The sequence below is a fragment of the Ruegeria sp. O5 genome (assembly GCF_056535105.1).
In genome coordinates, this window is sequence record NZ_JBQERN010000003.1 from 1 (window position 1) to 111,970 (window position 111,970).

General features: G+C 57.9%; 111 protein-coding genes, 2 tRNA genes and 1 other RNA gene (1 of these 114 cut by a window edge). 56 read left to right on the top strand and 58 right to left on the bottom strand.

Annotated elements, in window-relative coordinates:
• Positions 1-93 precede the first annotated feature (93 nt).
• Positions 94-885, top strand: coding sequence for a DUF1194 domain-containing protein (locus tag ACR0M3_RS06120; protein WP_480909987.1), 792 nt, complete (start codon positions 94-96; stop codon positions 883-885).
• A 209-nt stretch (positions 886-1,094) separates the two neighbouring features.
• On the opposite strand, the gene ACR0M3_RS06125 is transcribed toward ACR0M3_RS06120, so the two are convergent.
• The 3 genes from ACR0M3_RS06125 to ACR0M3_RS06135 all read right to left on the bottom strand — a co-directional run bounded on the left by ACR0M3_RS06125 (position 1,095) and on the right by ACR0M3_RS06135 (position 2,822).
• Positions 1,095-1,169: transfer RNA gene (locus ACR0M3_RS06125), tRNA-Gln, on the bottom strand.
• Between the two features lie 90 nt (positions 1,170-1,259).
• A complete protein-coding gene (locus tag ACR0M3_RS06130; RefSeq protein ID WP_480773125.1) occupies positions 1,260-2,249 on the bottom strand; it encodes an NADPH:quinone reductase in 990 nt (329 codons plus the stop codon).
• A 111-nt stretch (positions 2,250-2,360) separates the two neighbouring features.
• A complete protein-coding gene (locus ACR0M3_RS06135; RefSeq protein ID WP_480910106.1) occupies positions 2,361-2,822 on the bottom strand; it encodes an SH3 domain-containing protein in 462 nt (153 codons plus the stop codon).
• Positions 2,823-3,020: 198 nt separating this feature from the next.
• Here ACR0M3_RS06135 and ACR0M3_RS06140 point away from each other — a divergent pair, with 198 nt between their 5' ends.
• The 6 genes from ACR0M3_RS06140 (at position 3,021) to ACR0M3_RS06165 (ending at position 10,837) form a co-directional block, all read left to right on the top strand.
• Positions 3,021-4,007 carry a 2-hydroxyacid dehydrogenase gene (locus tag ACR0M3_RS06140; RefSeq protein WP_480482079.1) on the top strand — a complete coding sequence of 329 codons (987 nt, stop codon included), beginning with the start codon at positions 3,021-3,023 and terminating at the stop codon, positions 4,005-4,007.
• Positions 4,008-4,027: 20 nt separating this feature from the next.
• The gene (locus ACR0M3_RS06145) at positions 4,028-4,417 is read left to right on the top strand and encodes a GFA family protein (protein ID WP_480482077.1); all 390 of its coding nucleotides are present in this window, start codon (positions 4,028-4,030) and stop codon (positions 4,415-4,417) included.
• A gap of 111 nt (positions 4,418-4,528) precedes the next feature.
• Entirely contained in the window at positions 4,529-6,319 is a 1,791-nt protein-coding gene (gene ggt / locus ACR0M3_RS06150; RefSeq protein ID WP_480909988.1) for a gamma-glutamyltransferase, read from the top strand.
• 93 nt (positions 6,320-6,412) lie between these two features.
• Positions 6,413-7,822, top strand: coding sequence for an FAD-binding oxidoreductase (locus ACR0M3_RS06155; protein WP_480545796.1), 1,410 nt, complete (start codon positions 6,413-6,415; stop codon positions 7,820-7,822).
• An 86-nt stretch (positions 7,823-7,908) separates the two neighbouring features.
• A complete protein-coding gene (locus ACR0M3_RS06160; protein ID WP_480482071.1) occupies positions 7,909-8,187 on the top strand; it encodes a hypothetical protein in 279 nt (92 codons plus the stop codon).
• Between the two features lie 142 nt (positions 8,188-8,329).
• Positions 8,330-10,837, top strand: coding sequence for a GcvT family protein (locus ACR0M3_RS06165; RefSeq protein WP_480909989.1), 2,508 nt, complete (start codon positions 8,330-8,332; stop codon positions 10,835-10,837).
• Between the two features lie 41 nt (positions 10,838-10,878).
• Here the strand turns inward: ACR0M3_RS06165 and ACR0M3_RS06170 are convergent, their stop codons facing one another.
• From ACR0M3_RS06170 to ACR0M3_RS06180, 3 genes are all read right to left on the bottom strand, one after another.
• On the bottom strand, positions 10,879-11,214 hold the full coding sequence (locus ACR0M3_RS06170) for a carboxymuconolactone decarboxylase family protein (protein WP_209504659.1): 336 nt from the start codon (positions 11,212-11,214) through the stop codon (positions 10,879-10,881).
• Positions 11,215-11,283: 69 nt separating this feature from the next.
• Positions 11,284-11,937 carry a DUF938 domain-containing protein gene (locus tag ACR0M3_RS06175; RefSeq protein WP_480909990.1) on the bottom strand — a complete coding sequence of 218 codons (654 nt, stop codon included), beginning with the start codon at positions 11,935-11,937 and terminating at the stop codon, positions 11,284-11,286.
• Positions 11,934-13,007, bottom strand: coding sequence for an NAD(P)/FAD-dependent oxidoreductase (locus tag ACR0M3_RS06180; protein WP_267364707.1), 1,074 nt, complete (start codon positions 13,005-13,007; stop codon positions 11,934-11,936). Before ACR0M3_RS06180 ends, ACR0M3_RS06175 begins: the two co-directional genes overlap by 4 nt.
• 186 nt (positions 13,008-13,193) lie before the next feature.
• Between ACR0M3_RS06180 and ACR0M3_RS06185 the strand changes: the two genes are divergently transcribed.
• Together ACR0M3_RS06185 and ACR0M3_RS06190 are read left to right on the top strand one after the other, a co-directional pair.
• Complete coding sequence (locus ACR0M3_RS06185; RefSeq protein WP_480773258.1) at positions 13,194-13,598, top strand: hypothetical protein; 405 nt, start codon at positions 13,194-13,196, stop codon at positions 13,596-13,598.
• Positions 13,595-14,827 (top strand): HlyD family secretion protein, encoded by a 1,233-nt coding sequence (locus ACR0M3_RS06190; protein ID WP_480506169.1) that lies wholly within the window; start codon positions 13,595-13,597, stop codon positions 14,825-14,827. The genes ACR0M3_RS06185 and ACR0M3_RS06190 overlap by 4 nt, the downstream gene beginning before the upstream one ends.
• Positions 14,828-14,889: 62 nt before the next feature.
• Here ACR0M3_RS06190 and ACR0M3_RS06195 read toward each other — a convergent pair whose 3' ends face one another.
• From ACR0M3_RS06195 to ACR0M3_RS06225, 7 genes are all read right to left on the bottom strand, one after another.
• Entirely contained in the window at positions 14,890-16,035 is a 1,146-nt protein-coding gene (locus ACR0M3_RS06195; RefSeq protein ID WP_480909991.1) for an iron-containing alcohol dehydrogenase, read from the bottom strand.
• Positions 16,036-16,102: 67 nt separating this feature from the next.
• Entirely contained in the window at positions 16,103-17,485 is a 1,383-nt protein-coding gene (locus tag ACR0M3_RS06200) for an aldehyde dehydrogenase family protein (RefSeq protein ID WP_480506173.1), read from the bottom strand.
• Positions 17,486-17,579: 94 nt separating this feature from the next.
• On the bottom strand, positions 17,580-18,941 hold the full coding sequence (locus tag ACR0M3_RS06205; protein WP_267364712.1) for a glutamine synthetase family protein: 1,362 nt from the start codon (positions 18,939-18,941) through the stop codon (positions 17,580-17,582).
• A gap of 57 nt (positions 18,942-18,998) precedes the next feature.
• Complete coding sequence (locus ACR0M3_RS06210; protein ID WP_209504652.1) at positions 18,999-20,036, bottom strand: TRAP transporter substrate-binding protein; 1,038 nt, start codon at positions 20,034-20,036, stop codon at positions 18,999-19,001.
• 57 nt (positions 20,037-20,093) lie between these two features.
• A complete protein-coding gene (locus tag ACR0M3_RS06215) occupies positions 20,094-21,419 on the bottom strand; it encodes a TRAP transporter large permease (RefSeq protein WP_267367377.1) in 1,326 nt (441 codons plus the stop codon).
• A complete protein-coding gene (locus ACR0M3_RS06220) occupies positions 21,419-21,940 on the bottom strand; it encodes a TRAP transporter small permease subunit (protein WP_480909992.1) in 522 nt (173 codons plus the stop codon). Before ACR0M3_RS06220 ends, ACR0M3_RS06215 begins: the two co-directional genes overlap by 1 nt.
• Positions 21,941-21,956: 16 nt before the next feature.
• A complete protein-coding gene (locus ACR0M3_RS06225; RefSeq protein ID WP_480909993.1) occupies positions 21,957-22,718 on the bottom strand; it encodes an N-formylglutamate amidohydrolase in 762 nt (253 codons plus the stop codon).
• A gap of 127 nt (positions 22,719-22,845) precedes the next feature.
• On the opposite strand from ACR0M3_RS06225, the gene ACR0M3_RS06230 reads away from it, so the two are divergent.
• The 5 genes from ACR0M3_RS06230 (at position 22,846) to ACR0M3_RS06250 (ending at position 28,828) form a co-directional block, all read left to right on the top strand.
• A complete protein-coding gene (locus tag ACR0M3_RS06230) occupies positions 22,846-23,718 on the top strand; it encodes a MurR/RpiR family transcriptional regulator (protein WP_209597929.1) in 873 nt (290 codons plus the stop codon).
• A gap of 103 nt (positions 23,719-23,821) precedes the next feature.
• A tRNA-Gly gene (locus ACR0M3_RS06235) sits at positions 23,822-23,895 on the top strand.
• 127 nt (positions 23,896-24,022) lie between these two features.
• A complete protein-coding gene (locus ACR0M3_RS06240) occupies positions 24,023-25,843 on the top strand; it encodes an ABC transporter transmembrane domain-containing protein (protein WP_480486422.1) in 1,821 nt (606 codons plus the stop codon).
• A gap of 159 nt (positions 25,844-26,002) precedes the next feature.
• Positions 26,003-27,892: an acyl-CoA synthetase gene (locus tag ACR0M3_RS06245; protein ID WP_480773136.1), complete on the top strand. Its 1,890-nt coding sequence runs from the start codon at positions 26,003-26,005 to the stop codon at positions 27,890-27,892.
• 12 nt (positions 27,893-27,904) lie between these two features.
• Entirely contained in the window at positions 27,905-28,828 is a 924-nt protein-coding gene (locus ACR0M3_RS06250; RefSeq protein WP_480909994.1) for an alpha/beta hydrolase, read from the top strand.
• 10 nt (positions 28,829-28,838) lie between these two features.
• Here ACR0M3_RS06250 and ACR0M3_RS06255 read toward each other — a convergent pair whose 3' ends face one another.
• The 14 genes from ACR0M3_RS06255 to ACR0M3_RS06320 all read right to left on the bottom strand — a co-directional run bounded on the left by ACR0M3_RS06255 (position 28,839) and on the right by ACR0M3_RS06320 (position 43,803).
• On the bottom strand, positions 28,839-29,675 hold the full coding sequence (locus tag ACR0M3_RS06255) for an alkaline phosphatase family protein (protein WP_267364868.1): 837 nt from the start codon (positions 29,673-29,675) through the stop codon (positions 28,839-28,841).
• Positions 29,676-29,831: 156 nt separating this feature from the next.
• Positions 29,832-31,469 carry an ABC transporter ATP-binding protein gene (locus tag ACR0M3_RS06260; RefSeq protein ID WP_480909995.1) on the bottom strand — a complete coding sequence of 546 codons (1,638 nt, stop codon included), beginning with the start codon at positions 31,467-31,469 and terminating at the stop codon, positions 29,832-29,834.
• Positions 31,466-32,281, bottom strand: coding sequence for an ABC transporter permease (locus ACR0M3_RS06265; protein ID WP_480910107.1), 816 nt, complete (start codon positions 32,279-32,281; stop codon positions 31,466-31,468). The genes ACR0M3_RS06260 and ACR0M3_RS06265 overlap by 4 nt, the downstream gene beginning before the upstream one ends.
• Positions 32,281-33,237: an ABC transporter permease gene (locus ACR0M3_RS06270; RefSeq protein WP_209504642.1), complete on the bottom strand. Its 957-nt coding sequence runs from the start codon at positions 33,235-33,237 to the stop codon at positions 32,281-32,283. Before ACR0M3_RS06270 ends, ACR0M3_RS06265 begins: the two co-directional genes overlap by 1 nt.
• Positions 33,238-33,252: 15 nt before the next feature.
• On the bottom strand, positions 33,253-34,836 hold the full coding sequence (locus ACR0M3_RS06275) for an ABC transporter substrate-binding protein (RefSeq protein ID WP_267364865.1): 1,584 nt from the start codon (positions 34,834-34,836) through the stop codon (positions 33,253-33,255).
• Between the two features lie 234 nt (positions 34,837-35,070).
• Positions 35,071-36,174 carry a glycerate kinase type-2 family protein gene (locus tag ACR0M3_RS06280; protein WP_480909996.1) on the bottom strand — a complete coding sequence of 368 codons (1,104 nt, stop codon included), beginning with the start codon at positions 36,172-36,174 and terminating at the stop codon, positions 35,071-35,073.
• The gene (dtd, locus tag ACR0M3_RS06285; RefSeq protein WP_480475727.1) at positions 36,174-36,611 is read right to left on the bottom strand and encodes a D-aminoacyl-tRNA deacylase; all 438 of its coding nucleotides are present in this window, start codon (positions 36,609-36,611) and stop codon (positions 36,174-36,176) included. Before dtd ends, ACR0M3_RS06280 begins: the two co-directional genes overlap by 1 nt.
• Before the next feature lie 42 nt (positions 36,612-36,653).
• Positions 36,654-37,322 (bottom strand): nitroreductase, encoded by a 669-nt coding sequence (locus ACR0M3_RS06290; RefSeq protein ID WP_480482033.1) that lies wholly within the window; start codon positions 37,320-37,322, stop codon positions 36,654-36,656.
• A gap of 65 nt (positions 37,323-37,387) precedes the next feature.
• Entirely contained in the window at positions 37,388-38,491 is a 1,104-nt protein-coding gene (locus ACR0M3_RS06295) for a TFIIB-type zinc finger domain-containing protein (protein WP_480545782.1), read from the bottom strand.
• A gap of 47 nt (positions 38,492-38,538) precedes the next feature.
• A complete protein-coding gene (locus tag ACR0M3_RS06300; protein WP_480545781.1) occupies positions 38,539-39,684 on the bottom strand; it encodes an SPFH domain-containing protein in 1,146 nt (381 codons plus the stop codon).
• Positions 39,685-39,706: 22 nt separating this feature from the next.
• Positions 39,707-40,627 carry a DUF2927 domain-containing protein gene (locus ACR0M3_RS06305; RefSeq protein WP_480486489.1) on the bottom strand — a complete coding sequence of 307 codons (921 nt, stop codon included), beginning with the start codon at positions 40,625-40,627 and terminating at the stop codon, positions 39,707-39,709.
• A gap of 49 nt (positions 40,628-40,676) precedes the next feature.
• Positions 40,677-41,867 (bottom strand): toxic anion resistance protein, encoded by a 1,191-nt coding sequence (locus tag ACR0M3_RS06310; RefSeq protein WP_480582816.1) that lies wholly within the window; start codon positions 41,865-41,867, stop codon positions 40,677-40,679.
• A gap of 30 nt (positions 41,868-41,897) precedes the next feature.
• The gene (locus ACR0M3_RS06315) at positions 41,898-42,812 is read right to left on the bottom strand and encodes a 5-bromo-4-chloroindolyl phosphate hydrolysis family protein (protein ID WP_480909997.1); all 915 of its coding nucleotides are present in this window, start codon (positions 42,810-42,812) and stop codon (positions 41,898-41,900) included.
• Between the two features lie 175 nt (positions 42,813-42,987).
• Entirely contained in the window at positions 42,988-43,803 is an 816-nt protein-coding gene (locus ACR0M3_RS06320; protein WP_480909998.1) for a pseudouridine synthase, read from the bottom strand.
• A gap of 61 nt (positions 43,804-43,864) precedes the next feature.
• Here ACR0M3_RS06320 and ACR0M3_RS06325 point away from each other — a divergent pair, with 61 nt between their 5' ends.
• On the top strand, positions 43,865-44,323 hold the full coding sequence (locus ACR0M3_RS06325) for a nucleoside deaminase (protein WP_480910108.1): 459 nt from the start codon (positions 43,865-43,867) through the stop codon (positions 44,321-44,323).
• Between the two features lie 25 nt (positions 44,324-44,348).
• Here ACR0M3_RS06325 and ACR0M3_RS06330 read toward each other — a convergent pair whose 3' ends face one another.
• Both ACR0M3_RS06330 and ACR0M3_RS06335 read right to left on the bottom strand, forming a co-directional pair.
• The gene (locus tag ACR0M3_RS06330; protein WP_480899507.1) at positions 44,349-45,320 is read right to left on the bottom strand and encodes an adenylate/guanylate cyclase domain-containing protein; all 972 of its coding nucleotides are present in this window, start codon (positions 45,318-45,320) and stop codon (positions 44,349-44,351) included.
• A 7-nt stretch (positions 45,321-45,327) separates the two neighbouring features.
• On the bottom strand, positions 45,328-46,020 hold the full coding sequence (locus tag ACR0M3_RS06335) for a metal-dependent hydrolase (RefSeq protein ID WP_480909999.1): 693 nt from the start codon (positions 46,018-46,020) through the stop codon (positions 45,328-45,330).
• 59 nt (positions 46,021-46,079) lie between these two features.
• On the opposite strand from ACR0M3_RS06335, the gene ACR0M3_RS06340 reads away from it, so the two are divergent.
• Positions 46,080-46,751, top strand: a complete 672-nt coding sequence (locus tag ACR0M3_RS06340; protein ID WP_480910000.1) for a ceramidase domain-containing protein — start codon at positions 46,080-46,082, stop codon at positions 46,749-46,751.
• Positions 46,752-46,826: 75 nt separating this feature from the next.
• Here ACR0M3_RS06340 and ACR0M3_RS06345 read toward each other — a convergent pair whose 3' ends face one another.
• The gene (locus ACR0M3_RS06345) at positions 46,827-47,390 is read right to left on the bottom strand and encodes a DUF4202 domain-containing protein (protein WP_480910001.1); all 564 of its coding nucleotides are present in this window, start codon (positions 47,388-47,390) and stop codon (positions 46,827-46,829) included.
• Positions 47,391-47,547: 157 nt separating this feature from the next.
• On the bottom strand, positions 47,548-47,706 hold the full coding sequence (locus ACR0M3_RS06350; RefSeq protein WP_209504628.1) for a hypothetical protein: 159 nt from the start codon (positions 47,704-47,706) through the stop codon (positions 47,548-47,550).
• A gap of 228 nt (positions 47,707-47,934) precedes the next feature.
• Between ACR0M3_RS06350 and gatC the strand changes: the two genes are divergently transcribed.
• From gatC to rnpB, 5 genes are all read left to right on the top strand, one after another.
• Positions 47,935-48,222 (top strand): Asp-tRNA(Asn)/Glu-tRNA(Gln) amidotransferase subunit GatC, encoded by a 288-nt coding sequence (gatC, locus tag ACR0M3_RS06355; protein WP_480482014.1) that lies wholly within the window; start codon positions 47,935-47,937, stop codon positions 48,220-48,222.
• Between the two features lie 3 nt (positions 48,223-48,225).
• Positions 48,226-49,713: an Asp-tRNA(Asn)/Glu-tRNA(Gln) amidotransferase subunit GatA gene (gene gatA, locus ACR0M3_RS06360; RefSeq protein ID WP_480910002.1), complete on the top strand. Its 1,488-nt coding sequence runs from the start codon at positions 48,226-48,228 to the stop codon at positions 49,711-49,713.
• Positions 49,714-49,752: 39 nt separating this feature from the next.
• Positions 49,753-50,457, top strand: coding sequence for a hypothetical protein (locus ACR0M3_RS06365; protein ID WP_480910003.1), 705 nt, complete (start codon positions 49,753-49,755; stop codon positions 50,455-50,457).
• Positions 50,414-51,127 (top strand): N-acetylmuramoyl-L-alanine amidase, encoded by a 714-nt coding sequence (locus ACR0M3_RS06370; RefSeq protein WP_480910004.1) that lies wholly within the window; start codon positions 50,414-50,416, stop codon positions 51,125-51,127. The genes ACR0M3_RS06365 and ACR0M3_RS06370 overlap by 44 nt, the downstream gene beginning before the upstream one ends.
• Before the next feature lie 124 nt (positions 51,128-51,251).
• Positions 51,252-51,649: RNase P RNA component class A (gene rnpB / locus ACR0M3_RS06375), an RNA gene on the top strand.
• Between the two features lie 6 nt (positions 51,650-51,655).
• Here the strand turns inward: rnpB and ACR0M3_RS06380 are convergent.
• The 3 genes from ACR0M3_RS06380 to ACR0M3_RS06390 form a co-directional block, all read right to left on the bottom strand.
• The gene (locus tag ACR0M3_RS06380) at positions 51,656-51,988 is read right to left on the bottom strand and encodes a GYD domain-containing protein (protein ID WP_209504623.1); all 333 of its coding nucleotides are present in this window, start codon (positions 51,986-51,988) and stop codon (positions 51,656-51,658) included.
• A 66-nt stretch (positions 51,989-52,054) separates the two neighbouring features.
• Entirely contained in the window at positions 52,055-52,897 is an 843-nt protein-coding gene (locus ACR0M3_RS06385) for a DUF2182 domain-containing protein (RefSeq protein ID WP_480773146.1), read from the bottom strand.
• Between the two features lie 14 nt (positions 52,898-52,911).
• Positions 52,912-53,547, bottom strand: a complete 636-nt coding sequence (locus tag ACR0M3_RS06390; RefSeq protein WP_480482006.1) for a DUF1326 domain-containing protein — start codon at positions 53,545-53,547, stop codon at positions 52,912-52,914.
• A 278-nt stretch (positions 53,548-53,825) separates the two neighbouring features.
• Between ACR0M3_RS06390 and ACR0M3_RS06395 the strand changes: the two genes are divergently transcribed.
• The 3 genes from ACR0M3_RS06395 (at position 53,826) to ACR0M3_RS06405 (ending at position 55,560) form a co-directional block, all read left to right on the top strand.
• Positions 53,826-54,542, top strand: coding sequence for a DUF533 domain-containing protein (locus ACR0M3_RS06395; RefSeq protein ID WP_480486393.1), 717 nt, complete (start codon positions 53,826-53,828; stop codon positions 54,540-54,542).
• 127 nt (positions 54,543-54,669) lie between these two features.
• Positions 54,670-54,837: a 50S ribosomal protein L33 gene (gene rpmG, locus ACR0M3_RS06400; protein ID WP_037309480.1), complete on the top strand. Its 168-nt coding sequence runs from the start codon at positions 54,670-54,672 to the stop codon at positions 54,835-54,837.
• 216 nt (positions 54,838-55,053) lie between these two features.
• Positions 55,054-55,560 (top strand): hypothetical protein, encoded by a 507-nt coding sequence (locus ACR0M3_RS06405; protein WP_480486391.1) that lies wholly within the window; start codon positions 55,054-55,056, stop codon positions 55,558-55,560.
• A gap of 183 nt (positions 55,561-55,743) precedes the next feature.
• Here the strand turns inward: ACR0M3_RS06405 and ACR0M3_RS06410 are convergent, their stop codons facing one another.
• Together ACR0M3_RS06410 and ACR0M3_RS06415 are read right to left on the bottom strand one after the other, a co-directional pair.
• Complete coding sequence (locus ACR0M3_RS06410; protein WP_209504618.1) at positions 55,744-56,520, bottom strand: Bax inhibitor-1/YccA family protein; 777 nt, start codon at positions 56,518-56,520, stop codon at positions 55,744-55,746.
• A 183-nt stretch (positions 56,521-56,703) separates the two neighbouring features.
• A complete protein-coding gene (locus ACR0M3_RS06415; protein ID WP_480899136.1) occupies positions 56,704-56,913 on the bottom strand; it encodes a DUF1127 domain-containing protein in 210 nt (69 codons plus the stop codon).
• Between the two features lie 127 nt (positions 56,914-57,040).
• On the opposite strand from ACR0M3_RS06415, the gene ACR0M3_RS06420 reads away from it, so the two are divergent.
• The gene (locus ACR0M3_RS06420) at positions 57,041-57,922 is read left to right on the top strand and encodes a LysR family transcriptional regulator (protein WP_480910005.1); all 882 of its coding nucleotides are present in this window, start codon (positions 57,041-57,043) and stop codon (positions 57,920-57,922) included.
• 6 nt (positions 57,923-57,928) lie between these two features.
• Here the strand turns inward: ACR0M3_RS06420 and ACR0M3_RS06425 are convergent, their stop codons facing one another.
• Positions 57,929-58,885: an NADPH:quinone oxidoreductase family protein gene (locus tag ACR0M3_RS06425; RefSeq protein WP_480910006.1), complete on the bottom strand. Its 957-nt coding sequence runs from the start codon at positions 58,883-58,885 to the stop codon at positions 57,929-57,931.
• Positions 58,886-59,225: 340 nt separating this feature from the next.
• Here ACR0M3_RS06425 and ACR0M3_RS06430 point away from each other — a divergent pair, with 340 nt between their 5' ends.
• From ACR0M3_RS06430 to ACR0M3_RS06440, 3 genes are all read left to right on the top strand, one after another.
• Positions 59,226-59,597, top strand: coding sequence for a helix-turn-helix domain-containing protein (locus ACR0M3_RS06430; protein ID WP_267365354.1), 372 nt, complete (start codon positions 59,226-59,228; stop codon positions 59,595-59,597).
• A 45-nt stretch (positions 59,598-59,642) separates the two neighbouring features.
• Entirely contained in the window at positions 59,643-60,434 is a 792-nt protein-coding gene (gene hisN, locus ACR0M3_RS06435; protein WP_267365356.1) for a histidinol-phosphatase, read from the top strand.
• 114 nt (positions 60,435-60,548) lie between these two features.
• Positions 60,549-61,883, top strand: coding sequence for an 8-oxoguanine deaminase (locus ACR0M3_RS06440; RefSeq protein ID WP_480910007.1), 1,335 nt, complete (start codon positions 60,549-60,551; stop codon positions 61,881-61,883).
• On the opposite strand, the gene guaD is transcribed toward ACR0M3_RS06440, so the two are convergent.
• The gene (guaD, locus tag ACR0M3_RS06445) at positions 61,880-63,166 is read right to left on the bottom strand and encodes a guanine deaminase (RefSeq protein WP_480910008.1); all 1,287 of its coding nucleotides are present in this window, start codon (positions 63,164-63,166) and stop codon (positions 61,880-61,882) included. The genes ACR0M3_RS06440 and guaD overlap by 4 nt on opposite strands.
• Before the next feature lie 139 nt (positions 63,167-63,305).
• On the opposite strand from guaD, the gene mgtE reads away from it, so the two are divergent.
• Both mgtE and ACR0M3_RS06455 read left to right on the top strand, forming a co-directional pair.
• Positions 63,306-64,700, top strand: a complete 1,395-nt coding sequence (gene mgtE, locus ACR0M3_RS06450) for a magnesium transporter (protein WP_480910009.1) — start codon at positions 63,306-63,308, stop codon at positions 64,698-64,700.
• Positions 64,697-65,254, top strand: coding sequence for a 5-formyltetrahydrofolate cyclo-ligase (locus ACR0M3_RS06455; protein ID WP_480481990.1), 558 nt, complete (start codon positions 64,697-64,699; stop codon positions 65,252-65,254). Before mgtE ends, ACR0M3_RS06455 begins: the two co-directional genes overlap by 4 nt.
• 3 nt (positions 65,255-65,257) lie before the next feature.
• On the opposite strand, the gene ACR0M3_RS06460 is transcribed toward ACR0M3_RS06455, so the two are convergent.
• Positions 65,258-65,485: a putative hemolysin gene (locus tag ACR0M3_RS06460; protein WP_480910010.1), complete on the bottom strand. Its 228-nt coding sequence runs from the start codon at positions 65,483-65,485 to the stop codon at positions 65,258-65,260.
• Between the two features lie 130 nt (positions 65,486-65,615).
• Between ACR0M3_RS06460 and ACR0M3_RS06465 the strand changes: the two genes are divergently transcribed.
• From ACR0M3_RS06465 to ACR0M3_RS06475, 3 genes are all read left to right on the top strand, one after another.
• A complete protein-coding gene (locus ACR0M3_RS06465; RefSeq protein ID WP_209504607.1) occupies positions 65,616-66,431 on the top strand; it encodes a TIGR00282 family metallophosphoesterase in 816 nt (271 codons plus the stop codon).
• An 87-nt stretch (positions 66,432-66,518) separates the two neighbouring features.
• Entirely contained in the window at positions 66,519-68,297 is a 1,779-nt protein-coding gene (locus ACR0M3_RS06470; protein ID WP_480910011.1) for an SLC13 family permease, read from the top strand.
• A gap of 96 nt (positions 68,298-68,393) precedes the next feature.
• Positions 68,394-69,131, top strand: a complete 738-nt coding sequence (locus ACR0M3_RS06475; RefSeq protein ID WP_480910012.1) for a YbaY family lipoprotein — start codon at positions 68,394-68,396, stop codon at positions 69,129-69,131.
• Between the two features lie 13 nt (positions 69,132-69,144).
• On the opposite strand, the gene ACR0M3_RS06480 is transcribed toward ACR0M3_RS06475, so the two are convergent.
• The 4 genes from ACR0M3_RS06480 to ACR0M3_RS06495 form a co-directional block, all read right to left on the bottom strand.
• Complete coding sequence (locus tag ACR0M3_RS06480; protein WP_480869749.1) at positions 69,145-70,806, bottom strand: FAD-binding dehydrogenase; 1,662 nt, start codon at positions 70,804-70,806, stop codon at positions 69,145-69,147.
• 10 nt (positions 70,807-70,816) lie between these two features.
• The gene (locus ACR0M3_RS06485; RefSeq protein WP_480481982.1) at positions 70,817-71,674 is read right to left on the bottom strand and encodes a bile acid:sodium symporter family protein; all 858 of its coding nucleotides are present in this window, start codon (positions 71,672-71,674) and stop codon (positions 70,817-70,819) included.
• 73 nt (positions 71,675-71,747) lie between these two features.
• Positions 71,748-72,482 carry a glutamine amidotransferase gene (locus tag ACR0M3_RS06490; protein ID WP_480910013.1) on the bottom strand — a complete coding sequence of 245 codons (735 nt, stop codon included), beginning with the start codon at positions 72,480-72,482 and terminating at the stop codon, positions 71,748-71,750.
• Between the two features lie 16 nt (positions 72,483-72,498).
• Entirely contained in the window at positions 72,499-74,271 is a 1,773-nt protein-coding gene (locus ACR0M3_RS06495) for an SLC13 family permease (RefSeq protein ID WP_480899128.1), read from the bottom strand.
• A 110-nt stretch (positions 74,272-74,381) separates the two neighbouring features.
• On the opposite strand from ACR0M3_RS06495, the gene ACR0M3_RS06500 reads away from it, so the two are divergent.
• Together ACR0M3_RS06500 and ACR0M3_RS06505 are read left to right on the top strand one after the other, a co-directional pair.
• Complete coding sequence (locus ACR0M3_RS06500; protein WP_480481976.1) at positions 74,382-75,122, top strand: YebC/PmpR family DNA-binding transcriptional regulator; 741 nt, start codon at positions 74,382-74,384, stop codon at positions 75,120-75,122.
• Between the two features lie 145 nt (positions 75,123-75,267).
• Complete coding sequence (locus tag ACR0M3_RS06505; protein ID WP_480910014.1) at positions 75,268-76,548, top strand: MFS transporter; 1,281 nt, start codon at positions 75,268-75,270, stop codon at positions 76,546-76,548.
• Positions 76,549-76,573: 25 nt separating this feature from the next.
• On the opposite strand, the gene ACR0M3_RS06510 is transcribed toward ACR0M3_RS06505, so the two are convergent.
• Together ACR0M3_RS06510 and ACR0M3_RS06515 are read right to left on the bottom strand one after the other, a co-directional pair.
• On the bottom strand, positions 76,574-77,263 hold the full coding sequence (locus ACR0M3_RS06510) for a nitroreductase family protein (protein WP_480506212.1): 690 nt from the start codon (positions 77,261-77,263) through the stop codon (positions 76,574-76,576).
• A gap of 27 nt (positions 77,264-77,290) precedes the next feature.
• Positions 77,291-78,184: a LysR family transcriptional regulator ArgP gene (locus tag ACR0M3_RS06515; RefSeq protein WP_480506213.1), complete on the bottom strand. Its 894-nt coding sequence runs from the start codon at positions 78,182-78,184 to the stop codon at positions 77,291-77,293.
• Positions 78,185-78,271: 87 nt separating this feature from the next.
• On the opposite strand from ACR0M3_RS06515, the gene ACR0M3_RS06520 reads away from it, so the two are divergent.
• From ACR0M3_RS06520 to ACR0M3_RS06545, 6 genes are all read left to right on the top strand, one after another.
• A complete protein-coding gene (locus ACR0M3_RS06520) occupies positions 78,272-78,871 on the top strand; it encodes a LysE/ArgO family amino acid transporter (RefSeq protein ID WP_480557635.1) in 600 nt (199 codons plus the stop codon).
• Between the two features lie 40 nt (positions 78,872-78,911).
• Positions 78,912-79,820: a DMT family transporter gene (locus ACR0M3_RS06525; RefSeq protein ID WP_267365210.1), complete on the top strand. Its 909-nt coding sequence runs from the start codon at positions 78,912-78,914 to the stop codon at positions 79,818-79,820.
• 83 nt (positions 79,821-79,903) lie between these two features.
• Positions 79,904-80,476, top strand: coding sequence for a choline-binding transcriptional repressor BetI (gene betI, locus ACR0M3_RS06530; protein ID WP_267365208.1), 573 nt, complete (start codon positions 79,904-79,906; stop codon positions 80,474-80,476).
• Positions 80,473-81,981, top strand: a complete 1,509-nt coding sequence (gene betC, locus ACR0M3_RS06535) for a choline-sulfatase (RefSeq protein ID WP_480910015.1) — start codon at positions 80,473-80,475, stop codon at positions 81,979-81,981. Before betI ends, betC begins: the two co-directional genes overlap by 4 nt.
• 66 nt (positions 81,982-82,047) lie before the next feature.
• Positions 82,048-83,706: a choline dehydrogenase gene (betA, locus tag ACR0M3_RS06540; protein WP_480773162.1), complete on the top strand. Its 1,659-nt coding sequence runs from the start codon at positions 82,048-82,050 to the stop codon at positions 83,704-83,706.
• A gap of 253 nt (positions 83,707-83,959) precedes the next feature.
• Positions 83,960-84,199, top strand: coding sequence for an HP1242/YdcH family protein (locus tag ACR0M3_RS06545; RefSeq protein ID WP_209504591.1), 240 nt, complete (start codon positions 83,960-83,962; stop codon positions 84,197-84,199).
• Between the two features lie 74 nt (positions 84,200-84,273).
• Here ACR0M3_RS06545 and ACR0M3_RS06550 read toward each other — a convergent pair whose 3' ends face one another.
• Positions 84,274-85,674, bottom strand: a complete 1,401-nt coding sequence (locus ACR0M3_RS06550; RefSeq protein WP_209504590.1) for a helix-turn-helix domain-containing protein — start codon at positions 85,672-85,674, stop codon at positions 84,274-84,276.
• A 63-nt stretch (positions 85,675-85,737) separates the two neighbouring features.
• The gene (locus ACR0M3_RS06555; protein ID WP_480910016.1) at positions 85,738-86,943 is read right to left on the bottom strand and encodes a multidrug effflux MFS transporter; all 1,206 of its coding nucleotides are present in this window, start codon (positions 86,941-86,943) and stop codon (positions 85,738-85,740) included.
• A gap of 183 nt (positions 86,944-87,126) precedes the next feature.
• Here ACR0M3_RS06555 and ACR0M3_RS06560 point away from each other — a divergent pair, with 183 nt between their 5' ends.
• From ACR0M3_RS06560 to ACR0M3_RS06570, 3 genes are all read left to right on the top strand, one after another.
• Positions 87,127-88,659: an acyl-CoA carboxylase subunit beta gene (locus tag ACR0M3_RS06560; RefSeq protein ID WP_209597857.1), complete on the top strand. Its 1,533-nt coding sequence runs from the start codon at positions 87,127-87,129 to the stop codon at positions 88,657-88,659.
• Between the two features lie 266 nt (positions 88,660-88,925).
• Positions 88,926-89,258, top strand: a complete 333-nt coding sequence (locus tag ACR0M3_RS06565) for a DUF6497 family protein (RefSeq protein WP_480506382.1) — start codon at positions 88,926-88,928, stop codon at positions 89,256-89,258.
• 133 nt (positions 89,259-89,391) lie between these two features.
• On the top strand, positions 89,392-89,745 hold the full coding sequence (locus ACR0M3_RS06570; RefSeq protein WP_209504586.1) for a hypothetical protein: 354 nt from the start codon (positions 89,392-89,394) through the stop codon (positions 89,743-89,745).
• 86 nt (positions 89,746-89,831) lie between these two features.
• On the opposite strand, the gene ACR0M3_RS06575 is transcribed toward ACR0M3_RS06570, so the two are convergent.
• Complete coding sequence (locus ACR0M3_RS06575; protein WP_480481956.1) at positions 89,832-90,983, bottom strand: DcaP family trimeric outer membrane transporter; 1,152 nt, start codon at positions 90,981-90,983, stop codon at positions 89,832-89,834.
• A gap of 650 nt (positions 90,984-91,633) precedes the next feature.
• Here ACR0M3_RS06575 and ACR0M3_RS06580 point away from each other — a divergent pair.
• Together ACR0M3_RS06580 and ACR0M3_RS06585 are read left to right on the top strand one after the other, a co-directional pair.
• Positions 91,634-91,837, top strand: coding sequence for a hypothetical protein (locus ACR0M3_RS06580; RefSeq protein ID WP_209504584.1), 204 nt, complete (start codon positions 91,634-91,636; stop codon positions 91,835-91,837).
• Between the two features lie 116 nt (positions 91,838-91,953).
• Complete coding sequence (locus ACR0M3_RS06585) at positions 91,954-93,999, top strand: ATP-binding protein (RefSeq protein WP_480910017.1); 2,046 nt, start codon at positions 91,954-91,956, stop codon at positions 93,997-93,999.
• 76 nt (positions 94,000-94,075) lie between these two features.
• Here the strand turns inward: ACR0M3_RS06585 and ACR0M3_RS06590 are convergent, their stop codons facing one another.
• The gene (locus tag ACR0M3_RS06590) at positions 94,076-94,522 is read right to left on the bottom strand and encodes a DUF4174 domain-containing protein (protein WP_267365674.1); all 447 of its coding nucleotides are present in this window, start codon (positions 94,520-94,522) and stop codon (positions 94,076-94,078) included.
• A 168-nt stretch (positions 94,523-94,690) separates the two neighbouring features.
• Here ACR0M3_RS06590 and scpA point away from each other — a divergent pair, with 168 nt between their 5' ends.
• The 6 genes from scpA (at position 94,691) to ACR0M3_RS06620 (ending at position 100,152) form a co-directional block, all read left to right on the top strand.
• Positions 94,691-96,817, top strand: coding sequence for a methylmalonyl-CoA mutase (gene scpA / locus ACR0M3_RS06595; protein ID WP_480481951.1), 2,127 nt, complete (start codon positions 94,691-94,693; stop codon positions 96,815-96,817).
• A 103-nt stretch (positions 96,818-96,920) separates the two neighbouring features.
• A complete protein-coding gene (locus ACR0M3_RS06600; protein WP_480481949.1) occupies positions 96,921-97,523 on the top strand; it encodes a VOC family protein in 603 nt (200 codons plus the stop codon).
• Entirely contained in the window at positions 97,520-98,008 is a 489-nt protein-coding gene (locus tag ACR0M3_RS06605; protein ID WP_480481948.1) for an N-acetyltransferase family protein, read from the top strand. The genes ACR0M3_RS06600 and ACR0M3_RS06605 overlap by 4 nt, the downstream gene beginning before the upstream one ends.
• A gap of 45 nt (positions 98,009-98,053) precedes the next feature.
• The gene (locus tag ACR0M3_RS06610) at positions 98,054-98,734 is read left to right on the top strand and encodes a molecular chaperone DjiA (RefSeq protein ID WP_267365678.1); all 681 of its coding nucleotides are present in this window, start codon (positions 98,054-98,056) and stop codon (positions 98,732-98,734) included.
• Between the two features lie 4 nt (positions 98,735-98,738).
• Positions 98,739-99,740 carry an endonuclease/exonuclease/phosphatase family protein gene (locus ACR0M3_RS06615; protein WP_480545819.1) on the top strand — a complete coding sequence of 334 codons (1,002 nt, stop codon included), beginning with the start codon at positions 98,739-98,741 and terminating at the stop codon, positions 99,738-99,740.
• A 37-nt stretch (positions 99,741-99,777) separates the two neighbouring features.
• Positions 99,778-100,152, top strand: a complete 375-nt coding sequence (locus tag ACR0M3_RS06620) for a hypothetical protein (RefSeq protein ID WP_480481945.1) — start codon at positions 99,778-99,780, stop codon at positions 100,150-100,152.
• A gap of 12 nt (positions 100,153-100,164) precedes the next feature.
• Here ACR0M3_RS06620 and ACR0M3_RS06625 read toward each other — a convergent pair whose 3' ends face one another.
• The 5 genes from ACR0M3_RS06625 to ACR0M3_RS06645 form a co-directional block, all read right to left on the bottom strand.
• Positions 100,165-101,709, bottom strand: a complete 1,545-nt coding sequence (locus ACR0M3_RS06625) for a Ppx/GppA family phosphatase (RefSeq protein WP_480537395.1) — start codon at positions 101,707-101,709, stop codon at positions 100,165-100,167.
• Between the two features lie 49 nt (positions 101,710-101,758).
• Positions 101,759-102,448: an HdaA/DnaA family protein gene (locus tag ACR0M3_RS06630; RefSeq protein ID WP_480910018.1), complete on the bottom strand. Its 690-nt coding sequence runs from the start codon at positions 102,446-102,448 to the stop codon at positions 101,759-101,761.
• Positions 102,449-103,522: an AI-2E family transporter gene (locus tag ACR0M3_RS06635; RefSeq protein ID WP_267365997.1), complete on the bottom strand. Its 1,074-nt coding sequence runs from the start codon at positions 103,520-103,522 to the stop codon at positions 102,449-102,451.
• An 89-nt stretch (positions 103,523-103,611) separates the two neighbouring features.
• Positions 103,612-104,586, bottom strand: coding sequence for an isopenicillin N synthase family dioxygenase (locus ACR0M3_RS06640; protein ID WP_480910019.1), 975 nt, complete (start codon positions 104,584-104,586; stop codon positions 103,612-103,614).
• Positions 104,586-105,950 (bottom strand): FAD-dependent oxidoreductase, encoded by a 1,365-nt coding sequence (locus ACR0M3_RS06645; RefSeq protein ID WP_480910020.1) that lies wholly within the window; start codon positions 105,948-105,950, stop codon positions 104,586-104,588. Before ACR0M3_RS06645 ends, ACR0M3_RS06640 begins: the two co-directional genes overlap by 1 nt.
• 169 nt (positions 105,951-106,119) lie before the next feature.
• Here ACR0M3_RS06645 and proS point away from each other — a divergent pair, with 169 nt between their 5' ends.
• A complete protein-coding gene (gene proS / locus ACR0M3_RS06650; protein WP_480481934.1) occupies positions 106,120-107,460 on the top strand; it encodes a proline--tRNA ligase in 1,341 nt (446 codons plus the stop codon).
• A gap of 126 nt (positions 107,461-107,586) precedes the next feature.
• Here the strand turns inward: proS and ACR0M3_RS06655 are convergent, their stop codons facing one another.
• A complete protein-coding gene (locus ACR0M3_RS06655) occupies positions 107,587-107,946 on the bottom strand; it encodes a hypothetical protein (RefSeq protein ID WP_267366022.1) in 360 nt (119 codons plus the stop codon).
• A 355-nt stretch (positions 107,947-108,301) separates the two neighbouring features.
• On the opposite strand from ACR0M3_RS06655, the gene ACR0M3_RS06660 reads away from it, so the two are divergent.
• Together ACR0M3_RS06660 and ACR0M3_RS06665 are read left to right on the top strand one after the other, a co-directional pair.
• Positions 108,302-109,597 (top strand): lipoprotein-releasing ABC transporter permease subunit, encoded by a 1,296-nt coding sequence (locus ACR0M3_RS06660; protein WP_480910021.1) that lies wholly within the window; start codon positions 108,302-108,304, stop codon positions 109,595-109,597.
• On the top strand, positions 109,590-110,276 hold the full coding sequence (locus ACR0M3_RS06665) for an ABC transporter ATP-binding protein (RefSeq protein WP_480481929.1): 687 nt from the start codon (positions 109,590-109,592) through the stop codon (positions 110,274-110,276). Before ACR0M3_RS06660 ends, ACR0M3_RS06665 begins: the two co-directional genes overlap by 8 nt.
• On the opposite strand, the gene ACR0M3_RS06670 is transcribed toward ACR0M3_RS06665, so the two are convergent.
• The gene (locus ACR0M3_RS06670) at positions 110,260-110,697 is read right to left on the bottom strand and encodes a DMT family transporter (protein WP_480481927.1); all 438 of its coding nucleotides are present in this window, start codon (positions 110,695-110,697) and stop codon (positions 110,260-110,262) included. The genes ACR0M3_RS06665 and ACR0M3_RS06670 overlap by 17 nt on opposite strands.
• Before the next feature lie 97 nt (positions 110,698-110,794).
• On the opposite strand from ACR0M3_RS06670, the gene ACR0M3_RS06675 reads away from it, so the two are divergent.
• Positions 110,795-111,208 carry a c-type cytochrome gene (locus ACR0M3_RS06675; RefSeq protein WP_480582952.1) on the top strand — a complete coding sequence of 138 codons (414 nt, stop codon included), beginning with the start codon at positions 110,795-110,797 and terminating at the stop codon, positions 111,206-111,208.
• Here ACR0M3_RS06675 and ACR0M3_RS06680 read toward each other — a convergent pair.
• Complete coding sequence (locus ACR0M3_RS06680; protein ID WP_480773173.1) at positions 111,205-111,891, bottom strand: hypothetical protein; 687 nt, start codon at positions 111,889-111,891, stop codon at positions 111,205-111,207. The genes ACR0M3_RS06675 and ACR0M3_RS06680 overlap by 4 nt on opposite strands.
• 42 nt (positions 111,892-111,933) lie before the next feature.
• Positions 111,934-111,970 carry the final stretch of a DNA-3-methyladenine glycosylase I gene (locus ACR0M3_RS06685; RefSeq protein WP_480773174.1) on the bottom strand. Its footprint extends 626 nt past the window's final position, so the window shows 37 of its 663 coding nt (coding positions 627-663); its start codon lies beyond the right edge, outside the window; it ends in the stop codon at positions 111,934-111,936.

The following is a 111,970-nucleotide window of genomic DNA, read 5'->3' on the forward strand; positions in this document are numbered from 1 at the left end:
GAAATTCGTCCGTCCGTTTCAGTCCCATAGTTCGTCTCCTTTGCTGCAATAAATGCTATCAAAGGAGCGGCAGCAAACCGCGACACGTCCAACTTGCTCCTGACAATTGTCGCGATTGCCTCTCTCTCGGCAACTCCTGTCGCGTCTGAGAAAATTGAAGTCGACCTGGAACTGGCCCTTCTTGTAGATGTTTCAAGGTCGATGACTGAGCGAGAACTCGAGATTCAGCGGCAGGGTTACGCCGCAGCCTTGATGTCGGATGAAGTTTTCGCCGCTGTTCAGTCGGGCCCTTTGCAACGGGTGGCTTTGACATACGTCGAGTGGGCGGGAACACAAGACGTTATTGTTGACTGGATGCTGTTAGAAACACGCGCTGATCTGGATGAGTTTGCGGGTGTTTTGACCACGCGTTTCGATCCCGCCTTGCGCCGCACTTCAATCTCTGAGGCCCTGATCTTCGGGGCATCGATGATCGAACGGAACGAATTCGAAGGTCTACGTAAAGTTATCGACGTTTCTGGCGACGGGCCTAACAATCAGGGTCGCCCGGTTTTGCAAGCCCGTGAGGCAGTATTGTCGAAGTCGATCACCATAAATGGGTTACCGCTGATGACCCGTGAGGGTATGGGGAGTCAGTGGCACCTCGACGATCTTGACGCCTACTACCGGAACTGTGTGACGGGCGGACTTGGTTCATTCGTAATCCCGGTGCTTGACTGGAAAGGCTTTGCGGAGGCCGTACGACGAAAATTGGTTCTGGAAATTGGATCAGCGCCAGCAATAGGAGAGGTTATGAAGGCGCAATACATCTCACCCTCAGACTATGACTGCCTGATTGGCGAGAAGATCTGGGAACGGAATCAACAAATCTGGAGCGAACCCTAGAAACGACCTTTGCATCAATCACCCGAGGCTCAATACTAAAAGCCAGCAGCAATTTCCTAAGGAAAACTAGTATTCTCCGCTTTCAATAGAAATGCACAGATGATGGTGAATCTTCCAAACGGTGTGAGTAGACAAACTTATTGACATCGATTTGCACGAACCGAGTGAAATTTGCACGCTTATGGGTAATTCGCAATTAGGGAAAATCATGGCTGGGGTGGTAGGATTCGAACCTACGATACACGGTACCAAAAACCGCTGCCTTACCACTTGGCTACACCCCAACGGTGAGCGGCTATCTACGATTGTTGATGGCAGGGTTCAAGAGCGTTTTGCAAAAAAAACGAGCGCCGTAAAATTTTTTTGAGGGCCTTTCATTTGGTGTCGATCAACACCGCTCCGGTACGGTTGCCTTCCTGTACCATCGCATGGGCGGCAGCGCATTCTTCCAGTGTAAAGACCTTATGTACGGGGCAGATCAATGCGCCATCAGCCAGTGCCTTGTGGAGTGTCTTTATTGCGGCGGCGCGCAAGTCTACGGGCAGCAGGTAGATCAGGACCGCCTCGAGTGTCACTGCCTTGAACATCATGGGTCCAAAGGGAAAGACGGGTGTCATATTCCGGGCAGATCCATATGCGTTGATACGGCCGTTTTCGGCGATGACGGCAATGTTGGTGTCAAGGTTCTGTCCAAATTCGACATCGACGATTCGACCAATTGCACGTCCATCATTTGCGTCGAGAATCTGATCCGAAAGGTGTTCACCGGAGTAGTCGAGAACGACATCTGCACCAGCTGCCTTGACCCGGTCAAAGCTGCGGGTGCTGGCCGTTGCGATCACTTTGGCTCCGGCCCATTTGGCAAGCTGGACAGCCAGATACCCGACAGTACCCGCCCCACCATGGATCAAAATGGTTTGCCCGCGCGGCGTGCCGCCCGAGAACACTGCGTGGCTTGCGGTAAGGCCCGGAATTCCAAGAATCGCTCCGGTTTCAAGTGACACCGTCTCGGGCAGTTCTACAGCCTGAGATTCAGGCAGGGTGATGTGGCTGGCAGCTGTACCGAACGCGCGTTGCCATTGCCCGTTCCAAATCCACACGCGCTGACCAATCCGCGTCGCGGGTACGCCATCGCCAACCGCTGTGATGACTCCAGCCCCGTCGCTGTGCGGAACGATCAGCGGAAACGGAGGTTCTGTGACACCCGGTCGGGTTCCCGCGCGGGCCTTGACGTCCGAGGGATTTACGCCGGAATAAGACAACTCGACCGTGACTTCACCCGGTCCAGGCGGAACTGGGGGAATATCCTGTATGCGCAAGACATCGACAGCGTCTCCGAAGGCTGAATAGGTGACTGCGCGCATAGGGTCCTCCGTTTAGGTCGAGTTAAGCGGCGATTGGGCCGGTAACTCAAACAGCTTGTCGCGCTTTTTCGGGGCGATGCGCAACCGCGGATACCGGAAATTGTCTTTCGCCTATTCCCGAATTTCGGAAGGATCGACGCCCCAAAGGTTCGATTTCAGTGTCCAGCCACGGTATCCGCCGGCGGTGATCCTGCACCAGTCCAGCGAACAGGCTCCAAGTCGCGCCACTACTCCGGTCTCGAAATGGGCATTCACGGGCGAGGTCGGGTCGGGGCGGGCATAAACAGGCAGCATCTCGGATTCGATCAGCACCGTTCGGACGCCAGACAACAAGGCATAGTGAACCCAGCCACCCGCGCCGTCGCGGTCTTGGACCTTGCGCCAGTTGCCATATTCGGCAGTGACCTGCAGCGGCATGCCACGCCTTTTGAATACCCAATCGATTCGGTGGGTTAGGGATGGTCCGCGCCGCACGTTCCCTTCGGCTGCCTTCATCGACACATATCGGGGCAGGGGCAGGTTGGTGACCGATCCGCGTTTGACTTCGGCATGTGCGGCGCAGGCACCGAACATGACCAGAAATGCGGAAACTACCGCCAGAAATCGGCGTTTTACCGGTCGAATACCACTCACTGACTGCCCGCTCTTATGCCTGTTGATCCGGTTTTGAAAAAAGGTCGACTCAATGCCATTGGGGTTCTTGTGCCCCGCCTTATCCTGCGCCACGATGCCATGGCGCGCGTCCGTTTGCAAAGCAGTGGGAGAGCCGAGGTGCCAAGAGAACGTTTAAGTGTTGTCGTTACGCGACGGTTGCCTGAGGCAGTAGAAACCCGGTTAAGCGAATTGTTCGACGTGCGCCTGCGCGACGACGACACCCCAATGACGCGTGAAGAATTAGTAGCAGCGGTGCAGGATGCCGATGTACTGGTGCCTACGGTGACCGATACCATTGATGGCGGGCTATTGGGTCAGGCAGGTGAAAAGCTGCGGCTGATCGCCAATTACGGGGCCGGTGTCGACAATATCGATGTGGCGACGGCGCGGCAGCGCGGCATATTGGTGTCCAACACGCCCGGTGTGCTGACCGACGACACGGCAGATATGACCATGGCCCTGATTCTCGCTGTCACACGGCGCATTCCCGAAGGGTTGAGCGTCATGCAGCAAGGCGACTGGACCGGGTGGGCCCCCACCGCGTTTCTGGGTGGTCGCATTGGCGGGCGGCGTTTGGGTATTCTGGGCATGGGCCGGATCGGACAGGCTGTGGCCCGCCGCGCCAAGGCGTTTGGTATGCAGATCCATTATCACAACCGCCGCAGATTGCGCCCAGAGATTGAGCAAGAACTGGAGGCGACCTATTGGGAAAGCCTGGATCAGATGGTGGCGCGTATGGATGTGATATCTATCAACTGCCCATCGACACCGTCTACCTTCCACCTGATGAACGCGCGCCGCCTAAAGCTGATGAAACCCTCGGCAGTGATCGTGAATACTTCGCGGGGTGAGGTTATTGACGAGAACGCTTTGACCCGGATGATCCGTGCGGGGGAAATTGCGGGCGCGGGGCTGGATGTCTACGAACAGGGAACCGGTGTGAACCCGCGCTTGCGGCAGTTGCCGAACGTGGTTCTACTGCCGCATATGGGGTCGGCCACGCTGGAGGGCCGGGTTGAGATGGGTGAAAAAGTCATCATCAACATCAAAACCTTCGAAGATGGCCACCGCCCACCGGATCAGGTTGTGCCTGCGATGCTCTGACGCGTCGGAAAGGATCATGGATGGACGTGTTTGAAGGGGGATGCCGTTGTGGAAAACTGCGCGTCACGGCTTCGGGTTGTCCTCTTCGCGTCGGGATTTGCCATTGTCTGGACTGCCGCAAACACCACGGCGCGTTGTTTTATGCGGCGGCTATTTTTCCGGCGGATGCGGTTAAGATCACCGGAAATGTGAAAGGTTATTCCGACCGGTACTTTTGCCCTGATTGCGGATCTCCGGTATTTGCCCGAAGCGGTGCCGAAGTCGAAGTGCATCTGGGCTGTCTTGACGCGCCTGACCAATTCATACCGACATATGAATGCTGGACCAAACGACGCGAGGCGTGGCTACCCGAATTTGCCGAGACAACCCGCTATGATCAGGATCGTCGCGCCGAAGAAACCGAACCATAGGGGAAATGGCGAAACTTCGCTGTGATAACACGCTGCCATGCCTGATCGTTGCAGAGGGGGCAAAATCCTTACAGGATTGAAAATAAAGATTGTATTGGAGGGTTAGAACAGATGAGACACGTTTCAGCACTGCTGCTTACTACCGCACTTGCTATTTCGACACCGGGGTTCGCGCAGGAAACAGCCGACGCCGTCGCCCCTGAGGGCGCGACAGAGGGGCAGGTTCAGGCGATGACCGACGAGGTTATTGCGGCCCTCGAAGCCAAGCTTGAAGGAGTTCCGGTCACATCCGAAAACTGGATGATAGCTGCGGCCAATCCGCTGGCGGTCGAGGCCGGGGCCAAAGTGCTGCGCGCGGGCGGGTCTGCCGCGGATGCGATGGTTGCCGTGCAGGTCGTGCTGGGGCTGGTCGAGCCGCAATCTTCTGGTCTGGGCGGGGGTGCGTTTCTGGTTTGGTACGACGCGGCCAGCGGGCAGATGACAACGCTGGACGGGCGCGAAACGGCCCCCCTTGCCGCTACCCCGACGCTGTTTCAGGATGAAAACGGCGAGCCGCTGAAATTCTTCGATGCGGTGGTGGGCGGATTGTCGGTGGGTACACCGGGTACGCCTGCACTGCTGGAAGAGGCGCATCGAAGATGGGGGCGCGCGTCTTGGCCCGGACTGTTTGCCGACGGAATCCGATTGGCGGATGAAGGGTTTCTGGTTTCCCCGCGTCTGGCCAGCCTTGTAGAAAACGATGCTGACCGCCTGTCGCGCTTTCCCGAAACAGCCGCATATTTCCTGCCTGACGGTCAGCCGTTGCAGCAGGGGCAGCGGTTGATGAACCCGGATTATGCCGAAACATTGCGCGTGCTGGCCAGCGATGGCGCTGCCGGTTTTTACGGAGGTGAGATCGCTGCGGATATCGTGCGAACTGTTCGCAATGCCCCAGGAAATCCCGGCGTTCTTGCAGGGGTGGATTTGGCGCTCTACCAGGTGATCGAACGTGAACCGGTCTGTGCCGAATACCGCGCCTACGAGGTTTGCGGCATGGGCCCGCCGTCGTCGGGTGCGCTGACCGTCGGGCAGATTCTGGGGATGTTGAACAGCTATGATCTTGCAGCAATGGGCGCTGAGAGCGCCGAGGCATGGCGCCTGATCGGCGATGCTTCGCGCCTCGCCTTTGCGGATCGTGGGCGGTACATGGCCGATAGCGATTTCATACCCATGCCCACCAAGGGGCTGGTTGATCCGGGTTATTTGACCCAGCGGGCAGCCTTGCTGGAAAGCGAGGTGGCCTTGTCCGAGGTCGCACCGGGCCAACCGGAATTTGACCATGCTTTGATTTGGGCGGACGACGTGTCGCTGGAGCTGCCGTCAACCTCGCATATCTCGATCGTGGACAGCTATGGCAATGTGCTGTCGATGACGACGACGATCGAGAATGGTTTTGGGTCGCGCCTGATGACAAACGGGTTCCTGCTGAACAACGAGCTTACTGATTTCTCGTTCAAGACACACAGCGACGGTGTGCCGATTGCCAACCGGCTGGAGCCTGGCAAGCGTCCGCGCTCATCCATGAGCCCGACTATCGTGTTGCAGGGTGGCGAGCCGGTTCTGGCTATCGGGTCTCCGGGCGGCAGCCGGATTATCGGCTATGTCGCCAAGTCCATCATCGCCTGGGCCGATTGGGGAATGGACGTGCAGCAGGCGGTTTCCCTGCCTCATCTGGTCAACCGGTTCGGAACATATGATGTCGAGGCTGCGACTTCTGCGGAAGGATTTACAGACGCGCTTGCTCAGTTGGGTTTTGAAGTCAACGCACGCGACCTGACTTCGGGGCTGCACGCCATCGAAATCGGTGACGGGCTGAGCGGTGGTGCCGACCCGCGCCGCGAAGGGATTGCGCTGGGCGAATAGACCCTCGGTATTAGTGGGGATTGCCTGCTTTCAACGGGCCTTTTAGTCATAGGCTGAAAGGCCCGAAATGTTTTGGGGCAGGGGAGGATGACAATGGTGCAGGCAACCGCATTGCCAAGGAATGAAGCTGGTATTGAAACCGTCATAAGCATTCTCAAGCAGCGCTTTGGCGACAGGTTGCAAACGGGTGCCGCTGTCCGTGAACAACATGGGCACACCACGACCTGGATCGAAAACCAAAGCCCCGATGCCGTGGTTTTCCCGCATTCGACGCAGGATGTTTCGGACATCGTCAAAACCTGCGCGGCGCACCGGGTGCCAGTGATCCCGTTCGGAACAGGAACATCACTGGAAGGGCATGTAAATGCGCCGGCGGGGGGCGTCTCGGTCGATCTGACACAAATGGATAGTGTGCTTGCAGTTCATGCCCAGGATCTGGATTGTGTCGTGCAGCCCGGTGTCACGCGCGAAGCGTTGAATACCCATCTGCGCGATCTGGGCCTGTTCTTTCCGATTGATCCCGGGGCGAATGCGTCGCTGGGTGGGATGGCTGCCACTCGCGCGTCGGGCACCAATGCGGTGCGCTATGGGACGATGAAGGACAACGTTCTCAGCCTTGAAGCCGTGATGCCAGACGGTCAGATCATCCGTACCGGGCACCGGGCCAAGAAATCTTCGGCCGGCTATGATCTGGCCCGTCTTCTGATCGGGGCGGAAGGCACGCTGGGAATCATCACCGAGCTGACATTGCGGTTGCAGGGTATCCCCGAAGCGATCAGTTCGGCCCGGTGTTCCTTTCCGACCGTCGATGCCGCGTGCCGTGCGGTGATGATGACGATTCAGTATGGCATCCCGGTTGCCCGGATCGAGTTGCTGGACGAGTTGTCGGTTCAGGCCGCCAACGCCTATTCCGGGCTGAGTCTGCCGGATACACCGTTGTTGTTGCTGGAGTTTCACGGCTCGGAAAGCGGTGCCACAGAGCAGGCTGAAACCTTTGGTCAGATCGCCGAAGAGTTTGGCGGCACGGATTTTGCAGCGACTTCGACCACCGAAGAACGGAACAAACTTTGGCAGGCACGGCACGATATGTATTGGGCGTGTCTGCAACTGCGCCCCGGTGCGCGGGGCATCTCGACCGATGTCTGTGTACCGATCTCGCGTCTGGCCGAATGTGTGACCGAGACCCAGAAGAAAGCTGCCGGCCTCGGCTTGCTGGCCCCAATCGTGGGTCATGTTGGGGACGGCAATTTCCATACGCTGCTGCTGATCGACATGGAAAACGTTGAAGAAGTTGCCAAGGCCGAGGCGTTTGTCGGCTGGCTGAACGACATGGCAATATCCATGGAAGGCACATGTACCGGTGAACATGGCATCGGGCAGGGAAAGCGACCGTATCTGAACAGGGAACTGGGTGCTGCCACGCGGTACATGGCTGCGATCAAGGCCGCACTGGACCCAGACAACATCATGAATCCCGGCAAGATCTTGTCGGACGACACGTAGCCATATTCACCCCCTGGTCCGTATTTGCGCCCTCAAAACGTCCACATGTCATGGTTTCAAAGGGTTGATGACAGAGGATGGTCGACATGAGCGTAAAATATCTGGCGGGGTTTGTAGCCATCTGCGGGTTGGCCGTTGTAGGGCTGGACTATGTTCAGCAAGCCAAAGCATCGGAAAGTGGTTTGGGCGTGAAAGAATATCTTGCCTCGGTCTCCTCGCGTGTCGGTCTTTCTGACGGCTGGTTCACGGCAGAGGCGCAGCCTTCGCCATCACAGGAACCGGCGGTGAAGAATCCCTCGGAAGAAAGTGGCAAATTAGTTTGCGTCTCGGTCGGAACAAGCAAACGTTGCCGTTCCGGTGGTTGAGGGCAGCGGTCCAACGAATGAATTGCGACCCGCTTTCGATATTCGGGTCGTTTTTTTCATATCACTGGTCGGATGAATGTCGCGCTTTCCCCCTTAAGTGCGCCATATGGTGTCAACTGATTTCAAGGGGAGACGCCCGGTTATGAAAACCCAAGTCAAAGCATTGGTCGTAGGCGGCGGCGCCGTCGGGACCTCGATTGCCTATCATCTGGCCAAAGCGGGCTGGGACGATGTGATGTTGATCGAACGGGACGAACTGACGTCCGGGTCCACCTGGCACGCCGCGGGCCTGTTGCCGCTGTTCAACATGTCCTATGCGACGACCCATATCCACAAGTATTCGGTGGATTTCTACAAGACGCTTGAGGAAGAAACCGGCCTGAATGCAGGCTTCGCGGTTGTGGGCAACCTGCGCATGGCACAGACGCAAGAGCGTATGGACGAATACATGCTCTATGCCTCGACCGCCGAAACCTGTGATGTGAAATACGAATGGCTGACCCCGGACCAGATCAAGGAACGCTGGCCGCTGATCGAGACATCGGATCTGAAGGGAGCGATCTATCACACCGAGGACGGTTATATTAACCCTGCCGACGTGACCCAAGCGATGGCCAAGGGGGCCCGTCAGCGTGGCGTCGAAATCGTGCGCAAGATGCAGGCTGACGCCTTCCATTGGAACGGCACGCACTGGGAAGTGACCTGCACCAAGATGGTCGAAAAGGGCGGCAACCTGGTGCCTTCCGACGAGCAGGTCGTAATCACCGCCGAACATGTTGTGACCGCGTCGGGCAACCACGCGCAGCGCACCGCCAAGATGCTGGGCATCAAAATGCCCGCAATCCCGGTCGAACACACCTTTATCGTCATGGACAAAGACCCCGAATTGGTCAAATGGCGCGAAGCAGGCAACCCAGAGCACCCCGTTGTCCGCGATGCCGACAACGAATCCTATGCACGTGAAGAACGCGGTGGCTGGATTCTTGGTATCTACGAACACGGCGCCCCTGCGCAGTTCGAATTCGGCGTTCCGGACAGCTTCCGCGCCGACCTGTTCCCGCTGGATCTGGACCGGATCGCCGAACAGTATATGGCAATGGCCGAGCGCGTGCCGTCCTGTGCCGAATCCGGCCTGAAGGACGATTTCAACGGCCCGATCTGCTATACACCGGATGGCAACCCGCTGGTTGGTCCGGCTCCGGGTTTGCGCAACATGTGGCTGGCCGAGGGTTTCAGCTTTGGCATCACCGCTGCGGGTGGCACCGGCTATTATCTGGCACAGATGATGGTCGATGGCGAAGCCGAGATCGACATGGCATCGCTGGACCCTAAGCGTTACAGCAGCAACTGGATGACCACCGAGTTCGCGGCACGCAAGAATGAAGAATGCTACGAGCATGTCTACATCCTGCACCACCCGGATGAAGAGCGTGAAGCCTGCCGTCCGCTGCGCACCGTTCCGGCCTATGATCGCCAGAAGGCTCGCGGTGCTCAATTCGGCTGGGTGAATGGCTGGGAACGCCCGAACTATTACGGCCCGCTGGACGCGCCCGAGAGTTTCGACAAGGAAGCACGCTCGTTCCGCCGTGGCGGCTGGTGGCAATATGCTGTCGAAGAAGCCAAGGCGATCCGCGAAGGCGTTGGCCTGATCGACGCATCGGCCTTCACCAAGCATGTCGTCAAAGGCCCCGGTGCCACGCAGTTCCTGGATTGGTTCACCTGCAACAAGCTGCCCAAGGTCGGTCGTATCAACCTGACCTACGCGCTGACCTCGAATGGCACCACCCGCACCGAATACACCATCGTCCGCAATGGCGAGAACAACTACTACATCGTCTCTGCCGGTGCATGGACCGAGTACGACGCCGACTACCTGCGTAAAGCGGCTGAGGACAAGATGGCGGAGTTCGGTTACATCGAAATCCAGGACGTGACCACGCAATGGGGCGTCTTCGCCATCGCCGGACCCAAGTCGCGTGACGTTTTGAAAGAAGTCATCAAGGACGCCGACCCGGAAACCGCACTGTCCAACAAGCGCTTCCCGTGGTTGTCGGCCCGTCAGATCGAACTGGGCATGTGCCCGGTCAACGCGATCCGCGTGGCCTATACCGGTGAGCTGGGCTGGGAGCTGCACCATCCGATCGAGATGCAGAACTACCTGTTCGACCTGCTGGAAAAAGCCGGTGAAAAGCACGGCATGAAACTGGTCGGTGCCCGTGCCCAGAACTGGCTGCGTCAGGAGAAGTCCTATCGCGCCTTCGGCACCGAGTTGGGCCGCGATGCGACCCCGCTGGAAGCCGACCTGCCGCGCTTTGTCGACCTGTCCAAGGACTTCCACGGCAAGGCCAAGCTGGAAGAGACCGGTGTGCGCGTCAAGTGCTGCACCTTGCTGATCGACGGTCCGGCCGATGCTGACCCGTGGGGCCGCGAGGCGCTGTATACGCCGGAAGGCGAGCGTGTAGGTCGACTGACCTCGGGCGGCTATTCTGTCGCGTTCGAGAAGTCGATCGGGATGGGCTATGTGAAGCCTGATCTGGCGGTCGAAGGCACCAAGCTGAAGGTCAAGATGCAGGACAAGTTGTGGGATGCTGTCGTGACATGCGACAGCCCCTATGATCCGAAAAACGAAACCATCCGCAAGGACGGCTGATCAATCTAAGGCCCCGGAATTTCCGGGGCCTTTTCTGTTGGTTACGCGGATAGTTCGTCGAAACATTCCAACGCCTTGGCAGCATACATCATGGCTGGTCCACCACCCATCTGAATGGCCATACCCAAAACGTCGGACACCTCTTCGCGCGTTGCGCCCGCTTTGACCAACGCATCGGTGTGCAGGGTAATGCAGGGTTCGCAGCGGAGCGACACCGACATGCCTAACGCAATAAATTCCTTGGTTTTATAGTCGAGCGTTCCACCTTCCTTCACAGCCTTCCCAAGCGCGCCGAATGCGCGCGAAGTGTCGGGAATGGCCCCGTTGAGGTTGCGCAAACTGGTTCGTGTTGCCGAAAGCTTTTCTTGCCAAGCCATTTTGAGTGCCTTTTTCATATAAGATAACGGGAATATGTGCGGGCAGTGGTAAGTTGACCTTGATCTCGATCAGTTGGCCGGGCGCTCGGAAACAAATGCAAGGTTGTTTGCGGGCATGTCGATGGTTTTCAACACGCGCAACCCAACTTCCTGGAACAGGCCAAGGACATCTTCGTCGTTCTTGTATCCAATGTCGGGGTCTTGTCCGATCAGAGCCTCGTGAAACCTTTTGTCCCCGTCGCTTGTCAATTGGCCCGAGCGTTTGAACGGGCCGTACAAAACGAACCGCCCATTTTCAGTCAGGGACTGAGCGATTTCGGCGAAAATGGTTCTGGTGTCCTGCCAACTGATCAAATGTATCAGGTTGATCAAGACGATCAGGTCCTGCGAAGGAAAGCGCGTATGCCAGCCCGAATTCGTTGCGTCCAGATGTTCGGCGCCTGCCACATTGGGTAAGGCGCTGGCATAGGCGTCGATGCTATTGCGGCGCTCAGGGTCAGGTTCGGTGGGATGCCACGTCAGATCGGGCAGCAAATCAGCAAATCCACAGACATGCTGACCGGTTCCGCTTGCAATCTCCAGCGCGTGCCCGCGGCGCGGTGCCCAGTCTTGTAGCAACACACAAAGCGCATCCAAGTTTCGGGTCGCTGCCGGGGCCACCAGTTTTCCATCCTCACCCGCGTTGGCGACACTCGCGGAGGGCGGTAGATTGCGTTTGATCATCTGTTCAACCTGTTTGGGGTCAGCGACTTAACACTGTCTGGATCCAGCACCGGCGTGTTTCCAACCACCAGATCACACAACAACTGCGAAGCTGCCGGTGCTGTTTGGAAACCATACCCGCCTTGACCCGCAGACCAGATGAACGATGGATCAATCGGGTCAGGCCCAAGCACCAAGGTTCCATCTGGTGCGAAACTGCGCAATCCTGCCCAGTTTGTTTCGACGCGTGTTACTGGTTCGGTCATCAATTCTTCATAGCGCGCCAGACCTTCGGCCAGCACCATATCGTCGGCATAGGCGTCCTGAGGTGGTACCGGGTCGGCTTCGGCAGGCGAAACAAGCAGCTTGCCCGCGTCCGGTTTGGCGTACCATGTTTCACCCGTGCCCAGCATCATGGGCCATCCGGATACATCATGGCCCCCGGGGGCGGGCAGCCGCGCCATGGATCGGCGGCGAGGAGAGATGCCGATAGGTGGTATCCCGGCAAGCTTGGCGATCTCGTCCACCCATGCACCCGTCGCATTCACCAAATTGCGGGCTTCGAAGATTTGCCCGGCCTCGACCAGCCAATGCCGCTCTTTTCGAATACCGGTTACTTTGCTTTTCGTTGCAACGGTTCCTCCGTTCTGGCGAATGGCCCGCGCGAAGTCTTGCAACAGGCGATCGGTATCGATGTCAAACGCAGCTTCACTGATAGCCGCGAAACCCACCTTGGCCAGGTTCAGGATCGGAACGTTCGAAACCGCCTGATCGATGGGAATTCTTTCCATGTTCAGATCCTTGCGGTCGGCTTCGAAAACCTCGCTTTGGTCAAACGAACCGATCAACATCAGTCCGCGCCGTGTCAGGTACCCACCGTTCTGTGTGTGCAGGAACGCGGCCCCAGCCGTGTTCAGCGCCACCACGGATGGCGGACCATAGCTTTGCTCAAACAGGGCTGCCGAGCGACCCGACGCGTGATACCCCAAGGCGTCTTCGGCCTCCAAAACCATCACGGTTCCATGTTCCGACAAGCGCGCGCCCGCACTCAACCCGGCAATTCCGCCCCCGATGACGAGGAAATCGATCATTATTTGTGTTCCTTCCGCAGCAGGTTCGCCACAAGTTTTCTGGGTTTCATTTAGCTCTCTGGGTCAAGCACTTGGCATTTCGAAGAATCTCCAAAATATATGCAGCCTTGAATTTGGGCTTCAACCCGTTCAAAGAAGTATCAAAACGAACAGGAGGGCAAGGTGACCGCAGCAGATCTTCATCCAATGGCCACTGGGCACATTCCCCGATACGTCGTCGCAGCTGACGGAAGCGATTACCTTTTTTCGGCTATGGTCGTCTTCTTTGTCATTCTCGTGGTGCTGATCGGTGTTGGGTACCTGACGCTTCATTCGGTTCCGGAAAAAATGGCGCACGAGAACAACCATCCGCAATTTCAGTTGGTGGGCATTCTGGCACTGCTGGCCCTGTTTACACATAACGGGATATTCTGGATTGCCGCTGTACTGGTCGCAGGATTCCAGTTTCCGGATTTCGCCTCCCCACTTAGAAACATCGCCGATGCCATTCGTTCTCTTGGAGGTGCAATTGCTCCGGAACCGGTGCCCGAGGCACCTGCTCCAACCCCTGGCGTTTCAGAAGTCACCGACGTGCAGGAGCAAAACACATGATTGAGACTCTGCTTTGCGCCCTGATCACGGTGCTGCCCGATTATCTGTTCCGCCGGTTTGTTCAGGGCAAACGTATCGGTCACGAGATCACCCTTTTCACCATGTGGTACGAATTGCGCTGGGGCCTTACGACCTGTGCCATTCTGGCGCTGACGGTAATCACCACGCTGTTCTATTTTCACCCAGCCAGTAAAACCGCAGCGTCCTATTTTCGAACCGTGACGATCCTGCCGCAACTTGGCGGGCGCGTTTCGGAAATATTCGTCAAGAATAACGAGTTGGTAACCGCTGGTCAGCCGATTTTCAGGATCGAAGATTTCAGCCAGGCAGCGCAGGTTCAGGCGGCAAATGCACAGATTGCACAGGTTCAGGCCTCGCTGCGCGTGGCTGAAACTGATCTGGCCGAGGCTGATGCCGGTATTGCCGGTGCCAAGGCGGCTTTGGCGCAGTCCTTGGACGATCTTGAAAGAAATACGACCCTGCGCGACCAAGGTTCAAGCGCTGTCCGACTGACCGAGATTGAGCGGTTGGAAAACCTTGTTGCCGAGCGTGAGGCGCAGGTTGTTGCGGCCGAATCCAGACGTGCGGCAGTTGAACAGCAGATCGAGGAGCTGATCCCCGCGCAACTGGCCAGTGCCATTGCACAGCTGGACGCCGCGCAGACCGAGTTGGACAAAACACTGATTGTCGCCGGTGTTACCGGACGGGTCGAGCAGTTTAGCCTGCAAGTCGGTGATTACGTGAGCCCCTTGTTGCGCCCTGCTGGCATCCTCGTTCCATCGCATACCGGACATGACCGTTTTCAGGCGGCTTTCAACCAACTGTCTGCTCAGGTGATCAAGCCAGGTATGATCGGTGAGTTGGGCTGCATGACCAAGCCTTTCACCGTTATCCCCACTGTGGTGGTCGAGGTGCAGGATGTCATACCGTCCGGCCAGATCCGTCCATCAGATGAATTGCGGGATGTACAGAACAATACTAATCCCGGATCAATTCTGGTCTTTATGGAGCCGCTGTATAAAGGTATGGCCGATGACATTCCTCCAGGCAGCAACTGTCTGGCCAATGTCTACACCGACAACCATGACCGTCTGGAACACGAGGATTTGGGCTTTTGGCAAGCTGCTTTCCTGCATGTGGTTGACACAATTGGCGTGGTCCATGCGGCAGGTTTGCGTTTGCGCCTGATCCTGATGCCGGTCAACACTCTGGTACTGACCGGGCATTGATCCGGCACCAGTAGAACAGTTCTTAAAGCGCCCGGCAGGTTCCTTGCCGGGCGCTTGTTTTTTTACAGTGCTGCTTTGAACAGCTGTGTCAGGTTTTCTTTGGTCAACTCAATCGGGTTCCCGCCGCATGAAGGGTCGATGATTGCGCCTTCGACGAGGGTTGGGACTGAGGTTTCGGTCACGCCGAGGTCTGCCAGCTTTCGCGGGATACCAAGGCTGTCGTTGAATTCCTGCACAAAGGCGCGGAAGCCATCGAACCCTCCGTTGATGCCCAGATAGGCGGCAGCGTTCTGGAACCGGTCGGCGATGGCGGGGGCGTTAAAGTCCAGCACGGCAGGCATACAGACCGCGTTTGTGGTGCCGTGATGAGTGTTAAAGTGCGCGCCAACCGGGTGGCTCATGGCGTGGATCGCACCCAGTCCCTTCTGGAACGCGGTCGCGCCCATGGCCGCCGCGCTCATCATCTGGGCGCGGGCCTCAATGTCGTTGCCATCTGCGTAGGCGCGCGGCAGATAGTCTTTCACCAAACGCATACCTTCCAGTGCGATGCCCTGGCTCATCGGGTGATAAAGCGGGCTCGAATAGGCTTCGACGCAATGCGCGAAGGCGTCCAGACCGGTGCCTGCGGTGATGAATTTGGGCATCCCAACCGTCAGTTCCGGATCGCAGATCACCACCGTCGGCAGGACCTTGGGGTGGAAGATGATCTTCTTGGCGTGGGTCTCGGAATTGGTGATGACACTGGCACGACCAACCTCGGACCCGGTCCCCGCAGTCGTTGGAACCGCAATGATCGGCGCGATTGCATCCGCGTCGGCGCGGGTCCACCAGTCGCCGATATCCTCAAAGTCCCATACCGGGCGCGTCTGGCCGCACATGAAGGCGACCATCTTGCCCAGATCCAGCCCCGAGCCGCCGCCAAAGGCAATCACACCATCGTGCCCACCGGCCTTGTATGCCGCAACGCCTGCGTCGAGGTTTTTCTCATTTGGGTTTGGGTCCACATCACTGAATAGACCGCGGCCCAGACCAGCCGCCTCCATGATATCCAGCGTCGCCGATGTGATCGGCAGATCGGCCAACCCTTTGTCCGTGACCAGCAGAGGTTTCTTCATCCCGGCTGCGGCACAGGCTGCGGGCAGTTCCTTGATGCGCCCGGCACCAAATTTGATTGCGGTCGGATAGGACCAGTTTCCAACAAGTGACATGTCAGGTTTCCTTTGTGATTTGAGACCTGCTCGGGTGAGGGGGTCAGCCCCGAGCAGGCCGTCGTCCTTAGCCCGTGACCTTCTTCAGGTGGTAGGATTTTGGACGGGTGAGATTGTGATAGCCGATGACCGAAAGACCACCGCCGCGTCCGGTATTCTTGCAACCGGTCCAGCACAGCCCAGGATCCAGATAGTCGGCCCGGTTCATAAAGACGGTGCCGGTCTCGATCTGGTCGCCCACACGCGCCGCTCGGTCCACATCGCGGGTCCAAAGGCTGGCAGTCAGGCCAAATTCGCTGTCATTCATCAGCGCGATGGCCTCGGCATCCGAGGACACTTTCATGATGCCCACCACCGGGCCAAAGCTTTCGTCCCGCATCACCCGCATATCATGGGTGACATTGGTCAGGATCTGTGGCGTGAGATATGCGCCGCCGTCATCCTCGGGGAAGGCTTCAATATGCGCGACCGCACCGGCCTCAACCGCTTCGGCAATCTGCGCGCGCACCTCGTCAGCGAAACGCACATTGGCCATCGGACCAATAGTTGTTTCGGCGTCCAGCGGATTGCCCAGTTTGTAGCCTTTCACGATCTCAACGGCCTTGGCGACAAAGTCATCATACAGGCTTTCGTGAACGTAAATCCGCTCGATCCCACAGCAACACTGGCCCGAATTGAACATCGCGCCGTCGATCAACGTATCGACCGCCGCGTCCAGATCGGCGTCGTCCATGACATAACCCGGATCCTTGCCGCCCAGTTCGGTGCCCACGCCCGTAAAGGTCCCCGCCGCCGCACGCTCCATGGCCTGACCGCCACCGACCGAACCGGTGAAGTTCACAAAATCGAACGCGTTACCCGCGATTAGGTCATTGGTCACGTCGTGGCTGAGGAACACGTTCTGGAACACGTCTTCGGGCACCCCCGCCGAATGGAACGCCTGCGCCATCCGCTCACCAACCAACAAAGTCTGGGTTGCGTGCTTCAGAACAACCGTGTTGCCCGCGATCAGCGCGGGCGCCACCGTGTTGATCGCCGTCATGTAAGGATAGTTCCAAGGGGCAACTACAAAGACCACCCCATGCGGAATACGTTTGATATAGCGTTTGAAGGTTTCATCCTCGCCCACGGCAATATCGGCCAGTGACGTCTCGGCGATCTTTGCCATATGGCTGGCACGTTCGTTGAAGCCACCAAACTCGCCGCCATAGCGCACCGGGCGGCCCATCATATGCGCGAGTTCCGGAACGATCTCATCATTCATCGCGCCGACAGCCGCGACGCCCGCCATCACCAGATCAATCCGCTCCTGCAACGGACGCGCTGCCCATCCGGCCTGCGCCGCCCGCGCACGGTCAGCAATTTCAAACGCAGCATCCCGAGACAGTACTTCTCGTTCGGCAAATACCGATCCATCGATCGGCGAGACACATTGCAACATCTGCCCCATAGTCACTCCATCTCTAAAGAGAGCAGGATCCCTGCTTCATCTGGCCATAAATATCCCGGGGTGCGCGAGGGGCCGGCCCCTCGCTTCCTCCATCTCAAGCCCGCTCAAACCCGCGGGCAATTTCCCAATCGGTTACCACGCGTTCGAATTCCTCGATTTCGACCTCAGCCGCGCGGGTATAGTGATCGACAACGTCATCGCCCATGGCCGCGCGCAGCATCTGTGATCCGTGCAAAGCGTTGCGTGCATCCTTCAAAGTACCCGGGATCTTTCCCGTCTCTCCCTGATAGACATCGCCTTTGGTCGGCGGCTGCAACTCCAGCCCTTCTTCGATCCCCGCGATCCCGGCCGCCAGCATCCCTGCAATCGCCAGATAAGGGTTCATGTCCGATCCCGGAATACGGCACTCGACCCGTATCGCCTTGGTGCCATCCCCGCACAGGCGGTACCCTGCCGTACGGTTGTCTACCGACCAGATGATCCGCGTCGGCGCAAAGGTGCCCTTCATGAACCGCTTGTAGCTGTTGATGTACGGCGCCATGAAATACGTGTAATCAGCGGCGTATTTCAGCAGGCCGGCCATATAGCTTTTCATCAGCGCCGACATGCCCAGTTCATCCCCGGCATCATAGAAGGCAGGTTTGCCATCCGCCCAAAGCGACTGATGCACGTGCGACGAGCTGCCAACCCTTTCATGATGCCATTTCGGCAGGAAGGTCGCCGCATGACCCTGCTGCCAGGCGATCTCTTTCACCGCGTTCTTGGCGATCGAGTGATACTCTGCCGTGTCCATCGCAGGCGCGTATTTGATATTCAGTTCTTCCTGTCCGGCCTCGGCTTCACCTTTGGTGTTCTCGACCGGAATACCCGCATCCCACAGGTGGTTCCGGATCGGACGCATCACATGCTCTTCCTTGGTGGTCTGCAGAATGTGATAATCTTCGTTATACCCCGAGATCGGCTCCAAATCGCGGAACCCTTCCTTGCGGATCGCATCAAAGCTTTTCGCGAACAGGAAGAATTCCAGCTCGGTGGCGCACATCGCCTCATACCCCATCGCCTTCAGGCGGTTCACCTGCTTTTTCAGGATCGAGCGCGGCGCATGTGGCACTTCCTCATGGGTGTGGTGATCCAGCATATCGCACATCACCATCGCGGTGCCCTCCAGCCAGGGCACCGGGCGCAATGTGCTCAGGTCTGGCTTCATCACATAGTCGCCATAACCCCGCTCCCAACTGGTCGAGGCATACCCATCCGGCGTCGCCATCTCGAGATCCGTGGCCAGCAGGTAATTACAGCAATGGGTCTCTTCCCACGCGCCAGCCACAAAATGACCTGCATGAAAACGCTTGCCCATCAACCGACCCTGCATGTCAACCATGCAAACCAATACAGTGTCGATCGCGCCGTCTGCGACAAGCGATTTCAGGGTTTCGAAAGTCAGAGTTGCGGTCATGAAACAAACCTCATGCGTTGAGTAGGGGCGCCGCATGACAGCGCCCCTGTTTTGATATCAATCGAAAGTGTAAGGAGCGCCGGCCTGGTTGATGACCGAGTTGTACTCACGGAAGATGCCAACGATCTTCTGGTGAATTTCGCCTTCCTGTGCGACCTCGTCCCAGAATTCGATAGCGGCATTTTCCACTTCTTTCCATTCTGCCGCCGGAACCTGTCGCAACTGCAGTTTGTCACCATTCGCGCGCAAGGCCGCTTCGCCGCCCCAATACCACTGGTTACGATAGGTGTGGCCTGCTTCGACACCCGCCATCACAACCGATTTCAGGTGGTCAGGCAACTCGGCCCAGCGTTCCTGGTTTGCAAACCAGGACCCGATCCACGCGCCTGAGATGTTGTTGGTCAGGAAATAGTCGGTCACATTGGCCCAGCCAACAGTGTAATCTTCAGTGATGCCGGACCAGGCCATTCCGTCCAACTCACCGGTTTGTACCGCCACTTCCGCGTCTTCGTAAGGGATATTGACTGGTACAACACCAAACTTGGCCAGAAAACGCCCTGCCGTCGGGAAGGTATAGAGCTTCAGCCCATCCAGGTCGCCAAGGCTCTTGATTTCCTTTTTGGTGTTGAAGTTGCAGGGGTCCTGACCCGCTGCCGACAGCCACGTCACGCCAACCTTCTCATATTCCGAGCGCCAGATATCAGCCAGACCGTACTGGTTGAACAGCACCGGAACGTCCAGAATATGCTTGGTGGCGAAGGGGAAATAACCACCGAACTGACGCAGCGGAGTAGGCGAAGCCATGGAATCGTCGTCCGAATGCACACCGTCAATCGTGCCGCGTTGCAGGGCCTGGAACAGTTCACCTGTCGGAACGATCTGGTCCGCATAGAACAGTTCGATCTCAAGTTCGCCATTGGCATTGGCGTTGATGTAATCGATGGCTGGCTTGGTCACATGTTCGCCCAATGCGCCACCGGCATAGGTCTGGAACCGCCACTTGATGGCGGATTGCGCTTTGACGATCGCAGGAGAGGCCAATGTAGCGGCCCCCGCCAGACCGGCGGAACTTAGAAATCTGCGTCTTGTAGTCATTGTCTTTCTCCTCTGTTTAGTCTTGCTGAACTTCGCCCCTTGCCGGGGTCTTGTGACTTAATTTCCATAGACATAATTCGGCAGCCAAAGCGCGATTTCAGGAAAGATGATGATTATGGCCAAGGCGCAGACCATCACCAGAACAAAAGGAACGATCGAACTGTAGATATCGCGCAGCGAAATCTCCGGGGGGGCCATCGCGCGCATCAGGAACAGGTTATAGCCGAATGGCGGCGTCATGTATGCGATCTGCGTGGTGATCGTATAAAGCACGCCGTACCAGATAAGATCAAATCCAAGCGCACCCACCAGCGGAACGTAAAGCGGCGCGACGATAACCAGCATGGCAGTATCGTCCAGAAACGTACCCATCAGGATAAAGCTGAGCTGCATGAGAACCAGGATCATCCACGGGGAAAGACCCAGTTTTTCGGTAAACAGGCTTTCGATTGCCTTGACCGCACCCAACCCGTCGAAGACAGCGCCAAAAGCCAGAGCCGCCAGAATGATCCACATGAACATACACGAGATGCCCAGGGTGTGCCGAATTGAATTCTCGAAAACCGTGCGTGTCAGCCGTCCTTTCAGAAAGGCAGCCAGCATGGCCGTGGTGGCGCCGATGGCGGAGGATTCCACCAACGAAGTCCAGCCGTTAACAAAAGGGACCATCATCACCATGAAAATGCCCAAGGGTAACAATCCGGCTTGCAACAGCAGCAGCTTTTCTCGCAACGGAATGTCGCGGTCTTCCGCGGGCAGGACCGGGCCGAGCGACGGGTTGATGCGGCAACGGATGACAATGTAGATGATGAACATGGCCGCCATCATCAGCCCGGGTATCACTCCGGCAAGCCATAGCTGGCCAACGGGTTGCCGCGCGATCATGGCATAAAGAACCAGAACAACGGATGGTGGCACCAGAATCCCAAGGGATGATCCGGCCTGAATGACGCCGGTCACCATGCGCTTGTCATAGTTCCGGCGCAGCAATTCCGGCAAGGCGATCGTAGCGCCGATTGCCATTCCTGCAACGGACAGCCCGTTCATTGCCGAGATCAGAACCATCAGCCCGATGGTTCCGACAGCCAGACCACCGGACAAGCCGCCCATCCAGACATGGAACATCTTGTAAAGGTCATCTGCGATCCGACTTTCGGAAAGGATGTATCCCATGAAGATGAACATGGGCAGTGTCAGCAGCGGGTACCACTTCATGACTTTGATCGCAGCGGCAAAACCCAAGTCGTAGCCGCCCCTATCCCCCCATAGGAACAAGGCTGAAACCACAGCGACACAGCCGATTGCACCAAAGACGCGCTGGCCGGTCAGCATCATAAGCATCATTGATGCGAACATCAGCAAGGCAATCATCTCGTATGACATCAGATTACCTCACGCGGGATATCGTCGCCGCACAGGCGCAGAATATCTTTGAACAATTCTGATATGGCTTGCAGCAGCATCAAGAAAATACCGATAACCATGATCAGCTTGACCGGCCAAAGGTAGGGTCGCCAGATGGTCGCGCTGCGCTCACCACCATATTGGAAGGAATAAATCAGGCTGTCCCATCCCCCCCACAGCAAGATGACCAGATAGATGATCAGGAATACGACTGTGAAGGCATCCGTCCAGGCCTTGCGGCGATGAGACCATTCGCCATAAAGCAGGTCCATTCGCACGTTTGACCCCATCTGGATCGAATAAGGGCCACCAAGCATGTAGTAGGCCACCATGGCGAACTGAGCCATCTCGAGCGTCCAGAGGGACGGCACGAAAAAAGTTTTCGAGACCGAAGACCAGAACAGAATACCCATCATGACGAATATGCCGTACATGACGACGCGCCCGATCCAGCGGTTCGTTCGGTCAATGACCGCCACGTAGCCCCGCAAGAACTTCATCTCGTTACCTCAACTCTCATTGTTTCGCCTCTGTGTGCGAATACGCATTAATGACCGTTTGCAGGATCGGCGCCAGTATCCCGGCAATACGGTCTACTTCCGTTGGAGTGTCGATGAGATCGTTTCGAACCTCGACCATGACATTCGGAAGCCCCCGACTGATCGCATGTTCCTGCAACGTATGCGTGACGCCATCCGTAGCAGAGTAAGGTTCGTTCAACGCGGCTTTCAGACCCGAGTCCTTGGCACAGCGCAGCATAAGTTGGGCTGCCCGGTCGTCTTCGTCATGAAGAATGCCCAACTCGACTGATCGGGTCTTTCCGTTGTAGACGGGCGTGAAACTGTGCATCGTGACAACGACAGGCGGCCGGTCCCGTGCGTCCAGAGTAGACGACAACAGTTGTTTGAACGGCTCATAAACCTCGCGGATCCGTTGGGCACGTTGAGCGTCCGTCAGGTTTTCGTTGCCGGGAATGGAAAATACTTCGCTTACCTGCGGCATTGCATCTGCACGTTCAGGTGAGCGGTTGCAGTCGTAAACAAGTCGGCTGATGCAGGAATGAACCAGCGGCGCGTCCAAGGCCTTCGTCAGTTCGACCGAAAGCGCCAATGCGCCGATATCCCAAGCTGCATGAGACAATGCGGCGTCCTCAGTCAGGCCCAACCCGTTCAGTGACGCTGGGATGAATCGGCTAGCATGTTCGCATACCAAAACGCATTGTGCCCGGCCGTTGGCGTTCTGCACGCGGGCTGCCGGAGCTTCGGTTGGTAGTAGCATTGATGTCTCGGAATCGTGGTGCATAGGTAGCATTTGTTACAGCAACCTCAGACCTGTCAAGAAAATTACTGTAGACAAAATTACAAACGAACATATCCTGTAGAAAATTTGAGAAACGAAGGTGCCGATGGCCACCGTTGCAAAACTTGTCAAACAACGGATACAGGAAGAGCTTGACGATCTGACACGGTCAGAACGGCAGCTGGCCTCGGTACTTTTGCAGGATTACCCGATGACCGGCTTGCAATCGATCACCAAGCTGGCCGCTGCGGCGCAGGTCTCGACCCCGACGGTCATACGTATGGCACGCAAGCTGGGTTTTGACGGTTTTCCCGCCCTGCAGGACGCCCTGCGAGAGGAGGTGGCGGCACAGATCAAAAAGCCGATCTCGAAACGGGATGCCTGGGTTGTGGATGACGAGGCGGAACATCCCACAACGCGGTTTGCACAGGCCGTTTGGACAAATATGCGTCACACGCTGGAACGTCTGGACAAAGAGATGTTCGACACCGTTGCCCAGCTTCTGGCAAACACGGATCGCCATCTTTACGTCGTGGGCGGGCGTATCACGCGATCAAATGCGGATTATCTGTTCAATCACATGCAGATTATTCGACCCAATGTGACGATGCTGGGCAATTCGGCAAACGTTTGGCCGCAGTACCTGCTTGATATGGATGAAACCTCGGTTCTGGTGATTTTTGATATCCGCCGATACGAGGCCTATCTCGAGAAACTGGCGCAGGTCGCATCCAGCCGCGGCGTGACGGTTATCCTGTTCACCGACCAGTGGGGATCACCGATTGGCAAGACCGCCAATTACACGTTTCATGCACTGGTCGAGGCACCCTCCAGCTGGGATTCAACAATAGCGCTACAGCTGATATCGGAGACCCTGATCGCTGAAGTGCAAGAGGCACGGTGGGAAGAAAGCAAGGAACGCATCGAGGAACTCGAGCGGTTTTTCTCCTCGACGCGGATATTCCGCAGTCACGATTGAAGGCCGTACATCCACCGGGAAATATCACGGTTTTGGTCGCGCGAATTTTCACACTTCCCGCTTGACGCGCCCCGGCGCATGACTTAACCAGCGCAAACCATTTGCGGGTATAGCTTAATGGTAAAGCCCCTGCCTTCCAAGCAGGCTATGTCGGTTCGATTCCGTCTACCCGCTCCAATCCCCACTGATTTCTGCGTCAAATGGCCCTTATGGTTGGCTGTTTCTGGCAGGAATGCTTGACCGGAACGGCGGCTGGGGCCAAGAAAGCGTTCACTTTGTAGCGTTCAATACACAAGGGCCGGACATGGCAAGACAGACCGCCAATAAACCAGCACAATCAGCGGCTCCTGGCGCTAGCGAAGAGCGGGCCCGCTCAAGGAAGATCGGGGTGCTGCGGTCGCTCTGGCCTTTCATGAAACCCTACAGGCTATTGATGATCGGGGCGACACTGGCGCTGATCCTGACAGCCAGCATGACGCTGACCCTGCCATTGGCCGTGCGACGCGTTGTCGACAATTTCCGCATTCAGGACGGTGAATTGCTGGACTGGTACTTTTTGGCAGCGTTGGGCATTGCCGCTGTTCTGGCTGCGGGAACCGGTATCAGATATGCGTTGGTCACACGGTTAGGGGAACGTGTGGTTGCTGACATCCGCAAGGCTGTATTTGATCGTGTGATCGGCATGAGCCCCGAATTCTACGAACGCATCATGACCGGTGAAGTGTTGAGCAGGATCACCACCGACACGACACTCATCCAATCGGTTCTTGGCTCATCCGTTTCCATCGCGCTGCGCAATATGCTGATGTTTATCGGCGGGCTGGTTCTGATGCTGTTGACCTCGGCCAAGCTGACCGGCCTTGTCTTGCTGCTTATCCCCGTGGTGGTGGTGCCGATATTGATTCTGGGGCGGCGTTTGCGCGTGATCAGCCGCGAAAACCAGGATTGGATTGCGGCGTCATCCGGAAACGCGGGCGAGGCATTGGGGGCGGTACAGACGGTGCAGGCCTTTACCCACGAACAAGCCAGCCGCCAGCAATTCGATGAGATGACCGAGATGTCCTATACTGTTTCACTGCGTCGGATTCAGACCCGTGCAGTGCTGACGGTGATTGTGATCTTTCTGGTATTTTCAGGCATCGTTGGCGTTCTGTGGATGGGTGCAAATGACGTACGCAACGGTGTGATGACCGAGGGCGTTCTGATTCAATTCGTGATCTACTCGATTATAATGGCGGGTTCAGTCGCGGCCTTGTCCGAGATTTGGAGCGAGCTTCAGCGCGCCGCCGGAGCCACCGAGCGACTTGTTGAGTTGCTGAATGCCGAAGATACGGTTTCGGACCCGGCCAAACCCGCTCCTTTGCCAAAGGACGTCCGGGGCGAAATCCGGTTCGAAGATGTCAGTTTTCGCTATCCAGCGCGCCCCGATACAATCGCGCTGGATCACTTGTCGCTTCAGGTAAACCCGGGCGAGACCGTTGCCTTTGTCGGACCGTCAGGGGCGGGCAAGACGACGATCATTCAATTGATTCAACGGTTCTATGACCCAAATTCGGGCCGGGTGATGTTGGATGGCCATGATCTGCGGGAACTGGATCGCACAGATTTCCGAAAGTACATGTCATTGGTGCCGCAGGATCCAGTGATCTTTGCCGCCTCAGCCCGCGAAAACATTCGTTTCGGTCGTCTGGACGCAACGGATGCCGAAGTAGAAGCCGCAGCCCGTGCCGCCATCGCACATGATTTCATTGCCGTATTGCCCGATGGGTATGACAGTTTTGTCGGCGAACGCGGTGTCATGCTGTCGGGTGGGCAAAAACAGCGTATCGCAATCGCCCGCGCCATTTTACGCGACGCACCCGTGCTGCTGCTGGACGAGGCGACCTCGGCTCTTGATGCGGAGAGTGAACGTGCGGTGCAGGGCGCCGTGGATCAGATGCGTGCCGGCCGCACGACCCTGATTGTTGCGCACAGATTGGCGACCGTAAAGAAAGCCGACCGTATTGTCGTGCTAGAAGAAGGCCGTATCGTGGCGCAGGGCAGCCATGATGATCTGGTGTCCCAAGATGGGCTATATGCGCGCCTTGCACGACTGCAGTTCACAGATGGCGTTGCGGCAGAATAGGAGTGACGCGCGGGCATTTGTCAATTCGCCGTAGCGTCATTCTACATTTTACCCCCTTTGAAGGCTAAGGCCTCGCTTGCGCGAGGGTTGTTTTGCTTCCATCTTGGTTGCGAACAACAAGCTCGTGCAAAAACACGGGAGAAAAACGGGAGGAACCACATGGCCTTTGTGGGATTGGAAGACAAGACGCGCATGGAACAGGAAATGTCGTGGGAGGATCGGGATCTGCCTGTCACCTTCCATCAGCTCCTGTCGCGCACGGCGGGGAAGTTCCCAAACCACAATGCCATCAGTTTTCAGCTTTTTTCTGGCCCCAATGACAAAGCCGAAACCCTGACCTGGTCTGAACTTCTGGGCAAGGTCAATCAGGCAGCAAACCTGTTCCGCTCGCTGGGTGTCGGTGAAAAAGACGTGGTGGCCTATGTGCTGCCAAACTGTAACGAAACACTGATTACCATGATGGGCGGTGCAGTTGCGGGGATTGTGAACCCGATCAATCCGCTGCTGGAGCCCGAGCAGATTGCGGCGATCCTGCGTGAGACAGGCGCCAAAGTGGTTGTTACATTGAAGTCTTTCCCGAAAACGGATGTTGCCCAGAAGGTGGAAGAGGCGGTGCGCCACGCGCCCAAGGTCAACACCATTCTGGAAATTGACCTGAATCGGTACCTGACGCCGCCCAAATCGTGGCTGGTTCCCTTCCTGCGCCCCAAGATGGGCGAAAAGGAAAAACTGGCACATGCGGACTACAAGAGTTTCAACAAGGAACTCGCCAAGCAACCAACGACGCTGACATTCGAGGACAGCAAGGACGATCGCGTTGCTTGTTTCTTCCACACTGGTGGGACCACCGGGATGCCCAAGGTGGCGCAGCATAAATACTCGGGCCTGATCTACAACGGCTGGCTGGGCAAAACACTGTTGTTTGACGAGAATGACGTCATCATGTGCCCGCTGCCGATGTTCCACGTCTTTGCAGTGCATGTGATCGTTATGGCCGCCGTGTCGTCGGGTGCGCATGTGATATTCCCGACACCTGCAGGTTATCGCGGTGACGGTGTATTCGACAATTTCTGGAAGCTGATCGAGCGCTGGAAGGTGAGCTTTATCATCACTGTTCCAACCGCGATATCAGCCAAGATGCAACGCCCGGTGGACGCAGATATCTCAAGTGTGAAAACCGCCTTTTCGGGTTCGGCGCCGCTGCCGGTGGAGTTGTTCCGCCGCTTCGAAGAGGCGACGGGCGTCACCATCGTCGAAGGCTACGGCCTGACCGAGGCCACCTGTCTGGTCTCGTGCAACCCCGTGGATGGCGAGAAAAAGATCGGTTCGATCGGTATTCCGTTCCCCTATACGGATGTCAAAATCCTGCTGGATGGGCCGGATGGGCCGACAGAGTGCGGCACTGATCAGATTGGTGAGATCTGCATCTCGAACCCCGGTGTGTACGCAGGCAACACGTATACTGAGGCCGACAAGAACATTGGTCTTTATCACTTTGACAAATACCTGCGTACGGGCGATCTGGGACGGTTTGACGAAGACGGCTACCTTTGGATCACTGGTCGCGCCAAGGACCTGATCATTCGCGGTGGTCACAATATCGATCCTGCCGAAATCGAAGAGGCGCTGCTGGGTCACAATGCGGTTGCCTTCGCGGGGGCGATCGGCCAGCCGGACGCGCATTCGGGCGAAGTGCCCTGCGCCTATGTCGAATTGGTCGATGGGGCGTCGGTCACTGAAAATGAGCTGCTGGAATATTGCAAGGTTCACGTGCATGAGCGTGCCGCGCAACCCAAGCACATTACCATTCTTGATGAGTTGCCGAAAACAGCCGTCGGCAAGGTGTTCAAGCCGGACCTGCGCAAACAGGCCATCACCCGCATATACAATGGCGCTCTTGAAGCTGCGGGCCTCGCTTCGCGGGTTGTTCTGGTGATCGACGATAAGAAGCGTGGCCTTGTCGCGCAGCTTGACGCGAACGGATCTTCGGAAGACGATGTCGCGAAAGTCCTGGGCGCATATACCCGACCCTGGGAGTGGTCCGAATAAGTTGGAGGAACAATGGACTATGAACGCCTGATCGACGAAGAAACCTGGGCGTTCATACGCCGCACGGCTGAAAGCTATCCCGATGATGCGGTCGATTTGTCCATCGAGGACCAGCGTCGCGTCTATGACGCGATGTGCAAGAAATTTCGCCAACCGCGCCCTGCCGGTGTCGAAACTCAGGACCTGTTCGCCGATGGGGTGCCGGTCCGCCATTATACATCCGGGCAACCGACCCGAACGATCGTCTATTTCCACGGCGGCGGGTTTGTTGTTGGCGGGCTGGACAGCCATGATGATGTCTGTGCCGAGTTCTGTGCCCAAACGGGATACCGCGTCGTTTCAGTTGACTACAGGCTGTGCCCTGAACATGTGCATCCGGCGCAGTTCCGAGATTGCTGGACGGCTGTGAAATGGGCGGTGGCTGAGTATGGCGACCCGCTTGTCCTGGCCGGGGATAGTGCGGGAGGAAATCTGGCAGCAGCTATCGCCCACCATGCGCGCGGGCGGCTGGACAATATACTGGGGCAGGTGCTGATCTACCCCGGTTTTGGCGGAGACCAATCGCGCGGTTCATATCTTGAGCACGCCCATGCTCCTTTACTGACACTGGACGATATTAAATTCTACGAAACCGTCCGATACGCAGGTACCCCGCCTCAGGGCGATCCGACTTACGCGCCCTTACAGGACAATGATTTCTCGGAACTGCCGCCTACTGTTGTGATTACCGCTGATTGTGATCCGCTCCGTGATGACGGGAAGGTCTATTGCGAGCGGATCAGTGCAGCTGGTGGTCTGGCCCATTGGATCAACGAACCTGGCCTTGTCCATGGGTACCTGCGCGCGCGAACCTCGGTAAAGCGCGCAGCAGACAGTTTCGAACGGATTTCGATCGCAATCGAAGCGCTTGGGCAAGAAATCTGGCCCTACGACTGACGCCAGCCAGTTACTTCAGGAAAGGCTTAGCCTTCATCGTCTCTGCGAGGGGCGCACCCAAACGGTTCAGAATGGTCGGGGCCAATTGGACCTGATCTATCACGGTTTCAGCGTCAGGCCCGTCGGCATCACCGAAGTAATACAGCGCGGTTTCCTGTTGCAGTGGGCTGCGCCCACCGTGGTGTCCGCGCTCGTCCTGACCGTGATCGGCGGTGACGATCACCTCATACCCTAGTTGGCGCCAGCGTGGGATGAACGGGGCCAGCATCTCGTCTGCAACAAAACAGGCATGATCCATTTCCTCGCAGTCGTGATAGAAACGGTGACCCATGCTGTCCAGTGTGCAGGTGTGCAGGATTCCATAGTCCAACCCAAAGCGCAGACACAGATTGGTCAGGGTCGCAAATAGATCGACGTCGGACGGGGTCATCTGATTGTCTTTGCCGTAACCGGTCATGCTGTGAAAGCGACCGTGATTGATGGTCTGGCTCTCTGGCTCGTCATATTCGACGTCCCGCACATAGTCGAACGGGTGACGGTTGAAGAACTGCGACCAAAAACTGTGCGTTACTGCCCCAGTCACGCCGCCGGCCTCACGTACCTGGCTAAAGATATCCTTGTGGCTCAGGCGAAAAACGTTGCCGTTTCCGGTGCAGCCGTGTTCTTGCGGGGTTACGCCCGTATGGATCGATGCATAGCAACTGGCCGAAGTTGAAGGCAGCACCGCGCGGTGCTTCCACACCCGAGCTTCGCCGCTGTCGACCCAGCCTTCGAGGTTGCCGAACAGGCGGCGGAAATTCCGGTATGGTACTCCGTCAAGGATGATCAATAGTAGTTTACGGTCCATGGTTCGGCCTTTTGATCTGAGTATTTCATGGGGACGATACGCGAGTTGAAACCACGCGCCTGTCAAATCGCGTCCCAAATAATAAATTCCCGACGTCAGCCAAGATGCAAAACGCCGGGAATCCATTTCTTCAAAGTGATGTTACAGGCGCAGAGATCAGTTCCCCGCGCTTTCCATTTTGCGATGGGCAACGACCTCTTCCAGCCAACCCAGATGCATCTCGGGCACCGAGCTCAGCAGCAGGTCTGTATAGTCGTCGAATGGCGGGCTGAGCACCTGGCTCTTTGGGCCATAGCGCGCCACGCGTCCCTGATACATCACCGCAATGCTGTCGCTGATCGCCCGAACCGTCGCCAGATCGTGGGTGATAAACAGGTAGGCCACATCCTCGATCTTCTGCAAATCCAGCAGCAGCTTGAGGATACCGTCCGCCACAAGCGGGTCGAGTGCCGATGTCACCTCGTCGCAGATGATCATCTTGGGCTTGGCCGCCAAAGACCGCGCGATACACACGCGTTGCTTCTGGCCACCGGACAACTCGGCTGGGTAACGGTCGATGAACTTCTCGCCCAACTCGATCTCGTCCAGCAACTCGACAACCCGTTTGCGTTTTTCGGCACCGCGCATGTTGAAGTAGAACTCCAGCGGGCGCCCGATGATCGTGCCGACGGTCTGGCGCGGGTTCATTGCCACGTCAGCCATCTGATAGATCATCTGCAACTCGCGCAGGTCCTCGCGGGATCGTCCGGCAAGATCAGGCGAAAGTTTGCGTCCGGCAAACGTAATCTCGCCATCGCGCGGCGGCAACAGGCCGGTGATCACCCGGGCGAGTGTCGACTTACCAGAACCGGATTCGCCCACAACTGCCAGCGTCTGCCCCGGATGAAGCTCGACATTGACGTTGTGCAGCACGTCGAAATTCAACCCCTTGTAACGTGCGGTGATACCGTCAACGCTCAACAGTGGTTCCGCTGTGGGCTGTTTTTCTTCGTGCTCGATCGAACGGACCGAGACCAGAGCTTGCGTGTACTCTTCCTGCGGGTTGTTGATGATCTGATCGGTTGACCCGTATTCAACCGTATCTCCCATCCGCAGAACCATGATTTCGTCGCTGACCTGCGCCACGACCGCAAGGTCGTGCGTGATGTAAAGAGCAGCAACACCGGTATCGCGAATGGCTTCTTTGATCGCCATCAGCACGTCGATCTGCGTGGTCACGTCCAGCGCCGTGGTAGGTTCATCGAACACCACCAGATCGGGTTCGGGGCACAGCGCCAGCGCAGTCATGCATCGCTGCAACTGTCCGCCTGAAACCTGGTGCGGGTAGCGGTCACCGATATTATCCGGGTCGGGTAGGCCTAGTTTGGCGAACAGTTCCCGCGCGCGGCCTTCGGCCTCTCTTCGCGAAAACTTCTTGTGCTCGACCGCAGCTTCGACAACCTGATCCATGATCTTCTTGGCCGGGTTGAACGACGCGGCAGCGGATTGCGACACATACGCAACCTCACCCCCGCGCAGGTTGCGGATATCGCCATGTGACGATTTCAGGATATCGCGCCCATTTACCCAAACCTCGCCGCCGGTGATTTCAACACCACCCCGGCCATAGGCCATGGAAGCGAGGCCGATGGTGGACTTACCGGCACCGGATTCTCCGATCAGCCCCAGCACCTTGCCGCGTTCGAGGTCAAAACTGACCCCGTGCACGATTTCGATGTCATGGGGTTTTTCACCCGGTGGGTAAACGGTTGCACCGATCTTGAGGTCACGGACCTTGAGAAGGGTATCACTCATCCCCGGCCTCCTTTCAGCGATGTGGTTCTGTTCAGGACCCAGTCAGCAACAAGGTTGACCGAGATCGCGAGCGTCGCGATGGCCACAGCCGGGTACAAAGCTGCGCCGATGCCATACACGATGCCGTCCTTGTTTTCCTTCACGATGCCGCCCCAGTCGGCCAGCGGTGGCTGAACGCCCAGCCCCAGAAACGAAAGGGTCGAGATGAAGAGGACCATAAAGATGAACCGCAGCCCGAACTCGGCCACCAGCGGTGACAGGGCGTTCGGCAGGATTTCACGGAAGATGATCCAGGCACGGCCTTCGCCGCGCAATTTGGCGGCCTCGACATAATCCATCACGTTGATGTCGACAGCAACCGATCGCGACAGACGATACGGGCGTGTCGCGTCCAGAAGGCCCATCACCAGGATCAGGATCGGGACCGTCACCGGGACGATGGCCAGAATGACCAGCGCCAGGATCAGCGTCGGGATCGACATGACCAGATCAACCGCCCGGCTGAGAACCTGATCGGCCCAACCGCCCAGAACCGCCGCCAGCAAACCCAGCGACGTGCCGGTTACAAAGCTGAGGATCGTAGCCGCAGCCGCAATGAAGATGGTGGTGCGCCCGCCGTAGATCATGCGTGTGAGCAGATCCCGACCGATATTGTCTGTGCCCAACAGATGTTCTGCGCTTGATTGCTCCCACACATCGCCAACCACTTCGGCCATACCGTAGGGCGCAATAAGCGGTGCAGCCAAGGCGACAAAGAAATAGAGACCTGTGAACAACAGACCGATCATTGCCGAAATTGGTATATTTTTCATCATTTCGGATGCCTCAGTCTTGGGTTGGCCAGGATCGATACGATATCGGCCACCATGTTCAGCCCGATATAGACGGCGGCAAAGACCACACCACACGCCAGCACGACCGGCACGTCACGTTTGGTTACCGAGTCCACCAGGTATTGCCCCATGCCGGGATAAACGAACACCACTTCGACCACGACAACGCCCACGACCAGATAGGCCAGGTTCAGCATCACCACGTTTACAATGGGCGAGATCGCGTTCGGAAAGGCGTGTCGCGCAATGACCTGAAAGTTTGACAACCCCTTCAGTTCCGCCGTTTCGATATAGGCTGACTGCATCAGGTTGAGGATCGCCGCGCGGGTCATGCGCATCATCTGCGCCAAGACCACCAGCGTCAGCACGAAAGCGGGCAACGCGATCGCATTGAGTTTTTGCCCGAATGACATCGAGTCGTTGATCATCGCAAGCGAGGAAAACCAGCCCAGCTTTACCGAGACATAGTAGATCACCACGTAGCCGATCAGAAACTCTGGTATCGACACTGTCGTAAGCGTGATGGCAGAGATCAGCTTGTCCGGCCAGCGGTTGCGGTAGCGAACTGCCAGCAAGCCCAGGAAGATGGCAAGCGGAACCGAAACCACGGCTGCGGCGCATGCCAGAAACAACGTGTTGCCCAACCGTTTGCCAATGCTTTCCGCAATGTCCAGCTTGTTGGTCAGGGACTGACCCAAATCACCTTGAACGATACCGCCCAGCCATTCGAAATAGCGGGTCAGGGCAGGCCGGTTCAGGCCCATTTCTTCGCGCAGGTTTGCAAGGGCCTCGGGGGTTGCGGACTGCCCCAGGACGGCTTGCGCTGCGTCTCCGGGAAGGGCTTCGGTCAGGCCAAAAATCAGGGCCGAAGCGCCAAACAGCAATAGGAGTCCCAGCGCTAAGCGCTGGGAAACCAGTTTGATGATAGGATGCATGATCCGTGGCCTGCTTTACGCGAACCACAACTTGCGCGACACCTGGCCGTTCATCATCTCGCCGTTGGGATCTTCTTCCCAGCCTGCCAAAACATTGCTGGATGCATCGACGAAGTTGTTGAACATCGGGCAGATCAGGCCACCTTCATCGCGGACCATTTGGCCCATCTGACTGTAAATACCTTTTCGTTTCTCCGTGTCCAACTCGGCACGGGCCGCGAAAAGCATGTCATCAAAGGCTTGAACTTTGAAGCGTGTGTCGTTCCAGTCTGCGGTTGACAGGTATGCGGTTGCATACATCTGGTCCTGCACCGGACGGCCACCCCAATACGAGGCGCAGAAGGGTTGCACGTTCCAGACCTCGGACCAGTATCCGTCATTGGGCTCGCGCTTGATTTCCAGTGGGATGCCAGCCTGAGCGGCCGTCTGTTGGAACAGTGCCGCAGCGTCTACTGCGCCAGGGAAGGCCCCGTCTGCAACTCGAAGGATGATCGGCGATCCGTCGTGGCCCGAGTTTTTGTAGTGCTCGGCCGCTTTTTCAACGCTGAACTCGCGCTGGGCGATGGAGGCGTCGAACAACGGGTAGGCCGCGTTTACCGGCATGTCATTCCCGACCGATCCATAGCCGCGCAGAACCTTGTCCACCAGTTCTTGCCGGTTGATGGCATATTTCAAAGCCAAACGCAGTTCGTTGCTGTCGAATGGCGCGGTGTCGCAATGCATGATGAACACATAATGGCCACGACCCGGAGTTGAGTTCACGGTGATATTGGGTGCACGACCCAGCAGGTCGGCAACTTTGGGCTCGATCCGGTTCGCAAGATGGACCTGACCACCTTGCAGCGCGGCTGTCCGGGCGGTTGCGTCGTTGATCACCACGTTTTCGACACTGTCGAAATGCGCGTCATCGTTCCAATAGTTCGCAAACTTGGTGAACACGTGGCGGATCCCAGGTTCATCGACCTCAAGCTGATAGGGGCCAGTACTGATACCCGCTGCGGGATTGTCGATGCCACCATCAGGCTGAATGACCAGGTGGTAATCCGACATCAGATAGGGCAGGTCTGCGTTCGCCTCGACCAGCGTCACTTGGAAAGTGTCGCCATCTGCCTTCATGGACTCGATGCCCTTCATGACGCCCAGAGCACCAGACTTGGAGTCCTCGTTCGAGTGACGCTGCATGGTTTTCAGCACGTCTTCGCTGGTCAAGGTCTTGCCGTTGTGGAATTCGACACCCTGACGCAACTTGAAAGTCCAAACCTTGGCATCTGCGCTGCCTTCAACACTTTCCGCCAGACGAGGCTCGATCGAGCCATCAGGCGCGACCTCAACCAGCGTGTCGCCAAAGTGACGGCCGTTCATATATGGGACCGAGCTGGCATAGGTTGCCGGGTCCAGTGAGTTTGTGGATTCACCGCCAAACAGACCCAGCTTCAGGTCACCACCCTTTTTCGGGCCAGCAGCCCGAGCGGCGTCTGCGAACATTGTGCTGGCCATCGCAGCCGAAACACCCAGCGCCGCGGCTTTCCCCATGAATTCGCGGCGGGTCATTTTTCCGGCTGTGACCTGACCGGCCATATGCGTGATTTGTTCGTTCATCGAGTATTCTCCCTATCGAGTGGTTTTAACCCTTTTCGGGTTTTTGTTGACGCATGAGTCAACGTTGGCTTATTTCAGCGAGCCGGGCAAGGGTATTTCTCCTCAATGCCGAAGGCCGAAGCGCAAGTAACCTTGTTCGGTGCGAGGCCCTTTCCACAAGAATACTATGATACAATCGTGTTTCAGACCAGTTTCCGAGCCTTTACGGTCCGGGGCGGCATGAAATACGCCAAATCATCCACGTATTGCGACAACCAAGTCCATGACATTGGTGCCGGTTGGCCCGGTTGTCAGCAAGGCTTGGGCTTTTTCAAGAAACGATCCGCTGTCAGCATTTTTCAGGGCGGCTATACCGCTTTCGTTCCATGTTGCACCGGTAATGATTCCCCCTGCCGCATTGGTCGGTCCGTCTGTGCCGTCCGTGCCGCCGACAACAACTGTCAGGTTTGATTGCCCGGAGATTTCCCGCGCCAGTGCAAGTGCCAGTGCCTGGTTTCGTCCACCGCGCCCAGGGTGATCCGGCAAGACCACAGTCGGTTCCCCACCGAAGACCATCACGCCCTTCTCCATGCCGCGTAGCAGTTGGCCAAGATGTGCGGCAACCTTCAGATAGTCATCATGCAGCGCCTCTTCATTGGCCCAAACCTTTAGCCCAGCCGCTTCGGCGGCTTGTACAACCACATTGCGGGCATGGGCGTTCGAGGCCACGATCCGCGTGGTGGCCTCAAATGTGTGGCTGGAAGGCAAAGCGCCGATACCCGATCCAATGACATTGAGGTCGTCGCCCGGTACGTCCGAGATGGCCAGAACAGTCGCGCGCGCGCCCGCAAAGTGCGACAGCAACCCCCCGCCTTTTATGCGGGACAGCTTGCGCCGCTCGGCGTTCATCGCACCGATATCCATCCCCTCTGAAAGCAACTTGCGGTTCAATGCTTCGAGATCGCTCAGTGATTTTCCGGGCAAAAGGTCTTCGGCCAACGAGGATGCGCCACCTGACACCAGAAGCAGCACATGTGATCCGGGGTCCATCTGTTCCAGCGCCTTACGCAGAGCACGCCCGCCCGCAAGGCTGCGGTTGTCCGGAACCGGGTGCGAGGCTTCGATCACCTCGACAGTGTCCGGCAAGTCACGGCCGTGATCGTCCTTGGTCACAACAAGCGTGGGAATCGTGCCGAACCGCGCCAACGCCGCCCGTGCCATGGCGGCGGCGGGCTTGCCTACGGCCAGAATACGGTCCGGTTTCGGGATGTCGTGCAGGGCGGCCTCGGTGGCGGTGTATCCGTCAACGGCCTCAACCCCGGCGCGCCAAAGTTGAACGGCTTGCTTTTCAGTATCCATCAAGTCTCCACCCAGATTGTGACCGGTCCGTCGTTGACAAGTTCAACGGCCATATCGGCCCCGAATTGTCCAGTTTCCACCGCTACACCTTGCGCAGCAAGGTAGTTTGCGAAGGTATTATACAGATGCTCGCCAAGTTCGGGCGGTGCTGCAGTTGAAAACCCCGGCCTGTTACCGCTTGTTGTATCTGCCGCCAATGTAAACTGGCTGATCACCAAGGCTGACCCTTTTACATCCAGAAGCGAGCGGTTCATCTTGCCCGCATCGTCCTTGAAAATCCTGAGTCTGGCGGTTTTCCGGGCCAGTTTTTCAGCCTGGGCTTCATCGTCCCCCTGCATGGCGCAGACAAGAATCAAAAGCCCCGGACCGGATGCGCCAATGACATTGCCATCGACCGATACTTTGGCTTGCGAAACTCTTTGCAGCAATGCGCGCACGCGGTTCCCCCCCCTTGGCGATTATCTTGCCTGAGCGATGGTTTAGCCGCGCCAGTCGACAAAGTCACCCAGCGCGGCACGATCTGTGCGAAAGTTATTTGCGGGATGCTTTCTGTCTGAATACCCAAAGGAAATCGCGCACAGGATCAGACGGTCTTTCGGGATCTGAAAATATCTGTGCAGGAACGGGCCATACGCGGCTAATGCGGCCTGAGGAATGGTTGCCACTCCCAACGCCTGCGCTGCCAACGAAAAAGCCGTAACAAACCCTCCGCAATCCATTGCGCCATATGGCCCAAGTTCCGCCGGGCTTGAGACGATGGCGCAATGCGGTGCATCGAACAGAGCGAAATTGCGCATCATTTGTTGGGCCGATCCTGCCCGGTCCCCGCGTTCCACACCGACTGCTTCATAGAGCGCCCAACCGCACGCGCGGCGGCGGTCTTGATAGACGCCTGAATATGACGCGGGAAACGGAAGATCGGGGGCCGGTGCGCCTGTTTCAGCTTCGTTTTGCATCGCCGCGCGGAACCTGTCGGTCTCTGCGCCGCTTGTGATCACCAATTGCCACGGCTGCGCGTTACACCAGCTTGGGACCCGGGCCGCGCTGGCCACGATTTGTTCGATCTGCTCCTTTGGTACAGGGTCGGGCAGGAAGGCCCGGCAGGATTGGCGTTTCTCCAGAAGGTTATTCAGTTCTGCGAATGACACTAGCGCCTCGTTGTTATGTTCCGACCCTCAGGATGATCATGCCGCGCGAGATGTACAAGCAGTTGCTATTGCTGCCCGTTGGCTGCCAGATACCCGACAACCCCGGCAACAAGCAGGCCCAGAACAACGGCAATCGTGATCTTGATGGCTGACCAGGGACGTTCCCCCTGAACCCGCCCGGTTCGACCGTTCACCACAAATCGATAGGTCTGCCCGCGATATTTGTAAGCCGCCATCCAGATCGGCAGCAGAATATGTTTGAAGGTGACATCGCGCACCTCGGTGTCCACCGCGTGGATACGCTGCTTGTCACCCCCAATATCGAAGCGAACATCCCGTTCGATCACGCGCGCCATATGCGCGCGGGCCTCGGTATAGCCCTCATTTAGTTCAACTGTATATGCCTCGGCGCGAAATCCGGCGAGGTATTCTGGCTGGTAAGGTTCAAGTGCCGGCAGATCCCAAGGCTGCAACGCGTCAGTGTAAGCCTTGGGCAACGACTGCGAAGCCAGCACCAGGACATCGTCAAAAAAACGCGCAACACGACCCGATTTGGGCGACCAGCGCACCTTTGGTACTTGTTGCTGAACCCGTTTACCGTCCCGCATCACAGTGTGGGTTTCATAATAGATCACGCCGCGCTCACCACGGTAGGCGGATTTGGTGTCGGCATCAAAGGTCCAGTACGGCACATAAATGCCCTGCATCTTGCGGCCCTTGCGGGCATAGTCCTTCAGCCCGTTGGGCGCGAACCATAACCGCCCCAGCCAATCGCTCATCGCCTTATGCGCCTCGCGCTCGTCGAAAGCAAAAGGCAGAACGCCCTTCGGCTTGATATGCCGGTTCACGCCGGTGTCGGTTACCACCGGCGTGGCACAGAACGGGCATTCCGCAGCGTGCGTGTTGGGGTCGAATTCAACCTGGGCTGCGCAGTTCGGACAGGACAGAACGCGGGTCTGTTCCAGCTCGCTGTCAGGCAGACGGTCCGCAATGGCCGCGTCAAAATCCAGTTCGCGCAGGCTGGCACCTTGCCAGGGGCCCGATCCGATTGGTTCCGAATGACCACAATGATCACATGTCAGCGTACCATTGCTAGGGCTGAACCGATAATCCGCACCGCATTGCTGGCAGGGAAAGCGGTGCTCTGCAAAGTCAGGGGCGTGTGTCATACGTTACCCAATAGTGTCAGGTCAGATGGAGGAGTATCGCGTTTCGGTCAGGCCCCCGGCGGCGGTGGCGGCAGAATGGTGAACAGTTGCGCCAGTTCCTGCACGTCACCGGCCTTTTTCCAGCCGTCCTGGCCCGCGGTCCAGACATAAGTGTCGCGCGTCAGATCGCCCTCGCTGGCCATTCGGCCCATCCTGGCTTTGGAGTATGGGCCGCTGGTCTGCCCATCCACGGCGATATGCCAAACATGCTCGACCGGCGGCGGCGGCGGGGCCGTATGAGCTGCCGGACGTGGGGCAGCGGGGGCGGGCGATCCCCACGGGCCGCTCGGCTGGCCCGCTGCCATGTTTGACATCTGCTGTGCCATCGCCATGCCCATTCCCATGCCAAGACCTGCGCCCATGCCACCGCCTTGGCTGGGGTTGCTGGCCGCAGCCGTCATTGCCTCTGCTGCGGAATACTGTGTGAATTTGCCCAGATCTCCGGCCAATCCCATCGAGGTCCGCTTGTCCAATGCGGCCTCGACCGCCGGAGGAAGCGAAATATTCTCGATGTAGAATTCCGGCATCTCCAGCCCATAGCCTTCCAACACCGGGGAAACTTCAGTCGCGATCAATTTGCCCAGATCAGCCGTGTTCGCCGCCATGTCCAATACAGGAATACCTGACCCCGAAATAACGCGGCTGAACTCCTGCACGATGATGTTGCGGACCTGAAAGCTGATCTCGCTCATGGTGAATTCGCCGTCGGTTCCGACGATTTCCACAAGGAACCTGGCCGGGTCTTTGACCCGAACGGTATAGGTACCATAGGCGCGTATGCGGGTCGGCCCGAACTCGGGGTCGCGCAGCATGATCGGGTTCTTGGTCCCCCATTTCAGGTCGTTGAACCGGGTCGTATTGACGAAGTAGATCTCGGACTTGAACGGCGACTGAAAGCCATGATCCCAGTGCTGTAATGTGGTCAGGATCGGCATGTTGTTGGTCTCTAGCATATAGAGACCTGGCGTGAACACATCCGCCAACTGCCCTTCATGCACAAATACGGCCGCCTGACCTTCGCGCACAGTCAGCTTGGCACCGTATTTGATTTCATGGCCTTCACGCTCGAACCGCCAGACCATGGTGTCGCGAGTGTCGTCAACCCAATGGATGACGTCAATGAATTCTCCGGTCAGAAAATCGAATATTCCCATTTGGGTTCTCCTGTCCTTGGGGTCAGAGCGGCTGCCCCATCAATTCCTGGGCAATGACATGCACGATGGGGCGGGCCTGATCGACTGTCACGCCGGGCTCAAGCCGCTTATCATAAAGCATTGTCAGCAGTTTTTCGTCATGGCTCGTCAGCAGGGCAAACTCGTCATCATCATTGAAGATCGATGGGCGCGCTGCCGGGCTATCGTTAGACAATCCCAGCCCCTGTGCGATTTCTTCGTGGATACAACTGCGACGGACCAGATCAGTCAACTCGGCCCGGATCAACGCAACGGCGCGTACATATTTATACGGAGACGCCGTTGTCGCCGAGGCAAAAACAAAACAATCGAAATTCGATCTCGGATTTGCGACCAGATCAAGCGAAGCCTGACTGATATTCGGGATCAGCTGTTTCAGTCGTGACACCACATAGGTGCTGTCGTCCTTGCCCGCGAAGAAGACGTGGAAATTTGCGTTTCGGGAGACCACGGAAATCGGATGATCCGTCAGCCTCGCCAGGCGCGAGGCAAAGGACTGAACCCGTTCCGCATCCTGTTCCCGTACAGCAGGCAGCACGGAAGGCCCAAACTCAGTCTGGATGCGCACCGGCCCCGACCAACGGCTGAGCTGCCCGTCTGTCTGGCGCGACCCGATGGAAACGTTTTGGGTCGGATATTCGCTGTAGAACGCAATCGCTTCGAAATTTCGCGCCAGATCCTGGGCGTCATAGGGCGTATCGGGCCCGCCCCCGTCTGTCCGCAATAACCCCCGCACCAAGAGGTCGCGTTCGACACGCTGGTAAAACCGCGCCAGATCCTGACTTGCGGCAGAGGGCGGTACATAGGCATTCGCCGCAACAGAAACAGGCGCCGGGCGCGCTTGCGGCGCAATCGAGGATGTCAGTGTTTCATCGCAATTGGCCAAAGCCAAAAACGCCGCCATCCCCAGCGCCTTTTTCAGATATGTAATATCCCGCACGCCCAGTTCAGCCTCAGCCGGGGACAGCGGTTCCGGCGTTGTCGCCGGTCCCGTCTCGTCGCGCCTTGGCGGATGCCAGAGTGTCGCGCAGTTCCGCCTCCATCTTCTGCAACTCGGCCTCAGCGGCAGCACGTTTGGCTTTTCCTTCATCCGCAATGGCCAGGCTTTCGTTGATGGTGCCGATCAGGTCTGCGTTGGCCTTTTTGACAGCTTCGATATCGAACACGCCGCGTTCCATTTCCTCGCGGATCATCTTGTTCGACTGGCGCAGATTGGCAGCATTCGAAGTCAAAAGCTCGTTGGTCAAATCGTTGGCGTCGCGCACCGCGGCGGCAGCTTCGGCGCTGCGCTGAATGGTGACGGCCTGTGCCAGTTGCGTTTCCCACAGCGGCACGGTGTTCACCAGCGTCGAGTTGATCTTTGTGACCAGCGACTTGTCGTTCTCCTGCACCAGCCGGATCGACGGCAGCGACTGCATCGTGACCTGACGCGTCAGTTTCAGATCGTGCACGCGGCGCTCCAGATCGTCACGCGCGGCGCGCATGTCACGCAGTTCCTGCGCTTTCATCACCTGTTCTTCTTCTGGCGCGGCCTGAACGGCGGCTTCCCTTTCGGGGATGTCATGGCTGTCCAACTCGGTCAGCTTTTCTTCACCCGCCGCGATATACAGCGCCAGTTCATCGTAAAAACCCAGAGTTTTCTCGTACAGCAGGTCCAGCGATTTGATGTCCTTGAGCAGTGTATGTTCATGTCCCAGAAGATCGTCGGTTATGCGGTCGATCTGCTCCTGAACTTCTTCAAACTGAGCGGTAAATTTCGCAAATGGTGCGGCTCTGCCCAGCAGCCTTTCCCACCAGCTGCGCTCGCGGCGCACGTCCAGCTCACTGACCGAAAATCCGCGGATCGTGGTCACGATATTGCGCAGGCTGTCTCCTGCCGGGCCAACATCCTTGTTGCGCACATCCGCAAGCATGGCCTGACTGATTTCCTGCAATTCGGCCTGAGCGGAAGACCCGAAAGCAACAATCGAGTTGGTGTTGCCCATGTCAATCTCGTCCATGCGCTTGCGGATCTCGGCACTCACGGGTTCATCGGCTTCTTCAAGCGAGATAACCTCGGCCTTTGGTTCGGGCAGGGCAACTGCGGTGACTTCCTGCACCAGTGTTTCGGCCTGAGCCGCCTTGTTCTTGATCTCATCGGACATGGGGATGTTCCTCGCTCAAATAATGGCCGGTCAGTCCAACCGGACGCCTTCGCGCTGCAATCTTTCGCGCAGCACGTCGATTTCGACCGTCAGATCACTGCGGTCATCCAATAGCATTTTCCGCGTACGCGCGGCGAAATTCTGTTCCAGATCATCCAGTAGCGCGACGTAGTCTGTCATCGCCTGCGCATCGCGGGTCCGGGCATAGACATCGGCGAACTTGACAGTCGCATCACGCGCGCCCTGTAGATAAACCGTCATGTATTTTCGCGCGCCAGCCAGATCGCGGGGGTCTTCCTCGACCGTTCGAAAAAGGTCACGTGCGGTGTCCTGAAACCGTTCCAAACGGGCTTCGATCCGGCGATCACCCGCGCGTTTGATGGCGTCCGTCATCTCGGAAAGACGGTTTTCCGCATCCTCAACGACCCGGGCAACGCGATCTTGCTGAAAGGTGTCAATTCCTTCCATGCCCTTGTCCTTCATCGGATCAAACCCGAAGGAGGCCGAGTGCAGCACGGTTGCTGCAGCGCCGAACAAGACAGGGGCAAGCAGGCTGACTTGCGACGCCGTTTCCGCATTCAGAAACTCGGTCCGGTAGGACGCAAGAGCGGCGCCCAGACCTGTCAGAAGGCTGGCAAAGATTTTACGGGGAAACGCAGGCCGGCGGGCAGCCTTACGGGCGTTAAACGCGGCTTCGGCCCGCAGACCTTCCCGCAGTAAAAACGCAGCTGCCGTCAGCAGGCCAGCTGCGATCAGACCAATGGTCATGCCTATCGCGCCGTCGTTCAGCGACAGAAACACCAATGGGATGGCCGGTATGAACAGGACATTGGCACGCGCGCCCGCAGGTTCGACCCGCGCGCCATCGAATTGCCCACGGGGCTGAAGAGTGTCGCCGGACGTATCATCCTGAGGGCTGTATTTGCCGCCAAATCGCTTTGCCATGCGTTACAAGCCCCCAAGCACGCCTGTGCACACGCCAAACAAAAGCACCAGCAATACGGCGTAGGCGAATTTTTGCACTCCGCTTCCGGACATCACGCTCCCCAAATAGCAGCAATCACAGAAAATTTAGGGGATACGCAGGCTTGGCGCTAGGGGGAAGGTTGCCGAACCTGCATCACTTGCGGGGATTCTTGCCGATGGGCGGGCGTTTTCTTTGTGGTCGCGTCGGACGTTTGGGGGCCGCTTCGGTTTTGGCATCCGAATCCAGCCCAAGTTGATCGCGCATAACGCGGCGGCGGATTTCTTCGACTTCTCCCGGCTTCAGATTGCCCAATTGGAACGGGCCGTAAGAAACCCGCAACAAACGGTTCACATTAAAACCGATATCTTCCATGGCCCGACGGATTTCTCGGTTCTTTCCTTCGCGCAGACCGATGGTCAGCCAGGCATTGGCCCCCTGCTGGCGATCCAGCGTGACGGTCATCGGCTGGAACCGCTCTCCCTCAATCACCAGACCTTTGCGCAGCGGTTCGAAATCTTCGTCTTTCGGGCGTCCGTTTACCCGCACACGGTATTTGCGCAACCAGCCGGTCGCGGGCAGTTCAAGCTTGCGCTTGATAGCACCGTCATTAGTCAGCAGCAGCAGACCTTCGGAATTCAGGTCAAGCCGGCCAACGCTTATCACCCGAGGCATGTCTTCGGGCAGCTTGTCGAAAATCGTATCGCGCCCTTTTTCGTCGCGGGTTGTCGTAACCAGCCCAGCGGGCTTGTGATACAGCCACAAGCGCGAGGGTTCCGGTTCCGAGACCGGTTTGCCGTCGACCACGATCTTGTCTTTCGCCGTCACGTTCAGGGCGGGGCTGTCGATGGTCTTGCCATTCACGGCCACGCGGCCAGCTTCGATCATGCGCTCGGCCTCGCGCCGCGACGCGACGCCAGCGCGGGCCAGGACTTTGGCGATCCGGTCGCCGGGAGGAGGGGTCTTGTTCATGTCTGGGCCATACCCTATCCCGCGCGCTTGCGAAAGGCAGGTTTCTGATGCAGTCAGGGGCATGGTGTTCAAATCGCATATGGAACAGGCGCTGCGTGAGGCGCGCGCAGCAGCGGATCGCGGCGAAGTGCCCGTTGGCGCGGTCATTGTCGGGCCGGATGGCTCTGTTGTGGCGCAGGCAGGAAACCGGACGCGTGAGTTGAACGATCCTACTGCGCATGCAGAAATCCTGGCTTTGCGCGCGGCCTGTGCCAATGCCGGATCTGAAAGACTGCCCGGATATGATATCTATGTGACACTGGAACCCTGCGCCATGTGTGCAGCGGCACTGGCGGCCGCGCGCATCCGGCGCGTTTACTATGGGACGTCCGATCCCAAATCCGGCGGTGTGGCCCATGGCGCGCGGGTTTTTTCCCACTCGCAAGCGCATCACAAGCCCGAGGTCTATGACGGCATAGCCGCCAAAGAATGTGAAACCCTGCTGCTGGATTTTTTCGCGGAAAAACGAATAGAAAAATGACCGGGATCTGACAGGACGGCCACTGTCAATTCCAGTCCAGGCGATACACTGTCTGCTGCCCGCCGAACCCTTTCAGTGCGACCGATTTTGGCGAGCTAAATCTCAGACCGCCCTCCGGGCTGACCAGCAATCTGGTCACGTCGGTGACATGAATTTCATTCGGGCCACTTACGTCTGTCACGCGCGCGGCCTTATTGACGACGGACCCGAAGAAATCCTCATCTTTCTGTATGACGTCGCCGGTATGAATTCCAATCCGCAGACCCAGAGGTGTTTCGGAATTTGCCAATGCGTTCTTTCTTTGCAGCTCGATTGCTGCCTGAATCGCATCCTGGACCGTCGGGAAGATCGACATCGTGCCATCCCCAAGGGATTTGACCAGCCGTCCCTGATGGGCTTGGATAAGGTGTTCAGCCAGATCAAAATGACCGGAAATAAGCTGGGCCCATTTTTTGTCACCCAAGTGCCGGGTGATATCTGACGACCCGACAATGTCAGTGAACATGACCGAAGCGGTTCCCTCGGTCTGATCCTGTGTGAACTCCTGTTTTGCGGCTTCGATCAGTGCATTCAACACCGAATGCTCGATGCCGATCTTTTCCATGTTCGAGGTCGGGTTAGACACATGCAGCTGCACCATTTTCCAGACGCCGTCTTCCAGATGCAGAACAAATGTAAAGCGGTGCCAGGCTGAATTGCCGTTCGAATGAAAGGTCAGCGTCGCTTCGCAAAATGCCCAGCCTACATCCCCACATTCAAACGCTTCCAGCGAATGTTCCTGCCAGTCATAGTCCGGGATTTCGTTGGTGTGATCGGCGAAGCCACGCCGAAACACCTGCCCGGACCATGCCTCTTCATCCGCCGAGCCCTGATACCGCAGGTGTTCCGAGGATGACAGCATATTGACCAGCACAGCCCGATCCTTGTCATGAACGGCCTGATTCCATCGCCGTACAACTGCGATCAGTTCCGGTGAAGGGACAATGTCGCTGGTCATATCATCCCTACAGCTTTATCGCCTGCATAACCTGCGATTCGATGACGTCTACACCCGGCAAAGCACCTGCCAGCGCCTGAGCGGATTGCTCAAGAATCGGGAAGGTCTTGTAGTGGCAGGGAATTACCGTCTTGAAGTTGAAGTATCTTTTGGCGGCGTAGGCGGCAGCTTTCATATCCATGGTGAAATGCCCGCCCGCTGACAGGATGCCAATATCGGGTTTGTAGTAATCCCCCAACCAGTCCATGTCGGCCATGATGTCGGTATCACCTGAAACATAAAGCATGCGCCCCTCGGCACTGATCATAAAGCCGACCTCGCTGCCGCCTGTGCGCAGGCCGTCCGGTGTCGAAAAGGTCGAGCTGTGAGAGGCCGGGACCATTGTTACCTTGACCCCGTTCAGGTTGACCGTGCCGCCCTTGTTGAAACCAATGGTCTCGATGCTTTCGGCTTCGGCCCAGTACCCCATCAGGTCATATTGTCCCACAACCGGAATCTTCAGGTGTTTGGCCAAAGGCAGAACGTCGACGACATGGTCAAAATGCGTATGGGTCAGAAGGATGTGGGTGGCGCCATCAACGGCGGCGTCATGCTGTTCCTCGGGCAAGACCGGGTTGCCGGTCAGCCAGGGGTCGATTAGCAGCACCTGTCCCTGGGTTTCGATACGGAAACTTCCATGGCCCAACCAGATAATGTTCATAATTATTTCCTCCCAATCATTCTGTTGGCGGCAGCCTAACATCGGATAAGTAAATTTCCATGGATTGGTTTCGTGAAATAGACGGGTACTGCGAGCGGCTGTCTCCAGCCTACTGGGCCGAGCCCGTTAACGCGGTCACAAACGCTGCTTTTCTGATTTGCGCATGGGTCATGTGGCGGCGGGTGCGCAATCAGAACATGCCGCTGGCCAAGGTTTTGGTGGCGCTTCTGGCGATCATCGGGTTTGGCAGTTACCTGTTCCACACGCATGCGCAGGTATGGGCGGCTTTGGCGGATGTCGCGCCCATACTGTTGTTCATATTGGTCTATGTTTTTGCGGTGAATAAAGACATCTGGAGGATGCCTTTGGGGGTGGCGCTCGGGGGAATGCTTCTTTTTCTTCCCTATGCGACGGCTGCTGTCCCACTGTTCCAACAGGTTCCGGGGCTTGGAGGGTCGGCGGTTTATGCGCCGGTCCCTTTTCTGATCCTGATCTATGCTGTTCTTTTGCGTGGCCGTGATCCGATTCTGGCCAAAGGACTGACAATCGGGGCGTTGATCCTGATCTTGTCGATTACCTTCCGTGCCCTCGATATGCGTTTCTGCGGCCAATGGCCGGTGGGGACACATTTCATGTGGCATCTCCTGAATGCCATTATGCTGGGCTGGATGATCGAAGTGTATCGAGCGGCCCTCATCAGGGGCCGCGTCACCCAAACTCGTGGATCATGAGCAAATGGCGCGGAGGCCTGTCGTGACCATCCTTCAGACTTATTATTCGGTCGATGAAACGGCGTTGGCCTTTTCTCAGTCTTGAAAGGCTGCGGCCAGATGATCCGGCAGGTCGAATTCGCTTAAAACCCGTGCGCGGCCCTCGGGCGACATCTTGCGGGCAGTCTTTTCAACAATGCTCTGGATTTTCTCGGCTGAGTGTTTCGCCGCAAAGGGCTGGAAATACCATTTCAGAAACACAAAGCAGATCACATCTTCCAGCGCCTGCACCTCTGCATCGCGTTTGATGCCTTGCTTGCGCAACATGCGACCCGCGGCTTCGGCCTGCTCAGCGTCATAGCCTTCTTGGGTCATCAAACTCATCACCACGTCCGCGTGATGCACACCTTGCGCCTTGCGCCAGGCCAGATAACCCGCCCGACCTTCCGGGAATTCATTGCGGGCAAGCTTCCACCGCTCCACATGTTGACCACGCGCCGCAATCTGCAAAGCGTCGGACGCGCCTGGAAACAGGCGGTCAAGCTCTGCGCTCATGCGCTCGCCGTAAAGCTGCGCTTCGGGGCGGCCATCATCGCGGTTGGGGTCATTTGCATTCGCCGCATCGATGGCATCCAGGACCGCTTTTTTTTGCGTGTTCATCAGCTGCTCCACTTGCTTGTCAGAACCGCAAGTGCCTTATGCAGTTCCCTTTTGGTATTTGCAGCAATGCTAACGACTCGCTTTGGGCTGTGCACCCTCGAATATGCGTTTTGGCCGGGTCGGAGAGGGGAAATCCGACCCAGCCGGAACCTGCGCATCACTTTGCAGGTTTAACCTTGTCCTGAGTGACCGGTTCCGTCACGGGCGAGGGGAAGGTCAAAGTGCGTGTCAGGTTGCTTGTGTCGATACCCAGGGCCATGGCCGGTGCGGCCAAAAAGGTGGCGGACAAGACTGCGGCAATCATCAGGGGTTTCATGTTTTTCTCCGGTTTGCGTTGTGTCGCACAACTAGAAATGAACAGTACAGTTCAGTTTTCAAGGTCAATATTGAACTAATTAGTTTACTTTTTTGCATACCACTCATTCAGTTTTGAATGGCGGGTGTCATGCGGCGGAACTTAAACTCGGTACGGCCCATGGCGCAGCGGTCTTGCGACTGCCGCAACAGACAGGTAAACGCCCCATAACGTAGATGAGGGAAGCCGATGTCGATTGACCAAAGCACCGCCGCCAAAGTGGCCAAACTGGCCCGGATCAAGGTCGAGGATGACGCGCTGCCGGCGCTGGCATCCGAGTTCAACACCATCCTCGGGTTCATCGAACAGCTGAACGAAGTGGATGTCGAAGGTGTCGAGCCGATGGTCTCGGTCACGCCGATGCGGCTGAAACGCCGTAAGGACGAGGTAACCGACGGCAACCAGCAGGAAAAGGTTCTGGCCAACGCCCCTGACGCCCGCGAAGGGTTCTTCGCAGTTCCCAAAGTGGTGGAGTAAGACATGAGCGAGCTGAACAAACTGGGTCTGGCCGAGGCGCGCGATGCGCTGCGTTCCGGTGACGTTACTTCTGTCGAGCTGACCGACGCCTGCCTGAAAGCCATTGACGAGGCAGATGCGCTGAACGCCTTTGTCCACAAGACACCCGAACTTGCAATGGAGCGCGCCAAGGCCGCGGATGAGCGGATCCAGCGTGGCGACGCACCGTCGATGTGTGGCCTGCCGATCGGCATCAAGGATCTGTTTTGCACCAAGGGTGTGCCGTCGCAGGCGGCGTCGAAAATCCTGGAAGGGTTCAAGCCGGAATACGAATCCACCGTTTCACAGCAACTGGCCGACGCAGGCGCGGTGATGCTGGGTAAACTGAACATGGACGAATTCGCCATGGGATCGTCCAATGAAACATCGACCTATGGCAATGCGGTCAGCCCGTGGCGCCGTGGCAACGATGATGCGCAACTGACACCTGGCGGCTCGTCTGGCGGGTCTGCATCTGCCGTGGCTGCTGATTTGTGCCTGGCTGCGACAGGTACCGACACCGGAGGCTCGATCCGCCAGCCTGCGGCCTTCGTTGGCATCACGGGCATCAAACCAACCTATGGTCGTTGCTCTCGGTGGGGTATCGTCGCCTTTGCGTCCTCGCTGGATCAGGCGGGACCAATGACCAAGAACGTGCGTGATGCAGCGATCATGCTGGAAACCATGTGCGGACATGACCCCAAGGATTCGACCAGTGCCGAACTGGCGGTCCCGAATTTCGAGGCCATGCTGACCGGTGACATCAAGGGCAAGAAGATCGGTATCCCGAAAGAGTACCGTATGGACGGTATGCCCGCCGAGATCGAAAAACTCTGGGCCGATGGCGCAGCGATGCTGAAAGCCGCAGGGGCCGAGATTGTCGATATCTCGCTTCCGCACACCAAATACGCGCTGCCCACCTATTACGTGATTGCTCCGGCCGAGGCATCTTCGAACCTCGCCCGCTATGACGGTGTTCGCTATGGTCGCCGTGCACAACTCGCGCAAGGCGATGGCATCACCGAGATGTACGAAAAGACCCGCGCCGAAGGTTTTGGCCCCGAGGTGCAGCGCCGCGTGATGGTCGGCACATATGTGCTGTCCGCAGGTTTCTATGACGCCTATTACAATCGCGCACGCCGGGTCCGGACCCTGATCAAGAAAGACTTCGAAGACGTGTTTGCTGCGGGCATCGATGCCATTCTGACACCGGCAACCCCTTCGGCGGCTTTCGGTCTGGGGGAAATGACCGAGGCGGACCCTGTTCAAATGTATTTGAACGACGTCTTTACGGTTACCGTGAACCTCGCTGGCTTGCCCGGTATCTCGGTCCCCGCAGGGCTGGATGCACAAGGTCTTCCCTTGGGGTTGCAGCTGATCGGGCGCCCGTGGGAAGAAGGTGACTTGCTCAATACCGCTTATGCGCTGGAAAACGCAGCCGGTTTTGTGGCCAAGCCCGGCAAATGGTGGTAAGCCTTCGGGCAAGTGAATTACTGAAGACGGAGCCAATCAATGCGTGTTTTGCTTTTGGTCCCGGCCCTGACACTGGCTGCGGCCTGCACCAATGTCGCGCCGTTGACCAGCACGGGTTTCAACACGCCTGAATATCAGGCACAGCGCGAGGCTCAATTGGCGGGTCAGGGCGGGGCGGTCAATCCGCTGCTGGCTCCGGTCGATGTTTCCCAGCAACCACTGGGCACACCGGGATCATCGACCTTTGCAACAGGTGAGAATGCGGACATCGCCAACCAGACCGCCGCAGCGTTGGCCAGCACGTCCGGGCAATCCTCGGTCTCCGCGTCGTCGGCTGCCGGCTCCAACAGCAGCGCAATCTCTGACGAGCAGGACTTCGCAGCCGTGTCCGAGAGGCGCAGCATCCAATCCGATGCCGCCCGGATTGCGCAAAACCGCCAGACCTACGAAGTCGTCGCTCCAACCGCCGTGCCTGAGCGCACGGCGAGCGGCCAACCGAATATCGTACAATATGCGCTGAGCACCTCCAATCCGGTGGGCACACAACTTTACAGCCGTTCCGGTTTCAACCTGCAAGCCAAGGCACAGAGGAACTGCGCGCAATTCCCGTCACCGGATCAGGCTCAGATCGAATTCCTGTCCAACGGCGGTCCGCAACGTGACCGCAAGGGGCTGGACCCGGACGGCGACGGCTATGCCTGTGGCTGGGACCCCAGCCCGTTCCGCAGTGCCGTTAACAACTGACACCTTAACGCCGATCTGGCATCCGTCTCCGAATTTCGGCAAGCGCCGGGGCGGGCTGTTGCCATCCTTGATCGTGATCCACTATACGGCCATGGACAGCGCGCAGGCGGCTCTGGATCGTCTGTGCGACCCGGCTTCCGAAGTTTCGGCTCATTACCTGATCGGGGGTGATGGCACCCTGTGGCAAATGGTGCGTGAAGAAGATCGCGCCTGGCATGCCGGGGCAGGGGAATGGGACGGCAAGGACGACATCAACTCGCGCTCGGTTGGGATCGAACTGGAAAACACCGGCAAACATCCGTTCTCGCAGCCGCAAATGGCGGTGCTGGAACAGTTGTTGCCCCTGATCATGACCCGCTGGTCCATTACTCCGTCCGGGGTTATCGGGCATTCCGACATGGCGCCCGGGCGAAAATCCGACCCTGGGCCGCGCTTTGACTGGAACAGGCTCGAAAAGCAGGCGCTGGCCAAACCGCGCGGCACAGGAGTTGATCCGATGTCACCCGATGCAGAAGCATTTCGCGCCTCTGCTCGGATGGCAGGTTTCACCGCCCCCGTGGACGATGCAAAACTGCTGGCCGCTGTCCGGTTGCGATTTCGCCCCTGGGCGAAAGGTCCGCTGGACATGGCGGATATGAATGCGGTCACCCCGTCGGACACAACAACCTGATCCGCTCTTCATCTGGCCAAAAATATCCCGGGGTTGAATTGGCCGCAGGCCAAGAAGGGGCTGGCCCCTTCTCGGGCCTGTCAGCTCTTGACGCCGCAGACCGCAAAGCTTACCCAGCCCGGGCGCGGAGGGCCGGATGGCCGCTGGGGCGTATGCCCGAGAGGAAAGTCCGGACTCCACAAGACAACGGTGCCGGGTAACGCCCGGGCGGGGCAACCCGACGGAAAGCGCCACAGAAATCAGACCGCCCAGAGCCTCGGCCGCGGGTAAGGGTGAAACGGTGGGGTAAGAGCCCACCGCGCCGCTGGCAACAGTGGCGGCACGGCAAGCCCCACCGGGAGCAATGCCAAATAGGGTCCCCGCGCGGGCCGGTCGGCGCAAGCCGATACCGCCGCTAAGCGCGTCTTGGCCGAGAGGGACCGGGTTGGCAGCTTGAGCCGTGCAGCAATGCACGGCCTAGAGGAATGGTCATCGAAGGGGGCAACCCCGGAACAAGATCCGGCTTACAGGCCCTCCGCGCGTATCTACTTATCCTCCGGGCGGCGTGTAGGTCCCCGCCAATCTTGCGGCTTTCTCAGTGACCGAAACGAACTCGTCCGCAGTCCAGGCCCGAACCGTTTCTATGTTCGTGACCGCACCCGATGCCGCGACCGCCATGCCGACCGCCACAGCATCTGTTCCGTCCGGCGCTTCGCTGATCACGACCACGTCGTTGCTGCCGGTTGTCATGTAGAAGGATAGCAGTCGACCGCCGACTTTCTCCAGCAATGCTTTCACTGGGCCGGTACGGTTCTCGGGCTTTTGCAGCATGCCTTTGACACCAGCTTGCGAATAAGTTGCGTAGGTAATGAAAACAGGCATTGGTACCTCCTTTTTAACGAGAAATCACAGGGCCTTTCAGTCAGCCGCCCCGGGGGCCGTCTTGCGTCAGATACCGGAGATCAACGGTGCCGCGATGTGCCAAAGACCTGCTCCGATAAGCGCCACACCTGACACCGGCGCCAGCCACCGGGCTGTCGGCAGAAGCTTTTCCAGCGCGACATAGGCGGCAATGCCAACGATCCAGTAGAGGTTCATGATCCCTCCGACGAACAGCAGCAGCATCAACGCCCAGCAGCATCCCAGGCAATACGTGCCGTGCAGGGCTCCGGTTCTGAGCGCGCCGAAGGGTCCGGGCCGGTTGTGACCGGCCAGAAACCTTGCGGGGCTTTGGCAGTAACGAAGGCACGCATTCTTCAAACTTGAAAACTGATAGAACCCGGCAGCCAGCAGAACACTTCCCGCGAAGGGGCCAGAGCGGATTGTCATCATCGGCCCGCTCGACAGCCCGATATGTTCCAGTCCCCACTGCAATGCCGTTGCAGTCAGGCTGAACGCACCCCAGGTCACCAGATAGCCCAACAGGAAACACAGGCTGAACGTTGCGGCGCGGTCTTTCTCAGGGCCCATGCGCTTTGTCGCTGCAAACAAAAGCACGGCTGGCGCGGCACTTGGGGTCATCATGGCAATCATCATGATCCACCACATCAGGAAGATGAGCAGAGTGTAACCGAAGCTCCAGGCGGTTGCGGAACCCATCTGCATGGGCTCCCCAACCGGCCCTGCCATGCGGGTCATTTCGACCGCAGACATTTTCATCCCGACGCCGGCAACTGTGTACCAGGTGGCAGCAAGAATGATCAGAAGGACGCTGCCCAACACGATTGCATTGTCCTGCTTCAACAGCCGCTCAATCGCCCCGGCAGGGGCTGTCGCACTCTGTCTGGTCATGAAAGAGTCTCCGGCTACGCGCCCAGAACACCGTGACCCGAGAGGTTCAGATGTGCGAGATGGGCGTGCGTGGCATCAAAGGTAAGGCTGATTTCGCCGCCCGTTGTTTTGGCCGACCCCGAGGCAGCCTCTGCGTGGCGGTACTCAAAGCCGTTCGGCAACTGGATCGATGCCCTGTGCGCGGCGCCCGATACGATATGTGGAATCGGGCTGACCTCGACGTCGAAGACCCCCGGAACATTGGCGTAGCCGCTACGATCATCGCGGTTCCAGTTCAATTCGATTGGGACAAAAAGCGTATCATATTTCGTCGGGGCCATCGCACTGTAAACGTACCACATGGTCGCCATTTCATCGGTGTCTTCGCCGGTCATGATGGCCTGCAATGCTGCGCGCTGTTCGGCTGTAGCACTTTCGTCAATGATCAGTTGCATCTGACCATTGCCTTCGTGGATCGGTCCCGGCCAGTGATAAACACCTGCTGCCCGCAAACCGGCCAGATCAGTATCGCCATAATGCCCGCTTTCGATGTCGAAAACGACAACAGCCTCGCAATTTCCGTGTGATGGAAGAACGCTGAATTGGCAGGGACAGCCGAAATTGCAATTACAATTGGCCAGTTCTTCGCCCTGAATAACCCATTCTGTCATGATAGCCCCCCAAGAAAAGCTGCGTAAAACAACACTGCTCCGCGCGGGCATTACCTGTTCACACTGCCTTGGTCGTCGAGCCTGAAGTTGGCCTCTTGGACGTATCAGTTGCGGCAAACCTATCACGATATCGTGATATGTACAAACTTACTCACTGTCTTTTGGTCCTCATCGGCTTGGAAATTCAGTCCGGAATCCCGTGGGGGTTGAACGTGGTATTCGCCTTTGCAATCCTTTGATAGAACTGGGGCGTATTTTGAAAAACCGGGAGGATTGTCATGAGCTTTATGAAGACACTTGCGTCCGTTGCAGTTGGTTTCGCGGCTGCGAAGGGGATGGAGAAATACCAGAAAATGGGCGGAATGGCTGGCTTGCAGGACATGATGCAAGGCGCAGGCGGCGGCCTTGGTATGGATCAGCTTGGCAAAATGGCCGAACAGTTCGGCCTTCCCGGAGGTGCGACAGGCCTTCAGGACATGATGGGTAAGATGGGGCTGGGTGGCAGTGCCGCAGGTGCCGCAGGTGCCGCCGGTCTTGGCGGGCTTTTGAATGCGATGCAGGGGGCGGCCAGAACTGGCAGCCAGCAGACCACCGACATGATGGAGACGGTGTTTGGCGGAACACCAGCCGGGGCTGCCATGGAAGCTCAGGCCAAGCTCATGTTGCGGGCGATGATCCAGGCGGCAAAGGCAGACGGCGAGCTGGACGAGCACGAGAAAGAAACGATCCTCGGAGAGTTGGGCGATGACATCAGTGACGAGGAACGCGCATTCGTGCAGGAACAACTGAACGCACCTGTCGACGTCATGGGTCTGGCAGCTGATTCTGGGGCACCGCTCAGAACGCAGATTTATGCGACATCTCTGGCGGCAATACGGTTGGACAATGATCGTGAGGCCGCATATTTGCGGCAATTGTCCACTGCGCTGGGTCTTTCGGACAGTGAAAGGGACCAGATTCACAGCTATATGGGTGCGCCAACGTTACCGGGTTGAACCTGTGCCCGATTCCTGGGCTGGGATCGTCCGATTGGCCTTGACATGCACGGCGTAGCGCGTAAAAGCGCACGCTCATAGGAATTCAACCGAAAGGCCCCTGCCTTTCCGGACGCAGGAGATAACCATGGCGAAGCCGACGACAATCAAGATCCGTCTGAACTCGACCGCGGGCACGGGCCACTTCTACGTGACCAAAAAGAACGCGCGCACCATGACCGAGAAAATGACCATTCGTAAATACGATCCGGTCGTTCGCAAGCATGTCGAGTACAAGGAAGGCAAGATCAAGTAATCTTGCCGTTCCATTTGGACTTTCCAAAAGGGCTCTGCTTGGCAGAGCCTTTTTTTGTGTTGAGTTCCGGTGGTTTGTTGCCACGAATGTCAGCATGCCCACCTGGGGCCGTTGCAGGAGCGCATCAGCCACCGATGCAATCGCATGGCCTGTGGCTTGCTTTTTGTGCCGACCTGCAAGTACGCTTGAGCAAACCGCCACAAAATGTTGACCGCCATGAAAAAAATCTTGTTATCCACAATTGCCGTTCTGACTTTGGCGGCCTGTGAAGACCCGTTTAACCGCAAAGGTGTTGGGTTTACCGGAATCGATGGCGAACCCCGCACGATTTCCGACGTTCCCGGAGCCGTCGCATTTCTGCCGCCTGAAACGAATGTCCCGGCCGAGCTGGCAGAACTTCAGACCGTTACTCTCTTGGCTGATGAAGTGGACCCCTCCAAGGTGGCAGCCGTTGCTATCGACAATGGCGGGCGGACGCCGGACAATGCGGTGCAGCTACAGGGCAGCGATACGAATCTGTTCCTGAGCACCGTCAGCGTCAACGGAACCTTGTATGGTGTCCTTCGCACACCGACGAACAGCGTAAAGGTCGACAACTCGGTCGGCGTTGGTTTCGCGCAAGAGGCTGAGCGTTTCACCGGGTGTCTGCCTGCCGGTGATGTGTTCCGCAAAGGCACGTCCGAGCGTAGTTCGGGCTTTGCTGTACCGTTGAATTGCAGCTAAGTCTTACACCTTCTGATGTATCAAGCCCTCGCTGATCTAGCGGGGGCTTTTTCTTTGCGGGGTACGCGGACGTCGTCGCCTTGTCCGCCAGGATTCATGTACCGGGCAAGCGCGATCATCAGTTGGTTCTAAACGAAAAAAGGCCGGTCTGATGACCGGCCTTTCCCTTACGTTGGTTTGCAGTTACTCGCGGTTACCCAGGAATTGCAGCAGGAACATGAACAGGTTGATGAAGTCCAGGTACAGGTTCAACGCGCCCATGATAGCGGCCTTGCCCAGCCATTCCTGATCGCCACTATGGGCCATTTGCAAGTATGTGTTCTTGATATTCTGGGTGTCATAGGCGGTCAGGCCCGCGAAGATCAGAACGCCGATGGCCGAGATTGCAAAGGCAACGGCCGAAGACGCCAGAAAGATGTTCACAACCATCGCGACGATCAGGCCGATCAGGCCCATCATCAGGAAAGTGCCCATGGCGGACAAGTCTTTCTTGGTTGTGTAACCATACAGAGAAAGGCCCGCGAACGCGATTGCGGTGATCAGGAAGACCTGAATGACCGACTCACCGGTGAAAACAAGGAAGATCCAGCTGATCGAAACGCCCATCACCGCTGCAAAAACGTAGAACACCAGCTGTGCGGCGGCCGCCGACATACGGTTGATCCCGGCGCTGAAGCCGAAGACAAACAGCAGGGGTGCAAACATGATGACCCAGCGCAGGGGCGATGCGTAAATGCTGTAGCCCAGCGATGTCAGATAGGTATCGGCATTCAACTGTGCTGCCGCAGCTGACGGATCGCTTGTGGTTGCCAGGCCCGCGATGGCCCAGGCTGCTGCGAATGTGATCAGCATGCCTACGGACATAGTGCCATAGACTTTGTTCATATGGGCGCGCAGGCCCTCATCAATCTCGGCAGCGCGCGCGCCGGCCGCCGTCCGGATCGTGTCGAATTGTGCCATCAAAGGGTCTCCCTTTACATAATTATGCAGCCCCCCGGCTGTGCGGGAAGCGTTCTAGGCAAATATCGGCAACTCAGGGCTGTGTTTCAAGTATTTACCGCGGAAAACCAACTAATTTACGCAACAAAAGTGGCGATCCGTAACAAGTGACCGCCACTCATGAACTAAAGATTTGTATTTGCATCATTTCTGCCAGAATTCCGGCGCGTCCCAGACGAAGCGTCTGGCTTCGGCATCGGCCTCTGATCTGGAGATTCCGATGTCCTGAAGGGCGCGATTATCAAGTCGCGCCAGCTGGTGGCGTTGACGCTTCAGGGAAACAGCATGCCTGATGATAGTGCTGAGTGATTGCTTTTTCTGCTTGCAGGGGCGATGAATGGCAATTTGGGTCATATTTATTGTCCTTTCGTCTCTTTTCGATGGTTTCGCTTGTCTTCATCAATTTCCTTGATTGATATGGGAGAGTATGACATATTTTAAAAACGAATATTTTTGATGAAACCCATAAGGAATTGTGAAGATGCGGAATCTGGACATCACAACCCTGCGCTCATTTGTTGCTGTGGCAGATCAGGGGGGAGTGACACGCGCTGCCGGGTTCCTGCATCTGACGCAATCTGCGGTCTCGATGCAGTTGAAACGGCTGGAGGAGTTGCTTGGCCTGCAGTTGCTGGACCGCAGTGGCAGAACGATTGCCCTGACCGCGTCCGGTGAACAATTGCTGGCTTATGCGCGCCGTATGATCGCATTGAATGATGAGGTCATCTCGAAACTGACCGATCAGGCCTATGAAGGTGAGGTGGTGTTGGGGGTTCCTCACGACATAGTTTACCCGGCCATCCCACGGGTCCTGCAACGGTTCAACGCGGATTTCCCGCGAGTCCGAGTTCAGTTGGTGTCGTCTTATTCATTGCAGCTGAAAGAGATGTACAAACGCGGCGAATGTGACGTGATCCTGACCACGGAGCCGTCGTCGGTGGACGGTGCGGAAACCATTGCAGAGCTGCCCTTGCGCTGGATAGGTGCGCCGGGCGGGTCGGCCTGGCGTAAGCGTCCGCTGCCTTTGGCACTTGGACGTCGCTGCTTGTTTCGACCACAGGTGATATCGGCGCTGGATGCGGCCGGTATCCCCTGGGAGCTGTCGGTGGAAACTGAAAACGACCGCACAATCGAGGCCACGGTCAGCGCTGATCTGGCAGTGTATGCGGCACTGGAAGGTACCGAAGCCGCACATCTTGAACAGATCGAAGGCGGCGGTGCGCTACCGGACCTGCCTGCGCATATGATCAACCTGTATGGTGGAGAGCCGGGTCGAGACGCGGTTGTCGAAGCGCTGGCGCAGTTAGTGCGTCAGAACTTTCGCCTGCTTGGGGGGACACAGCTGCGCGCCGTGGTGGGCTGATTGCGGTCAGGGGGTGATCACAATTTTGCCTGTCGATTTTCGCTCTTTCAGCAACCGCATGGCCTGCGCGACCTCATCAAGAGGCAAGACGTGGCTGATGTGTGGATTGATGCGGCCCTCGGTGTGCCAGCGGAAAAGGGTGTCAAAACTTTCGCGTACGGCTTCTGGCCGGAATTTCAGATACCCGCCAATGTAAAAGCCGATCACGGTCAGGTTCTTGACCAGCAGATGATTGGCGGGGATTTGCGGAACTTCCCCGCCGGCAAACCCGATGGGCAGCAGGCGGCCTTCGGGATTGGTGGCGCGGAAGGCCGCCTTGAACACATCGCCGCCGATTGCGTCATAAACGACATCCGCGCCGCCAAGCGATCTAACCCGCTCCCTCAGGTCCTCTGCGGCATCAATCAGGTGATCGGCCCCTGCGGCGCGGGCAACGGCCAGCTTTTCGGGGCCGCGGGCCTGAGCGATGACGGTGGCACCCATGAGCTTGCCGATTTCAACCGCGGTCAGCCCGACGCCCCCGGCTGCGCCGGTGACCAGAAGCGTCTCACCGGGTTGCAGCCGGGCACGGTGGTCAAGGGCCATGTGACTGGTGCCATAGGCTATCTGGATCGCTGCCGCGTCTTCGAAACGGGTCGTGTCCGGCAGCGGGATCGCGCGATCGGCGTCGAAAACGCCATATTCTGCCAGACCGCCCTGACCGGAATAGACGGCGATCCGATCGCCCGGTTTCAGGGTGGACACACCTGGACCGATGGTATCCACGACACCGGCGATTTCCATACCCAAAGTAAACGGCGCAGGCGGTGTATCCTGATACGTGCCTTTCTGCATCAGCAGATCAGCGAAATTCAACCCGCAGGCTTTGATCGCAACCCGTACCTGACCCTCACCCGGCTCGGGTTTCGGTACATCGCACAGCTGGGCAACTGCCCCGTCAGATCTAATACAATAGGCCTTCATTTGGTTCCTCACGTGCTTGGGGCATAGGCACGTGAGCTGTGCGAGATGTCAATTCCTTATGCGCGGCGTCATGAAACGCCTGAAAATCTGTCGCATGTCCAGCCGGGCCACGCGAACAGCGGGCAGGGCATTTGACGCATACAACCACAGCCCTTGTGAGGGGGGATCGACTCAACCAGCTTGAAAAAAAATTCAAAACCGGCAATATTGGCAAGCAGTGCTGGTAACGGGGGACGGCACAGTCCGGATCTGGGGGCGGTTAAGGAAGCCCCTATTGGTATTGCGATCTCGGACGTCGCACGATCCCGTACAAATGTGTGTGTAGTAGAGGAGAATACCAATGACTCATCACGTCGATGTCCATGTGGGCAAGCGCGTTCGGCATCGCCGCTGGCTGATTGGGATGACCCAGCAACAATTGGCGCAGCAAGTTGGTATCAAGTTTCAGCAAATCCAGAAATATGAGACCGGAGCCAACCGAATCAGCGCGTCCCGCCTGTGGGACATTGCCGAGGCATTGGACGTACCGGTCAGCTTCTTCTTTGAAGGTCTGGAAGAGGCCCAGAAAAGCAGCGCGGAAAAGAAATCTGTTCCAGCCGATCTGATGGGCGATAAAGAAGCCCTGGATCTAGTTCGCTCTTACTACGCAATTCCGGAAAACCAGCGCCGCCGCCTGTTTGAACTTGCACGTGTCCTCAGCGACGTCGCCTGATCAGACCGGCTTGACTTTGTCAGGTAATGCCCGCACCAGAGTGCCATGCATCCGGCGAGTTTAAGCGACATTGAAATTGCAGAAGAAATGGCCGAAGCGGCACGCGCGGCCATTCTTCCTTTTTTCCGTCAGACCAATCTGGAAACTGCGAACAAGCTGACCGAAGGGTTTGACCCCGTCACCGTAGCGGATCGGGCCGCTGAAAAAGCCATGCGAGAGGTGCTGTCCCGATTGCGCCCTGAAGATGGCGTATTGGGTGAAGAATACGGTGCGCACAAGGGCAGCAGTGGCCGAACCTGGGTTCTGGACCCCATCGACGGCACGCGCGGGTTTATCAGTGGCACACCAACCTGGGGCGTTCTGATCGCGCTCAGCACAGCAGACGGGCCGATCATGGGGGTGATTGATCAGCCCTACATTGGCGAACGCTTTGTCGGATCGACAGCTGGTGCGCAGCTTACAGGGCCGCTGGGGACCAGTAAGCTGCAAACACGGGGGACGAAATCTCTAGCGCAGGCGACGCTGTTCACCACTTTTCCTGAAGTCGGCACCCCGGATGACCGGGCCGGGTTTCAGGCCGTATCAGAACAGGTGCAACTGACCCGGTATGGAATGGACTGCTACGCTTATGCCTTGTTAGCCGCTGGGCAGGCGGATCTGGTGATCGAAGCAGGGCTGAACTCGTATGACATTCAGGCCCCTATTGCGGTTATTCAGGCGGCAGGTGGAATTGTGACCGACTGGCAAGGCGGCCCGGCGCATGAGGGCGGTCGTGCATTGGCCGCAGCCAACGCAGAGATACATGCAGAGGCGCTTCAGATCCTGCGTCGGTTCTGAAACCTGTTGTCGCAGATCCCGATGGCGGGTACATAATACACAGTCGGTTCTTGAGCCCGTTTTCCGCCGACCTTCGCACTCCTTGCAAGAGACGGGCAGATGCAGGAGCGCGACATGACAGAAATCCTACTCAAAAACGCTGATCTGATCCTGACGATGGACGAGTCCCGGCAGGAACTCCCCGGGGCTGACATTTTGATCCGCGACGGCCAGATCGCGGGGATCGGGCACGGATTGCAGGCACAAGGCGAGGTTCACGATGTTTCGGGCTGTCTGGTGACACCCGGGCTGGTGAACACCCATCACCATCTTTACCAAACATTGACCCGCGCGGTGCCGGGCGGGCAGGATGCATTGCTGTTCGGGTGGCTTCAGACACTCTATCCGATTTGGGCGAAGTTCGGACCAGACGAGATGTTCACCTCGGCCCAGATCGGTTTGGCAGAGCTGGCACTGTCAGGCTGTACGCTCAGTTCTGATCACCTGTACCTCTATCCCAATGGTTCGCGGCTGGAGGATACGATTGCTGCCGCATCCGAGTTGGGGATGCGGTTTCACCCAACACGCGGCGCGATGAGCATCGGTGAAAGTGATGGCGGCCTGCCACCGGACAGTCTGGTTGAAGAAGAAGCAGCCATACTGGACGACATGATCCGTGTCGTGGATGCGTTTCACGATCCGTCAGAAGGATCGATGTGCCGCGTAGGTCTGGCCCCGTGTTCACCGTTTTCCGTCAGCCGGGACCTGATGCGAGATGCAGCCCTTCTGGCACGGGACAAAGGCGTGATGTTGCATACACATCTGGCTGAAAACGATGAAGATATCGCCTATTCACAGGCTCAGTTCGGTTGTCGGCCCGGTCAATACGCCGAAGATCTGGGTTGGACTGGCCCGGATGTGTGGCACGCCCATTGTGTCAAGTTGGACGGGGCCGAGATTGATCTGTTTTCGCGTACGAAAACTGGTGTCGCTCATTGCCCATGTTCGAACTGCCGTCTGGGATCAGGCATCGCGCCGGTGCGGGCGATGCGCGATGCGGGGGTAAAGGTAGGTCTCGGCGCTGATGGGTCGGCCAGTAATGACAACGGCAATCTGATGCTTGAGGCTAGGCAGGCGCTGCTGTTGCAGCGGGTGGTCAATGGGGCAGATGCGATGTCGGCCCGTGAAGCGTTGGAGATTGCGACACGTGGCGGGGCCGATGTGCTGGGGCGTCCCGATTGCGGGCGGCTTATGCCGGGAAAACGTGCGGATGTCGCTGTTTGGGATATGCGCTGTATCGAAAGCGCAGGCAGTTGGGACCCGGCAGCTCTGCTTCTGGCAGGTCCGATGCAGGTAAAGCACCTGTTTGTCGAAGGCCACCAGATCGTGCGGGATGGGCATATCACGACGATTGACCTGCCCCGCGTGATTGAGCGTCAAAACATTCTTGCCAAGGGGTTGCAGGCCTAAGCGGCCTGCCGCCCACCAATCCAGACCTCGGCCACAGCCCGATCATCACCCATCATGATGGTCGGGAAGATTGCCTCCCAAACATCGTTTGCACAAGCTTCGCGCTGGGCGATGGCCGGGGTCGAGGCGAGATCAATCACGACCAGATCCGCCTCCATTCCCGGAGCAATGTTGCCGATGCAATCATCCATCCGCAGGCTGCGCGCCGACCCGACTGTACCCAGCCACAGCAATTGCGCCGGATGCAGGGGGCGCCCACGCAACTGACCGATTTCATATGCGGCAGCCATGGTGCGAAGCATTGAAAAACTTGATCCGCCACCGGTATCCGTTGCCAAACCGATCCGGTGGCCATCGTGGATCAAGCCGTTCATGTCGAACAGACCCGACCCGATAAAGGTGTTCGAGGTGGGGCAGTGGATCAATGACGCATCAACCTCGCGCAGACGATCGCGTTCCCGGTCTTCCAGATGGATGACATGCCCATAAAGTCCGTTCTGCCCCAGCAGCCCGAACTTTTCGTAAGTGTCCAGATAGTCCCGCGCATCGGGGAACAGGGAGCGGACCCACTCGATTTCGTCTGTCTGCTCGCTCAGGTGTGTTTGCATCAGGCAATGGGGATGTTCCGCCCAAAGCGCGCCCATGGCCTCAAGCTGTTCAGGGGTGGACGTAGGTGAAAACCGGGGTGTGATGGCATAGGACAGGCGGTCGACACGGTGCCATTTCTCAAGCAGCGCGGCAGATTGGTCATAGGCCGTCTGGGCCGTGTCACGCAGACCATCAGGCGCATTGCGATCCATGCAGGTCTTGCCCGCGACCACGCGCTGTCCCCGTTGTTGCGCGGCAGTGAAAAAGGCATCCACGCTTTCGGGGTGGATGGTGCAAAAACTGCACATCGTCGTGGTGCCATGGGCGGCAGTCAGATCCAGATAACGGTTGGCGATTTCAGAGGCGTATTCAGGATCACCAAACTTCATCTCTTCGGGGAAGGTGTAGGTGTTCAGCCAGTCGATCAACCGCTTCCCCCAACTGGCGATCATGGCCGTCTGAGGGTAGTGCACATGCGGGTCAACGAAACCCGCGATGATCAGGTGATTTCCATGGTCCTTGATGACGGCATCAGGGTGACGCCGCATCAGCGTATCAGACGCTCCGACATCAGCAACGCGCCCTTTGTCAATCACGACCGCTTCATCCAGCCGGGTCGCTTCGGTTGGCTCTCCGTCAAAGGGTGAGCCTGTGAAACTCAGAACGTGCCCTTTCAAAAGCGTCTTTTGCGCCATTTGCCCTGTTCTCCACCTGTTTGGGACCGCGCTGTAGCATAGGCAGACGAAAGAAGTGGGTAAATCGGCGCATTGTCATTGTTTTCTGGTAGCTGCTTCTTCTATTTAGGGGCCAATCGCCGAAAGAAGGGGGCAGCGCATGACGACAGGCAATAACCAAGCCGAACACGATCTGCCCCAGGACGAAGACGCGTATGCGCTGGATCGCCGGACCGTGGCGGCGATCCTTTATGCGGTTGATGTGGATGATCGCGACAAACTGATTGAGCTGATGGAGCCGCTGCACGCGGCCGATATCGCTGACCTTTTGGAGCAGATCAATCCTTATGACCGGGCCCGGCTGATCCGGCTTTATGATAAGGAATTTGACGGCGACATCCTGTCTGAACTGGACGAAGCGGTCCGCGAGGAAATCATCGCCGTCCTGACCCCCGAGGTTCTGGCGGAAGCCGTGCGCGAGATGGAAAGCGACGACGTCGTTGACCTTCTGGAAGATCTTGAGGAACCGCAGCAGGAAGCCATTCTGGACGCGCTCGAAGATTCCGAGCGGCTAGCGGCGCAACAGGCGCTGGCTTACCCCGAGAGTTCGGCTGGTCGTTTGATGCAGCGCGAGGTCGTCATGGCACCCGAGCATTGGACCGTCGGTCAGGCCATCGACTTCATGCGTGCCAATGACGATCTGCCCGAGCAGTTCTATCATGTTGTTCTGGTCGATCCGCGCCTGAAACCAACAGCGCAGGTGACATTGGGCAAGCTGATGGCGTCCCGTCGTGAGGTGCCGTTGCGCGATCTGGCGGAAGAGGAGTTTCACATCATCCCCGTTGATCAGGACGAGGAGGACGTGGCTTACGCCTTCAACCAGTATCACCTGATCTCGGCCCCCGTGGTGGATGCCGATGGGCGCCTGGTTGGTGTGATCACCATCGATGACGCGATGGTCGTTCTGGATGAAGAGCACGAAGAAGACATCCTGCGCCTTGCCGGTGTGAGCGACGAAAGCTCTCTGTCCGACAGTGTCGCGGCGACCAGTCGGCGACGGTTGCCCTGGCTGGCGGTAAACCTGTGCACGGCAATCTGTGCTTCGTTGGTAATCTCACAATTTGCGGCGGCTATTGACCAGCTTGTCGCGCTGGCCATCCTGATGCCGATTGTTGCATCCATGGGGGGCAATGCGGGAACGCAGTCGCTGACCGTTGCAGTGCGCGCACTGGCGACGCGCGATCTGACCAATTCAAACGTGATGCGCGTTATCAGGCGGGAACTGCTGGTGGGCGTGTTGAACGGGCTCTGTTTTGCCATTGTACTGGGGACCGTGGGGATGCTGTGGTTCGGTTCACCTTGGCTGGGTGTCGTGATTGGGTCAGCCTTGGTCGTGAACATGATCATCGCGGGCTTTGCAGGTACGGTAGTACCGGTAGTGCTGGATCGTCTGGGAATTGACCCGGCTCTGGCGTCAGGAACCTTTGTGACAACCACAACCGATGTCATGGGATTCTTCATCTTTCTTGGGCTAGCCAGTGTGGTGCTATTGTGACCGATCTGACTGAAATCAAAGCAGCTGCACGCAAAGCGGCGTTTGCGCGCCGCAAGGTCGCGTTCGACACGCGTGTTCCCGGTGCAGCCGGACGTTTGTCCGAGGTTCTGGCGGGTTATCGCGGTGTGCCCTTGTCAGGCTACATGCCGATCCGGACCGAGATCGACCCGGTATCCGCCATGGCTGAAGCTTCGGCTTATGGGCCTGTTGGTGTTCCAGTGATCCAAGCCGCTGGAAAACCGCTGAAATTTTCGCGCTGGACGCCGGAAGGACCGCTGAAAGACGGCCCATTCGGTGCCAGAGTGCCCGAGGTCGATGATTATTTCGACCCCGAGATCCTGATCGTACCGCTGGTGGCTTTTGATGCCAACGGCGGGCGTCTGGGATATGGCGGTGGATTTTATGATCGCACGCTGGAAGGATTGCGAGGCAAGCGCGCGACACTGGCTATCGGTTTCGCTTTTGACGCGCAAGAGGCGCAGGATCTGCCGCTGGAGCCAACCGATCAGCCGTTGGACATAGTTATCACGGAAAGCCGGGTGCTGACGTTTTAAGCCTCATTGCTGAAAGTGGCCGCGTAGATAGTCCCAGGCATCCACTTCCGTGCCGTCCTTCAGGATGCAGACACCAAAGACGCTTCCGTCTTCGTTCTTCCGAAGTTGGTAAACTCCATCATTCTCGACGCAAAAGGTTGCTGCGGGATTGGGCATGGATGTCTTTGTGCCTTGCGCCATAACGCCCGAAGCGACCACAAGGCCGACTGTCAGTATTGCCGATAACTTCACAACATGTCCTTTTGACTTATGCGCATGGCTATGATTTTGCCGCGCCTGCATGCAATTTCAAGTTCGGGCTCAACTTAAATTTCACGGTTCCGCCTTGTTATTGCCCAGCACAGCCCCTACGACCCGGATCATGAGGATTTTGTTTCTTGGTGATGTCATGGGGCGCGCGGGGCGCGCGGCCGTTCAGCAGCATTTGCCGCGCCTGCGCGACGAATGGCGGCTGGATTTCGTTGTGGTCAATGGCGAAAACGCGTCGAACGGCATGGGGTTAAGCGGCGATCACGCCAAGCTGCTGCTGGATGCCGGTGCAGATTGCCTGACACTGGGCGATCATGCGTTCGACCAGAAGGACATGCTGCAATATATCGAGAAAGAACAGCGCATCGTGCGCCCGGTGAACTATGCCAAGGGCGCGCCGGGGCGGGGGCACCGGCTGTTCAACGCACCCGGAGGGCGCAAGGTTCTGGTGGTGCAGGTATTGGGGCAGGTCTTTATGAAACGGCCATTCGACGACCCGTTCTCGGCCATAGAGCCCATCCTGAAATCGCACCCCAGGGGCGGGCAGGCACAAGCCATCATTGTCGATATGCATTGTGAGGCGACGTCCGAGAAGATGGCCATGGGTCACTATTGCGACAAGCGCGCCAGCCTTGTGGTGGGCACACATACCCATGTACCGACAGCGGATTCGCAGATTCTGCCGGGCGGCACAGGCTATCTGACGGATGCGGGCATGTGCGGCGACTATGACTCGGTCATTGGTATGGACAAGCAGGAACCGATGCGCCGGTTCATAACCGGGATGCCCAAGACCCGGTTTACCCCTGCCAATGGCGAGGCCACGCTGAGCGGAGTGTTCGTCGAAACGGATGATCGCGACGGTCAGGCCAAATCTGTTCGCATGGTGCGCGTTGGTGGGCGTTTGGAACAAGCCGGGCCTGATTAACGAACGTCGGGCTTGCCCTGCCACGCGCAATGCGTGAAACTGCATGTCATCAGGCGCTTGGGCCAGGGTTCGGACAGAATACCACGAATGAATTTCCTTCCACTGACAGAGACGGGCAGCGCAATTCTGGCGCTGCTGATTGTTGCGAGCATGTTCGTCATGTTCCTGCGCGAGATTTATCCGACCGAGGTCGTGGCCATCGGCGGTGTCTCACTGATGCTGGTCACAGGGATATTGCCCTATCAAAGCGCGCTGGCGGTCTTGTCCAATCCCGCGCCCTGGACGATTGGGGCGATGTTCATCATCATGGGGGCCTTGGTGCGGACAGGGGCCTTGGACGCCTTCACGTCGACCGCGCAAAGGCAGGCGCAGGTCAACCCGCGCATTGCCATCGGATTGCTGATGGGGTTTGTCGTTCTGGCCTCGGCTTTTGTGTCGAACACGCCCGTTGTTGTAGTCATGATCCCGGTCTTTGTTCAGATCGCCCGCACGCTGAACGTACCCGCGTCAAAGCTGCTAATTCCGCTCAGCTATGCCGCCATTCTCGGCGGGACACTGACGTTGATCGGAACGTCCACCAACCTGCTGGTGGATGGTGTGGCCCGCGCGCAGGGGATGAAAGCCTTTTCGATATTCGAGGTCACGCCGCTGGGGATTGCACTGGTGATCTACGGCATGATCTATCTGCGCTTCATTGCCCCCAGATTACTGCCCGAGCGGGACAGCATGGCCTCGTTGCTCAGCGACCGGTCCAGAATGAAGTTTTTCACCGAAGCGGTCATTCCGCCCGACAGCAACCTGATCGGGCGTGAAGTGACCGGCGTTCAGTTGTTCAAACGTCCCGGCGTGCGTCTGATCGACGTGGTCCGGGGCGATGAATCGCTGCGGCGCAATCTGAAGGGCGTTGAATTGCAGGTCGGTGACCGCGTGGTCCTGCGGACCGAGATGACCGAACTTCTGAGCCTTCAGACCAACAAAGAGCTCAAGCGCGTGGATCAGGTTTCCGCTGTCGAGACCAAGACAGTCGAGGTTCTGATCACACCCGGATGCCGGATGGTGGGGCGGACATTGGGAATGCTGCGGTTGCGGCGCCGGTATGGTGTCTATGTTCTGGCCGTTCACCGCCGCAATCAGAATATCGGTCGCCAGTTGGATGACCTGGTGGTTCGGGTAGGGGATACACTACTGCTGGAGGGCGCCCCGGCAGATATCCAGCGCCTTGCAGCGGACATGGATATGGTGGATGTCAGCCAACCTTCTGCACGCGCCTTCCGTCGCAGCCATGCGCCAATTGCAATTGGCGCGCTGGTTGGGATCGTCGTCCTTGCAGCGCTGGGTGTCGCGCCGATCCTGCTGTTGTCGATTGTGGCCGTAGCCGTGGTTCTTCTGACCCGCTGCATCGACGCGGACGAGGCGTTCTCCTTTGTCGAAGGTCGCCTGTTGGCGCTGATCTTCGCGATGCTCGCCATCGGTGCGTCACTGGACAGCTCTGGCGCGGTTTCACTGATTGTCGAGGCCGTAGCTCCGGGACTAAGCGCTCTGCCGCCCTTCCTGATCATCTGGGCGATCTACCTGCTGACCTCGGTGCTGACCGAACTGGTCTCCAACAATGCGGTCGCGGTTGTGGTCACGCCAATAGCCATTGGACTGGCCCAGGCCGTCGGAATGGACCCGCGCCCGTTGGTGGTTGCCGTTATGGTGGCGGCTTCGGCGTCCTTTGCAACACCGATCGGATACCAGACCAACATGATGGTCTACGGCCCTGGCGGCTACAGGTTCACCGATTTCATGAAGGTGGGTGTTCCGCTAAATCTGACAGTCGGATTGTTGGCATCCCTGCTTATTCCATTGATCTGGCCTTTGTGATTTCGGCGCAGAATTGCCACTTTGTCGAAGCGCATCTTGCAAAGATCCAAGGGCACACGATCTTTTGCGAAGAGGTTTTGCAAAAGGATTTGACCTATGCAGCATTTGGGTCGCGCAATATGGGCGGGTGCAGCAACTTGGGTAGCGTTAAGCGGTGTCGCCATTGCCGGTGCAGTTGAAGGGACCGCCACGTACCGAGAGCGCATTGCACTGCCACCGGACGCAACCCTTTATGTCGAGCTTCAGGATATCTCGCTGGCCGATGCCCCCGCTGTCACACTTGCCGCGCAACGGTATGCGCTGAGCGGGGTGCCCGCGCAGTTCAAATTGACTTATGACGATGCGCTGATCATGGACGCTCATCGCTATGCTGTGCGGGCGTCAGTGATGCAGGGGCAAAACCTGCTGTTCACCACAGATACAGTTTACCCCGTTCTGACGAATGGGGCAGAAAATGCCGCTGATCTTCTGTTGGTTCAGGTCCAGGGGCAAGGGTCGGCAGCGCTGGACAACACCCAATGGGCCGCCTCGGGCCTGAATGGTGCGCCTGTCGAATCCGAAAAACGCCCCGAGCTTGTCTTTGGTCAGGATGGGGTCTTTTCAGGAAGCAGCGGCTGTAACCGGTTCAGTGGTCAGGCCGAAATTTCCGGTAATCGCATTGCGTTTCCAGACAACATGGCGGCAACACTCATGGCGTGCCCGCCCCCGCTGGACGCGGTTGAGCGGCAATTCCTGCAAGCCTTGCAAAACGTTACGACATTCGCGATGCAGGGCAACGCTCTGGCTCTGCTAGATGCGCAGGGCCAGCCGGTGATCAAACTGGTGCGCAAGTAACAGGGAAAGTGCGTCAGGCAACGGCCCTTGATCGCCCGGCATTGCGACCGGAAAAGATGCAGCCGCCCAGGAATGTACCCTCCAGCGCGTTGTAGCCGTGATAGCCACCGCCGCCGAATCCGGCGACTTCGCCAGCAGCGAACAGTCCCGGTACGACATTGCCGTCTGATCCAATCATCTGACTGTCCAGATTGGTCTGCAAACCGCCCAGAGATTTGCGTGTCAGAATATGCAGCTTGACGGCAATCAGCGGGCCGTTGGCCGGATCCAGAAACTTGTGCGGTTTGGCTGTGCGGATCAGTTTATCTCCGCGGTAATTGCGCGCGGCAAGGATCGCCATCATCTGCGCGTCTTTCGAAAATGGGTTGTCGACCTGCGAATCCCGGGCTTCGATCTGGGCACGCAGATGAGCCTCGTCTATAGGAGTGTCGCCCAGATGGTTCATGCCATTGACCAGTTCGGTCAGCGTGTTGGCAACAACAAAATCCTCACCTTTTTCCTTGAACGCCTCGACCGGGGCAGTTGCGCTGGAACCTGACAGAATGCGCTGACGGATAACCTCTTTCCAGCTGCCCGAAGTGAAGTCGGGGTTTTGTTCCGACCCGGACAGCGCAAATTCCTTTTTGATCACCTTCTGGGTCAGAACGAACCAGCTGTATTCATATCCGGTTTTCAGGATCTCACGCAGTGTCCCCAATGTGTCGAACCCCGGCAGACAGGGCGGTGCCAGGCGGTTGCCCCTGGCGTCAAACCACATTGAACTTGGGCCGGGCAGGATGCGAATGCCGTGGGCGGGCCAGATCGGGTCCCAGTTGCGGACGCCTTCGGTGTAATGCCACATCCGATCACCATTGATGACATGGCCCCCCGCTTTTTCGCTGATTGCGATCATGCGGCCATCAACGTGAAAGGGTACCCCTGCAACCATGTCTTTGGGAGGCTCACCCAAACGGTCCCGGGGCCAATTTTGACGCACCATGTCAAAATTGCCGCCAATACCGCCGGAGGTGACGATGATCGACGGGGCATAAACTTCGAACTCGCCAACCTCATCGCGGTTGGTTTTGCCACCGCGCTGGGAGGTGTCATCGGCCAGAATTTCTCCGGAAACACCTTTGGCGGTTCCGTTCTGCATGATGATATGGCTGACCTGGTGGCGGAACTTCATCTGGATCAATCCGGCGCTGACATGGTCGCGGACACGTCGGATAAAGTGTTCAAGAACGCCGGGGCCGGTGCCCCATGTGATGTGAAAGCGCGGGACCGAGTTGCCGTGCCCCGTCGCATAAGACCCGCCACGTTCGGCCCAGCCAACGACCGGAAACCAGCGCAGGCCCATTTCGTGCAGCCACTGACGCATCTCGCCAGCCGCAAACTCGATATAGGCTTCGGCCCATTTGCGGGGCCATGCGTCTTCGTCACGGTCAAACTGTGCGCTGCCCATCCAGTCGCGCAACGCCAGATCGTGGCTGTCGCGTATACCCATGCGGCGCTGTTCGGGGGTGTCGACCATGAACAGTCCACCAAGGCTCCAGAACGCCTGACCGCCCAGAAAGGTTTCGGGTTCCTGATCGAGTATGATTACCTTTTTGCCTCGGTCGCCCAGTTCGGCTGCGGCGGCCAATCCGGCCAGACCAGCACCGATTACGATCGCATCAGCAGTGTTGTTTGTCATAACGGTCCTTTCAGCGCCTGCGGAACCAGACAAGAAACGGCAGAACCACGGCGTACATCGTAATGCCATAAACCGCCGAGGGCAGGGCCAGCGGGCTGAACCCGCTTTCGGTATTCGTGATCAGCGCCGCCAGTGTAATGCCCAGCGTGGAGTTTTGAATACCGGTTTCGATCGAGATCGTCTTGCACTCATTCCAGGACAGGTTTGATATCCGCGCAAGCCCCAGCCCGATGAACAGCAGGGTGATATTCAAAGAAATCAAGCCTGCGCCCATGATGCCAAGATTGTCGACGAACAATTGCCAGTTCCCGGCCAGTGCCGCGGCAACGATCAGCACGAACAAAACGGTCGCGAGCGTTGACAATCCCGGCTCTACGCGGTTTGCAAACTCCGTTGCAAAGTAGCGAATTCCGACCCCGATTGCCACAGGCAGCGTTGTTATCAGAAACAATGCAACAGCCAGCCCGGTGATCGAAACCTCGGGGGCTTCGTCGCCCATGAAGTGCCTGATCGACCACGCGGCCAGTATTGGCACGGTCACCATCGACAAAAGGCTGATCACCGCGGTCAGGCTGACTGAAAGCGCGACATCGGCTTTGGCGAGCTTGGAGAGGATGTTGCTGGTTACGCCGCCCGGGCAAAAACTGAGCAGCATGAAACCAACCGCGATCTCGGGGGGCAATGCAAAGATTGTGACCGTCACAAAGGCTGCGACTGGCAAGAGAACAATCTGGCTTACCGCCCCGATGGCAAAGGCGCGTCGCCGGCTCAGGATACGACGGAAGTCTGCCACCTCCAGCCCGATGCCCAGAGACAACATGATAATGGCAAGCGACACCGGCAAGCCGACATTCAAAAGCAAATCCAAGGACAACCCCTCCCAAAGTTGCGTCAGATCAGCCTATGCGAGGGGGCAAGGCGCAGGCAACCGCGCCGTTGGGTCACTCGTATCGCTGGACGAAACGGCGCAGGATTTCACCGGGTTGCGTAACCTCTGCCGAATGGCAATGGTCGATCAGTTTCTGCGCGTCTTCGGGCGGGAAGTAGCCATGGTTCTTGTAGATGTTGATGCGTTGTTCAAAGTCTTTGGCATCGGCTTCCGGGTGGAACTGAGTGGCATAGACGTTCTGGCCCCAGCGGATCATCTGGAACGGGCAGGGGTCGGACGCAACAAGGTGAACGCAGCCCTCGGGCAGGGTTTGAACCGCTTCTTTGTGACCAACAAAAGCATCAAAGGTGGCGTCCAATTCTGCGGTAAGCGGGTCTTGTTGTCCTTCGGGGGTCAGTTGGCACCTGGACGGCCCCACAGGCTCGCTGTACCGGGCTTTGCTGACGTCTCCATCCAGATGTACGGCCAGAATACCAAGGCCATAGCAGCACCCCATGAAGGGGTGATCCAACGCGGTAATCTGCGGCATCAAACCCAGGATTGCGGCTTCGATCCGCGCATCCGTCGCGGATTTGGTTGCGGGGTCATCACTGACGCATCCCGGTCCGCCGCCTACAATAACCCCCGCATAGTCGGCGACTTTCAGCCCTTCCGGCAGGTCTTCGCAATCCAGACGGATGCGGTGTGTGCGTTCGGGCGATAACCCGCTGCGGTTCAGGATCGAAGCATATTCTGCGTCGGAGGCATCCGTTTCCGGGCGCAGTTGCAGGATCAAAAAGCGTTTCATGAACAGCCTTTACCCGTCACAGCGGCCAAAAGACAAGGATGGCGGGGACGGAAACCGCGATGATCAGAGCCTCAAGCGGCAGGCCCATGCGCCAGTAGTCGCCAAAATGATAGCCGCCGGGGCCCAGAACCAGCGTGTTGTTCTTGTGACCGATAGGCGTCAGGAACGCAGCCGAGGCCGCAACGGCCACGGTCATCAGGAACGGGTCGGGCGACACCCCGAGCGTTTGGGCCATCTGGATGCCCACCGGGGCCGCGACGATGGCGGTGGCGGTGTTGTTCAGGACATCCGACAAGGTCATCGTTACGACCATCAGTACGGTCAGGATCGCCCATGCAGGCAGGCCGTTGGTCAGCTGGATCAGCGCATTGGCAATTAGCTCGGTGCCGCCGGATGTCTCCAAAGCGCTGCCCAGAGGGATCATCGAACCCAGCAGCACGACAACGGGCCATTCGATGTGGTTATAGATCTCCGTGATTGGCATGACCTTGGTCAGCACATAGGCAATGACGACAAGCCCCAATGCGACGGGAAGGTAAATCAACCCGACACTGGCCGCAAAGACGGCAGCGGCAAACAGACCGATGGCCAACCAGGCCTTATCGTTTGCCGTCACGTTCAATCCGCGTTCGGCCAGTGGCAGACACCCCAGCCAATCGGTCACATCAGCGCTGCGATCACGAGGGCAAAGCAGCAGCAGGATGTCTCCCGGTTGAACCTCGGTCTTGCGAACCTGTTCGGTGATCTGACGACCCTGACGCGAGATGCCCATCAGGACGGTACTTTGGCGCCAGGCCAACCCGATACCCTGCGCAGTACGGCCGGTTATGCGCGCGCTTTCGGGAACGACCACTTCGATTACTTCCAGACCTTCACCCTCGGCAGTCAGCAGCTCCTGCCGTCGTGTGTCCGAGAAATCCAGTTTCAGCGCTGAACGGAACTCGTCCAGCGCCTCCGGGCGCGCTTCCAGTACCAGCGCGTCGCCATCGTTCAGTGTGGCATGGGTTGACCGGCCATATCGCCGTTTCCCATCCCGGATCAGGCCGATGATAGCCACGTCGGATTTTTCGGCCGTTTCATAAAGTTCGCTGACCCGTTTACCGATATGTGCAGAGCCCGGCGGGATCGTCAGTTCGGCAATGTATTCGGCCAGCACCTCGGATGTTTCTTGTTGTACGCCGCGATTGGGGATCAATCGCCATCCGATCAGCGCGACAAATGCCAGACCGGCAATCGCTGCAATTCCACCAACAGGGGCGAAATCGAACATGTGAAACGGCTCGCCCAGCGTTTCCTGCCGGATCGAAGCGATGATGATATTCGGCGGGGTGCCGATCAGGGTGACCATGCCCCCCAGAATGGTAGCAAAGCTCAGCGGCATCAGGGACAGGCCGGGGGGGCGACCCGCTTTGCGCGCGGTCTGAATATCCACGGGCATCAGCAGGGCAAGCGCCGCGACATTGTTCATGAAGGCCGACAGAATCGCACTGATCCCGCCCATCAGGGCAATATGCGCGCCCAGCCCGCGTGACGCATCAACCAGAGTGCGGGTGATCAAAAAGACCGCACCCGACCTGACCAAACCGGCAGAGACCACAAGCACCAGCGCGACGATAATGGTCGCCGGGTGGCCAAAGCCCGCAAAGGCGCCACCCACCGGCACAACACCCAGCACGACGCCGATCATAAGCGCGGCAAAAGCCACAAGGTCGTATCGAAACCGACCCCAAAGCAGCATTCCGAAGACAGTGATGAAAAGGGCAAAAAGTATGATCTGATCTGTCGTCATGCCGTCACCATACAAGGCGGAGAGGTCGTCGCAAGCCGCTCTCTTGATCCTGCCCCCCGCAAACGTCTATATGAGCGCCGAACACGCAAACATGATGACGAGGACGCACTATGGCAGGCCACTCCAAATGGGCCAACATCCAGCACCGCAAGGGGCGTCAGGACGCCGCGCGGTCCAAACTGTTTTCCAAACTGTCAAAAGAGATCACCGTGGCCGCCAAGATGGGCGACCCCGATCCCGACAAGAACCCGCGCCTGCGTCTGGCGGTGAAAGAAGCCAAGTCGAACTCGGTCCCCAAGGACGTGATCGACCGCGCGATCAAGAAATCCCAAGCGGGTGAAGGCGACGATTACGAAGAAATCCGCTATGAGGGCTATGGGCCCAATGGTGTTGCGGTAATTGTCGAAACCATGACCGACAACCGCAACCGGACCGCATCGACCGTTCGTTCCACGTTCTCGAAGAACGGTGGCAATCTGGGCGAGACCGGCTCGGTTGGGTTCATGTTTGACCGCAAGGGTGAGGTCATTTACCCGGCAGATGCTGGTGATGCCGACACGATTTTTGAGGCCGCCATCGAGGCCGGAGCCGAAGACGTCGAAAGCTCGGAAGACGGTCACATCATCTGGTGCGCGGATACTGATCTGAACGATGTCTCCTCTGCATTGGAAACCGCGCTTGGAGAATCAGAATCCACCAAGCTGGTCTGGAAACCGACCACAACGACGGAACTGGGCCTTGAGGACATGCAAAAGCTGATGAAGCTGGTCGATGCGCTGGAAGACGATGACGATGTGCAGCGTGTCACGACCAACTTCGAAGCCACCGATGAGGTCATGGCGCAGCTTTAAGCTGACCCATACCAGCTCATTGAAACCCGGTCGCAACGGCCGGGTTTTTTGGTTTTTGATGGTTTTATTGAATTATTGGCTGAAACAGTCGATGCGCTTAGGCTGAAAGTGGCGGAAATCCAGGAAACACGAAGACACAGTACTAATGACATCCGAAACTTCCGATCGAACCAAGCGCAACGTGCCCGTCCTGGCCGGGCAAAGTATCCTGTCTCAGGTCGCGTGGACGCTCGGCAGCCCGTCGGTTGTTTTACCGTTTCTAGCCGTTTCCTTCGAGTTGCCGATGTTTGTGGCGGGGGCGCTGGTGTCGGTGCGGATGGTCGGTTGTTTAATTGCGGATTTCTTTCTCGCACAACCCGTTGCGGCAAGAAGCAAGAAGAAACGTGCGATTGCGTTGACCGAAGCGGTCATTGGCGCCTGTCTGGTTCTGGCAATCGCTGCGGCCGCAACCGGGGCTGTCCCATTGATCGCGGTGGTTTTCCTGTCTGTGTTTTTGGTGATCGGGCTTGTCAGCGAAGTGCAGACCATGATGCTTACGGATCTGCTCGGGGACCATGTTCAGGCGCGTTCGCGCATGGTCATGCAATACCTGCAGCTTGGTGCCGGGGGGCTATGTGCCATTGGCCTTGCGTTGCTGGTGCATCAGATCACCAAGGATAATCCACCCTTTTCGCGCCATTCAGTCATGATTGGCGTTTCGGTTTTATTCTTCCTTCTGTCGGGTCTGTTCATGCTGGCGATGACGGAAACCGTGCGTGAGGGTGCACCGACGACGCCGCAGAAGTCCGAAAGGGGCATTTCGATTAAGGCGAATATCAAGGGTATTCTGGGCATGTTCGAATACCAGTGGTTCCGGCGGTATATGATCATGCGTCTGCCCTTGGTTGCTGTGTCGCTGTCTGTTCCGTTCTTCGCGCTCATCGCAGCCGAAGCGCATCACAGCTCGACACAGGGATTGACCGCGATGATCGTTTCTTCCGCTTCGGGGTATCTTGTTTCGGGCCCTCTGTGGCAAACCATCAACATGAAATCCCATCGTGCTGTCATGGTGATCGGGACATTGATGGTCGCCGCAACAGGCTGTGTCCTTTTGGTGTTCCACTATTTGGGCATCGACCATCAGGTTCACTTGCATGCAATTGCGCTGTTCATTGTCACCGTTGCGGTGACCGGGATCAGCAGTGCGCGTAAACTCTATTTTCTGGATGTGGCACCCAAAGAGCAGCGGGTGCGGGGATCGGCGGCGGTCAAGGCGTTCGCGCGTTCAACCGCGGTGTTGTTGTCTGCGGGCCTTGCCGCTGTCGCCCATATGCACGAGGTCGCAATGGCCGTCGCATTCATCGTCGTCGCCAGTCTGGTGTCCTGTATTAACTGCTACCGCATGATGCAACCAGAACGGAAAAAGGCGGAACAGCCCTCGAATTGAGTTTTTGGCGAGCGTCGCGAAAGCCTCAGAAGAAGGATGAAATCTCTTCCAGGGGTTTCTTGAGTTTTGCCACAGCAGGCACAGTCGCGTCTTCTGACGGATGCCCCACCGCGATGATCATGGTTGGTTTTTCCGACGCGGGCCGGTCCAGCGCGTCGTTCAGAAACCGCATCGGGTTCGGGGTGTGGGTCAGGGTGCTGAGGCCCGCGTGATGCAGCGCGGCAATCAGAAAGCCGGTGGCAATGTTTACACTCTCCGGGACGTAGTAGTTCTTGTACCGCGTTCCATCCTCGAATTGCCCCCAGCGCTGGGCAAAAACCACGATCAGCCAAGGGGCGATTGTCAGATGTCCTTTGACCGCGTTGGTGCCGATGGGCTCCAGTGCCTTGATCCATTCATCCCCGGCGCCACCTGCGTAGAACCGGCGTTCTTCTTCTTCGGCTTCTTCCCGGATGCGGTGTTTAAGGGCAGGGTCCGAGATGGCTGCAAAATGCCAGGGTTGGTGATTGGCGCCCGACGGGGCGGTGCCCGCGGTGCGCAGGCTGGATTCGATTATCTCACGGGCAACGGGGCGGGGGCTGAAATCCCGGACAGTGTGACGCTGACGCATCTTTTCGTAAAACGCCTGCGCCGCGCCCAGCATGTCTGCATCGCTGATGTCGCACCGGTCCGGCAGGGGAATCGGGTCATAGCCAAGAGCGTCACGTGAGAACATCGGTCCCTCCGAAAATGTCGTGTCTGTTTAGCTGCTTTGAGGCAGAAGCAAAATTCGTTCTGAGGCACGTTTGACAGCCTGGGTCAGAGGTTTGAGCGCGGGCGCAAGAACACGCCCAACCTGCCAGCTCAGCGCGACATCCAACGGCGCATCGGGCACGATGGGGCGCAACAGCCCATGTTTCAAAGCCTCCTGCACCAGAGCTGCGGGGTTCATGCCCCACCCAAGCCCGGCAATCGCCGCGTCCACAAATCCGTGTGAAGAAGGCAGGAAATGAGACGGGGGTGAAAGGCGTTTGCCAGTGTGCTGAACAATCCATGCCCTTTGTAGCCCGTCCTTTTGGTTGAAAACCAGGCAGGGTGCCTTGCCAAGTTCTGCCTCGGTCACTTTGTCCCGAAACCAGGTGTTGATGAATTCCGGGCTGGCTGTTGGCAGATAGCGCAACACGCCCAATGGGATCGCGTCGCACCCGGTCACTGTCTGGCCACCAACGGTGACGGCGGCGCTTACCTCGCCCCGTCGCAGCCAGTCTGCGGAGTGATCCTGATCGTCGATCACCAGATCGAACAGCATGTCAGGCACCTGCGCCATCGCATCAACAAACCAGGTGGCCAGACTGTCTGCAGGTACGGCGATACGGACGCGGGCGGACCTTGGTTCCTGCTCCAGCGTTAGTTCTCGAACCAGCTGTGCCTCAAGCAGTCCGACATCTTCCGCGTAACGGGCAATGCGCAGCCCGGCGGGCGTCCCGGTACAAGGGCTGCCCCGATGTATCAGGGTGGCTCCAATCCGATCCTCAAGCGCCCTGATCCGCTGGGATATCGCCGAGGGCGTCACCGCCAGCTCTGCCGCAGCCGCATCAAAGCTGCCATGACGCAGAATGGCAGACAAAGCGGACAGGTGAAGAGGATCTAGCAACATTAGTCAGGCTTAACTCGGGGTAACATCTTTAATTTGATAGATCGCACCAACGGCCTTAGTCAACGTCTTGCAATAGCAGGAGGTCCCATGCCCACGTCCATGATCGCCGGTTTCGCGCTGGGTTTCAGTCTGATCCTCGCCATCGGGGCACAGAACGCCTTTATTTTGCGACAGGGGTTGCGGCGTGAACATGTGTTTCTTCTGTGCCTGACCTGCTCAATGTCTGACGCGGTTTTGATTGTTGCAGGCGTCACAGGGTTCGGGACTCTGGCCCATTCAGCCCCCTGGTTTGAACCTGTACTGCGATTTGGCGGGGCCGCTTTTCTGACGTGGTATGGGCTGCGCAGCTTCGGGTCTGCCCTGCGGGGTGGCGCGGTGTTGGAAACGGGCAACGGCCAGCGAACCAGCCTTAGAACCGCGATGCTTACCGTTCTCGCCTTCACCTGGCTGAACCCGCATGTCTATCTGGATACAGTGGTTCTGATCGGTTCCATCTCGGCACAGTATGATGACCGGGTCGGATTTGCCATTGGGGCGGTCATTTCCAGCTTTGTCTTCTTCTTTTCACTTGGATACGGCGCAGGTGTTCTGTCTCCGGTGTTTGCGCGCCCGCGCGCCTGGCAGGTGCTGGATGCAGTGATCGGTGTCGTAATGCTGGGTATCGCACTGAAACTTGTTGTCATGTGAAGGGTTGTTCCCGGCAGGGTTTCGGTGTTCAACCTAAGCCATGACAACTCTCGCCGTATCGTCGCGCCCGCTTGCCGGTATGTTCTGGATGTTTGCCGCCGGGCTGTCCTTTGTTGTGATGACCGCATTGGTCAAATCTCTGGGCACGACGATGAATCCGATCCAGGCCGCATTCCTGCGTTATGCGCTGGGATTGGTGTTTCTGTTACCGGCCTTGCGGTCGATCATGGCGACCCGGCTGACACCCCGCCTGCTGACGCTGTTCGGTTTGCGCGGTGTAGTACACGCGATTGCTGTCATGCTTTGGTTCTTCGCCATGACACAAATTCCCTTGGCCGAAGTCACTGCGATGAACTACATGACGCCGGTTTATGTCACCTTGGGTGCAGCCCTGTTTCTGGGCGAGAAGCTGGCTTTTCGCAGGGTCGCCGCGATTCTGGTCGCTTTGGTGGGCGTGCTGGTCATCCTGCGCCCCGGGTTTCGCGAGGTCTCACAAGGTCACCTTGCCATGCTCGGAACGGCCCTGATGCTAAGTGGGTCCTATTTGCTGGCCAAGCTTCTTGTCCGCGATGTGCCGCCTTCGGTTGTCGTGGCGCACCTTTCCATCTGGGTAACCATCGCCTTGATCCCCTTTGCGGTTGCCGTCTGGACCCGGCCCAGTATGCAAGAACTCGGGGTTCTGTTTCTGGTGGCCAGCTTTGCGACCGCAGGTCATTACTTCATGACATTGGCGTTGCAGGCCGCGCCTGTGGCCGTCACACAACCCGTCACATTCCTGCAGTTGATCTGGGCCACGCTTGTGGGTGCAGCGATCTTCCACGAAAGTGTCGACCTATGGGTTGTGGCTGGCGGAACCCTGATACTGGGCGCAGTAAGCTTCATCTCATGGCGCGAGTTCATGTTGAACCGGCGGGACTTGACGCCTCCCAGTATTGCGCCGAAGCTGTAACAAGACATCTCTGCGCTTACATTGATTGACGAGTCAATAAAAACATCCTAGCTTGGTCGCATGACACCTGTATGGGGAAAGCGATGCCAAAAGTTGGAATGGAGCCGATCCGCAAGGACGCTATTGTTCGAGCGACGATTGCTGAACTGGGTGTCAAGAAATCCCTGGATGTAACCGTCAGCCAGATTGCCAAACGCGCGGGCATGTCCAGCGCACTGGCACACCATTATTTTGGCGGAAAGGATCAGATCTTTCTGGCCGCAATGCGTCAGATCCTCGCCGACTTCAGCGACGAAGCCAGAGCCCAGTTGAAAGCGGCCAAACCGGGCAATCGGGCAGAGGCGATTATCCACGCCTGTTTTGCTCCCTCATGTTTCACACCTGACGTGATTGCCGCCTGGATGACCTTTTACGTGTTGGCGCAGACCAATAGTGACGCGCTGCGTTTGTGGCAGATCTATCAGGCGCGCATAAGATCGAACCTGGTCCATGCCCTGCGTCCCAGGATACAGGATCCGGTTGAGGCGGCCGAGAACATGATTGCCCTGATTGACGGGCTCTATATTCGCGCAGCGCTCAGCGCCCCGGAAGAACCGCAACTGGCCGTGAACCACGCAATGCGCGTGCTCGATACTCTGCTCGAGGCTGAAAAATGACAAAACCGAACATTCTGATCCTGATGGTGGATCAGCTGAACGGAACCCTCTTTCCCGACGGTCCCGCTGACTGGCTTCATGCTCCGAACCTGAAGAAACTGGCCGAACGGTCGACCCGCTTTGCCAACGCTTATACTGCGTCGCCGCTTTGTGCGCCGGGGCGGGCCAGCTTCATGTCCGGTCAATTGCCCTCACGCACCGGCGTCTATGACAACGCGGCCGAGTTTCGCAGCGACATCCCCACATACGCACATCACCTGCGTCGCGCGGGCTATTACACCTGTCTGTCAGGCAAAATGCACTTTGTCGGGCCGGACCAGATGCACGGGTTTGAGGATCGCCTGACAACTGATATCTACCCGGCCGATTTTGGCTGGACACCGGACTACCGAAAGCCGGGTGAGCGGATCGACTGGTGGTATCACAACATGGGGTCGGTGACCGGCGCGGGTATTGCCGAGATTTCCAACCAAATGGAGTATGATGACGAGGTCGCCTATAACGCCAAGGCCAAACTGTATGACCTTGCGCGCGGCAAGGATGACCGCCCATGGTGCGTGACGGTCAGCTTTACCCATCCGCATGATCCCTATGTCGCCCGGCGCAAATACTGGGACCTCTACGAGGATTGCGAGCATCTGCTGCCTGAAATCGCTGATATTAGCTATGAAAACCAGGATCCTCACGCCAAGCGAATCTTCGACGCCAATGACTGGCGTAGCTTCGACATCACCGAGGAAGACATTCGCAAGTCCCGCCGTGCCTATTTCGCCAACATCACATATCTCGATGACAAGATTGGTGAAATCCTCGAAGTGCTGGAAACGACACGGCAAGAGGCGATCATCCTGTTCGTCTCGGATCACGGTGACATGCTGGGTGAACGGGGCTTGTGGTTCAAAATGAACTTCTACGAAGGCTCGGCGCGCGTTCCTTTGTTGATTTCATCCCCGGATTTGCCTGCGGGGCGGATCGATACACCGGTTTCCACCATTGATGTGACACCCACACTCGGGGCTCTGGCAGGTGTTGACATGGCCGAGATCGCCCCATGGACGGACGGCGAAAACCTGGTGCCGCTGGCGCAAGGCGGGGAACGAACCGCGCCTGTGGCTATGGAATACGCGGCCGAGGCATCTTACGCGCCGCTGGTGTCGCTGCGCTATGGAAAGTGGAAATACAATCGATGCGCGCTGGACCCGGATCAATTGTTTGATCTCGAGGCAGACCCGCATGAACTGACCAATCTGGCAGACAGCCCCGAACATGCGGGCACGCTGCAAACCCTGCGCGCAAAGTCCGAGACCCGCTGGGATTTGGAGCGCTTCGACGCGGATGTCCGTGCCAGTCAGGCGCGACGCTGGGTCGTGTATGAGGCACTGCGGCAAGGCGGATATTACCCATGGGATTATCAGCCGCTGCAAAAAGCGTCCGAACGCTACATGCGCAATCATATGGATCTGAACATCGTCGAGGAAAATGCCCGGTTCCCACGCGGCGAGTAACCTCTTCATCTTTTTAAAAATACTCCCGCCGGAGGCGTCACACCCGGCGGGCGAGGAGTTGTGAATATGGAAGCAGATTTTGTCATCGTTGGCGCAGGGTCCGCAGGCTGCGCAATGGCATATCGTCTGAGCGAAGGTGGGGCCTCGGTCCTGGTGATCGAGCACGGTGGCACCGACATGGGGCCGTTTATCCAGATGCCTGCCGCGCTCAGCTATCCGATGAACATGTCGCGCTATGACTGGGGATATCAGTCCGAGCCCGAACCGCATCTTAACAACCGCCGTCTGGCCTGCCCGCGCGGCAAGGTGATCGGCGGGTCGTCGTCGATCAACGGCATGGTCTATGTGCGCGGTCACGCACGCGATTTCGACACCTGGGCCGAGATGGGGGCTGACGGTTGGTCTTATGCGGATGTGCTGCCCTATTACAAACGCATGGAGACATGGCATGACGGCGGCCATGGGGGCGATCCGGCCTGGCGCGGCACTGACGGCCCATTGCACGTGTCGCGCGGTCCCCGCGCAAACCCACTGTTTCAGGCCTTTGTCGATGCAGGCCAACAGGCGGGATACGAGGTCACCGGCGACTATAACGGAGAAAAGCAGGAAGGCTTTGGCCCGATGGAGCAGACCGTCTGGAAAGGGCGGCGCTGGTCGGCGGCAAATGCCTATCTGAAGCCCGCGCTCAAACGCGACAATTGTGATATCGTGCGGGGTCTTGCGTCTCGGGTTGTTATGGAAAACGGTCGCGCCACTGGTGTGGAATTGATCCGTGGCGGCAAGAAAGAGATCATCAAGGCCCGGCGCGAGGTCGTTCTGGCTGCGTCCTCGATCAACTCGCCCAAACTGCTTATGCTGTCTGGTATCGGCCCGGGCGCACATCTGGCGGAACATGGGATCAACGTCGTTGCGGATCGTCCGGGGGTGGGTGCGAACCTTCAGGATCATCTGGAGCTGTATATTCAACAAGCTTCGCTACAGCCGATTACGCTCTACAAGCACTGGAACCTGTTCAGCAAGGGTCTGATCGGGGCGCAATGGCTGTTTACCAAGACAGGTTTGGGCGCATCGAACCAGTTTGAAAGCGCGGCATTCATCCGGTCTAAGCCGGGTGTGGAGTATCCCGACATTCAGTACCACTTCCTGCCGATCGCAGTTCGCTATGACGGACAGGCGGCGGCAGAGGGGCACGGGTTCCAGGCGCATGTCGGCCCGATGCGGTCCCCGTCACGCGGGGCGGTCACATTGCGGTCTGCGCAAGCCGCAGACGCGCCGGTGATCAAGTTCAACTACATGAGCCATGAAGAGGATTGGGAAGACTTCCGCACCTGTATCCGGTTGACCCGCGAAATCTTTGGACAAAACGCTTTCAAACCCTATGCGGGCAAGGAAATTCAGCCGGGTGCCGCTGTGCAAACCGATGAAGAACTGAACGCCTTTATCGCGGAACATGCCGAAAGCGCCTATCACCCCTGTGGCACCTGCCGGATGGGGCGTGCGGATGACAAAGGTGCGGTGGTCGATCCCGAGGGTCGCGTCATCGGCGTGGACGGGCTGCGCGTCGCGGACAGTTCGATTTTCCCGCAGATCACCAACGGCAATCTCAACGCGCCCTCGATCATGGTGGGCGAGAAAGTATCGGATTCTCTGCTGGGCAAAGACCCGTTACCCAAGGCCAATGATCGCCCGTGGATCCACCCCGGCTGGGCAACTGCGCAGCGATAATGATACTTGACTGCTCCCGGTTGAATACGCTGTTCAGCGCTTGCCGGGGGCATGTTAGGAAAAGGTTCAGCGTTCTTGTCCAGATAAGGTTGAGCCACGTTTCAGCTTAACTTGCCTTCTGCACGGCAGGATGGCGCGTGGAGCTTTTTTTGAAATTCGCGGGATTATTGCGGGTAGTTGATCCCGGTCAAAGCGATAACCCGGTCACGCTTCTATCACTGGTTTGCAACGATAAATGAAGGAGCGAACAGAGATGTCTCACACCCCGCATGAACTTGCCGAAGAGTTTCCGGACAAAGTTGAACTGATGAGCCAGCTCAAGCAGTCGGATGCGCATTTCGCCCGGCTGGCCGATGAATATCATGAGGTCAACCGCGAAGTGCACCGCGCCGAAACCAATGTCGAACCCATGGAGGAACTGGCCGAGGTTGACCTGCGCAAAAAACGCGCGGCGCTGAAGGATGAGATCTGGGCGATCCTGTCCAAGGCTTAAATTCATTGGCGGGGGCTATGCCCCCGACGTGCCCAGAGACGTGACGCTGATAGGGCTTAGTCGCCAGACTAAGATCAGGTCACTTCATAGGGCAGGGTGCCGCGAATATGGGTGTCGATGCTTAGACGGCGTTCCAGCGGCGGAACCGAACGCTGGTGACAGGTTTGCCGCTCGCAGATGCGGCAGGAAATTCCAATGGGCTCGTAAGCGCTGGCATTGTTGATGTCGAGGTTATCAGCATAAACAAGCGCCGGGGCATGGCGGACCTCGCACCCCAACGCAATGGCGTACCGTCTGACGGGCGCACCAAACGAACCCCCCGATTTTGAGACATCCCGCGCCAGCGAGATATAGCGAACGCCATCTGGTGTTTCCGCCAGCTGTCGCAGGAAATGCCCGGGCGTTTCAAAGGCCCGATGCACGTTCCAAAGCGGGCAAGCGCCACCAAAGCGTGCAAATTGCAGGCGTGTGGCCGAGTGCCGCTTGGTGATCGTCCCCGCCTGATCAACCCGGACGAAGAAGAACGGGATACCCTTGGCGCCGGGACGCTGTAGTGTCGACAGCCGATGTGCAACCTGCTCGACCGACGCCCCGAACCGGTTGCTGAGCAGCTCCAGATCGTGACGCTCTTCCTGAGCAGCAGTCAAAAACGCGGTATAAGGCATCAGAGAGGCACCAGCGAAATAGTTGGCAAGACCGATCTTGGCGATGGCGCGGGCTTCGTCACTTTGGAACTTGGCGAAGTCCAGCGTTGCCTCCAGCAGCTGGTCCTGACTGATCAGCGCAACCTGTAACAGAAGCTGGAACACCTGCGTCTGCGGCGCTGCACGGGAGGACAGGCGCAGAATTTTGCTGTCGACATCATAAGCGCGCAAGGGGCCCATATCTGAAAAAACCACCTGAATTCCGCGTTCTGAAAGGCTGCTCAGGGCGGCTTGCCGGATACCGCCGGGGCCGTCGGCGCGGTTGGCAAACAGTTCCGCTGCCCTGTCCACGGCGTCGATGTAGTTGTCGCAATAGTGGAAGAAATCACGCACTTCTTCCCACGGGCTGGCCTGAATACGTGCATCTTCACGCCCCAAAGCCTCGTCCAGCGAGGCAAGGCGTTCATGTGTCTGCCGGTAGGTTTTGTGCAATTCGATAAACGCGCGCGCCAGGGCCGGGGCGTTGGAAGCTGTCAGGCGCAGATCGGCCAGAGGGGGCTGTATGTCGGCAAAAACAGGATCGGCCAGCGCCTCGCGCATGTCTGAAACAAGACGTTCGCTGTCGCCGGTGCTGAGTTCGGTAACATCCATTCCGAATTCCTGCGCCAGAGCCAGCACAACCGTGGTCGAGATCGGCCGGTTGTTGTTCTCCATCTGGTTCAGATAAGGCAGTGAAACGCCCAGTTTGGCGGCAAATTCGCGCTGCGTCAGGGTCAGGCGAGTCCGCATTTCGCGCAGTTTCGCGCCCGCATAGAGCTTTTGGGTGGCCATAGGGTGCCTTTGCAAGTTTTCCAATTTCCGAGGTTAACTTTGCAAAGTCATTGGGGCAAGCGGTTACAGCCCCAATTGCCGTTCTCTTCGTACGACAGTTGAAATTGCGACGATCGCCAGAACGGCTGTTGCCAGCATCAGCCAAAGCAGCGGCATCGCGCCGGTTTCACCTGTCAGCAAGGCACCTGCCAGCGCGCTCAGCCCGGCGCCGCCGCCCAGCATGATGGCGCCACTCAGGCCCGAGGCGGTTGCAGCGAGTTGAGGGCGCACTGATAGCGCGCCCGAAGTTGCGTTGGGGATGACCATGCCATTACCGACGCCCACAAATGTCATGAACCCAAAGAAACTGAGTGCGGTTCCGCGGTCCGCTAAAAACAGCAATGCCGATACAGCTACGCCAAACGCATTGAACAGGCTTCCCCACAGCACCATGCGGTTCACGCCGAACCGCACTGAAAACCACCCGCTCATGAAGTTGCCGACAAAATACCCAACTGCTGGTGCGCCAAAATAAATGCCAACCTGCGCCGCGCTCAACCCGAACAATTCTGTGCCAATGAAAGGTGCGCCGCCGAGATAGGCGAAAAACGAACCCGATGAGAAGGCGCAAGCCAGTGAGTATCCCCAGAACCGTGGCGAGGTCAAAAGTTCGGGGTATTCCTTGAACTGCTGGACAAGCGTTTTGCCGCTCTTTGCCGATGTTTCCCCAAAGTCCGAATAGGTCAGTGCCATAGTCAGCAAACCTACGGCAAAGGGCAGCCAGAAATTCGCTTTCCAGCCAAAACTCACTTCCAGCAAGCCGCCGATGGCAGGGCCGATCATTGGAACCACGGCCATGCCCATCGTCACATAACCGATCATTGAGGCAGCTTGGTCCTGATCGTACATATCCCGCACCGCAGCGCGGCTGAGAACCATACCGACGACCACAACAGCCTGACACATCCTGAACGCCAGAAAAACCGTAGCATTGGGTGCAAAGATGCACCCAAGGGTCGCTATCAGGAACAGGCCAAGGCCCCATAGTAAAACCGGTCGTCTGCCTGCCTGATCCGCGATTGGACCTATAAGAATTTGCAGAATGGCATTGATCAGCAGATAAAGCGCAATCGACAGCTGCATGACCTTGTAATCGGTTTCGAAATACTCGGCCATGTTTGGCAGGCTGGGCAGAAACAGGTTCATGCTCAGGGCGGACAGGCCCGAGAGTAAAACAAGCGTCGCCAATGTGGGTGGTGTGCGGTGGACCGCGTCAGAGCTGAACTGCATGGTTCACATGTATAGCCGTGGATTTTCGGATTGCCAGCCATTCGCAGAATTGCTTGTAAAAATTCGCAGTTTTGCAGTTATCCAAGTTACTGTTGCTGAAATTTTGCAAATTTGCCGAAAATAGCTTTGGATGAGCGGCCCAAGCAGGTAGGGTCCCGGCAAATTTATAAGGGGATAGTCGTCATGAAAGACATTCTTTCCGAATTGGAAGGCCGCCGCGACAACGCACGCCTGGGCGGTGGGCAGAAACGGATCGATGCCCAGCACGCGCGCGGCAAACTGACCGCACGAGAACGGATCGAACTGCTGCTGGACGAGGGCAGCTTTGAAGAGTTTGACATGTTCGTCAGCCACCGCTGCACCGATTTCGGAATGGAAAAACAAAAGCCTGCGGGTGACGGCGTCGTCACCGGCTGGGGTACGATCAACGGGCGCATGGTTTATGTGTTCAGCCAGGATTTTACCGTCTTTGGCGGATCGCTGTCGGAAACCCATGCTCAGAAGATTTGCAAGATTATGGACATGGCGGTCCAGAACGGTGCGCCGGTGATTGGCATCAACGATTCGGGCGGCGCGCGCATTCAGGAAGGTGTGGCTTCGCTGGCGGGGTATGCCGAAGTGTTCCAGCGCAACATCATGGCCTCGGGCGTGGTGCCGCAGATCAGCGTTATCATGGGCCCTTGTGCGGGTGGCGCGGTGTACAGCCCGGCGATGACCGACTTTATCTTCATGGTCAAAGACACCTCTTACATGTTCGTGACCGGCCCTGATGTGGTGAAGACCGTAACCAACGAAGTGGTGACTGCCGAGGAACTGGGCGGGGCTTCGACCCATACCAAGAAATCCTCGGTCGCTGATGGCGCGTTCGAAAACGACGTCGAAGCTTTGGCCGAGGTGCGGCGCCTGGTGGACTTTCTGCCCCTCAACAACCGCGAAAAGCCGCCCGTGCGCCCGTTCTTTGACGAGCCCGGCCGGATCGAGGCTTCGCTGGACACTCTTGTGCCAGAGAATCCGAACACGCCCTACGACATGAAGGAACTCATAGCCAAAGTGGCGGACGAGGGCGATTTCTATGAAATTCAGGAAGATTTTGCCAAGAACATCATTACCGGGTTCATCCGGCTGGAAGGTCAGACCGTAGGCGTCGTCGCAAACCAGCCGATGGTGTTGGCCGGGTGTCTGGATATCGACTCGTCGCGCAAGGCTGCGCGCTTTGTGCGCTTCTGTGACTGCTTCGAAATCCCGATCCTGACATTGGTCGACGTTCCTGGCTTCCTGCCGGGAACAAGCCAGGAATATGGTGGTGTCATCAAGCATGGGGCCAAGTTGCTCTTTGCCTATGGTGAGGCAACCGTGCCGAAGGTGACGGTGATTACCCGAAAGGCTTATGGCGGTGCTTACGACGTTATGGCCTCCAAGCATTTGCGCGGTGATTTCAACTATGCCTGGCCCACCGCCGAAATTGCGGTCATGGGGGCCAAAGGGGCGACCGAGATCATTCATCGCGCCGATCTGGGGGATGCCGACAAGATCGCATCGCATACCAAGGATTACGAAGACCGATTTGCAAATCCCTTCGTGGCAGCCGAGCGCGGCTTCATCGATGAGGTGATCATGCCGCATTCGACCCGCCGTCGTGTATCCCGGGCATTTGCCAGCTTGCGCGGCAAACAGCTGAAGAACCCGTGGAAAAAGCACGACAATATCCCGCTGTGATCCATCTAGGGGCGGTATGGCCCGCCCCGCTCAATCTTTGACCGTCACAGCGGTTCCGAGGCTGAAACCCCCTCAAATTGAGGCGGAATTGACAAAAACCGGCAAATAGTTGAATGATCCGACCCGTCAGACATAGAACCGCGCAGACTAATCGTACTGCGCGCGCGACCCCGGAAGGAGGAGCTCGCCGCTGGTGGGTCCGGGGTCGCGCCATTTGTCTGGGTGCACTCACCTTCAGCCATCCTGCTTTTGCGGATTCCGATTCGTTGCTGCCGGTGCCGTCGGGCCAGCCAGTGCAACTGAGCGATGTCCTGCTGGACAACAATCCCGGCGAGCTTTGGCTGCGCTTTCGCTTTATCGCGCCCAGAATAGGCGCGTCAGTGGGACGGATCGGATATGATGTGGCGTCGAAGGATATGGAGCACCTGTGCCAGATTCTGGCCGTTCCATATGTCGCGCAGCATGAATTGCATCCGGCGCGGGTCGTGATCTCTTTGTCCGATCGCCCGGTAGAGTTTGGTGATGCCGCCCCTGATGCGACCCAGTTTTTTGAGGCCTACCGGCTGGAGCAGTCCCAGTGTATCTGGGAGGGGCTTTGACCATGACCGCAGGAATCCATGAGTACAAAGCGTCTCAGACCAACTGTGCGGCTTTGGAGGTGCGCATCATGACCCCATCCCTTTTCGGGCTCGAATTGCTTTTGTCTGCAAGTATGACACAAGAGGGCCTTTCATGCTGAAGCATCGTGGTTTCCCCGGTCGCCTTTCAGGCACTGACTTTCAGTTCACCATTCGTCGCGCCAACCCAAAGGGCGCTACACCGTTAACGCGGCGCGAGCGGTTTCGGGACCGTAAACCTGCGGACAGGCGCGCTGATAGTGCGTTCATGGAAGCCCTTTGGGCCCATTTCGGCGACCAGCCGTTCGAACGGGGCAATCTGGATGCTGGGCGTTTGAGCTGGCTGTTCGGGCGCGAAGTCATCCCGGCAGAAGACCCCTTTGATCCGGCCAGTTATGATGCCTTGCTCGTTATCGACGTAAACGCTGCGCGCGCATCCTTCCCGGACATCATCGACGGGATGGACTGATTGTGACATTCGCTGCCGCACATAATCCGATCACTGCCAGTTTCGGGAAAATCCTGCCCGAAACCGGGCAGGATTTATGTGTGGTCTCAGAAGTTCAACTGGGCTGCAAGCTGAACGCGGCTGCCGTCAAAGGTTCTGCCGGTGGGCGCGTCATTCCGCTCGCCATAGATGTATTCGGCGCTGAGCGTCAGACTGTCTGTCGCCTTGTAGAACGCGTTGACATGGATGGTTTCCAGTTCGGTGAAGGACAGCGTGCCGGTCGAGGTCGGCAGATCATAGTCTTCACGACCGTAAGCAATGCCGACATTCCATTTTGCACCGATGTCCTGCCTGAATTCCACGGTGTAGCCATCCACATCGTTGGCCTGCCCACCGACGATGGCATCGCCGAGACCGATCAGGTACGGGCCAAGCGCCTCACCTGTGACGTAGTTGACTTGGAACAACCCGCCTTGCCAGGGGCGAATGCCGCCGGAAAGCGTAAAGCCGGTTTGATCCACTTCGACATTGCCGGAATTGGCTTTACCGTACAAAACGGCACCACGGGCAATGTACGTACCGTCGTTATATTCCGCCGAGGCCGTCAGGACGGGATCATCGGAATTCGACCCGCTGACGTTCTCTTCGATCGAGACCGCAAACTGTGCATTGCTGCCAAGCTGTCCGGTGTATCTCAGCTGTGGGACACGAGCGAATGCGATACCCACGGGGCCGTTGAATTCGACAGTGGTCGGGTAGGTGTCCAATGGTTGGAAGTTGGTCCAGTACTGACCAATCAGGAACTGATCGCCGATGGTGATGTTGGCATGGCGAATGCGCAATTCAGCCGTGCCGCCGGAACCGAACAGGTCAAGCTCAAGCTGTCCGCCAATGTCACCGATCCCGCTTGGGGTGGTGGTACGCAATCCGATCCGAGATTGGCGAACGGTTGCCCCGAAGGTGCCGTCGGTTGCGGCCGAGGGTTCACCGATAACATTCACGAACGCCGTATCCCCCTGATCGTAGTCGAAGTCATAGAAGAAATCGGCCTTCACGTATCCGTAAACGTCCAAAACGGTGTTGCCGATGCGGAAATCTCCGTTGGCGGGGCCGCTTTTGTCGGCTTCCAGCGCCTCGACCCGGGCGCGCAAAGCGTCGAGTTCGGCCTGGGTCTGGGCGTCCTGGGCAACAGCAAACGTGCCGGTCACACTGAGCGCAGAGGCAGCGAGCAGGAGTGCCTTTTTTCTAGTCATAGTCATGTGGGTGTTCCTTTGAGTGCGAGTGTGCCCAAGGACCGTTTCACGCAGCAGAAATCTTTGGAAATCACGAGAAAGAGAATAGAACCATCTGATTTCTCAATAAAATGTGCCTTTTTCGACTTCTTGAATCACAGCGTCTTGAACCTGTCATCTAACGCGCTGTTGCGCCGTAATTCCTTCGCCGGTGGAGTGGCGGCGATTCGTGATGCTGCAACCGCAGAAAGCATCGGAAGCGACCCATTTTGTAACGAAACTGTGACGGTGAACGGGGCTTTCGTGCTGGTAATTCACTTGAATGCTGTCGGCACGATGTTGCGCGCCATGTTGTGGCTTGGGCAGAAACCAGCCGAGTTGTCCCAGGGAAACAATACTGTGTTTGCTCAACAGATTGTGCCGTGCAAACTGAATGGGCCGTGCGGCTCTACTTTGCCTGCGCCGCACATGCACCTACTATTCCGTACCCCTTCCTTGCGCGGGCAGGCTTGTGTTCCCCACATAGACCTGTCCGCGTTTTTCTTTTTGGCTTCCACGGCCAAAGAGAAGCGAAAACCTGCACAAAACCTGCCTGCAATTGCATTGATATTGAATAACAGGCCCCATTTCGCGCATCTGATCCCAAACGAACCAAGAAACCTAAAAGGGCAGACACAATGCGATTCTCGAAACTCATCCTTGTTGCGGCGACCTGTGCGGGTCTGGCCGCGTGCGGTGACACCACGGGCGAACAGGCACTCCTCGGCGGTGGTGCCGGGGCTGTGGGGGCCGCGGTCCTCAATGCCGACCCGCTGTTTGGCGCGGCCGTCGGCGCAGCGGGCAACGTGCTGTACTGCAAGACACAGAACAACTGTAACTAACGCATATCCTTCGGGGCGCCTGGCGCCTCAGCCATCATTGCGCATCACGCCGTCGTGGGGATCGTACCCTGCGGCGGCGTTTTGCGTTTCCGGAACACCAAGCCAAAGGACGTTTCATGTTCAATAAGATCCTGATCGCCAACCGGGGCGAGATCGCCTGCCGGGTCATCAAGACCGCCCGCAAGATGGGTATCGGCACCGTTGCCATTTATTCGGACGCGGACAAGAACGCGCTGCATGTGTCGATGGCCGACCAAGCCGTGCATATCGGTCCGCCCCCGGCGAACCAGTCCTACATTGTGATCGACAAGGTCATGGATGCCATCCGTCAAAGCGGTGCGCAGGCGGTTCATCCCGGCTATGGCTTCCTGTCGGAGAACTCGAAATTCGCCGAGGCGCTCGAGGCCGAAGGTGTTGCCTTTGTCGGCCCCCCTGTCGGTGCAATCGAAAGCATGGGCGACAAGATCACGTCGAAGAAGATCGCACAGGAGGCCGGAGTTTCGACGGTTCCGGGTTACATGGGGCTGATCGAAGACGCGGACGAGGCGGTCAGGATCTCGAACGACATCGGTTATCCGGTCATGATCAAAGCCAGCGCCGGTGGCGGTGGCAAGGGCATGCGCATCGCGTGGAGCGACGAAGAGGCGCGCGAAGGCTTTCAGTCGTCCAAGAACGAAGCCGCAAACTCGTTCGGAGATGACCGGATCTTCATCGAAAAATTCGTAACTCAGCCGCGCCATATCGAAATTCAGGTTCTGTGCGACAGTCACGGAAATGGCATCTACCTGGGTGAGCGTGAATGCTCGATCCAGCGCCGGAACCAGAAAGTGGTGGAAGAGGCGCCGTCACCCTTCCTTGATCCCGAAACCCGCAAGGCGATGGGTGAACAGGCTGTCGCTCTGGCCAAGGCCGTGAACTACGCGAGTGCTGGTACGGTCGAGTTCATTGTGGACGGAGACAAGAACTTCTACTTCCTCGAAATGAACACGCGCCTGCAGGTGGAACACCCTGTCACGGAACTGATCACCGGCGTCGATCTGGTCGAGCAGATGATCCGTGTCGCAGCGGGTGAAAAGCTATCGATAACGCAGGATGACGTGACCCTGACCGGCTGGGCGATTGAAAACCGTCTGTATGCGGAAGACCCGTATCGCAACTTCCTGCCGTCGATCGGTCGTCTGACCCGGTATCGCCCGCCGCAGGAAACCGCGGCCGGTCCGTTGCTGGTCAACGGTAAATGGCAGGGTGAAGCCCCCGAAGGCGAAACCGCCGTACGTAACGATACCGGCGTCTACGAGGGCGGCGAGATCAGTATGTATTACGACCCGATGATCGCCAAGCTCTGCACTTGGGCCCCGACCCGCGAAAAAGCAATCGAAGCGATGCGCGTGGCGTTGGACAGTTTCGAAGTGGAAGGCATCGGTCACAACCTGCCGTTCCTGTCGGCAGTGATGGATCACCCGAAGTTTGTCAGCGGTGACATGACAACGGCCTTTATCGCTGAAGAATATCCAGACGGGTTCGAGGGCGTAACGTTGCCCGAAGTGGATCTGCGCCGGATTGCTGCATCCTGCGCCGCGATGCACCGCGTCGCCGAAATCCGGCGCACCCGCGTGTCGGGCCGGATGGACAATCACGAACGCAAAGTAGGCAAGCGCTGGGTTGTGACATTGCAGGGGCAGGATTTCGCCGTGCAGGTCAATGCCGACAAAGAGGGGTCAACGGTCAAGTTTGACGACGGATCGTCCCTGCGTGTCGCGTCGGACTGGACGCCGGGCGATCAACTTGCGGTTCTGGACGTGGATGGCAGCCCGCTGGTTCTGAAAATCGGCAAGATCTCGGGCGGTTTCCGCGTTCGCAACCGCGGCGCGGACTTGAAAGTACATGTGCGCCGCCCACGGCAGGCGGAACTGGCCAAGCTGATGCCGGAAAAACTGCCACCAGATACCTCGAAATTGCTGCTCTGTCCGATGCCCGGCCTTGTCGTGAAGATTGACGTCGAAGTGGGGCAGGAAGTGCAAGAAGGTCAGGCACTATGCACAATTGAGGCGATGAAGATGGAAAACATCCTGCGCGCTGAAAAGAGGGGCGTGGTCGCCAAGGTCAATGCAGGTCCCGGTGACAGCCTTGCTGTGGACGACGTGATCATCGAGTTCGAGTGACCATGTTGGCGCTTTCGACATACAACCCAAAGTTCCCGGCGCATCGCACCGGGGCCTTTGGACATGGCGAAAGCGTTCAGCCCCCTTCGCGCCGTTCGCGAATCTCGCGTTCGCGCAGGGGGGTCTTGTCGATAGACCTGCCAATCTCACGCACGCTCCACGGGCTGGGTTTGCGCAGTTTGACCACGCCGTCCTTGTCGACGAACACCATCTGGAAGCCACGCGGCCGCAGCTTGGTCCGGATCGGAGACCGGGCAGACGGGTCCGTGTCTGTCAGCACGATGACATCACGGTCGCGCATGGCTGCTTCTTCTGCGACAAGCATATCGATCTGCTGCTGGAACCGCGGATCGGCGGGCGTGTCAGCGAAAACCACAATGGGGCGTTTGACCCACAAAAATTCGCTGAGTTCACTTTCACCCACCGGGCGGACAAAACTGTCATCAGACGGCGCGGTTCCGTCTGCCGCCAAGGCGGCCAGAGGGATTAGTGCCGAGAAAACAAAGGCAAGCGTGCGTGTCATGTGGCCTCCTGTTCTTTCGAATATAGCCCCTGTGCCCGCGATTGCGACCGGCGATTTGTGCCGGGTGACCACATTTTCGCGCTTGTGCCTGAAAGAACAGGCCAAGTGCAGGACCTTGGCGCGGACGCTTTCAGCGACCGCCATCCGTATTGACGAGAGGAAATCGAAATGACCGACACAAAGGACTGGAAAGCGCTTGCCGAGAAAGAGCTGCGCGGACGTCCGTTGGGCGACCTGACCAAGGAAACACTGGAAGGTATCGCGGTCAAACCGCTTTACACCCAGGAAGACACCGCCGATCTGCCGCATATGGGGTCTTTGCCGGGGTTTGGCCCGTTTACCCGCGGTGTCAAGGCCACGATGTATGCCGGGCGTCCATGGACGATCCGCCAATATGCGGGCTTTTCGACCGCCGAGGAATCGAACGCGTTCTACCGACGCAATCTGGCAGCAGGCCAGCAGGGCGTTTCGGTTGCCTTCGATCTGGCGACACATCGCGGCTACGACAGTGATCACCCGCGCGTTGTGGGCGATGTCGGTAAGGCAGGTGTTGCCATCGACAGTGTCGAAGATATGAAAATACTGTTCGATGGCATCCCGCTCGACAAGGTCTCGGTCTCGATGACCATGAACGGCGCGGTTGTTCCGATCCTGGCCAGTTTCATTGTTGCGGGTGAAGAACAGGGTCACGACAGATCTGTCCTGTCCGGCACCATTCAGAACGACATTCTGAAAGAATTCATGGTGCGCAACACCTATATCTACCCGCCTGAACCGTCGATGAAGATCATCTCGGACATCATCGAATACACGTCGAACGAGATGCCCAAGTTCAACTCGATCTCGATCTCGGGCTATCACATGCAAGAGGCCGGGGCGAACCTTGTACAGGAACTGGCCTATACGCTGGCTGATGGGCGTGAATACGTCCGTGCCGCGACTGAGGCCGGGATGGACGTGGACAAGTTCGCGGGCCGTTTGTCGTTCTTCTTTGCCATCGGCATGAATTTCTTCATGGAGATCGCCAAACTGCGCGCCGCTCGCACGCTATGGCACCGGGTAATGACCGAGTTCGGGGCAAAGTCCGAACGGTCGAAAATGCTGCGCACCCATTGCCAGACTTCCGGCGTTTCGCTTCAGGAACAGGACCCTTACAACAATGTTATCCGCACCGCCTATGAAGCGATGAGCGCAGTTCTGGGTGGCACCCAATCGTTGCATACAAATGCTCTGGACGAGGCAATTGCGCTGCCCACCGATTTCTCGGCCCGCATTGCGCGGAACACGCAGCTCGTGCTTCAGGAAGAAACCGGTGTAACTGATGTGGTCGATCCTCTGGCCGGTTCTTACTATGTTGAAAGCCTGACCAATGAACTGGTCGAAAAAGCCTGGGCCCTGATGCAAGAGGTCGAAGAGATGGGTGGCATGACCAAGGCGGTTGCCTCGGGTATGCCCAAGCTGCGCATCGAGGAAAGCGCAGCCCGTCGTCAGGCCATGATCGACCGGGGCGACGAAGTGATCGTCGGCGTCAACAAGTACCGCAAGGAACAGGAAGACCCGATCGACATTCTGGATGTCGACAACGTCGCCGTGCGTGAGGCGCAGGTGGCGCGGCTGGAACGCATTCGCGCAACCCGTGATGAAGCCGCGTGCCAAGCCGCGCTGGACGCCCTGACCAAGACCGCCCAGGAGGGCGGAAACCTGCTGGCCGCTGCGGTCGAAGCCGCCCGCGCCCGTGCATCCGTAGGAGAGATCAGCATGGCAATGGAGAAAGAATTCGGCCGCCACCGCGCCGAGGTGAAAACCCTGGCCGGTGTTTATGGCGCTGCTTATGAGGGCGACGAAGGCTTTGCCGCGATCCAGAAATCCATCGAGGACTTTGCCGAGGCCGAAGGCCGCCGCCCCCGTCTTCTGGTGGTCAAAATGGGGCAGGACGGGCATGATCGCGGTGCCAAGGTTATCGCCACGGCCTTTGCAGATATCGGGTTCGACGTGGACGTTGGCCCGCTGTTCCAGACACCTGCCGAGGCCGCGCAGGACGCGGTGGACAATGACGTGCATGTGGTCGGCATTTCCTCGCAGGCGGCGGGGCATAAAACACTGGCACCGCAACTGGTGGAAGAACTGAAGAAAGCAGGGGCCGACGATATCATCGTGATCTGTGGCGGGGTGATCCCGCAACAGGATTACCAGTTCCTGTATGACCATGGGGTCAAGGCTATCTTTGGTCCGGGCACCAACATTCCCGAGGCCGCTCAGGACATTCTGCGCCTGATCCGCGAAGCGCGGCCCTGACACAAGGCAAGTCTTTCAACGAAAGCTCTTGTGATCCTGCGCCAATGGCGAAAACATGCGGCCGGATCCCTTTGGGTCCGGTCGTTTTCGCAGGAGGGTGCACATGTTACTCGATCATCTGGCCGTCGCGGGCGAAACGCTTGAAGAAGCGTCTGCGCATATCGAACAGGCGCTTGGTGTTGCACTGCAACCCGGTGGGAAACACGAAAAATTCGGGACACATAACAGGCTGCTGGGGCTCAGGGACGGGCTCTATCTGGAAGCGATTGCCATCGATCCGCAGGCGCAGCCTCCGGGCAGGCCGCGATGGTTCGATCTGGACAATTTTCAGGGCGGCCCGCGTTTGACGAACTGGATATGCCGGGTCGAGGATATCGAGGCCACACTGTCGATCTTTCCCGATGGCACCGGAGAGCCCATCGACCTGACCCGCGGCGCGTTGCAATGGCGCATGGCGGTTCCGCCAACGGGGCGTTTGCCGTTCGACAATCTGTTTCCCGCCCTTATCGAATGGCAGGGCGACCTGCACCCGGCAAACATGTTGCAGGACAGCGCGTGCCGGTTGCGGCGTCTGGTTGTCTATCACCCCGATGCCCTGACACTGGCCCGTCGACTGGGTGAGCTGGATCTTGTTGTGTTCGATACCGGCCCCGCGGCTTTGCAGGCAGAAATTGAGACACCTCATGGGCTGCGGGTGCTGGAATGAACATTCGCCCGGCCACAGCGTCAGATGCTCCAGCCATTGCCCGGATCACCAATGCGATCATCCGGGACACTTTGGTCACTTTCACGACGGACGAACGCAGCGCCGCCCAGATTGCCGAAGATATCAAGGCACGCTCGCCCGGTTTTCTGGTTGCCGAGCACGACAGCCACGTTATCGGCTTTGCCACATATGGCCCTTTCCGCACCGGGCCCGGTTATGCGCAAACCTGCGAACATACGATCCAGCTGTCACCGGATGCGTGGGGCAAAGGGCTGGGACGTGCGTTGATGTCAGAGCTGGAGGAAGTCGCGCAAGCCCAAGGCGTTCATGTTCTGGTCGCGGGCATATCCTCGGCCAATCCGGGGGCTGAGGCGTTTCATGCCGCACTTGGCTATTCGAAAGTCGGGGTGATGCCCGAAGTCGGCTTTAAGTTCGGCCAGCGGCTGGACCTTGTGCTGATGCAGAAAATTCTTGGTGCTGAATGACCTGTTGCACCTGACAGTCCCGAATTGTGACGCTAGGGTGCGGTCATGTCGATCTGGACTCGCATATCCGATGCGCTCAGCGCGCTTGCCCAGGGCGAAAGCCTGACCGCAGTTTTTGAAAAACTACGCTCGCCACCGGAACGGTCCGTGGCCTTTACGATTGCGGTCATCGCACTGGGTGCCAAAATGGCCAAGGCAGACGGTCAGGTGACCCGTGATGAGGTCACCGCCTTTCGCGACGTGTTTCAGATCGCGCGCGAAGATGAGGAAGGTGCAGCCCGCGTCTTCAACATGGCCCGTACGGACGTGGCGGGATATCAGGACTACGCCCGCAAAATTGCCCGCATGTTTTCCGAAGACAGCACAACCCTGTGTGACCTGATGGAAGGTCTTTTTCACATCGCGATGGCGGATGGTTTCTATCATCCGAACGAAAACGCGTTTCTCGAAGATGTCAGCCAGATTTTCGGGCAAACCGACGCGCAGTTCAAAGCACTGCGGGCGCGCTTTGTTCCGGATGCGCCAAACGATCCTTACACGGTTCTGGGCGTTCCACATGACATGCCGCTGCCCGACATTCGCAATGTCTGGCGGCAGCTGGTTCGGGAAACGCACCCCGACGCCATGATGGCCCGGGGTGTCCCCGAAGAGGCGATCCGGCTGGCCGAGAAAAAGATGATCGACATCAATCGCGCCTGGGATGAAATCAACGGCGCGCGGGCCTGATCAGATGCGGCTGGCGACCTATAATATCGAATGGTTCGCCAATCTGTTTGACCAGAAAGACAGGCTGATCGTCGATGACAGCTGGTCCGGCAGGCACGACGTCACCAAAGCGCAGCAGATCGAAGCGATTGCCAAGGTTCTGACTGCCATTGACGCTGATGCGATTGTAATCGTCGAGGCGCCCAACACGGGCAGACGCCAGAACACGGTTCGGGCCCTGCAAGCCTTTGCCGAAGCGTTCGACTTGCGCACGTCTGATGCGGTGATGGGCTATGCAAACGACACGCATCAGGAACTGGCATTGCTCTATGACAGAACGGTGCTGAGTGTTCGCCACGATCCCAAGGGAGATATTGCAGATACCACAGCCCCCCGGTTCGATGGTGTATTCAAAATCGACCTCGACATTGATGCGACCGAGGATGTCGTGCGGTTCTCCAAACCGCCGATGGAACTGGCGGTGACGACGCAAGCGGGGCACAACATCCGCCTGATCGGGGCACATCTGAAATCCAAGGCACCGCACGGTGCCGAATCGCGGGACGAGGCGATCCGGATTTCGATTGCCAATCGCCGCAAACAGCTGGCGCAAGCGATCTGGCTTGCACGGCGCGTCGAATGGCATGTTGCGCAAAAACAGCCCGTCATTTTGCTGGGCGATCTGAACGATGGCCCCGGGCTGGATGAGTTTGAGCACCTCTTTGGCCGCTCGTCGGTCGAGGTGTTGCTGCAAGCCGGATTGTTCGACCCGAACGCCGTCACAGCCTACAGGTTTCGGCCCGGGCCGGTGCCTGCTACTGCGCGCTTTGCCCGCCCGGAAGAAGGTAAATTTCTGGACGCATTACTGGATTACATAATGATTACCACGGACCTGCAAGCATATCGCCCGTCCTGGCGTATCTGGCACCCGTTTCAGGATGCCGCCTGTTGGGCTGAACCGGAATTGCGGCAGGCGCTTTTGACGGCCTCCGATCATTTTCCGGTCACGCTTGATATTGAACTGTGACCTTTCCAGCCTGCCACACGGGCCTTATATGTCAGGTATGAAACGCATCTTGCTGATCAGTACGATCTCAGTGTTCCTTGCCGCGCCTGCAATGGCACAGGAAGACAATGAAAAATCCCTGATGGAACAGGGGGCCGAACTGTTTTTCGAAGGTCTGCGCAAGGAAATGGAACCGGCATTGGAAAACTTGCTGGGTCTGGCAGAAGAGTTTGGCCCGGCGATGCAGTCATTCTTGCAGCAGATGGGCCCGGCGCTTGCTGAACTGGCGGCTGAGGTCAAGGACTGGAGCGTTTATGAACCACCCGAGATTCTGCCCAATGGCGATATCATTATCCGCAGAAAACCGACCCAAGAGCCATCTGAGCCTGAAAAGCGGGATATCGAGGTGCCCGAAGGACCTACAGATATCTGACCCGCTCAAGAGTCAGCCTTTGACAATCACGCGAGTCTGAGATTTCAGCGCTGCTGCCAAGGCGCTTAACCGGGCTTCTGCCACTTCGCTGAACAGGGGGGCTGCGGCCTCGGGCAGATACAGTTCCAGCTCTCGCTTTTTGGGGAAAAACTTGAGCTGCCCCATATTGGCATCGTTGTGCATCCACAGCATCGCGCCAAACCGCATGGCCTTGCCCAAAATCTCGGCCTGTTTCTGGCTTTTTTCATCCAGCAATTCGTAAAGCCGAGAGAACCGATTGCCTTCCCGTTTGTTGCGATAGCGGTGTTGCAGTGCCAATCCGATGAAGACACGCTCGGAATGCTTCAAACCACCCAGATTGGCGCGCGTGACGTTGTCGAAACACACCTCGGCCCGATAGTCGGGATGCGCGCGCCAGCTTACATCGTGCAGCAGGCAGGCCGCCTTGATCAGGCGCACTCTGCTGGGCGGTGCCGATCTGAACAGCGGGATGACAAAATCATAGAGATTGCTGCCAAATCCGGGCAGGCGCGCGTCCTTGGCTTCCGAGAACCGGCTGGCTTCGATCAGCGGGTCGCGATCGCGCACTTCCTGCGGCATCTGCTCATATAGCAACCCCTCGCGAATCCCATAGCTTGAGATGGCGATATCTTTGGGTTTGAACGTGCGGATCAGCCGCGCCAGAACGTCCATCGCATACGGGATAAGCGCCATGCGCGAGCTCGACACGCCCGCCTGAGCACGCAGCTTTTCACCATCGTGTTTTTCGATGTATTTGATCGTCTCGCGCACCTGTTTGGTGGTCATGCGGTATTCATGCAGAACGTTCAGCGGATAGCCCCGCCGCAGCATGTCCAGCCGCGCAAAGGCGCGCCAGCTGCCGCCGACCAGAAACAAACGGTCTCGCTGCTGGCCCATCTGATTGCGCAGATCCTCCATCGTTTCCTTGATATGCGCTTTTCGCGCGCGCCGCCCGCCTTTGATGTCGCGCAGTTTCAGCGGCCCAAGCGGCGAGGTTACGCGACGGCCGACCTGACCACCGCCGATTTCGGCCAATTCCATCGACGATCCGCCAATATCGCAGATCAGCCCATAAGCTCCGGGCCATCCCAACAGGACACCCTGCGCCGACAGGCGGGCTTCTTCGTCACCGTCAATGATAGACACCTGCAAACCGGTTTCAGCCTGCACCTGATCGCAAAACTCGGGCCCATCCGAGGCTTCGCGCACAGCAGCGGTGGCGACAACATGCAAACCGGGCAAATCCAGATCCATTGCCAGGTGCTGGAACCGTCGTAGTGCCGACAAGGCGCGTTCGCGGCCACGCGGGTTCAGTCGCCCGGTTTCGGACAGGCCCGCCCCCAGTTCGCACATGACCTTTTCATTGTAGAAATAGGCCGGTGATCGGGCCGCCCCGTCGAAAATGACCATCCGGACCGAGTTCGACCCGACATCGACAACTCCGACGCGCGACAGCGCCCGTGCGTCCGGTTTGTCAAACAGGGGCTTTCCGAACGTTCCCCAGTCCGGGATATCGGTTTTGACGGTCTGATCCATGTGTGTTCCAGATAGTTCTGCCTGAGGATGCGAAATTGACGTCAGCGGGTCAATCATTGGTCTCGACCTCATCCGGGGCCGTGTTCAGTACGCGAATGGCAAGCGCGCGTGTAATGTCGCGTTTTTCAGCCAGGGCCAGTTGGTCCAGTTGGGATACAACGTCGGCTGCGCTTTCAAACCGCCGGTCCATATGCTTGACAAGATAGGCGATGACATCGGGGCCGGGGTTGAGCTGCCTGTCGACAAACAGCTTGGCAAGTACTGCGCCCAGCAATGCGTCATCGGGCGGATCCAGTGCGACGTGATGCGCGCCTTCGACCCGGCTTTGCAGATCGGCCAGCGGCAACGCCCAGAATTTGGGCGCAAGACGGCCGGTCATCAGCAGGGGGTGCCCTTCGGCCAGAACAAGATTGTGCAGGTGGAACAGCGTTTTTTGCTGCTCGAGATCACCGGCAATCAAAGGCACGTCTTCGACCGCAATCGGCATACGCGCCAGGTCTGGCACATCGTCATAACTCAGGTCTCTGGCCTGAAGGATTCGACCGCCGGTTTCAGCGGCCCAGACATGGGCCAGATGGGTTTTGCCCGCGCCAGCGGGCCCACTCAGTACCAGTTTGTTGCCGGGCCAGGACGTGGCCGAGATCATTGCCACCGCCAGCGCATTGGCCGGTGACACAAAGAAATCCTCTCGCCCGAGCGCAGTTTTAGCGGGCAGATCAAAGCTGAGTTGTCGGGCCATTTATTCGGTTTCCTGATCCAGACCTTCAAGACCAGTGTACAATCTGCTGTCGAGGTATAGCGATGTGGCAAAGCGGGCCAGAACGCCCAATGCTGCGGCGACCGGGACTGCCACCAACATGCCCACAAAGCCAAACAGCGCGCCAAAGACCGACAGGGCCAGCAGCAACCAAACCGGATGCAGCCCGACAGAGCTGCCGACCAGCTTGGGTGTCAGGAAATTGCCCTCGGTGACCTGCCCGATGGCAAAGATACCCGCGATCAGCCCGATATGAGCCCAGTCGCCCCAGAACTGAAACAGCGCAAGCCCAATGGCCAGCGAGCCTCCGATAAGGGCGCCCAGATAGGGTATGAACGTGACCAGGCCCGCGATAAAACCCACAATCAGGCCGAATTGCAGACCAGCAAGCATTAGTGCGACCGCGTAATAGGTGCCAAGGATCAAACAAACTGTTCCCATGCCGCGCACGAACGAGGCCAGAACCGCATCGATCTCGCCGGCCAGCCGCCTGATGATGGGAGCGTGGTCACGTGGCAGCAGCTCTCCGATGCGGGCGGTCATGCGGTCCCAGTCCAACAGCAAGTAGACGGCCACGACCGGCACAATGACCAACAGAACAACGATGTTGATCGCGGAACCCAGCGAGGTCAGCAGCGTCTGCATAACGTCCCCGGTTTTGGATTTCAGCGTTTCGCCAAAGGACACTAGCATCGCGTGCGTGCTTGATTCCCGGTCAAGCAATGACGGGAATTGTTTTTCTATGAAACTGCGCAACTGTTTGAACAGATCAGGCAGTACATCGACAAGATCCAACAACTGGGTGATCAGCGCAGGGACCACCATCAGAATTGCCAGTACAAACCCCAGAACACCGACGACCGTGATGACCGCCGTAGCGGCCATACGCGACAGGCCCAGCCGCTCCAGCCGGTCAGCGACCGGATCCAGAAAATAGGCAATGGCCCCACCGATGACAAAAGGCAACAAGACATCGCCAAGGGCCCACAGGATCAACGCGAAAACCGCAGCGGCGATGCTCCAGTATCTCAGCTGATCCTTAACCGGCAAAGCCATGGCGATCCCCTTGTTCAGGCCCTTGCAGGTGTTCTTGGCGCATCAAAGCCCATGATGCAAGCGGTTCATGGCGCTTGCGTTTACAGAGGTCAGCCGCGCAACGTTCCCAATTCCGGGGTGTCTTCGGTGGCGGTTTCGTCGGGCCAGTTGGTGCGCCAAATCTCGGCCGACCAGTGACCGCAATGAACCGCCGGACGGTCAAAGCCGGGCAGGGGCGGCAGCAAAGGCGCGACGACGACGTCGTGACGGGGCACCGCGAAATAGGGAAAAGAGTACCGTTCCCGCCCCGACCGGTTCACAACCCGATGGGGCGTGGATTTCAACCGCCCGCCCGACCACAGCTCTAGCATGTCACCGATATTCACCACGAAACCACTGGGCGGGCAATCGGGCGAGATCCAGCCACCGCTGCGGGTCTGCACCTCAAGCCCGCCCACCGGATCGGGGGCAATGATGGTCAAGGCGTCGGTATCCTTGTGCGGATGGATGCCATAGCCCGCCTCATCCTCGGCCTGAGGCGGGTAATGCAGCAGGGTCATGTTGGTCATCGGGGCCCGGAATGCGCTGCGCAGCGCGTCGGATTTCAGATCCAGCCCTGCCTCTAACGCGCCCAGCAACAGATCGGTGACGCGATCCAGTTGCCGCCAGTAACCCAGAATGACCTCTTTCGCACCGGGTACGTCGCCAGGCCAGATGTTTGGCCCGTATAACGCGCAATCCTCACGCACCGGATCGTCAGCCGCGACCTCGTGATGCAGTTTGTAGCCTTCGTATTTGTCGGCCTCGCCCGATCCATCATTGGGTGTGAAAAACCCCATGGGAATATAGCCGCGATAGTTGGCGCGGGTGATGGCCTGATCCCATTTTCGTGCGTCATCGACGGCAAAGATCTGTCGGGTGATCTGACGCACCTGATCCACGGTTTGCTGGGATATGCCAGTCCCGGTGATCGACAAAAAGCCGATCCCCTGACAGGCCGCAAGGATGTGCCGGACCGTTGTGTCATAGGCTGCGGTTCCTGGTGCAGTCAAAGGCGCGATATCAATCGTTGGGATACTGTCCATCAATGAATCCTCACCCCCTGGCGTTGCAGTTCAGCGCGAACCGGTGCCAGATTCAGCTGGTCCAGCTCCTGATTGCTTTTCAGTGAGACCGCAGCGGCAATGCCCGCGCCCTGACCCATGACGGCGCAGCAGGCCATATTTCGCGTTGCGGCATGCGCCACCCGGTCCGCGCCATGTGAGCGTCCTGCAACCAGCAGACCTTTGATGCCCTTGGGCAGCATCGACCGATAGGGGATTTGCATATACCGCCCCGTAGTTGGCAGGATCAGAATGCCATAGCCGTCGATGAACTCGGGATAGATACCTATCGTATCCTCGAACCGGCCCTGATGGCGGGCATCGTTTTCGGTCATGTTGTAAACGGCATCGATCTTGCGGGTGTCGCGGATGCCGATGGTCATCCCGAAATTCCGCAAACGCGCGTTTTCGCAACCGGGCATGAACCGGCGCAGCGCCTCGATGGCCAGCATGGTCTGGCGGCGGCCTTCAATCTCGCCGCGCGTCAGGCTGTCGGGGTCGGTGCCATCGATCTCGGCCAGATGGATGAGGTTCATGTAGGTCAGCTCGCCCGTGTCATGCATCGCGCCCCAGGTTCCGGCGATGGTATTCAGGTGCGGCGGGATCAGCCCCTCATCAATCGCTTGCTGGAACGGTTTGTGCACGAAGGGTGAGAACATGTCGTCCTCTTTCCCCGAGGTTTCGATATTCCACTCTCCGCCGCCGCCCCAGTCCTTGTAGGTCTGCGGGTCAGCTTTCACACCTTCCATGAAGGCGCGTTTATCTACGCCCGCCAGATGGAACATGACCGAAGCCGCCATCATGTCCTCGCGCGGAGTTTTGTGGGTCGGCGCGCCCGAACGATGGGCCACATCCGCGTCGCCGGTGGCATCGATGACGACCTTGGCCAAAATCGCCTCGCGCCCGGCTTTGGATTCTGTGATGACGCCGGTGATCCGGTCACCTTCCAGGATCGGGGCCACGAAATGCCGATGCAACATCGGATGCACACCCGCTTCTTCGACCAGCTTGTCGGCGACCAGTTTGAAGCCTTCGCTGTCCAGCTCATAGCTCAGCGACTGGCTTTCCGGAACGGCGGCGCCCATCTCCTTGGCGCGGGTCTCGAATTCCATCCCGATGCCACCTGCCTCGACGGTTTGCTCGTGCCGGTACCAGGCAAATCCTTCGACGCCGACGGCAGTGATGTTGCCACCCATGCAGCCAAACCGATCAATCAAAGATACCTCGGCCCCCGCACGTGCCGCTGCAAGCGCCGCTGCCAACCCGGCAGGGCCAGAGCCCACGACCAGGACATCGGTTTGATGAATGACGGGGATTTGGCGTGCGGGTTCCTGAATGGTTTGCATCAGCGCCTCATGGAATTTGCGTTTCCGCTACCATTGGGTTTCCCGATTGGCGGGTCAATCAAAAAACCGACTGCCGCAAGGTCGGAAAAACACCAATGCGCGATTGCCCCCGGCGGGGCTTTGGCATAATCACCTGTCCAGTCGAATTCTTACCTTTGAAGGTCCGTCCATGCGCCTGAGCCGTTACTTTCTGCCCGTTCTCAAGGAAACCCCGTCCGAGGCTCAGATCGTCAGCCACCGGCTGATGCTGCGTGCAGGGATGATCAAGCAGGCCTCTGCCGGGATTTATTCCTGGTTGCCGCTGGGCTTCAAAGTGCTGCGCAAGCTGGAAAACATCGTCCACGAGGAACAGGCGCGGGCCGGTCACATCGCGATCCAGATGCCCATTATCCAGTCGGCGGATCTGTGGCGTGAATCCGGGCGCTATGACGATTACGGTCAGGAGATGCTGCGGATGAAAGACCGGCATGACCGGGACATGCTGTTCACGCCGACGGCCGAAGAACTGGTGACAGATATCTTCCGCGGCCACGTCAGCAGCTACAAGGACCTGCCGCTGACGCTCTACCAGATTCAGTGGAAGTTTCGCGATGAAATCCGCCCGCGTTTCGGCGTGATGCGGGGCCGTGAATTCTACATGAAGGACGGATACAATTTCGACCTGACCAAGGAAGATGCGCTGCACGCCTATAACCGCCATCTGGTCAGCTATCTGCGCACTTATGAACGGATGGGACTTCAGGCGATTCCGATGCGCGCCGATTCAGGCCCCATCGGTGGCGATGACACGCATGAGTTCCTGGTTCTGGCCGATACCGGCGAATCCGAGGTTTTCTATGACAGTGCTGTCACTGATCTGACTTTTGGCGACCGTGACATCGATTATGACAACCGCGAACAGTGTCAGGCCATTCTGGAAGAGTTCACTTCGAAATACGCGCGCACTGACGAAACCCATGATGAAGCGCTGTTCAACCAGATACCCGAAGAACGCCGCCGCGTGGCGCGCGGCATCGAGGTGGGCCAAATCTTCTACTTTGGCACCAAATACTCCGATCCCTTGGGTGCAACTGTCCAAGGCCCGGATGGCAAACCGGTTCCGGTTCACATGGGCAGCCATGGTATCGGTGTCAGCCGCCTTGTCGGTGCGATCATCGAGGCCAGCCATGACGATAAGGGCATCATCTGGCCTGAGGGCGTGACCCCGTTCCATTGCGGTATCGTCAACCTCAAGCAGGGCGATGAAGAAGCCGATGCAGCCTGTGACAAGATCTACACGGCGCTGACGGCTTTGGGTCTGGAGCCGCTCTATGACGACCGCAACGAACGCGCAGGCGGCAAATTCGCCACGATGGACCTGATCGGTCTGCCCTGGCGCATCACGGTTGGCCCGCGTGGTCTGAAGAATGGTGTGGTTGAACTGACCTGCCGCCGTACCGGCGAAAGCGAGGAACTGAGCCCCGAGGCGGCCGTTACCAAAGTTGCTGAGATTTACCAGCAGATCGCCTGAGCCACCATCCGTTGCTGCATTAAGCAGGCGTTGAAACACGCCCCGTGATCTGGAAGGGGTGCCGGAGGCTCAGATCTGGCGGCCCTTCCCAAGCTACCTGAATTGACCGCGTCAGTCGGCAGGTTCTCAGTTTTGATCCGACGTCGGGCGCTCGGCCAGGACGTCTCCGTTGGCTCCGTCACCTGTCGCCACAACAATCGGGCGGCCAAGGCGGCTGATCAGTTCGCGAAACTCGATATCCAGAAAGCGCAATCCGCAAATCCGCGCATCAGTTGCCCGATCCGTGATACACAAACGGCCTTGACGGAAAACCAGACGATATCCTTTGTCTTTCAGGATGTCTGCCAAATTGCCCCAGCTTGCTGCGGTGACAAAGATCGGCCGGATGGCCGCGCGCAGCAAGGCTGCGGTCTCACAATCCAATTCTGTTGAAGCCTGACGGGTCGAAATTGCACCCGCGCCATTGGTTGAAATTCGTAAATTCATTGAGCGACCCCCGCTCTTTAAATGTGTTCCCCCATGGTTAGGGTGGCAAAGTTTCTGAAAATAATCAAAAAGAGTAATAAAATTTCGCACTTATTGTTGCCTTTACGATTCAGTGGCTCACGATGTGCGATGATTAACGTCATACCTGAAACAATCACCTTTTGTCTGTGATGCGCTTCACAACTCATGGTGTAGCGCCAGAATTGGAAGACACCTGTTTTGCACGTGTATTTTGGTCGTGTCCTGAAACGATTCGGCTCATTCAGGCTGAGGAGCCAGTTCAGAGTGACAACCGGCTTGACCATTGGGCGAAATGCCGAAAGGGTCGCCGCAAACAAGAAAACCCGGAGCAGGCATGGCCAAGACACCCCCGCCCTTTGCCCCTTTTGAATGGAAAATCGCCTGGCGATATCTGCGCGCGCGCAGGGCCGAAGGCGGTGTCAGCGTGATGACATGGATATCACTGATCGGGATCACACTTGCCGTGTTTGCCCTGATCGCTACGCTGGCTGTTCGTTCAGGTTTTCGCTCTGAATTTGTTGGCACCATTCTGGGTGCCAATGCGCATGTGACGGTCTATTCCTCGGGTGAATTTGACGCTCAGGGCCGGGTGGATCGAACAATTGGCGACTACAAGGAACGCACCGACCGCATAGCGCAGGTGCCCGGAGTTGAGCGTGCCGCACCGCTGGTGAAGGGGCAGGTGCTGATCACCAATCGCGACAGCAGCAGCGGGGTCGAGGTGTTTGGCATCCGACCCGATGATCTGCTCGACCTGCCGGGTATCGCGCAGGCGGAACAGGCGGCGGGGGACCTGTCGGACTTCCAGACGGGTGAGGATGTCATCGCCATTGGATCGGGTGTGGCCCGCAGCATCGGGGCCACTGTCGGGGATGTGGTCAAACTGACCTCGCCCAACGGGGTCAAAACCGCCTTTGGCACGTCGCCGCGCGTGAATGCCTATCGCGTTGTCTATGTGTTTTCGGCCGGTCGCTATGACATCGACCGCACCCGCGTCTACATGCCGTTTTCGCAGGCGCAGGGCTTTTTCAACCGTGAAGGTGTGGCGGATGAGATAGAAGTGATGGTGGACAAGCCCGAAGACCTTGGCCCGATCCTGATTCCCATTCTTGAGGCGTCGGGCGAGCGCAGCCAGATCTGGACATGGCAGGACGCATCCGGCGGCTTTCTGCGCGCGCTCGAGGTTGAGGATAATGTGATGTTCATCATCCTGTCGATCCTCGTTCTGATTGCTGCGATGAACATCGTTTCGGGCCTGATCATGCTGGTCAAGAACAAAGGGCGCGATATCGGTATCCTGCGCACGATTGGCCTGAGCGAAGGATCGGTTCTGCGTGTCTTTTTCATCTGCGGTGCGTTCACCGGCCTGATCGGCACTGCAATGGGGGTTATCCTGGGATGCCTCTTTGCAATCTACATTGATCCGATTTTCTCATTCGTAAACTACGTGATGGGCGGTGGCGTGTGGGATCCGTCGATCCGTGGCATCTACGCCCTGCCGGCCGAACTGCATCTGAGCGATGTGCTCAAGGCGACGGGCCTGTCGCTTGGCCTGTCATTCATCGTCACCTATTTCCCCGCCCGCCGCGCGGCGCGGCTGAACCCGGTCGAGGCGCTGCGCTATGAATGATGTCACCTTGCGACTGAACGGTCTGACCAAGACCTACCTCAAAGGCACACCGGGCGAGGTGCAGGTTCTGCGCGGGGTCGACCTCGAACTGCGCGCGGGTGAGGCTGTGGCCATGGTTGCGCCGTCAGGGGCGGGTAAATCGACGCTTCTGCACATCGCCGGTCTGCTGGATAGGCCTGACAACGGAACCGTGGAAATCGGGGGGCAGAATGTGAACGGCAAGGGCGACCGAACCAGAACGGCGTTGCGTCGGCAGGATATCGGGTTCGTATATCAGTTCCATCACCTGCTGCCCGAGTTTACGGCGCTGGAAAACATCACATTGCCGCAACTGGCCAATGGCGCGTCCGAAAAAGCTGCTCAGGCACGGGCATTGGACTTGCTGGACCGTGTGGGCGTCGCCCCGCGCGCCAGCCACCGTCCTGCGGCGCTGTCAGGCGGTGAACAACAACGCGTGGCTTTTTGCCGGGCGCTTGCCAACGCGCCGCGTGTTTTGTTGGCGGACGAACCGACAGGCAATCTGGACCCTGAAACTTCGGATCAGGTGTTCGATGCGCTGATGAAACTTGTGAGGGACGACGGTTTGTCGGCGTTGATCGCGACCCACAACCTCGAACTGGCGGCGCGCATGGATCGCATGGTCCGGCTTGAGGGTGGCGTGCTCAGGCCAGTTGAGTGATTGCAACACCGATGGCCATGACCGCGATACCTCCTGCCCGCATCAGGGTGAGGGGTGCAACCTGCGCGCCGAACAGGCCGAAGTGATCGATTGCCGCGGCACTGATCAATTGCCCCAACAGGACAAAGAACACGGCGTTTCCCACACCGAAATGCGGGGCGACATGGGTGATCGACAACACATAGAATGCAATCAGGATGCCAGCGAACAACAGGTGTTTCGGGGCCTGCGCAACCTTGGTCAAGGCTGCAAAACCGGGAAACAACAGCATGGTCAGCACCGAGGCGGCCAGGGCAATTGCAAACAGCACCACAGCTGCCGTTGTCGGTGATCCAATGACCTTGCCAAGGGCCGCGTTAAGAGCGGCCAGTATCGGAATTCCAAATCCGGCGGCCAGCATGATGGCTGCGTATTGTGTCATTGCCCGAACCCTCTGCACCTGTTTCGTTGATCTGGATCATTGCGCCCATATGCCTGTCGGGCAACCCTGCAAATGTCAATTGTGACAGGAGGATACGATGTTCAAGGCAACGATCGGTATGCTGGTTCTCGGGGTTTCGGCTGCTGCCGCACAGGCTGCTTGGGCGCAGGATGCCGTGACCGGAGAGGAACTCTATTTGCATTACTGCGCGACCTGTCACGGGATTGACGCAACCGGGCAGGGGCCGATGGCCAGTGTGCTGGTTGTTCAGCCGTCCGATCTGACCGCATTGTCCAGCGAAAGCGGGGTGTTCCCGACCGCCCGCGTTGTCGCCCGCATCGACGGCAGGGATCCGCTGGTCAGCCATGGCAGCCCGATGCCGGTCTATGGCCCTTATTTCGACGGGCAGGACACATCCATGAAAACACCGGAAGGTCAGCCGATCCTGACCAGCCAGCCGATCGTTGATCTGGTGGCATATCTGGAAACCCTGCAGCGCGCCCGGAACTAACTGCAAATCCCCTCGATCCTGGCTTCGCTCCACGGGATCAGGACCGGGCGCTCGCGCCCCTGTTCCGGCAAGGGCGACAGATCAAAATGGGCACCCAGCATGTCATGAAGTCTTTTGGTGCGCTTGGCCTGAGGGGCCAGCGCGCGACAGCACACATATTCTTCGACGATCGCGCCCTGCTGTTCGAACCCGTAGGTCAGAAAATCCGGAGAAGTTTCGAGGTCGAACAGATACGGATCCCTTCGGCCCCCATGTTCCGCCGCAGCGCGCAGGGGATGGTAACCCGTGGTCCGGCGATTCTGCCATTGCCAGACATGCGTCAGCTCATGGGCCAAAAGCATCGCGGCCAGCAGGTTCATCTGATCCGGAAATTCCGACATATAGTCCTCCAGATACCAGTCGCGGGCAAAGTAGACTTTGTTGAACAGGGCCACGGCGGCAGGTTTGCCCGTCACCGGCCCGGGGTCCACCGGGGGCAGAATGCGCTCGCGGCAGGCCAGTCGCGGGCGTTCTTCGCGGAAATACGTCACGTTGGTAACCGGGGCACCTTCGACCAGACGGATGTGATCCAGTTCCAGGGTTTCCCCTTGAATGGTTTCCGCAAAATCGCGCTCCTGCTCAGTCAACTCACGACCGCAGGCGGCCAGCAACAAAAGTGAAGCAATGAATACACGCAGAACCATAAGTTGAATCTTATTCCGCTGCGGGTATTCCGCAAACCGTTTTCACAGACTCATGGCCAGAACCCGGCTGATTTCCGTA

Excerpts from the sequence above, each read along its gene's own strand:
- ACR0M3_RS06130 (WP_480773125.1), bottom strand. The coding sequence starts at position 2,249 with ATGCGCGCAGTCACCTATTCAGCCTTCGGAGACGCTGTCGATGTCTTG.
- ACR0M3_RS06135 (WP_480910106.1), bottom strand. The coding sequence starts at position 2,822 with ATGTTCGGTGCCTGCGCCGCACATGCCGAAGTCAAACGCGGATCGGTC.
- ACR0M3_RS06145 (WP_480482077.1), top strand. The coding sequence starts at position 4,028 with ATGGACGTGTTTGAAGGGGGATGCCGTTGTGGAAAACTGCGCGTCACG.
- ggt (WP_480909988.1), top strand. The coding sequence starts at position 4,529 with ATGAGACACGTTTCAGCACTGCTGCTTACTACCGCACTTGCTATTTCG.
- ACR0M3_RS06155 (WP_480545796.1), top strand. The coding sequence starts at position 6,413 with ATGGTGCAGGCAACCGCATTGCCAAGGAATGAAGCTGGTATTGAAACC.
- ACR0M3_RS06160 (WP_480482071.1), top strand. The coding sequence starts at position 7,909 with ATGAGCGTAAAATATCTGGCGGGGTTTGTAGCCATCTGCGGGTTGGCC.
- ACR0M3_RS06165 (WP_480909989.1), top strand. The coding sequence starts at position 8,330 with ATGAAAACCCAAGTCAAAGCATTGGTCGTAGGCGGCGGCGCCGTCGGG.
- ACR0M3_RS06170 (WP_209504659.1), bottom strand. The coding sequence starts at position 11,214 with ATGGCTTGGCAAGAAAAGCTTTCGGCAACACGAACCAGTTTGCGCAAC.
- ACR0M3_RS06175 (WP_480909990.1), bottom strand. The coding sequence starts at position 11,937 with ATGATCAAACGCAATCTACCGCCCTCCGCGAGTGTCGCCAACGCGGGT.
- ACR0M3_RS06180 (WP_267364707.1), bottom strand. The coding sequence starts at position 13,007 with ATGATCGATTTCCTCGTCATCGGGGGCGGAATTGCCGGGTTGAGTGCG.
- ACR0M3_RS06185 (WP_480773258.1), top strand. The coding sequence starts at position 13,194 with ATGGCCACTGGGCACATTCCCCGATACGTCGTCGCAGCTGACGGAAGC.
- ACR0M3_RS06190 (WP_480506169.1), top strand. The coding sequence starts at position 13,595 with ATGATTGAGACTCTGCTTTGCGCCCTGATCACGGTGCTGCCCGATTAT.
- ACR0M3_RS06195 (WP_480909991.1), bottom strand. The coding sequence starts at position 16,035 with ATGTCACTTGTTGGAAACTGGTCCTATCCGACCGCAATCAAATTTGGT.
- ACR0M3_RS06200 (WP_480506173.1), bottom strand. The coding sequence starts at position 17,485 with ATGGGGCAGATGTTGCAATGTGTCTCGCCGATCGATGGATCGGTATTT.
- ACR0M3_RS06205 (WP_267364712.1), bottom strand. The coding sequence starts at position 18,941 with ATGACCGCAACTCTGACTTTCGAAACCCTGAAATCGCTTGTCGCAGAC.
- ACR0M3_RS06210 (WP_209504652.1), bottom strand. The coding sequence starts at position 20,036 with ATGACTACAAGACGCAGATTTCTAAGTTCCGCCGGTCTGGCGGGGGCC.
- ACR0M3_RS06215 (WP_267367377.1), bottom strand. The coding sequence starts at position 21,419 with ATGTCATACGAGATGATTGCCTTGCTGATGTTCGCATCAATGATGCTT.
- ACR0M3_RS06220 (WP_480909992.1), bottom strand. The coding sequence starts at position 21,940 with ATGAAGTTCTTGCGGGGCTACGTGGCGGTCATTGACCGAACGAACCGC.
- ACR0M3_RS06225 (WP_480909993.1), bottom strand. The coding sequence starts at position 22,718 with ATGCTACTACCAACCGAAGCTCCGGCAGCCCGCGTGCAGAACGCCAAC.
- ACR0M3_RS06230 (WP_209597929.1), top strand. The coding sequence starts at position 22,846 with ATGGCCACCGTTGCAAAACTTGTCAAACAACGGATACAGGAAGAGCTT.
- ACR0M3_RS06240 (WP_480486422.1), top strand. The coding sequence starts at position 24,023 with ATGGCAAGACAGACCGCCAATAAACCAGCACAATCAGCGGCTCCTGGC.
- ACR0M3_RS06245 (WP_480773136.1), top strand. The coding sequence starts at position 26,003 with ATGGCCTTTGTGGGATTGGAAGACAAGACGCGCATGGAACAGGAAATG.
- ACR0M3_RS06250 (WP_480909994.1), top strand. The coding sequence starts at position 27,905 with ATGGACTATGAACGCCTGATCGACGAAGAAACCTGGGCGTTCATACGC.
- ACR0M3_RS06255 (WP_267364868.1), bottom strand. The coding sequence starts at position 29,675 with ATGGACCGTAAACTACTATTGATCATCCTTGACGGAGTACCATACCGG.
- ACR0M3_RS06260 (WP_480909995.1), bottom strand. The coding sequence starts at position 31,469 with ATGAGTGATACCCTTCTCAAGGTCCGTGACCTCAAGATCGGTGCAACC.
- ACR0M3_RS06265 (WP_480910107.1), bottom strand. The coding sequence starts at position 32,281 with ATGAAAAATATACCAATTTCGGCAATGATCGGTCTGTTGTTCACAGGT.
- ACR0M3_RS06270 (WP_209504642.1), bottom strand. The coding sequence starts at position 33,237 with ATGCATCCTATCATCAAACTGGTTTCCCAGCGCTTAGCGCTGGGACTC.
- ACR0M3_RS06275 (WP_267364865.1), bottom strand. The coding sequence starts at position 34,836 with ATGAACGAACAAATCACGCATATGGCCGGTCAGGTCACAGCCGGAAAA.
- ACR0M3_RS06280 (WP_480909996.1), bottom strand. The coding sequence starts at position 36,174 with ATGGATACTGAAAAGCAAGCCGTTCAACTTTGGCGCGCCGGGGTTGAG.
- ACR0M3_RS06295 (WP_480545782.1), bottom strand. The coding sequence starts at position 38,491 with ATGACACACGCCCCTGACTTTGCAGAGCACCGCTTTCCCTGCCAGCAA.
- ACR0M3_RS06300 (WP_480545781.1), bottom strand. The coding sequence starts at position 39,684 with ATGGGAATATTCGATTTTCTGACCGGAGAATTCATTGACGTCATCCAT.
- ACR0M3_RS06305 (WP_480486489.1), bottom strand. The coding sequence starts at position 40,627 with ATGGCGGCGTTTTTGGCTTTGGCCAATTGCGATGAAACACTGACATCC.
- ACR0M3_RS06310 (WP_480582816.1), bottom strand. The coding sequence starts at position 41,867 with ATGTCCGATGAGATCAAGAACAAGGCGGCTCAGGCCGAAACACTGGTG.
- ACR0M3_RS06315 (WP_480909997.1), bottom strand. The coding sequence starts at position 42,812 with ATGGCAAAGCGATTTGGCGGCAAATACAGCCCTCAGGATGATACGTCC.
- ACR0M3_RS06320 (WP_480909998.1), bottom strand. The coding sequence starts at position 43,803 with ATGAACAAGACCCCTCCTCCCGGCGACCGGATCGCCAAAGTCCTGGCC.
- ACR0M3_RS06325 (WP_480910108.1), top strand. The coding sequence starts at position 43,865 with ATGGTGTTCAAATCGCATATGGAACAGGCGCTGCGTGAGGCGCGCGCA.
- ACR0M3_RS06330 (WP_480899507.1), bottom strand. The coding sequence starts at position 45,320 with ATGACCAGCGACATTGTCCCTTCACCGGAACTGATCGCAGTTGTACGG.
- ACR0M3_RS06335 (WP_480909999.1), bottom strand. The coding sequence starts at position 46,020 with ATGAACATTATCTGGTTGGGCCATGGAAGTTTCCGTATCGAAACCCAG.
- ACR0M3_RS06340 (WP_480910000.1), top strand. The coding sequence starts at position 46,080 with ATGGATTGGTTTCGTGAAATAGACGGGTACTGCGAGCGGCTGTCTCCA.
- ACR0M3_RS06345 (WP_480910001.1), bottom strand. The coding sequence starts at position 47,390 with ATGAACACGCAAAAAAAAGCGGTCCTGGATGCCATCGATGCGGCGAAT.
- ACR0M3_RS06350 (WP_209504628.1), bottom strand. The coding sequence starts at position 47,706 with ATGAAACCCCTGATGATTGCCGCAGTCTTGTCCGCCACCTTTTTGGCC.
- gatC (WP_480482014.1), top strand. The coding sequence starts at position 47,935 with ATGTCGATTGACCAAAGCACCGCCGCCAAAGTGGCCAAACTGGCCCGG.
- gatA (WP_480910002.1), top strand. The coding sequence starts at position 48,226 with ATGAGCGAGCTGAACAAACTGGGTCTGGCCGAGGCGCGCGATGCGCTG.
- ACR0M3_RS06365 (WP_480910003.1), top strand. The coding sequence starts at position 49,753 with ATGCGTGTTTTGCTTTTGGTCCCGGCCCTGACACTGGCTGCGGCCTGC.
- ACR0M3_RS06380 (WP_209504623.1), bottom strand. The coding sequence starts at position 51,988 with ATGCCTGTTTTCATTACCTACGCAACTTATTCGCAAGCTGGTGTCAAA.
- ACR0M3_RS06385 (WP_480773146.1), bottom strand. The coding sequence starts at position 52,897 with ATGACCAGACAGAGTGCGACAGCCCCTGCCGGGGCGATTGAGCGGCTG.
- ACR0M3_RS06390 (WP_480482006.1), bottom strand. The coding sequence starts at position 53,547 with ATGACAGAATGGGTTATTCAGGGCGAAGAACTGGCCAATTGTAATTGC.
- ACR0M3_RS06395 (WP_480486393.1), top strand. The coding sequence starts at position 53,826 with ATGAGCTTTATGAAGACACTTGCGTCCGTTGCAGTTGGTTTCGCGGCT.
- rpmG (WP_037309480.1), top strand. The coding sequence starts at position 54,670 with ATGGCGAAGCCGACGACAATCAAGATCCGTCTGAACTCGACCGCGGGC.
- ACR0M3_RS06405 (WP_480486391.1), top strand. The coding sequence starts at position 55,054 with ATGAAAAAAATCTTGTTATCCACAATTGCCGTTCTGACTTTGGCGGCC.
- ACR0M3_RS06410 (WP_209504618.1), bottom strand. The coding sequence starts at position 56,520 with ATGGCACAATTCGACACGATCCGGACGGCGGCCGGCGCGCGCGCTGCC.
- ACR0M3_RS06415 (WP_480899136.1), bottom strand. The coding sequence starts at position 56,913 with ATGACCCAAATTGCCATTCATCGCCCCTGCAAGCAGAAAAAGCAATCA.
- ACR0M3_RS06420 (WP_480910005.1), top strand. The coding sequence starts at position 57,041 with ATGCGGAATCTGGACATCACAACCCTGCGCTCATTTGTTGCTGTGGCA.
- ACR0M3_RS06425 (WP_480910006.1), bottom strand. The coding sequence starts at position 58,885 with ATGAAGGCCTATTGTATTAGATCTGACGGGGCAGTTGCCCAGCTGTGC.
- ACR0M3_RS06430 (WP_267365354.1), top strand. The coding sequence starts at position 59,226 with ATGACTCATCACGTCGATGTCCATGTGGGCAAGCGCGTTCGGCATCGC.
- hisN (WP_267365356.1), top strand. The coding sequence starts at position 59,643 with ATGCATCCGGCGAGTTTAAGCGACATTGAAATTGCAGAAGAAATGGCC.
- ACR0M3_RS06440 (WP_480910007.1), top strand. The coding sequence starts at position 60,549 with ATGACAGAAATCCTACTCAAAAACGCTGATCTGATCCTGACGATGGAC.
- guaD (WP_480910008.1), bottom strand. The coding sequence starts at position 63,166 with ATGGCGCAAAAGACGCTTTTGAAAGGGCACGTTCTGAGTTTCACAGGC.
- mgtE (WP_480910009.1), top strand. The coding sequence starts at position 63,306 with ATGACGACAGGCAATAACCAAGCCGAACACGATCTGCCCCAGGACGAA.
- ACR0M3_RS06465 (WP_209504607.1), top strand. The coding sequence starts at position 65,616 with ATGAGGATTTTGTTTCTTGGTGATGTCATGGGGCGCGCGGGGCGCGCG.
- ACR0M3_RS06470 (WP_480910011.1), top strand. The coding sequence starts at position 66,519 with ATGAATTTCCTTCCACTGACAGAGACGGGCAGCGCAATTCTGGCGCTG.
- ACR0M3_RS06475 (WP_480910012.1), top strand. The coding sequence starts at position 68,394 with ATGCAGCATTTGGGTCGCGCAATATGGGCGGGTGCAGCAACTTGGGTA.
- ACR0M3_RS06480 (WP_480869749.1), bottom strand. The coding sequence starts at position 70,806 with ATGACAAACAACACTGCTGATGCGATCGTAATCGGTGCTGGTCTGGCC.
- ACR0M3_RS06490 (WP_480910013.1), bottom strand. The coding sequence starts at position 72,482 with ATGAAACGCTTTTTGATCCTGCAACTGCGCCCGGAAACGGATGCCTCC.
- ACR0M3_RS06495 (WP_480899128.1), bottom strand. The coding sequence starts at position 74,271 with ATGACGACAGATCAGATCATACTTTTTGCCCTTTTCATCACTGTCTTC.
- ACR0M3_RS06500 (WP_480481976.1), top strand. The coding sequence starts at position 74,382 with ATGGCAGGCCACTCCAAATGGGCCAACATCCAGCACCGCAAGGGGCGT.
- ACR0M3_RS06505 (WP_480910014.1), top strand. The coding sequence starts at position 75,268 with ATGACATCCGAAACTTCCGATCGAACCAAGCGCAACGTGCCCGTCCTG.
- ACR0M3_RS06510 (WP_480506212.1), bottom strand. The coding sequence starts at position 77,263 with ATGTTCTCACGTGACGCTCTTGGCTATGACCCGATTCCCCTGCCGGAC.
- ACR0M3_RS06515 (WP_480506213.1), bottom strand. The coding sequence starts at position 78,184 with ATGTTGCTAGATCCTCTTCACCTGTCCGCTTTGTCTGCCATTCTGCGT.
- ACR0M3_RS06520 (WP_480557635.1), top strand. The coding sequence starts at position 78,272 with ATGCCCACGTCCATGATCGCCGGTTTCGCGCTGGGTTTCAGTCTGATC.
- ACR0M3_RS06525 (WP_267365210.1), top strand. The coding sequence starts at position 78,912 with ATGACAACTCTCGCCGTATCGTCGCGCCCGCTTGCCGGTATGTTCTGG.
- betI (WP_267365208.1), top strand. The coding sequence starts at position 79,904 with ATGCCAAAAGTTGGAATGGAGCCGATCCGCAAGGACGCTATTGTTCGA.
- betC (WP_480910015.1), top strand. The coding sequence starts at position 80,473 with ATGACAAAACCGAACATTCTGATCCTGATGGTGGATCAGCTGAACGGA.
- betA (WP_480773162.1), top strand. The coding sequence starts at position 82,048 with ATGGAAGCAGATTTTGTCATCGTTGGCGCAGGGTCCGCAGGCTGCGCA.
- ACR0M3_RS06545 (WP_209504591.1), top strand. The coding sequence starts at position 83,960 with ATGTCTCACACCCCGCATGAACTTGCCGAAGAGTTTCCGGACAAAGTT.
- ACR0M3_RS06550 (WP_209504590.1), bottom strand. The coding sequence starts at position 85,674 with ATGGCCACCCAAAAGCTCTATGCGGGCGCGAAACTGCGCGAAATGCGG.
- ACR0M3_RS06555 (WP_480910016.1), bottom strand. The coding sequence starts at position 86,943 with ATGCAGTTCAGCTCTGACGCGGTCCACCGCACACCACCCACATTGGCG.
- ACR0M3_RS06560 (WP_209597857.1), top strand. The coding sequence starts at position 87,127 with ATGAAAGACATTCTTTCCGAATTGGAAGGCCGCCGCGACAACGCACGC.
- ACR0M3_RS06570 (WP_209504586.1), top strand. The coding sequence starts at position 89,392 with ATGCTGAAGCATCGTGGTTTCCCCGGTCGCCTTTCAGGCACTGACTTT.
- ACR0M3_RS06575 (WP_480481956.1), bottom strand. The coding sequence starts at position 90,983 with ATGACTATGACTAGAAAAAAGGCACTCCTGCTCGCTGCCTCTGCGCTC.
- ACR0M3_RS06580 (WP_209504584.1), top strand. The coding sequence starts at position 91,634 with ATGCGATTCTCGAAACTCATCCTTGTTGCGGCGACCTGTGCGGGTCTG.
- ACR0M3_RS06585 (WP_480910017.1), top strand. The coding sequence starts at position 91,954 with ATGTTCAATAAGATCCTGATCGCCAACCGGGGCGAGATCGCCTGCCGG.
- ACR0M3_RS06590 (WP_267365674.1), bottom strand. The coding sequence starts at position 94,522 with ATGACACGCACGCTTGCCTTTGTTTTCTCGGCACTAATCCCTCTGGCC.
- scpA (WP_480481951.1), top strand. The coding sequence starts at position 94,691 with ATGACCGACACAAAGGACTGGAAAGCGCTTGCCGAGAAAGAGCTGCGC.
- ACR0M3_RS06600 (WP_480481949.1), top strand. The coding sequence starts at position 96,921 with ATGTTACTCGATCATCTGGCCGTCGCGGGCGAAACGCTTGAAGAAGCG.
- ACR0M3_RS06605 (WP_480481948.1), top strand. The coding sequence starts at position 97,520 with ATGAACATTCGCCCGGCCACAGCGTCAGATGCTCCAGCCATTGCCCGG.
- ACR0M3_RS06610 (WP_267365678.1), top strand. The coding sequence starts at position 98,054 with ATGTCGATCTGGACTCGCATATCCGATGCGCTCAGCGCGCTTGCCCAG.
- ACR0M3_RS06615 (WP_480545819.1), top strand. The coding sequence starts at position 98,739 with ATGCGGCTGGCGACCTATAATATCGAATGGTTCGCCAATCTGTTTGAC.
- ACR0M3_RS06620 (WP_480481945.1), top strand. The coding sequence starts at position 99,778 with ATGAAACGCATCTTGCTGATCAGTACGATCTCAGTGTTCCTTGCCGCG.
- ACR0M3_RS06625 (WP_480537395.1), bottom strand. The coding sequence starts at position 101,709 with ATGGATCAGACCGTCAAAACCGATATCCCGGACTGGGGAACGTTCGGA.
- ACR0M3_RS06630 (WP_480910018.1), bottom strand. The coding sequence starts at position 102,448 with ATGGCCCGACAACTCAGCTTTGATCTGCCCGCTAAAACTGCGCTCGGG.
- ACR0M3_RS06635 (WP_267365997.1), bottom strand. The coding sequence starts at position 103,522 with ATGGCTTTGCCGGTTAAGGATCAGCTGAGATACTGGAGCATCGCCGCT.
- ACR0M3_RS06640 (WP_480910019.1), bottom strand. The coding sequence starts at position 104,586 with ATGGACAGTATCCCAACGATTGATATCGCGCCTTTGACTGCACCAGGA.
- ACR0M3_RS06645 (WP_480910020.1), bottom strand. The coding sequence starts at position 105,950 with ATGCAAACCATTCAGGAACCCGCACGCCAAATCCCCGTCATTCATCAA.
- proS (WP_480481934.1), top strand. The coding sequence starts at position 106,120 with ATGCGCCTGAGCCGTTACTTTCTGCCCGTTCTCAAGGAAACCCCGTCC.
- ACR0M3_RS06655 (WP_267366022.1), bottom strand. The coding sequence starts at position 107,946 with ATGAATTTACGAATTTCAACCAATGGCGCGGGTGCAATTTCGACCCGT.
- ACR0M3_RS06660 (WP_480910021.1), top strand. The coding sequence starts at position 108,302 with ATGGCCAAGACACCCCCGCCCTTTGCCCCTTTTGAATGGAAAATCGCC.
- ACR0M3_RS06665 (WP_480481929.1), top strand. The coding sequence starts at position 109,590 with ATGAATGATGTCACCTTGCGACTGAACGGTCTGACCAAGACCTACCTC.
- ACR0M3_RS06670 (WP_480481927.1), bottom strand. The coding sequence starts at position 110,697 with ATGACACAATACGCAGCCATCATGCTGGCCGCCGGATTTGGAATTCCG.
- ACR0M3_RS06675 (WP_480582952.1), top strand. The coding sequence starts at position 110,795 with ATGTTCAAGGCAACGATCGGTATGCTGGTTCTCGGGGTTTCGGCTGCT.
- ACR0M3_RS06680 (WP_480773173.1), bottom strand. The coding sequence starts at position 111,891 with ATGGTTCTGCGTGTATTCATTGCTTCACTTTTGTTGCTGGCCGCCTGC.